Source organism: Stenotrophomonas sp. GbtcB23, assembly GCF_019091045.1.
Taxonomy (GTDB): Bacteria; Pseudomonadota; Gammaproteobacteria; order Xanthomonadales; family Xanthomonadaceae; genus Stenotrophomonas; species Stenotrophomonas rhizophila_A.
Genome location: NZ_JAGXKC010000004.1, coordinates 55,992 through 165,911 on the forward strand (window position 1 = coordinate 55,992; position 109,920 = coordinate 165,911).

Annotated in this window: 98 protein-coding genes and 1 tRNA gene (1 of these 99 cut by a window edge); 52 read left to right on the forward strand and 47 right to left on the reverse strand. The window is 66.8% G+C overall.

The features are described from left to right. On the forward strand, nucleotides 1-524 hold the 3' portion of the coding sequence (locus KVS69_RS02860; RefSeq protein WP_345776788.1) for a metallophosphoesterase. Its footprint begins 601 nt before the window's first position; the window shows 524 of its 1,125 coding nt (coding positions 602-1,125); its start codon lies beyond the left edge, outside the window; its stop codon occupies nucleotides 522-524. Here KVS69_RS02860 and KVS69_RS02865 read toward each other — a convergent pair. Together KVS69_RS02865 and KVS69_RS02870 are read right to left on the reverse strand one after the other, a co-directional pair. After that, the gene (locus KVS69_RS02865; RefSeq protein ID WP_217536756.1) at nucleotides 496-1,944 is read right to left on the reverse strand and encodes a DUF2867 domain-containing protein; all 1,449 of its coding nucleotides are present in this window, start codon (nucleotides 1,942-1,944) and stop codon (nucleotides 496-498) included. The two genes, KVS69_RS02860 and KVS69_RS02865, sit on opposite strands and share 29 nt — an antisense overlap. A 22-nt stretch (nucleotides 1,945-1,966) precedes the next feature. After that, a complete protein-coding gene (locus KVS69_RS02870) occupies nucleotides 1,967-2,287 on the reverse strand; it encodes a metalloregulator ArsR/SmtB family transcription factor (RefSeq protein ID WP_068850041.1) in 321 nt (106 codons plus the stop codon). Between the two features lie 173 nt (nucleotides 2,288-2,460). Here KVS69_RS02870 and KVS69_RS02875 point away from each other — a divergent pair, with 173 nt between their 5' ends. The 9 genes from KVS69_RS02875 to KVS69_RS02915 all read left to right on the forward strand — a co-directional run bounded on the left by KVS69_RS02875 (nucleotide 2,461) and on the right by KVS69_RS02915 (nucleotide 12,638). Then, complete coding sequence (locus tag KVS69_RS02875; RefSeq protein WP_210131697.1) at nucleotides 2,461-2,952, forward strand: sigma-70 family RNA polymerase sigma factor; 492 nt, start codon at nucleotides 2,461-2,463, stop codon at nucleotides 2,950-2,952. After that, entirely contained in the window at nucleotides 2,949-4,010 is a 1,062-nt protein-coding gene (locus KVS69_RS02880) for a FecR domain-containing protein (RefSeq protein ID WP_217536759.1), read from the forward strand. The genes KVS69_RS02875 and KVS69_RS02880 overlap by 4 nt, the downstream gene beginning before the upstream one ends. A gap of 71 nt (nucleotides 4,011-4,081) precedes the next feature. Then, nucleotides 4,082-7,141 (forward strand): TonB-dependent receptor, encoded by a 3,060-nt coding sequence (locus KVS69_RS02885; RefSeq protein WP_217536762.1) that lies wholly within the window; start codon nucleotides 4,082-4,084, stop codon nucleotides 7,139-7,141. Nucleotides 7,142-7,143: 2 nt separating this feature from the next. Then, on the forward strand, nucleotides 7,144-8,523 hold the full coding sequence (locus KVS69_RS02890; protein ID WP_217536765.1) for a hypothetical protein: 1,380 nt from the start codon (nucleotides 7,144-7,146) through the stop codon (nucleotides 8,521-8,523). An 82-nt stretch (nucleotides 8,524-8,605) separates the two neighbouring features. Continuing rightward, a complete protein-coding gene (locus KVS69_RS02895; RefSeq protein WP_093533219.1) occupies nucleotides 8,606-9,040 on the forward strand; it encodes a pyridoxamine 5'-phosphate oxidase family protein in 435 nt (144 codons plus the stop codon). A gap of 12 nt (nucleotides 9,041-9,052) precedes the next feature. Beyond that, nucleotides 9,053-9,781 carry a DUF72 domain-containing protein gene (locus KVS69_RS02900; protein ID WP_184125250.1) on the forward strand — a complete coding sequence of 243 codons (729 nt, stop codon included), beginning with the start codon at nucleotides 9,053-9,055 and terminating at the stop codon, nucleotides 9,779-9,781. Beyond that, nucleotides 9,774-10,502 (forward strand): DNA-formamidopyrimidine glycosylase family protein, encoded by a 729-nt coding sequence (locus KVS69_RS02905; protein WP_217536768.1) that lies wholly within the window; start codon nucleotides 9,774-9,776, stop codon nucleotides 10,500-10,502. Before KVS69_RS02900 ends, KVS69_RS02905 begins: the two co-directional genes overlap by 8 nt. A 151-nt stretch (nucleotides 10,503-10,653) precedes the next feature. Then, nucleotides 10,654-11,310, forward strand: coding sequence for a methyltransferase domain-containing protein (locus KVS69_RS02910; RefSeq protein ID WP_217536771.1), 657 nt, complete (start codon nucleotides 10,654-10,656; stop codon nucleotides 11,308-11,310). Nucleotides 11,311-11,375: 65 nt separating this feature from the next. After that, nucleotides 11,376-12,638: an MFS transporter gene (locus tag KVS69_RS02915; RefSeq protein WP_254621998.1), complete on the forward strand. Its 1,263-nt coding sequence runs from the start codon at nucleotides 11,376-11,378 to the stop codon at nucleotides 12,636-12,638. Nucleotides 12,639-12,680: 42 nt separating this feature from the next. On the opposite strand, the gene KVS69_RS02920 is transcribed toward KVS69_RS02915, so the two are convergent. The 13 genes from KVS69_RS02920 to KVS69_RS02980 form a co-directional block, all read right to left on the reverse strand. Further along, on the reverse strand, nucleotides 12,681-13,400 hold the full coding sequence (locus KVS69_RS02920; protein ID WP_217536911.1) for a GntR family transcriptional regulator: 720 nt from the start codon (nucleotides 13,398-13,400) through the stop codon (nucleotides 12,681-12,683). Nucleotides 13,401-13,604: 204 nt separating this feature from the next. Beyond that, complete coding sequence (locus KVS69_RS02925; protein WP_217536774.1) at nucleotides 13,605-14,960, reverse strand: SLC13 family permease; 1,356 nt, start codon at nucleotides 14,958-14,960, stop codon at nucleotides 13,605-13,607. An 88-nt stretch (nucleotides 14,961-15,048) separates the two neighbouring features. Continuing rightward, complete coding sequence (gene mdcH / locus KVS69_RS02930; protein WP_217536778.1) at nucleotides 15,049-15,969, reverse strand: malonate decarboxylase subunit epsilon; 921 nt, start codon at nucleotides 15,967-15,969, stop codon at nucleotides 15,049-15,051. Then, nucleotides 15,966-16,811: a triphosphoribosyl-dephospho-CoA synthase MdcB gene (gene mdcB, locus KVS69_RS02935; protein WP_217536781.1), complete on the reverse strand. Its 846-nt coding sequence runs from the start codon at nucleotides 16,809-16,811 to the stop codon at nucleotides 15,966-15,968. The genes mdcH and mdcB overlap by 4 nt, the downstream gene beginning before the upstream one ends. After that, complete coding sequence (gene mdcG, locus KVS69_RS02940; protein ID WP_217536784.1) at nucleotides 16,808-17,479, reverse strand: malonate decarboxylase holo-[acyl-carrier-protein] synthase; 672 nt, start codon at nucleotides 17,477-17,479, stop codon at nucleotides 16,808-16,810. The genes mdcB and mdcG overlap by 4 nt, the downstream gene beginning before the upstream one ends. Then, nucleotides 17,472-18,182, reverse strand: a complete 711-nt coding sequence (gene mdcE / locus KVS69_RS02945; RefSeq protein WP_217536786.1) for a biotin-independent malonate decarboxylase subunit gamma — start codon at nucleotides 18,180-18,182, stop codon at nucleotides 17,472-17,474. Before mdcE ends, mdcG begins: the two co-directional genes overlap by 8 nt. Continuing rightward, on the reverse strand, nucleotides 18,179-19,087 hold the full coding sequence (locus KVS69_RS02950) for a biotin-independent malonate decarboxylase subunit beta (RefSeq protein ID WP_210131671.1): 909 nt from the start codon (nucleotides 19,085-19,087) through the stop codon (nucleotides 18,179-18,181). The genes mdcE and KVS69_RS02950 overlap by 4 nt, the downstream gene beginning before the upstream one ends. Next, the gene (gene mdcC, locus KVS69_RS02955) at nucleotides 19,084-19,404 is read right to left on the reverse strand and encodes a malonate decarboxylase acyl carrier protein (protein WP_217536790.1); all 321 of its coding nucleotides are present in this window, start codon (nucleotides 19,402-19,404) and stop codon (nucleotides 19,084-19,086) included. Before mdcC ends, KVS69_RS02950 begins: the two co-directional genes overlap by 4 nt. A gap of 11 nt (nucleotides 19,405-19,415) precedes the next feature. After that, nucleotides 19,416-21,059, reverse strand: a complete 1,644-nt coding sequence (mdcA, locus tag KVS69_RS02960) for a malonate decarboxylase subunit alpha (protein ID WP_217536793.1) — start codon at nucleotides 21,057-21,059, stop codon at nucleotides 19,416-19,418. Nucleotides 21,060-21,185: 126 nt separating this feature from the next. Continuing rightward, nucleotides 21,186-23,360 (reverse strand): TonB-dependent siderophore receptor, encoded by a 2,175-nt coding sequence (locus KVS69_RS02965; protein ID WP_184125258.1) that lies wholly within the window; start codon nucleotides 23,358-23,360, stop codon nucleotides 21,186-21,188. A gap of 332 nt (nucleotides 23,361-23,692) precedes the next feature. Further along, the gene (gene mqo / locus KVS69_RS02970) at nucleotides 23,693-25,390 is read right to left on the reverse strand and encodes a malate dehydrogenase (quinone) (protein WP_217536796.1); all 1,698 of its coding nucleotides are present in this window, start codon (nucleotides 25,388-25,390) and stop codon (nucleotides 23,693-23,695) included. Nucleotides 25,391-25,528: 138 nt separating this feature from the next. After that, nucleotides 25,529-26,116: a hypothetical protein gene (locus tag KVS69_RS02975; RefSeq protein WP_095363420.1), complete on the reverse strand. Its 588-nt coding sequence runs from the start codon at nucleotides 26,114-26,116 to the stop codon at nucleotides 25,529-25,531. An 87-nt stretch (nucleotides 26,117-26,203) separates the two neighbouring features. Further along, nucleotides 26,204-27,109, reverse strand: a complete 906-nt coding sequence (locus tag KVS69_RS02980; RefSeq protein ID WP_217536798.1) for a LysR family transcriptional regulator ArgP — start codon at nucleotides 27,107-27,109, stop codon at nucleotides 26,204-26,206. A 133-nt stretch (nucleotides 27,110-27,242) separates the two neighbouring features. On the opposite strand from KVS69_RS02980, the gene KVS69_RS02985 reads away from it, so the two are divergent. Both KVS69_RS02985 and KVS69_RS02990 read left to right on the forward strand, forming a co-directional pair. Next, complete coding sequence (locus tag KVS69_RS02985; protein WP_068850096.1) at nucleotides 27,243-27,878, forward strand: LysE family transporter; 636 nt, start codon at nucleotides 27,243-27,245, stop codon at nucleotides 27,876-27,878. 160 nt (nucleotides 27,879-28,038) lie between these two features. After that, on the forward strand, nucleotides 28,039-30,027 hold the full coding sequence (locus KVS69_RS02990) for a prolyl oligopeptidase family serine peptidase (RefSeq protein ID WP_217536801.1): 1,989 nt from the start codon (nucleotides 28,039-28,041) through the stop codon (nucleotides 30,025-30,027). Between the two features lie 43 nt (nucleotides 30,028-30,070). Here the strand turns inward: KVS69_RS02990 and KVS69_RS02995 are convergent, their stop codons facing one another. The 3 genes from KVS69_RS02995 to KVS69_RS03005 all read right to left on the reverse strand — a co-directional run bounded on the left by KVS69_RS02995 (nucleotide 30,071) and on the right by KVS69_RS03005 (nucleotide 36,113). Further along, entirely contained in the window at nucleotides 30,071-32,743 is a 2,673-nt protein-coding gene (locus tag KVS69_RS02995; RefSeq protein WP_217536803.1) for an autotransporter outer membrane beta-barrel domain-containing protein, read from the reverse strand. A gap of 139 nt (nucleotides 32,744-32,882) precedes the next feature. After that, nucleotides 32,883-34,640 (reverse strand): oligopeptide:H+ symporter, encoded by a 1,758-nt coding sequence (locus KVS69_RS03000; protein ID WP_217536806.1) that lies wholly within the window; start codon nucleotides 34,638-34,640, stop codon nucleotides 32,883-32,885. Between the two features lie 324 nt (nucleotides 34,641-34,964). Then, entirely contained in the window at nucleotides 34,965-36,113 is a 1,149-nt protein-coding gene (locus KVS69_RS03005; RefSeq protein ID WP_217536809.1) for a heparan-alpha-glucosaminide N-acetyltransferase domain-containing protein, read from the reverse strand. A gap of 158 nt (nucleotides 36,114-36,271) precedes the next feature. On the opposite strand from KVS69_RS03005, the gene KVS69_RS03010 reads away from it, so the two are divergent. The 3 genes from KVS69_RS03010 to KVS69_RS03020 all read left to right on the forward strand — a co-directional run bounded on the left by KVS69_RS03010 (nucleotide 36,272) and on the right by KVS69_RS03020 (nucleotide 41,818). Continuing rightward, a complete protein-coding gene (locus tag KVS69_RS03010; protein WP_217536812.1) occupies nucleotides 36,272-38,242 on the forward strand; it encodes an oligopeptide transporter, OPT family in 1,971 nt (656 codons plus the stop codon). Nucleotides 38,243-38,374: 132 nt separating this feature from the next. Then, on the forward strand, nucleotides 38,375-40,438 hold the full coding sequence (locus tag KVS69_RS03015; protein ID WP_217536814.1) for a S9 family peptidase: 2,064 nt from the start codon (nucleotides 38,375-38,377) through the stop codon (nucleotides 40,436-40,438). A 138-nt stretch (nucleotides 40,439-40,576) separates the two neighbouring features. Next, entirely contained in the window at nucleotides 40,577-41,818 is a 1,242-nt protein-coding gene (locus KVS69_RS03020) for a DUF819 family protein (protein WP_184125277.1), read from the forward strand. Between the two features lie 592 nt (nucleotides 41,819-42,410). Here the strand turns inward: KVS69_RS03020 and KVS69_RS03025 are convergent. From KVS69_RS03025 to KVS69_RS03045, 5 genes are read right to left on the reverse strand one after another with little or no spacing between them, the layout of a single operon-like run. Beyond that, nucleotides 42,411-42,893: a hypothetical protein gene (locus tag KVS69_RS03025; protein WP_217536817.1), complete on the reverse strand. Its 483-nt coding sequence runs from the start codon at nucleotides 42,891-42,893 to the stop codon at nucleotides 42,411-42,413. 48 nt (nucleotides 42,894-42,941) lie between these two features. Beyond that, nucleotides 42,942-43,202, reverse strand: a complete 261-nt coding sequence (minE, locus tag KVS69_RS03030) for a cell division topological specificity factor MinE (RefSeq protein WP_068850125.1) — start codon at nucleotides 43,200-43,202, stop codon at nucleotides 42,942-42,944. A 2-nt stretch (nucleotides 43,203-43,204) separates the two neighbouring features. Next, nucleotides 43,205-44,014: a septum site-determining protein MinD gene (minD, locus tag KVS69_RS03035; protein WP_184125282.1), complete on the reverse strand. Its 810-nt coding sequence runs from the start codon at nucleotides 44,012-44,014 to the stop codon at nucleotides 43,205-43,207. Nucleotides 44,015-44,049: 35 nt separating this feature from the next. Further along, a complete protein-coding gene (minC, locus tag KVS69_RS03040; protein ID WP_068854585.1) occupies nucleotides 44,050-44,826 on the reverse strand; it encodes a septum site-determining protein MinC in 777 nt (258 codons plus the stop codon). Nucleotides 44,827-44,839: 13 nt separating this feature from the next. After that, nucleotides 44,840-45,436, reverse strand: coding sequence for a GNAT family N-acetyltransferase (locus KVS69_RS03045; RefSeq protein WP_068850131.1), 597 nt, complete (start codon nucleotides 45,434-45,436; stop codon nucleotides 44,840-44,842). 137 nt (nucleotides 45,437-45,573) lie between these two features. On the opposite strand from KVS69_RS03045, the gene KVS69_RS03050 reads away from it, so the two are divergent. From KVS69_RS03050 to KVS69_RS03070, 5 genes are all read left to right on the forward strand, one after another. Continuing rightward, nucleotides 45,574-46,767 carry a sensor histidine kinase gene (locus KVS69_RS03050; RefSeq protein WP_068850134.1) on the forward strand — a complete coding sequence of 398 codons (1,194 nt, stop codon included), beginning with the start codon at nucleotides 45,574-45,576 and terminating at the stop codon, nucleotides 46,765-46,767. Beyond that, the gene (locus KVS69_RS03055) at nucleotides 46,767-47,408 is read left to right on the forward strand and encodes a response regulator transcription factor (RefSeq protein ID WP_068850140.1); all 642 of its coding nucleotides are present in this window, start codon (nucleotides 46,767-46,769) and stop codon (nucleotides 47,406-47,408) included. The genes KVS69_RS03050 and KVS69_RS03055 overlap by 1 nt, the downstream gene beginning before the upstream one ends. A 264-nt stretch (nucleotides 47,409-47,672) precedes the next feature. Beyond that, entirely contained in the window at nucleotides 47,673-48,752 is a 1,080-nt protein-coding gene (locus tag KVS69_RS03060; RefSeq protein ID WP_068850143.1) for an SRPBCC family protein, read from the forward strand. An 83-nt stretch (nucleotides 48,753-48,835) separates the two neighbouring features. Beyond that, nucleotides 48,836-49,207, forward strand: coding sequence for a DUF423 domain-containing protein (locus KVS69_RS03065; RefSeq protein ID WP_184125284.1), 372 nt, complete (start codon nucleotides 48,836-48,838; stop codon nucleotides 49,205-49,207). Between the two features lies 1 nt (nucleotide 49,208). After that, complete coding sequence (locus KVS69_RS03070; RefSeq protein WP_217536820.1) at nucleotides 49,209-49,883, forward strand: DNA-3-methyladenine glycosylase; 675 nt, start codon at nucleotides 49,209-49,211, stop codon at nucleotides 49,881-49,883. Between the two features lie 18 nt (nucleotides 49,884-49,901). On the opposite strand, the gene KVS69_RS03075 is transcribed toward KVS69_RS03070, so the two are convergent. From KVS69_RS03075 to KVS69_RS03095, 5 genes are read right to left on the reverse strand one after another with little or no spacing between them, the layout of a single operon-like run. Further along, on the reverse strand, nucleotides 49,902-50,705 hold the full coding sequence (locus KVS69_RS03075; protein ID WP_217536823.1) for a M15 family metallopeptidase: 804 nt from the start codon (nucleotides 50,703-50,705) through the stop codon (nucleotides 49,902-49,904). Nucleotides 50,706-50,714: 9 nt separating this feature from the next. Continuing rightward, a complete protein-coding gene (locus KVS69_RS03080) occupies nucleotides 50,715-51,236 on the reverse strand; it encodes a PH domain-containing protein (RefSeq protein ID WP_217536826.1) in 522 nt (173 codons plus the stop codon). A gap of 22 nt (nucleotides 51,237-51,258) precedes the next feature. Beyond that, complete coding sequence (locus KVS69_RS03085) at nucleotides 51,259-51,435, reverse strand: DUF4177 domain-containing protein (RefSeq protein WP_083214084.1); 177 nt, start codon at nucleotides 51,433-51,435, stop codon at nucleotides 51,259-51,261. After that, nucleotides 51,432-51,611 (reverse strand): Arc family DNA binding domain-containing protein, encoded by a 180-nt coding sequence (locus tag KVS69_RS03090; RefSeq protein ID WP_217536829.1) that lies wholly within the window; start codon nucleotides 51,609-51,611, stop codon nucleotides 51,432-51,434. Before KVS69_RS03090 ends, KVS69_RS03085 begins: the two co-directional genes overlap by 4 nt. A 2-nt stretch (nucleotides 51,612-51,613) precedes the next feature. Beyond that, the gene (locus tag KVS69_RS03095) at nucleotides 51,614-52,483 is read right to left on the reverse strand and encodes an SPFH domain-containing protein (protein WP_068850158.1); all 870 of its coding nucleotides are present in this window, start codon (nucleotides 52,481-52,483) and stop codon (nucleotides 51,614-51,616) included. A gap of 111 nt (nucleotides 52,484-52,594) precedes the next feature. Here KVS69_RS03095 and purT point away from each other — a divergent pair, with 111 nt between their 5' ends. Beyond that, the gene (purT, locus tag KVS69_RS03100; protein ID WP_217536831.1) at nucleotides 52,595-53,782 is read left to right on the forward strand and encodes a formate-dependent phosphoribosylglycinamide formyltransferase; all 1,188 of its coding nucleotides are present in this window, start codon (nucleotides 52,595-52,597) and stop codon (nucleotides 53,780-53,782) included. 16 nt (nucleotides 53,783-53,798) lie between these two features. Here the strand turns inward: purT and KVS69_RS03105 are convergent, their stop codons facing one another. Further along, nucleotides 53,799-55,004 carry an endonuclease/exonuclease/phosphatase family protein gene (locus tag KVS69_RS03105; protein WP_217536835.1) on the reverse strand — a complete coding sequence of 402 codons (1,206 nt, stop codon included), beginning with the start codon at nucleotides 55,002-55,004 and terminating at the stop codon, nucleotides 53,799-53,801. A 37-nt stretch (nucleotides 55,005-55,041) separates the two neighbouring features. Then, the gene (locus KVS69_RS03110) at nucleotides 55,042-55,797 is read right to left on the reverse strand and encodes an arginyltransferase (RefSeq protein ID WP_068850166.1); all 756 of its coding nucleotides are present in this window, start codon (nucleotides 55,795-55,797) and stop codon (nucleotides 55,042-55,044) included. A gap of 155 nt (nucleotides 55,798-55,952) precedes the next feature. On the opposite strand from KVS69_RS03110, the gene KVS69_RS03115 reads away from it, so the two are divergent. Beyond that, nucleotides 55,953-56,534 carry an EF-hand domain-containing protein gene (locus KVS69_RS03115; protein WP_217536838.1) on the forward strand — a complete coding sequence of 194 codons (582 nt, stop codon included), beginning with the start codon at nucleotides 55,953-55,955 and terminating at the stop codon, nucleotides 56,532-56,534. Nucleotides 56,535-56,600: 66 nt separating this feature from the next. Here the strand turns inward: KVS69_RS03115 and KVS69_RS03120 are convergent, their stop codons facing one another. The 4 genes from KVS69_RS03120 to KVS69_RS03135 all read right to left on the reverse strand — a co-directional run bounded on the left by KVS69_RS03120 (nucleotide 56,601) and on the right by KVS69_RS03135 (nucleotide 60,532). Continuing rightward, nucleotides 56,601-57,815, reverse strand: coding sequence for an RNA polymerase sigma factor (locus KVS69_RS03120; RefSeq protein ID WP_217536841.1), 1,215 nt, complete (start codon nucleotides 57,813-57,815; stop codon nucleotides 56,601-56,603). Between the two features lie 296 nt (nucleotides 57,816-58,111). After that, on the reverse strand, nucleotides 58,112-58,627 hold the full coding sequence (locus tag KVS69_RS03125; protein WP_217536844.1) for a DUF2007 domain-containing protein: 516 nt from the start codon (nucleotides 58,625-58,627) through the stop codon (nucleotides 58,112-58,114). A 6-nt stretch (nucleotides 58,628-58,633) separates the two neighbouring features. Continuing rightward, complete coding sequence (gene tesB / locus KVS69_RS03130; RefSeq protein WP_068850178.1) at nucleotides 58,634-59,542, reverse strand: acyl-CoA thioesterase II; 909 nt, start codon at nucleotides 59,540-59,542, stop codon at nucleotides 58,634-58,636. Nucleotides 59,543-59,752: 210 nt separating this feature from the next. Next, nucleotides 59,753-60,532 (reverse strand): enoyl-CoA hydratase/isomerase family protein, encoded by a 780-nt coding sequence (locus KVS69_RS03135; RefSeq protein WP_217536846.1) that lies wholly within the window; start codon nucleotides 60,530-60,532, stop codon nucleotides 59,753-59,755. A gap of 34 nt (nucleotides 60,533-60,566) precedes the next feature. On the opposite strand from KVS69_RS03135, the gene KVS69_RS03140 reads away from it, so the two are divergent. Continuing rightward, nucleotides 60,567-61,004 carry a copper chaperone PCu(A)C gene (locus KVS69_RS03140; protein WP_217536849.1) on the forward strand — a complete coding sequence of 146 codons (438 nt, stop codon included), beginning with the start codon at nucleotides 60,567-60,569 and terminating at the stop codon, nucleotides 61,002-61,004. Between the two features lie 120 nt (nucleotides 61,005-61,124). On the opposite strand, the gene KVS69_RS03145 is transcribed toward KVS69_RS03140, so the two are convergent. After that, a complete protein-coding gene (locus KVS69_RS03145) occupies nucleotides 61,125-61,532 on the reverse strand; it encodes a thioesterase family protein (RefSeq protein ID WP_093533084.1) in 408 nt (135 codons plus the stop codon). Beyond that, nucleotides 61,532-64,537, reverse strand: a complete 3,006-nt coding sequence (gene uvrA, locus KVS69_RS03150) for an excinuclease ABC subunit UvrA (RefSeq protein WP_068850190.1) — start codon at nucleotides 64,535-64,537, stop codon at nucleotides 61,532-61,534. Before uvrA ends, KVS69_RS03145 begins: the two co-directional genes overlap by 1 nt. A gap of 265 nt (nucleotides 64,538-64,802) precedes the next feature. Here uvrA and rplU point away from each other — a divergent pair, with 265 nt between their 5' ends. From rplU to cgtA, 3 genes are all read left to right on the forward strand, one after another. After that, the gene (gene rplU, locus KVS69_RS03155; RefSeq protein ID WP_068850193.1) at nucleotides 64,803-65,120 is read left to right on the forward strand and encodes a 50S ribosomal protein L21; all 318 of its coding nucleotides are present in this window, start codon (nucleotides 64,803-64,805) and stop codon (nucleotides 65,118-65,120) included. Between the two features lie 15 nt (nucleotides 65,121-65,135). Beyond that, complete coding sequence (gene rpmA / locus KVS69_RS03160; protein WP_019184517.1) at nucleotides 65,136-65,396, forward strand: 50S ribosomal protein L27; 261 nt, start codon at nucleotides 65,136-65,138, stop codon at nucleotides 65,394-65,396. 140 nt (nucleotides 65,397-65,536) lie between these two features. After that, nucleotides 65,537-66,586, forward strand: coding sequence for an Obg family GTPase CgtA (cgtA, locus tag KVS69_RS03165; protein ID WP_068850197.1), 1,050 nt, complete (start codon nucleotides 65,537-65,539; stop codon nucleotides 66,584-66,586). A 130-nt stretch (nucleotides 66,587-66,716) separates the two neighbouring features. On the opposite strand, the gene rpsT is transcribed toward cgtA, so the two are convergent. Then, nucleotides 66,717-66,986, reverse strand: coding sequence for a 30S ribosomal protein S20 (gene rpsT, locus KVS69_RS03170; protein WP_017354922.1), 270 nt, complete (start codon nucleotides 66,984-66,986; stop codon nucleotides 66,717-66,719). A 116-nt stretch (nucleotides 66,987-67,102) separates the two neighbouring features. Here rpsT and murJ point away from each other — a divergent pair, with 116 nt between their 5' ends. The 7 genes from murJ to KVS69_RS03205 all read left to right on the forward strand — a co-directional run bounded on the left by murJ (nucleotide 67,103) and on the right by KVS69_RS03205 (nucleotide 76,995). Further along, a complete protein-coding gene (gene murJ, locus KVS69_RS03175) occupies nucleotides 67,103-68,707 on the forward strand; it encodes a murein biosynthesis integral membrane protein MurJ (protein ID WP_068850200.1) in 1,605 nt (534 codons plus the stop codon). Between the two features lie 75 nt (nucleotides 68,708-68,782). Continuing rightward, nucleotides 68,783-69,730: a bifunctional riboflavin kinase/FAD synthetase gene (locus KVS69_RS03180; RefSeq protein ID WP_217536852.1), complete on the forward strand. Its 948-nt coding sequence runs from the start codon at nucleotides 68,783-68,785 to the stop codon at nucleotides 69,728-69,730. Further along, nucleotides 69,727-72,558 (forward strand): isoleucine--tRNA ligase, encoded by a 2,832-nt coding sequence (gene ileS / locus KVS69_RS03185; RefSeq protein WP_217536854.1) that lies wholly within the window; start codon nucleotides 69,727-69,729, stop codon nucleotides 72,556-72,558. The genes KVS69_RS03180 and ileS overlap by 4 nt, the downstream gene beginning before the upstream one ends. Further along, nucleotides 72,558-73,076 (forward strand): signal peptidase II, encoded by a 519-nt coding sequence (gene lspA, locus KVS69_RS03190; RefSeq protein ID WP_068850210.1) that lies wholly within the window; start codon nucleotides 72,558-72,560, stop codon nucleotides 73,074-73,076. Before ileS ends, lspA begins: the two co-directional genes overlap by 1 nt. Nucleotides 73,077-73,109: 33 nt before the next feature. After that, nucleotides 73,110-74,060, forward strand: coding sequence for a 4-hydroxy-3-methylbut-2-enyl diphosphate reductase (gene ispH, locus KVS69_RS03195; RefSeq protein WP_217536857.1), 951 nt, complete (start codon nucleotides 73,110-73,112; stop codon nucleotides 74,058-74,060). 368 nt (nucleotides 74,061-74,428) lie between these two features. Further along, entirely contained in the window at nucleotides 74,429-76,312 is a 1,884-nt protein-coding gene (locus KVS69_RS03200) for a peptidase M61 (protein ID WP_217536860.1), read from the forward strand. Then, nucleotides 76,309-76,995 (forward strand): lysoplasmalogenase, encoded by a 687-nt coding sequence (locus KVS69_RS03205; protein WP_217536863.1) that lies wholly within the window; start codon nucleotides 76,309-76,311, stop codon nucleotides 76,993-76,995. The genes KVS69_RS03200 and KVS69_RS03205 overlap by 4 nt, the downstream gene beginning before the upstream one ends. A gap of 196 nt (nucleotides 76,996-77,191) precedes the next feature. Here KVS69_RS03205 and treA read toward each other — a convergent pair whose 3' ends face one another. Then, the gene (gene treA / locus KVS69_RS03210; protein WP_217536865.1) at nucleotides 77,192-78,808 is read right to left on the reverse strand and encodes an alpha,alpha-trehalase TreA; all 1,617 of its coding nucleotides are present in this window, start codon (nucleotides 78,806-78,808) and stop codon (nucleotides 77,192-77,194) included. A 229-nt stretch (nucleotides 78,809-79,037) separates the two neighbouring features. Here treA and KVS69_RS03215 point away from each other — a divergent pair, with 229 nt between their 5' ends. Together KVS69_RS03215 and KVS69_RS03220 are read left to right on the forward strand one after the other, a co-directional pair. Continuing rightward, complete coding sequence (locus tag KVS69_RS03215) at nucleotides 79,038-80,642, forward strand: sialidase family protein (RefSeq protein ID WP_217536868.1); 1,605 nt, start codon at nucleotides 79,038-79,040, stop codon at nucleotides 80,640-80,642. Nucleotides 80,643-80,758: 116 nt separating this feature from the next. Then, nucleotides 80,759-80,834: transfer RNA gene (locus tag KVS69_RS03220), tRNA-Thr, on the forward strand. Nucleotides 80,835-81,654: 820 nt separating this feature from the next. On the opposite strand, the gene KVS69_RS03225 is transcribed toward KVS69_RS03220, so the two are convergent. The 3 genes from KVS69_RS03225 to KVS69_RS03235 form a co-directional block, all read right to left on the reverse strand. Continuing rightward, nucleotides 81,655-82,893 (reverse strand): GGDEF domain-containing protein, encoded by a 1,239-nt coding sequence (locus tag KVS69_RS03225; protein ID WP_254621999.1) that lies wholly within the window; start codon nucleotides 82,891-82,893, stop codon nucleotides 81,655-81,657. A 71-nt stretch (nucleotides 82,894-82,964) separates the two neighbouring features. Beyond that, nucleotides 82,965-83,771 (reverse strand): alpha/beta hydrolase, encoded by an 807-nt coding sequence (locus KVS69_RS03230; RefSeq protein ID WP_217536873.1) that lies wholly within the window; start codon nucleotides 83,769-83,771, stop codon nucleotides 82,965-82,967. A gap of 139 nt (nucleotides 83,772-83,910) precedes the next feature. Continuing rightward, nucleotides 83,911-84,675: an EAL domain-containing protein gene (locus KVS69_RS03235; RefSeq protein WP_217536876.1), complete on the reverse strand. Its 765-nt coding sequence runs from the start codon at nucleotides 84,673-84,675 to the stop codon at nucleotides 83,911-83,913. Between the two features lie 663 nt (nucleotides 84,676-85,338). On the opposite strand from KVS69_RS03235, the gene KVS69_RS03240 reads away from it, so the two are divergent. Beyond that, nucleotides 85,339-86,343, forward strand: a complete 1,005-nt coding sequence (locus KVS69_RS03240; protein WP_217536877.1) for a 2-hydroxyacid dehydrogenase — start codon at nucleotides 85,339-85,341, stop codon at nucleotides 86,341-86,343. Between the two features lie 15 nt (nucleotides 86,344-86,358). Here KVS69_RS03240 and KVS69_RS03245 read toward each other — a convergent pair whose 3' ends face one another. Continuing rightward, the gene (locus KVS69_RS03245; protein ID WP_217536879.1) at nucleotides 86,359-86,865 is read right to left on the reverse strand and encodes a hypothetical protein; all 507 of its coding nucleotides are present in this window, start codon (nucleotides 86,863-86,865) and stop codon (nucleotides 86,359-86,361) included. 80 nt (nucleotides 86,866-86,945) lie between these two features. Beyond that, on the reverse strand, nucleotides 86,946-87,278 hold the full coding sequence (locus KVS69_RS03250; RefSeq protein ID WP_217536882.1) for a SymE family type I addiction module toxin: 333 nt from the start codon (nucleotides 87,276-87,278) through the stop codon (nucleotides 86,946-86,948). Between the two features lie 891 nt (nucleotides 87,279-88,169). Here KVS69_RS03250 and cyoA point away from each other — a divergent pair. The 4 genes from cyoA to cyoD are packed head-to-tail and all read left to right on the forward strand — an operon-like array spanning nucleotide 88,170 to nucleotide 92,204. Next, nucleotides 88,170-89,213 carry a ubiquinol oxidase subunit II gene (gene cyoA / locus KVS69_RS03255; RefSeq protein WP_068850252.1) on the forward strand — a complete coding sequence of 348 codons (1,044 nt, stop codon included), beginning with the start codon at nucleotides 88,170-88,172 and terminating at the stop codon, nucleotides 89,211-89,213. 2 nt (nucleotides 89,214-89,215) lie between these two features. Next, complete coding sequence (cyoB, locus tag KVS69_RS03260) at nucleotides 89,216-91,219, forward strand: cytochrome o ubiquinol oxidase subunit I (RefSeq protein ID WP_068850255.1); 2,004 nt, start codon at nucleotides 89,216-89,218, stop codon at nucleotides 91,217-91,219. Then, complete coding sequence (gene cyoC / locus KVS69_RS03265; RefSeq protein ID WP_068850257.1) at nucleotides 91,216-91,857, forward strand: cytochrome o ubiquinol oxidase subunit III; 642 nt, start codon at nucleotides 91,216-91,218, stop codon at nucleotides 91,855-91,857. The genes cyoB and cyoC overlap by 4 nt, the downstream gene beginning before the upstream one ends. Continuing rightward, nucleotides 91,857-92,204 carry a cytochrome o ubiquinol oxidase subunit IV gene (gene cyoD / locus KVS69_RS03270; protein ID WP_093533106.1) on the forward strand — a complete coding sequence of 116 codons (348 nt, stop codon included), beginning with the start codon at nucleotides 91,857-91,859 and terminating at the stop codon, nucleotides 92,202-92,204. Before cyoC ends, cyoD begins: the two co-directional genes overlap by 1 nt. 334 nt (nucleotides 92,205-92,538) lie before the next feature. Here cyoD and KVS69_RS03275 read toward each other — a convergent pair whose 3' ends face one another. Beyond that, nucleotides 92,539-94,596 carry a bifunctional diguanylate cyclase/phosphodiesterase gene (locus KVS69_RS03275; RefSeq protein ID WP_217536884.1) on the reverse strand — a complete coding sequence of 686 codons (2,058 nt, stop codon included), beginning with the start codon at nucleotides 94,594-94,596 and terminating at the stop codon, nucleotides 92,539-92,541. Between the two features lie 170 nt (nucleotides 94,597-94,766). On the opposite strand from KVS69_RS03275, the gene radA reads away from it, so the two are divergent. The 3 genes from radA (at nucleotide 94,767) to KVS69_RS03290 (ending at nucleotide 100,435) form a co-directional block, all read left to right on the forward strand. Next, entirely contained in the window at nucleotides 94,767-96,143 is a 1,377-nt protein-coding gene (gene radA, locus KVS69_RS03280; RefSeq protein ID WP_093533108.1) for a DNA repair protein RadA, read from the forward strand. 87 nt (nucleotides 96,144-96,230) lie between these two features. Further along, nucleotides 96,231-98,087 carry an ATP-binding protein gene (locus KVS69_RS03285; RefSeq protein WP_217536886.1) on the forward strand — a complete coding sequence of 619 codons (1,857 nt, stop codon included), beginning with the start codon at nucleotides 96,231-96,233 and terminating at the stop codon, nucleotides 98,085-98,087. A gap of 41 nt (nucleotides 98,088-98,128) precedes the next feature. Next, complete coding sequence (locus KVS69_RS03290; protein WP_217536889.1) at nucleotides 98,129-100,435, forward strand: hypothetical protein; 2,307 nt, start codon at nucleotides 98,129-98,131, stop codon at nucleotides 100,433-100,435. A gap of 30 nt (nucleotides 100,436-100,465) precedes the next feature. On the opposite strand, the gene ccsA is transcribed toward KVS69_RS03290, so the two are convergent. Next, nucleotides 100,466-101,260: a cytochrome c biogenesis protein CcsA gene (gene ccsA / locus KVS69_RS03295; RefSeq protein ID WP_068850270.1), complete on the reverse strand. Its 795-nt coding sequence runs from the start codon at nucleotides 101,258-101,260 to the stop codon at nucleotides 100,466-100,468. Nucleotides 101,261-101,356: 96 nt separating this feature from the next. Between ccsA and ffh the strand changes: the two genes are divergently transcribed. The 7 genes from ffh (at nucleotide 101,357) to rplS (ending at nucleotide 107,071) form a co-directional block, all read left to right on the forward strand. Then, complete coding sequence (gene ffh, locus KVS69_RS03300) at nucleotides 101,357-102,736, forward strand: signal recognition particle protein (protein ID WP_068850272.1); 1,380 nt, start codon at nucleotides 101,357-101,359, stop codon at nucleotides 102,734-102,736. A 101-nt stretch (nucleotides 102,737-102,837) separates the two neighbouring features. After that, nucleotides 102,838-103,914, forward strand: coding sequence for a nitronate monooxygenase (locus KVS69_RS03305; RefSeq protein ID WP_184125347.1), 1,077 nt, complete (start codon nucleotides 102,838-102,840; stop codon nucleotides 103,912-103,914). After that, entirely contained in the window at nucleotides 103,911-104,699 is a 789-nt protein-coding gene (locus KVS69_RS03310) for an aminotransferase class IV family protein (protein WP_217536891.1), read from the forward strand. The genes KVS69_RS03305 and KVS69_RS03310 overlap by 4 nt, the downstream gene beginning before the upstream one ends. A 227-nt stretch (nucleotides 104,700-104,926) precedes the next feature. Beyond that, nucleotides 104,927-105,187, forward strand: a complete 261-nt coding sequence (gene rpsP, locus KVS69_RS03315; RefSeq protein WP_068850278.1) for a 30S ribosomal protein S16 — start codon at nucleotides 104,927-104,929, stop codon at nucleotides 105,185-105,187. A 42-nt stretch (nucleotides 105,188-105,229) separates the two neighbouring features. Next, nucleotides 105,230-105,742, forward strand: coding sequence for a ribosome maturation factor RimM (rimM, locus tag KVS69_RS03320; RefSeq protein ID WP_068850280.1), 513 nt, complete (start codon nucleotides 105,230-105,232; stop codon nucleotides 105,740-105,742). A 3-nt stretch (nucleotides 105,743-105,745) separates the two neighbouring features. Continuing rightward, on the forward strand, nucleotides 105,746-106,489 hold the full coding sequence (trmD, locus tag KVS69_RS03325; RefSeq protein WP_093533114.1) for a tRNA (guanosine(37)-N1)-methyltransferase TrmD: 744 nt from the start codon (nucleotides 105,746-105,748) through the stop codon (nucleotides 106,487-106,489). 174 nt (nucleotides 106,490-106,663) lie between these two features. Next, nucleotides 106,664-107,071, forward strand: coding sequence for a 50S ribosomal protein L19 (rplS, locus tag KVS69_RS03330; protein ID WP_068850284.1), 408 nt, complete (start codon nucleotides 106,664-106,666; stop codon nucleotides 107,069-107,071). A gap of 167 nt (nucleotides 107,072-107,238) precedes the next feature. Here rplS and KVS69_RS03335 read toward each other — a convergent pair whose 3' ends face one another. Continuing rightward, entirely contained in the window at nucleotides 107,239-108,705 is a 1,467-nt protein-coding gene (locus KVS69_RS03335; RefSeq protein WP_068850286.1) for an MATE family efflux transporter, read from the reverse strand. A gap of 151 nt (nucleotides 108,706-108,856) precedes the next feature. Between KVS69_RS03335 and KVS69_RS21320 the strand changes: the two genes are divergently transcribed. Continuing rightward, nucleotides 108,857-109,090 (forward strand): hypothetical protein, encoded by a 234-nt coding sequence (locus KVS69_RS21320; protein WP_083214258.1) that lies wholly within the window; start codon nucleotides 108,857-108,859, stop codon nucleotides 109,088-109,090. A 9-nt stretch (nucleotides 109,091-109,099) separates the two neighbouring features. Then, nucleotides 109,100-109,510, forward strand: a complete 411-nt coding sequence (locus KVS69_RS03340; RefSeq protein WP_217536894.1) for an RNA-binding S4 domain-containing protein — start codon at nucleotides 109,100-109,102, stop codon at nucleotides 109,508-109,510. Nucleotides 109,511-109,609: 99 nt separating this feature from the next. On the opposite strand, the gene KVS69_RS03345 is transcribed toward KVS69_RS03340, so the two are convergent. Next, nucleotides 109,610-109,920: hypothetical protein (locus tag KVS69_RS03345; protein ID WP_217536897.1), on the reverse strand; the 311-nt coding region annotated here is incomplete at its 5' end.

A 109,920-nucleotide genomic window follows, 5' to 3' on the forward strand; every position in this document is an offset into this window, starting at 1 on the left:
GCAGCCTCGGCCAGCTGCAGGCGCCGGACGGCGTGATCGCCATTACCGGCAACCACGAATACTACGGCCAGTACGCGCAATGGATGCAGGCGTTCCGCGCGCTGCACATGCAGGTTCTGGAGAACAGCCACACCCAGGTGACGCGCGATGGCGCGGTGCTGACCATCGCCGGGGTCACCGACCCGGTGGCGGCGCGCTATGGCCTGCCAATGCCGGATCTGACTGCCGCACTGGCAGGTGCCGATCCCGCCGCCCCGGTGATCCTGCTCGACCACCGCCCTCGCGAGGCCCTGGCCAATGCGGCCAAGGGCGTGAAGCTGCAGCTGTCCGGTCATACCCATGGGGGCCACATCGTCGGCATGGACCAGCTGGTCAAACGCGCCAACGGCGGTTATGTATCCGGGCGTTATGAGGTGAACGGCATGACGCTGTACGTGAGCAACGGCGCCGGATTGTGGCCGGGGTTTGCAGCGCGCATCGGCGTGCCGTCGGAGATCACCCTGGTGACGTTGCGGGCGCGGTAGACAGCGTGCCGACCACCGGTCGGCAGCTGGCGTGCGTGGTGGCCTGCGCCAGTTCGGGGGCCAGCGCGTGGGCTACGGCCATGCGCAGCATGGCGGGGCTGATGTGGCGGCGATGCACGTGGTCAATGGCCGCCATGTAGAGGCGACCGAAGCGGTTGTGGGTGCGCACCCGCGTACCCAGTGCAATCACTGCCGCGCCGTCCGCATGCAGCTGCACACGGACGCAGGAACGGAAGCGAAGGTGGCGGTCGTCCGCACCCAGCAGCACTTCGGCGCTGCGGTCGGTTGCGTCCACGCGCTGTGCATGGACCGGGAAACGACCGGCAAAGAGCGTGCTGCGGTCGGTCGAAAGCAGCGAGGAGACCGGGCAACCCAAGGCTGAAGTGCGCAGATGAAGCGGCGCCACCAGTGCATTTCGCAGTGCCATCAAACGGCCCACGCTGGGCGGTGGATTGAGCACGAAGCCTTCCAGCAGCGCTTCCAGCACCACGCTGGCCGAACGGCTTGCCACGCTGTGCGCGGGCAGCACCAGCGTGTTGTAGTCCTGGTGGTCGACGCCGTCGGCGAGCGCCCCGTGCAGCAGCGAATCCGCCGGCGGGGCGGGCAGCGCCTGCACCGGATGCCGCGCAGCGCTGCGGCCGATGTAACCCTGCGCCGGGCGCAGCCGCGCCAGCCACGCGCGCAGTGGGCCGACCAGGTCGCGTGTGCGCGCGCACAGGCCGGCCAACGCCGAACGGGCCGGCGACTGCAGCGACAGGCTCACCACCGGAACGCGCGACAGGTCGGCCTGGTCCAGCAACAACTGCAGCGGCTGCGGCAGGGTATCGGTCAGGGACGGAATGTCGGCGCTGTCCGCATCGATCTGCGCGCGCTGCGCCTCGGTCAACGCGCCGCTGCGTTCGTTGGCATGGCAGGAGAGCGCGAACAACGCCGGGTGGCGCGGGTGGCGCGACACGAACTGGTGCCAGGTGCCGCTGCCGAAGCGCACCGTGAACAGGCAATCAGGCGGGATGTCCACGCAGCGCAGCGCATGCAGGAACGCAGCCGGGTCACGCTGCAGCTGGGCATCGGACGCGGTGGAAAAGCGCAGCTGCGCACCGCCGCTGCCGGCGATGGCGGTGAACATGCGGGGCCCGGCATGGCGGTGGAACGGATGCCCCTGGCGCCCGACCGAAAACGAGTACAGCGACGACGCATCGTCGTGGGCCAGGTGCATGCCGCCGAGCCGTGCGGAGGGCTCGTCCAGCGCATCCACGAAGGCCGGATGCGCGGCCTGGCGAAGCCCGGCATCACGCAGCAGCTGGTCGCCCGCACCGATCCCGAGCTGGGTGATCAAGGCCACTTCCACCGGGCTGCCATCCCCGTACGAAGGCAGGCTGATGCTGGGGAACGAACGACTCACGCGGTGGGTGTCCAGCATGCCGGTCTCCTGGTGGCAGGGCTCAGGTCGAAGGGGTGGGTTTGCGCTTGGCGCGTGCGCGGCTCTCGCGCTGCAAGGGGCCGCCAACCGGGCAGACTTCGGCGGCCCAAGCGAACAGGGTGTTGGTCAGGCGGTCGGGCACCTGGCGGAAATACACGAACTGGCCGCGCTTCTCGCGTTCGATCAGGCCGGCATCCTCCAGGATGCGCAGGTGGCTGGACAGTGCCGGCTTGCTGAAATCAAAGCGTTCGCCCAGTTCGCCCGCGGTGAGCTCGCCACCGTTGAGGTAGGCCAGGATCTGGCGGCGGGCGGTGGAGGCCAGGGCCTCGAAGATGCGGTCCATTCCGGTAGTTAATTAATTCGTTAACTAATCGTGCGCCGTGGCCTTGGGCCTGTCAAGTGCCGGCTGCCGCATCGCACCGTCACCACCGCGTCATACGCAGCGCTTACCTTGCGCCGCACTTCAGGGGTTGGGGCGGCACAGTGGCCGAGCAGGCAAGAGGGCGGCTGGCGCGGATGTTCGTGGAACACGCGCCGGTGCTTCGGGGGTTCTTCGTGCGCCGGGGGGCGCGACAGGACGCCGAAGACCTGGTGCAGGAGACGTACCTGCGTCTGCTGCGTGCGCATGCGGGGCCGGGCGAGTCCATCGCCAACCCCGAGGCGTATCTGTTCACCGTAGCGCTGAACCTGGCGCGTGAGCAGGCCAGCCGCAGGCGCTGGTCGACCCTGCCGATCGAGGACATCGAACAGCTGGGCCAGGGCCTGGCCAGCGGGGAATGCGTGGAGGATGCCGCCGAACGCGAACAACGCAGCCAGCGCCTGCAGGCGCTGCTGGCCACGCTGCCCGAACACACCCGCGCCGTGCTGGTGATGCAGTACCGCGACGGGCTGAGCTACAAACAGATCGCCGAGCGCCTGGGTGTCTCCTCGCACATGGTGAAGAAGCACGTCGTGCGCGGGCTCGCCGTGTGCCGGCGTGCGATGGCCGACCGCGAGGTGCTGCGATGAGCGCACCGTCGCTGCACCCCACCGCGTTGACCCAGGCCGCCGCCCACTGGCATGCGCTGCAACGCCAGGGCGATGTGACGCCCGCGCAGCAGCGCGCCTTCATGGACTGGCTGCTGGTCTCGCCCGAGCACCTGCGCGAGTACCTGGTGATCAGCGAAACCGCGGGCGCGCTGGGGGAGGCGCTGCGCGCGATGCCGATCGACCTGGACGCACTGCTGGCGGCGCCGGCAGCGCAGGGCACGGGCGATAACGTCGTGCAGTTGCCGGCGCGCGCGCTGCGTGCAGCCGCGCCCGCGCCGGCCCGACGCCGGTGGCTTCCTGGTATCGCTGCCGCAGCCGCGCTGCTGATGGCGGTGGGCATCGGCACGCCGCTGGCGTGGCCGCATACCACCCGCTATGTGGCCGCCCATGGCACGCCGCGCCAGATCGAGCTGTCCGACCACAGCGTGCTTCATCTCAATGCCGAGAGCGAAGTCTCGGTGCGGATGAGCCTGTTCGGTCGACGCGTTGAACTGGAGCGAGGCCAGGCCAGCTTCGTGGTCGCGCCGGACCGCCGGCCGTTCGCCGTGCATGCTGGCGGCCTGCAGGTGACCGACATCGGCACCACCTTTGATGTCGCGCTGCTGCGCGAGCAGGCGAGGATCGCGGTCAGCGAGGGCCGCGTACAGGTGCACGGTGATGGCGGCCGCGGACGCCTGCTGGCCGATCTGTCGGCGGGCAAGGTCGCCCAGGTGGACTATCGCGACCAGCGCGTGCAGCTGCGCGATGAGGACGCGGCCAGCATGATCGCGTGGTGGCAGGGCCGCATCGTGTTCCGCGACGAGCCCCTGCGCGAAGTGGCCGACCGCTTCAACCGCAGCAACACCCTGCGCCTGCGCGTGGGCGATGACGCCGGCGCGCTTCGCCTGACCGGCAACCTGCGCGCCGATGACCTGGGTTCGCTGCGTGCGTTCCTGGACCAGCAGCCGGCGCTGGTCATCCAGCAACGTGCCGATGGCATCCACGTACGCATGCGCGACGTGGCCGAAAGCGTTGTCAAAAAAAATTCATCGAATTAGCGGTGCCCGATCCACGCCTTGCCACGTCGTAGTTGGGGAACGCCACTGCCATTCCCTCACTGGATCCCACGATGCGCTGCACTCTGTTCCTTTCGATCGCCCTTGCCCTGCAGGTCACCGCGACGGCTAACGCTGCAGAACCGACCCGGCTTGCCGCCGATGCCATCGCCTCGCAGCCGCTGGACATGGCACTCAACGCGCTGTCGCGCCAGACCGGCCTGCAGTTCGTCTACAACGCGCAGGTGGCGGGGAATCCGCGCACCCCGGCGGTGCCGGCGGGCCTGAGCGCGGAGGCGGCGCTTGACCGCCTGCTGGCCGGCACCGGGCTGCGATACCGCTACCTCAATGCCGGTACGGTCACCATTGAAGCGGCGACGGCGGGCAACGAGCCCGCCTCCGGCGTGGTTGCGCCGATGGCGGCAGCCGAGGCCGGGGCCGCAACACTGCAGGCTTCTGCTGGCGGCGGCGCCGCGCCCGGCGCGCAGAACCTGGAAACCATCCAGGTAACCGGAAGCTACAGCCGCAGCCTGGAACAGGCGGTCGACCTGAAGCGCAACAACATCGGCTTTTCCGACTCCATCGTCGCCACCGACGTGGCCGACTTTCCGGAACAGAACCTGGCCGAAGCGCTGCAGCGCGTTCCCGGCGTGACCATCGAGCGCAGCAAGGGCCTGGGCACCAAGGTCAACGTGCGCGGCTTGCCTTCGGAGTACACGTACGTGTCGATCAACGACCTGGCCACTGCTTCGGGCAGTGGCGGGCGTGACGTGGAATTCGACATGTTCGCCTCGGAGATCATCCAGCAGGTCACGGTGCAGAAGTCGCCCACCGCCGCCGACGAAGAGGGCGGCATCGCCGGCTCGGTGAAGATCACCACCGCGCGACCGTTCGATTACAACGAGCGCAAGCTGGTGCTGTCGGCCGAAGGCGCACACAACAGCATCTCCGAAGAAGTCGACCCGCGCTTCGCCTTCCTGGCCGCCGATACCTGGGGCGACTGGGGCGGCCTGGTGTCGTACTCGCAGTCCAAGCGCACCAACCGTACCGACTCCACCTCGGGCATCAACTTCCGCCCGATGTCGCGCTTCCTGGGGGCGTCCGGCACGCGCGGTACCCAGGCCCAGGCCGTGCTGGCCCGCGACGCCGGGGTGAACATCGTCAACCGCACCGACACCGATGAAACCAATCGGGTTGTCTTCCAGGACAAGGTCGGCGACCGCGTCTACCTCAACGAGCAGGACAAGTGGGGCGCCACCGCGTCGCTGCAGTACAAGCCCAGCAGCAGCTTCAGCCTGACGTTCGATGCGATGCTGGGCGGCTACGATTCGACCGAGGACGAGTACGACGCGGCGGCCTATTCCGCCTCCAGCCGCAGCACCCTCGACACCATCCACGAATACGACGCCAGCACCCTGTCCGAGTACGGCATGGTGGTGCTGCGCGATGTGTCCTACACCGCCACCCAGCACGAGATGCTGAGCAAGGAGCGGATCAACAAGACCGATTACAGCCAGTACAGCGTTGCGCTCGACTGGAAGGGCCAGGACTGGTACATCGATGCCATGGCCGGCTATTCCGGCGCGGAGAAGACCTCGGACTTCTCCAACCTCAAGCACGTCGCCTACGCGCCTTCGCGCACCCGCTGGACCGGCCGCAGCGGCGAAACCATCCCCAGCACGCCGGGCGGCTTCGACATGTACAACGCCTCGGACAAGTACCTGTTCGAAGCCTACGAAACCACGCTGGAGAAGGTGGACGACGACAAGTACGCCGCCCAGGTCAACGTGACCCGCATGCTGGACCTGGCCTTCCTGCCGGCCTTGCGTGACGTGAAGTTCGGGGCGCGCTACACCGACCGCTCCAAGCAGCGCGAGTATGGCGAGCTCAAGATCACCGGGCCGACCGCCGGCAGCAGCGCCTGGGTCAACACCCGCACCCTGGCCGACAGCCCGCTGCAGTGGATCGGCGACATCGTTCCCGGCGGCGACTACACCATCAAGGACCTGGACTGGCAGCAGGTGTCCAACGACTACGCACGCCGCGCCTTCCGCTATGACGGCTTCTACACCCCCTTCGACGCCGGCCAGTTCTACCAGGTCGATGAGAAGGTGACGAGCGTGTACGCGATGGCGGATTTCGCCTTCGATATCGGCCACGTGCCGGTCAACATCAACGCCGGCGCGCGCTATGTCGATACCAGCGTCACCTCGTTCGGCTACCACCCGATCCAGCGGCCCGATGGCAGCACCGGCTACACCGATACCCCGGTGTCCAGGGACGGCAGCTACGACGACCTGCTGCCCAGCTTCAACATGACCGCTGAACTGGCCCAGGGCCTGCTGCTGCGTGCGGCCGCGTCCAAGACCATGATGCGCCCGGCGCTGACCGACATCGCCTACAAGCGTACCGCCAGCTGGAGCTCCTACCGCTTCACCGATGGCAACCCCGAACTGAAGCCCACCTACGCCAAGCAGTGGGAAGTGGGCCTGGAGAAGTACCTGGACAACGGAGCGCTGTTTGCCGCTTCCTACTTCCGCAAGAACATCGACGGCGTGGTGATCAACTCGCTGACCGGCGTGGTCGAGGATGTGGCCGTGTACAACGCCAACGGCACCCTAAACGGCATCTTCGATTTCGACGTGTACCAGCCGGTGAACGCCAAGGGTTCCTACCAGGTAGACGGCGTGGAGCTGGTGGCGCAGCTGCCACTGGGCATGTTCCACCCCATGCTGGAAGGCTTCGGCGTGAATGCCAACTACACCGTGCTGGACAGCTCGCTGGCAGGTGAGTCCGACCTGGGCATCCGCACGCCGATGCCGGGCCTGGCCGAGAAGACCTGGAACCTTACTGCGTACTACGAAAATGACCGGTTCGATGCCCGCGTGTCCTACAACCACAAAGACGAATACGTGGAATCGATCGGCTATGACATGTACCCGATCTGGCGCGATGCCTATGGCCAGATGGATGTGTCGATCGGCTACCGGATCACCGACAACATCAAGGTCAGCCTGAAGGGCATCAACCTGACCAACGAGATCACCAGCGGTTACACCATGGATCCATCCTTCCCGACCATGTACGAAGCCTCGGGCCGCCGCATCAGCCTGGGCCTGCGCGCCGACTTCTGATCATGCAGACACTTCTCCTGCTGGCGCTGCTTGCGGCGCCGGCCACGGCGTCGCCTGCCGAATCTGATGCCGGTCGCGACTGGCAGCCTGGCGACCACCACGTGCACAGCGAATGGAGCGTGGACTGGGACCGCAGCACCACGCCGCCCACGCCGATCCGTGGCGGCGACTCGTCCTACACCCGCAGCCACAACGCTGAACGGGCGCGGCACTTCGGGCTGCGCTGGATGGTGCACACCGACCACGGCGGCCCGGGCCACTCGGCGGTGACCCGCGACCACGCCTATCCGGCGCTGCTGCTGGCCCGGCAGGACGTGCCCGAGGTCATCCAGTTCAACGGCATGGAGTTCGATGTGCCTGCCGGCGAACACGCCTCGCTGGTCATCGCGCCAGGCGCGGGCGAAGCCGAACAGCTGGTGACGATCGAACGCCACTACAGTCGCGGTGAACCACTGGAAGCGGGCAGCCGCGATACCCACCAGCACATGCTGGATGCGTTGGTCCACATGCGCGGGCTGCGTCCGCTGCCGCTGATGCTGATCAACCACCCCTCGCGAACCGCCACCGGGGTGGGGCAGTGGGGCGAAGTGGAGCCCGCTGAACTGAAGGCGTGGCATGCCGCTGCGCCGCAGGTGCTGGTCGGCATGGAAGGCGCGCCCGGGCACCAGGCCACCCGCTCCGAGCGTGGCCTGTACCGGAATGCGGCGGCGCCGACCTTCGGCGGCTTCGATCAGATGACCACGCAGGTCGGCGGCGTCTGGGACCAGATGCTGGCCAACGGTAGCCGCTTCTGGATCACCGCCAGTTCCGATTCTCACGTGAACCAGCGCGACGGGGGGAGCGACTTCGATCCGGGTGAGTACAGCAAGACGTATGTCTGGGCACGCCCGGACGCCGATGACATCCTCGGCGGCGTGCGCGCCGGGCGCATGTTCGCGGTGACCGGCGACCTCATCGACGCATTGGAGCTGACCGTGCAGGCGGCCGATGGCAGCGGTGGGGTGGGGCGCATGGGCGAGGCCGTGACCGTGGCAGCGGGTACGCGGATGCGCGTGCAATTGCGGGTGCGGACGCCGGACAGCGCCAATGCGATCGGGCGACATCCGGCGCTGCGCCAGCTGCAGCTGATCGCCGGCAGTGGCACCGGCCAGGCGCCCAGGATGCAGACCCAGCGCTTTACCGCCAAGGAGTGGAAGCAGGAAGGCCCGTGGTATGAGGTGACGTGGGAGTTGCCGGCGCCACCCGGCGGCGGATTCGTACGTGCACGTGGCAGCAACACGGATGAGCCGACGCCACTGGCCGACATCAAAGGCGAAGATCCCTGGCAGGACCTCTGGTTCCATTCCAACCCGGTGTTCATCGGCAACATCCCACCGCCGTGAACGCCACGACAGGGCACCTGCACGATCCGGTCACGGCCCCCCGCCGAGTCTGGCAGTACCCGATTCCCGCACGGATACCGCCATGACCACGCTCACCCTGCACGACCTGGCCAAGAAGATGGCCGGCATCGACTTCACCATGCTGCAGACCTTCGCCGACAACGGCGAGATCGCCGGCCGCCCGATGAGCAACAACGGTGATGTCGATTACGACGGTGACAGCTGGTTCTTCTCGCTGGACAGCACCGACATGGTGCGCGAGCTGCAGGCCGAGCCCAAGGCCGCGCTGAGCTTCGTCGGCAGCAAGGGCCTGCTCGGCAAGCCGCCGTTGTTCGTGTTCGTGCAGGGCAAGGGCCGGATCATCCGCGACAAGGAAGTGATGCGCGAGCACTGGCAGAAGAGCCTGGAGCGCTGGTTCGAACAGGGTGTGGACACCCCCGGCCTGGTCCTGATCCACGTCCATGCGCACCGCATCCATTACTGGGACGGTGAAGACCAGGGCGAGATCCAGGTCTGAGGTACGCCGGAGATGCCTGCCTCCTCCGGACCGCTGGTCGGCTGCGCAGGCTGGTCCCTTCCGGGCCGCTACGCTGACCTTTTCGGCCCCGGGGAGAGCATGCTCGCGCGCTACGCCACCCGGTTTCCGGTAGTGGAGATCAACTCCTCGTTCTACCGGCCGCACAAACCCGGCACTTACGAGCGTTGGGCTGCCAGTGTGCCGCCCGGCTTCCGCTTCTCGGTCAAGATCCCGCGCACGATCTCCCACGATTCGGCGTTGGTCGGCGTGGGGCCGTTGCTTGACCGCTTCCTCGATGACTCCAGCGCGCTCGGCACCAAGCTGGGTGGCCTGCTGCTGCAGTTGCCGCCTTCATTGGCGTTGGATACCCGCCGTGCCTCGAGCTTCTTCCGCGCACTGCGCAGGCGCAGCGGGGTGCCGCTGGTGTGCGAGCCGCGCCATGCCAGCTGGTTCACCGACACGGCCGATGCGTTGCTGCTGCGCCACGGCGTCTCGCGGCTGGGGGCCGATCCAGCGCGTGTGCCGGCGGCTGCCCAACCGGGCGGTGCACCGACGTGGCGCTATTGGCGATGGCACGGCGCACCGCGCATGTACTACAGCGACTACGACGACGCGGCATTGGACGCGCTGGCCGCGCAGGTGCGTCATGCACGTGGACCCCGCTGGGTCATCTTCGACAACACCGCGCACGGCTTTGCCGTTGCCAACGCCGCGCGCCTGCAGGAGCGGTTGCATGCCTGAAGGTCCTTCCATCGTCATCCTGCGCGAGGCGGCGGCGAAGTTCCGTGGCAAGACCGTGCGCCGTGCGCTGGGCAACAGTTCCCTGGATCTCACCCGCATGGAGGGGCGGCGCGTGATAGCGCTGCACAGCTGGGGCAAACACTTCCTGATCGAGTTCAGCGGCTTCAGCCTGCGCGTGCACATGCTGATGTTCGGCAGCTACCGCATCGACGAACGCAAGCCATCGCCCCCGCGCGTTTCGCTGCAGTTCGACAACGGCGAGCTGAACATCTACGCCTCATCGCTGAAGTACATCGAAGGCAAGCTGGACGAAACCTACGATTGGCGCACCGACGTGATGAACGACGCGTGGGACCCCCGCCTGGCCCGGCGCCGGCTGAAGCAGCAGCCGGACACCCTGATCTGCGATGCACTGCTGGACCAGGAGCTGTTCGCCGGGGTCGGCAACATCATCAAGAACGAAGTGCTGTTCCGCCAGCGGGTGCACCCGGAAAGCACGGTGGGAGCGTTGCCACCGCGGGTACTCGGCCGGGTCATTGCCGACGCCCGCGCCTACAGCTTCCTGTTCCTGGAATGGAAGCGCGCCTTCGAACTGAAAAAGCATTGGCAGATCCATACCAAGCGGACCTGCCCGACCTGCGGCGGTCCGGTTTCCAAGACCTATCCCGGCAAGAGCCGGCGGCGCACCTTCTTCTGTCCCATTTGCCAGACCCGGTACTGAGTGAAGGACGGAAACCGCCCGTCCTGTAGGATGGGTGCGTCCCACGCCGTTTCGCGCGTCCTGCGCGACCCCTTGCGGTCGCCCGCTTCGCTCCCCTTTCGAGCCGTCCGCCACCGGGGTGGGCCGGCTCTCCGTGTTTCATGGAGCGCACATGCCGGGCTATACCACCCGCATTCTCACGGTTGCCGTCAACGGCCACGAGTTCCGTATTCGTGCCCTGAGCGACCTGCAGCAGTTCGCCGATCCCACCGGCCGCGCCGAACGCGCCGGCATCCATTCCTCGCTGTGGAGCCTGTTCGGCCAGGTCTGGCCCGCCGGCCGGGTGCTGGCCGAGACCATGAGCCAGTACGACGTGGCCGGCAAACGCATCCTGGAACTGGGTTGCGGGCTGGGCCTGTCCAGCCTGGTGCTGGCGCATCGTGGTGCCAACGTGGTGGCCAGTGACCACCATCCGCTGGCCGAATCGTTCCTGGCCTACAACGCCGGGCTCAACGACCTGCCGGCCGTGCATTACCGCAACCTGCCCTGGGAAATGCCAGATACGTCACTGGGTCGGTTCGACCTGATCATCGGCAGCGATGTGCTGTACGAGCGGGGCCACGGCGTGCAGATCGCCGCGGTGATGGAGCGCCACGCCAAGCCTACGGCCGAACTGCTGCTGACCGATCCCGGTCGCGGCAACCTCGGCGGCTTCTCGCGCGCCATGGCCCTGCAGGGGTATGAAGCGAGCGAAGAGGGCGGCTTCGGCGAGGATGAAAGCAGTTCGCCAGGGCGCGGACGCCTGCTGCGCTACGCACGCACCGCATAGGGCCAGGTAGGGCGTGGCGCTGCGACGACACAGTCTGCAGATCGTTTGTCGTAGGCTCCGAACCCATGACCAACCCACCGCCTGCCACACCCACCCGCTCCATGATCGTCGCTGGTCTGTCCACCGTGGTGGAGTGGTACGACTTCACCCTGTACCTCTACCTGGCCACGGTGCTGTCGCGGGTGTTCTTCGGCGGGGGCGACAACGCCCTGCTGGCCACCCTGGCCGGCTTCGCGGTGAGCTACCTCATGCGTCCCCTCGGCGCGCTCTGCTTCGGCCACTTCGGTGACCGCTTCGGCCGCCGCTACATGCTGCTGGCCTCCATGGCCCTGATGACGGTGGCGATGCTGGCCACCGCGCTGCTGCCGACCTTCGACAGCATCGGCGCCACCGCCGGCGTGCTGTTGCTGCTGCTCCGCTGCGTCATGGCGTTCTCGGTAGGCGGCGAATACACCGGCGTGGTGGCGTACCTGCTGGAAAGCGCCCCCATCCGCCGGCGCGGGCTGGTGACCTCTCTCGCCTCCGCCGCAAGCGAAGTGGGTGCCCTGCTCGCCGTGGCACTCTCGGCACTGACCGTGGCCCTGCTCAGCAGCGCCCAGCTCGATGGCTGGGGCTGGCGCATTCCCTTCTTCATCGGTGCGGCCCTGGCTGGCGCCATCCTCCTCGCGCGCTCGACCATGCACGAATCGCCCGAATTCGAACGCCAGGTGGCCGCCGGCACGGTACCGACCTCGCCGATCCGCGATACCTGGCGATACCATCGCGGCGCGGTCGCGCGCACCTTCGCCATCTCCGCACTGGGTTCGATCACCTACTACGTGGGCATCACCTACGTGCCAGCGTTTCTCGGCTCGGCCAGTGACATCGGCGAATCCCAGGCACTGTGGCTGTCCACCATCGCCGCCGTCGCCGTGATCGGCGTGACCCCGCTGGTGGGCGCGTTGTCCGACAAGGTGGGGCGACGCCCGGTGTTGATCGGGTTGGCACTGCTGTCAGCGCTGCTGCCGTTGACGATGTTTGGCGTGATGGCCACCGGCAGCGCGGTGCAGATCGCACTGGCCGCCGTGGTGCTGGCCTGCCTGGCCGGCGGCGTCAGCGCCGTCGCCGCGCCGGCCACCGCCGAACAGTTCCCCGGCGAAGGCCGGCTCAGCGGCCTGGCGCTGGGCGTGACCATGGCCACCGCCTTCTTCGGCGGCGCCACCCCGTTGTTGGCCGAACTGCTGGTGCGCCACACCGGCTGGGCGGCAGCGCCCGGGGCGATGATCGCCGCCGTCGCGCTGCTGGTATTGCCCGTTCTGTGGGGCCTGAGGGAAACGCGCCCGACCTGATTGCGCAGCCACGCAGGGCGTGGCTCTACACGGCGCGCGGGGTTACGTGCCGCCTTCGGTGGGTAGTGGCGCTGGAACGTTCAACAATCCACCGGCTGCCACATACGCCGCCAAAGCCTGTCCCTGGCTCAGCAGGTGCCGTTCCATCGTGCGCTCGGCCGCCTCCGCATCGCGCCGGCGGAAACACTCCATCAACTCGCGATGTTCCGCCAGTGACTGCGCCGTACGCCCCGGCGTCAACAGCTGCCGGCCGCGATGCATCTTCAGAATGCGGTGCAGGTCGTGCGTGATCCGGATCAACCACGGATTACCCGCGTAGTGCTGCACCGTCTCATGGATCAAATAGTTGTTGCGGTAGTAGTCGGCAATATTGCCCTCCGCCGCCGCCGCCTCCATGGCCGCATGCAGCGCTTCCAACTGCTCTACCCCCGCATCGTCGATGTGCTTCACCGCCTCATGCGCGCACCGCCCCTCCAGCATCGCCATCACCGGAAACAGCTGGTTGAGATCCTCCAGCGTCAGCCGCGTCACCCGCGCCCCACGCCCCGCATCAATCTGCACCAGCCCCTCGGCCGCCAGCAGCTTCAGCGCCTCGCGCAACGGCGTACGGCTGATGCCCAGCTCCTCGCAAAGCCCCGGCTCATCAATCCACTCCCCAGGCGGCAAGCGGTAGTCATAGATGCGCTCACGCACATGCTCGGCCACCTCTTCATAAAGAGGCGCGCGCTTTTTAGAGGAACGCGGGGCAGGGGCAATAGCCATGAACGAATTGTATTCCTTCTTTCCCATGGCCACCGACACACCGCCAAAGGTGGGTCGGGGCGGGGTTGCGGGGGTGTGAGCCGCATGGATGCGGCGACCAAGCCTACAGGGACGTACTTGCGGCGTCCCCCGCAACCCCGCACCGTCCCGCCAAGCCGCGGAGGCTCTGGCAATGGGCTGTTGCTCTTGATGTTGCTCGCAGCCTTACATCCAACCCGGAACAACAAACAGCAGCCAAGCCAACAGCGGCCCGAATACCACCACCAGCCCGCTGTACACCAGGAACCGGCGGAACAGCGACTCGCGCTCTTCCTTGGCCGCCGATGCCACCACCAGCGCACCGTTGGTCGAGAACGGACTCACATCCACGATCGTCGACGACACCGCCAGCGCGCAGATCACCCCCGCCGCGCCCAGATGCCCCTGCAGCAGGAACGGCACCGCCAACGGAATCGTCGCGCCCAATACCGCCGCCGACGACGCAAACGCCGACACGATCCCGCCCACATAACAGACCAGAAGCGCCCCCAGCAGCGGAATGCCGATGTTCGACACCCCGTTGCCGATGAAGTCCACCGAACCGGCCTTCTCCAGCACCCCCACATACGTCACGACACCGCAGATCAACAGCACCGTCGACCAGCTGATCCCGTCCACCGCACCCTTCTGGCTGGCCGGCGACAACAGCGCCAGCACCACCGCCACCGTGATCGACACCAGTCCCACGTTGAGGTTGTAGATCAACGCCGCCACCCCCAACCCGATCAATCCCACCAGCGTGAACAACCGCTCGCGCGTGATGCCCACCGCTTCCAGCGCGTCAGGATCGTTCGACAACGTCCCGCCGCCCGCCGACACCAGCGCCCCGTGACCCTCGATCGCGAACTGCCGCGACGACGCCTGCGGCCCACCGGCCAGTGCCAGCTCACCGCCGCCCGTCGCCACCGCACCGCGCCGCATCAACGCCACCCCGCCGAACGCGAAGAAACAGATCGTCGCCATCATGAAGTTGAAGCCCAGGCTGGTCAGGAACACCGCCATCTCCGTCACTTCCAGCCCCGCCTTCTGCACCACCCCGTTGGTGATGCTGCCGTACACACTGATCGGCGAGAACCCACCTGCCTGCGCGCCATGGATCACCAGCAGGCCCATCATCAGCGGGTTGATCCTGTACTGCTTCGCAAAGCGCAGTGCCACCGGCCCGATGATCGCCACCGCCGCCGGGCCCAGCGCACCGAATGCAGTCAGTACCGCCGTGACCACGAACATCACCCACGGAATGGCCACGATCCGCCCGCGAACCGCCCGAACCGCCCAGTGCACCAGCAGATCGATCGTGCCGTTCTTCTGCGCGATCGCAAACAGATACGTGATCCCGACAAGGGTCAGGAACAGATCGCCCGGGAAGCCGCCCAGCACCTCCTTGCCCTCCATCCCCACGAAGATGCCGCCGATGATGAAGGCCAGCGCGAAGGCCACCGCACCCATGTTGATCGGCAGGGCAGTGGCGATGATGAACATGATCACCAGACCGATGATCGTTGCAATTTGTGGACTCATGCGCCCTCCCAGACACGTGATTCGCGTACCGCACGGATGGAAACCCGCCATCCACGGGGTGTGGCGTGCTACAGGTGGAGCCAACCGCTCATTGCAGGCGAACCAGTGCGCGTTGCACCCAGTCCGCCGCACCATCCAGGTGCTGGAATTCTTCGACCGCGCGGACCTCGCAGCACGGATAGGCGCTGGCCACCATGCGCGCCAGCGCGGTGCCCGGGCCCAGTTGCAGGAACACCCGCGCACCGCGCTCGAACAGCTGGCGCATCACCTGCGCCCATTCGATCGTCTGCGCCAGCTGCGCCGACAACGTGTGCACATTGCCGGCGTGGTCGCGCACCACGCGCGCATCGATGCCGGCCAGCACCGGCAGGCCCGGTTGCTGCCACGCGACCGCCTCCAGCGCAGCGGCAAAGCGGGGAACTGCCGCCTGCAGCAACGGCGTGTGCGAAGGCACGTGCACCGGCAACGGACGGATATCCGCACCGGCCGCACGCGCTTCCCCGGCCAGCGCTTCCAGGCCCGCCAATCCACCGCCCACGATGAAATGATCATGGCCATTGACGATGGCGATATAGGCGCCATGCACCGCGCACAGCGACTGCACCCGCGTGCGATCCAGTCCCAGCAACGCCTGCATGCCCGCGTCGGCAGGGCTGGCGGCATCCATGTAACGTGCACGATGTGCCGCCAAGGCCAGGCAGGACCGTGTATCGAGAGTGCCGGCAACAGCATGTGCCGCCAGCTCACCGATGCTGTAACCCGCCACCATGCCCGGCACCGGCAGTTCAGTGCGAAGCGCCTGCCAGTGCGCCAGGCTGGCCGCGCACAGCAGCGGCTGCGCCAGCGCGTTCTCGAAACGCGCCTCCGCGCCTGCCGCAGCGAACACATCCTTGCCCAACACCGCACCCACACTGTCAAGCACATCACGCGCCGCCGCGTTGTCGCGCACCCGGTCGAACATCGCCGGGTGCTGCGCGCCTTGGCCGGGGCAGAGCAGTGCGAGGCTCATACCGCCTCCTGCTGCAGCAGGAAAACGCTGCAGGCCAGCAGGTCGGCACTGCCCCCCGGGCTGAGCCGGCGCGCCACGAACGCCTCGCCCAGCTGCTGCAGGCGCGCGCGCCAACCGGCGGCGAAGGCGCCGCCCTCGGCCATGAACGCGGCCGCCTGGGCGCGGGCCCAGTGCAGGCCCTCGGCCCCGCCCCGGTGCAGCAGGTTGATGTCGTCCAGTTCGGCGACCAGTGCCATCAGCGTGTGGCACAGCGCGGCCTCGCGCGGAAGACCTGCCGCCAGCGCATCGCGCAGGGTCGGCAGCGCCAACGTGCGCAACATGGGATACCCCGCGGCTGCCTGTTCGCGCACACCGGCAATGCGGTGCCGGGCGCGCACGCGCTGTCCCGGGCTGTCCGGATCCAGCGGCGCGGCCAGCAGCCCAGGCGACCAGTGCTGGACGCCGAGGCAGACCTGCTCGCCCGACGCCGGCTGCCGCATGCTGCGGCAACGCGCAGCGGCCGCCACCAGCAGTCCAATACTGAAGACCGCACCCCGGTGCGTATTGATTCCGCCGGTGGCGCGCAACATTGCCCCTTCGGCTTGAATACCCAGCGTGCGCAGCGCGGAGAACGGTGCATCCTCCGCGCCGGCCAGCGCGATATCGCGGAAGTAATGGCGCAGCGCAAACAGGCTGCGCAGGAAGGTGCCGGCATCCATGTCGTCATGGCTGCCCGGGTCGAACGGCGTCACCAGCCCCGGCTTCGGCGCCAATGCCAGCTCCGCATGCAGCGCGCCTACCGCCAGCCGCCCCAACTGCGCCGAATCGACGCAAGGCCGCAGAACGTTCGCAACGGCGTTCATCGGGCGACTCCGTAGTGCCACGCCCTGCGTGGCAACCCCGCACACCCGAACAGGTTCGACCGCAACTCCAACCCGGCCCCATCCACCCGCTTCACCAGCACCTGCCGCGACCCACCACCAAACTCGCGCCAGTTCACCGCCCCACCATCGGGCAGGCACAGCTCACCATCCACGCGCCGGCCAAAGCGCAGCTCCCATGCCTGCAGGGCGGCGACCAGCGCGTCAGCATCCTGCGCGGTTTCGACGTCCCACAGCAGGTCGATATCCGACCGCGCATGCACGTACTCCAACCCGGTCAACGCCTGCCAGGCAAACGCCCCGAACACCCGGGCCGGCGCCAGCCGATCCAGCGCCTGCAGCGGTCCGCGCCAGTCGTCCGGCGTGCGCGCGTGCATCCGCACCCCGGCCAGTTCCAGCGGCGCCTGCTGGCGCACGATGTCGCCCAGCTGCACCCGCAGACCCAATCGCTGCTTGCCCTCGGCGGGGGGGAGGGGAATGCCGAGGCGCACGCGGGGATCGGGATCATCGGCAGCGCGGCGCGCCGCCACGGCGGGCCAGCCCTGGGCAAACCACGCCGCCAGGCGCGCGTCATGCGCGGCCACGTCAGCCCGCCAATCGGCGTGCGCCGACAGCCAGACCAGCGTGTGGCGGGCAGGCCGGTCAGGCATCGCCAGCGGCCACCTGTGCAGCCACGCGCGCGGCCAGGGTACGGCCACCACGCTCGGCACCGCGTTGCGCGCGGCGGTCACCTTCTGCCGGCGTGCGCAGCGCGTCCAGCAAAGCCTGCCCCAGATCGCCGTGCCATACCGACTCCACCGCGCCCATCGCAACGTAGTTCTCAACGCCCGGCGCGAACACCGGCGAGCTCTGGCTCAGCGCCTGCAGTTTCTCCAGCGGCTGCTTGGTCACCCGTGCCATCGCGCGCAGGTCCATCACCCGCACCTGCGCATCGGGCAGGGCGTGGATGTGGTCAGCCATCAGCCCGAACGACAGGAAGCCACCGCTGACCGATTCGCCGTACACCAGCGTGACCAGACGCGCGCCGCGGCGACGGGCCAGGTTCAACGTCTGCGCCAGGTGCGCGAAGTAACCATTGATGCCCAGCAGTTCATCGCGGCGCGCCAGTCGTTGGCCGGCGGTATCGACCAGCATCACGATCGGGCGCTGCGGGAACGCAGCGGTGCTCGCCAATACCGTTTCGGCCAACACCAGCGCGTGATCCACGCCCACTTCGATCTTGTCGGTGGTGCCGATCACGGTCACCCCGCCGTCGTCGGTGGTGGCGGTCCCGGTCAGTACCGAATCGGCGACGGCGATGGCATGCCCGCGCGGAAACAGCGCGTCGAGCAGGGTGTTGAGTGGTGCGGTCATGGCAGGCTCCGGTCAGCGGTGGCGGCCAGGAAGTCATCGGTATCCAGCAACGGCAGCCGTTGCGGATCGTCGATGCCGAGCCGTGCCCAGATCTCCACGCCATCGCGGCAATCGCCCCAGGCCTGCGCGCGCGCCTTGAGGGCGGCGTGGCGGGCCTGCAGCGCGGCAAGGGCGGTATCGGTGCCGGTGCTGGCGGCATCCGGCTGCAGGGCATCGAATGCCGCCTGCGCGAACGCCTCGATCGCATCGGGCACCAGCACCTGGGCCTGGTCGATCAGGTAGCGGTGCTTGCCGCCGGTGACCCGCCAGACCAGTGCGCGGTCGCGCGCATCGAACTCTTCCACGCCGCGCACTGTTTCGATCACCTCCGGACCGGACAGCGACAGCCGGCCTTCCTCGGACATGATCACCGTGGTGCAGCAGCGGGCCACGATGCCCATGCCCCCGAACGCGCCGTTGCCGCTGCCGATCAGCGCCAACACCGGTACCCCGGCGGCGCGCGTTGCGAGCACCGCGCGCATGATTTCGGAAATGGCGATCAGCCCGGCGTTGGCCTCGTGCAGGCGCACGCCGCCGGTATCGAGCAGCAGCAGCACGCCCTCGGGGCGGGTCTGACCAGCGCGTTGCAGCAGGCCGGTGAGCTTGGCGCCGTGCACTTCGCCCACGCCGCCCCCCATGAACTGGCCCTGCTGTGCGGCCACCAGCACGCGCCTGCCGCGCAGCTGGCCTTCGCCCACCACGATGCCGTCGTCGAACGCGGCGGGCTGGTCCAGCTGGGCCAGGTGCGGACTGATCGCGCGCTGTGCAGGCCCGAGCAGTTCCTTGAACGAGCCGGTATCCAGCACGCCGGCGATGCGCTCGCGCGCGTCGGCTTCGTAATAGCTGTGGCGGTGGGCCAGGCTCATGCGCTGTCTCCGGCATGCAGGGTTTCCACCGCCTGGTCCAGCCGCAGGCTGACCACGGCGGGGGTGGCGCCGGCGTCGTTGATCGACACCTGCACATCGCGCAGCGGGTGGCGGCGGGCGAAATCGGTGATCACCGCTTCCCAGATCGTGCCGAAACCGCGCGCGGCGGTGATGATGCGCACCGCCATCGCGCCGTCCAGCGCGGCAGGCTCCAGCAGGACTTCCAGGTTGCCCGAGGCCAGCACGCCGACCAGCACCGCATCGGTGGGGAAGTGCACGGGCTGGGTGCCGGTGAAACGGTAGTCGAGGGTTTCCATGGCAGGTTCCCTTACCAGTTGCGGAAGCGCTTGGGCGGGTCGTACAGGCCGCCGGACCAGCGCACGAGGTCTTTCACCGAACGCGCGGCCAGCAGGTCGCGGCTGGCATCGCGCACGTGGATGCCCAGGTCGGCCGGGCGCTGGATCACGCCACGGTCGCGCAGGTTCTCGACCATCGCGCGGTCGCGGCCCAGGCCCACGGCGGTGTAGCCGGCCACGCCGCGGATCGCCTGTTCGCGTTCCTCCGGGGTGCGGCACAGCAGCAGGTTGGCGATGCCCTCTTCGGTAAGCACATGGCTGACGTCGTCGCCATAGATCATCACCGGCGGCAGCGGCATGGCCGCACGTTCGGCCAGTTCCCACGCATCCAGCCGATCAACGAACGCCGGCGCCATGTGCTCGCGGAAGGTTTCCACCATCTGCACCACCAGCTTTCGCCCACGTGGCATTTCACCGGGGCGCGCGGCCTGCTGGCCGGCCTTCAACCAGGCGTCGCTGGCATGGCGGCGGCCGCGTGCGTCCGAGCCCATGTTGGGCGCGCCGCCGAAGCCGGCGATGCGGTCGCGGGTGGCGGTGGAGCTGTTGCCCTGCAGGTCGATCTGCAGGGTGGAGCCGATGAACATGTCACAGGCATACAGCCCGGCGGTCTGCGAGAACGCGCGGTTGGAGCGCATCGAGCCGTCGGCGCCGGTGAAGAACACATCCCCGCGCGCGGCGATGTACTTCTCCATGCCCAGTTCGGAGCCGAACGAGTGCACGGATTTGACGAAGCCCGATTCGATCGCCGGGATCAACGCCGGGTGCGGGTTGAGCGCCCAGTGCTGGCAGATTTTTCCCTTCAGCCCGAGCGATTCGGCGTAGGTGGGCAGCAGCAGTTCAATGGCGGCGGTATCGAACCCGATGCCGTGGTTGAGCCGGTTGACCCCGTATTCGGCGTAGATGCCCTTGATGGCCATCATCGCCATCAGTACCTGGATTTCCGAGATCTGCGCCGGGTCGCGGGTGAACAGCGGTTCGATGTGGTTCGGGCGCGGCGCCTGCACCACGAAGTTGACCCAGTCGGCGGGGATGTCGACGCGGGGCAGGGTGTCGACGATCTCGTTGACCTGGGCGATGACGATGCCACCGCCGAACGCGGTGGCCTCGACGATCACCGGGGTGTCTTCGGTGTTGGGGCCGGTGTAGAGGTTGCCGTGGCGGTCGGCGGCCTGGGCGGCAACGAGTGCGACGCGCGGGGTGAGGTCGATGAAGTAACGGCCGAACAGTTCCAGGTAGGTATGGATCGCACCGATCTGGATGCGCCCTTCGGACACAAGGTTGGCCAGCCGCACCGACTGCGGGCCGGAGAAGGAGAAGTCGAGCCTGGAGGCGATGCCGCGTTCGAAGACATCCAGGTGCGAGGGCAGTGACAGTACCGACTGCACCATGTGCAGGTCATGGACCCGGGCCGGGTCGAGGTCGGCCAGGCACTGGGCGAGGAAATCGGCCTGTTTCTGGTTGTTGCCCTCCAGGCAGACCTTGTCGCCCGGCTCCAGCACGGCGTGCAGCAGGGCGATGGCATCGTTGGCGGCGACGTTGCGGCCGCGCGCCCAGGGGGCGGCGCGTTCAAGCCGGGCCTGGCGGCCACGCTCCAAGGTGTCCCAACTGGGGTTCATCGACGGGCATCCGAATGGCGTTTTGGTAATTACGCCATAATTACGGACGGTCGTGCAACCCGCAGCGCAGCAAAAAGAAAGGCCCGCCAGAAGGCGGGCCTATTCAGATTTCAACCGCGCGGCGGATCAGTATTTCCAGCGCAGGCTCGCGGAAATGAAGCGCGGTTCGCCGTAGTTGTTGTAGTCCAGGTTGGCCCAGTAGGTCTTGTCCAGCGCGTTGCGCACGCTCAGGGTGGCGGTCCAGCTGTCGCTGATCTGGTAGTTGGCGTGCAGGTTGACCAGCATGTAGGCCGGCTGGCGCACGGTGCGGGTGCCGCCCAGCGGGTAGGGGATGTTGTAGCCCTCCACTTCGCTCTGCCAGGAGAAGCCGCCGCCCACGGTCAGGCGGTCCAGCACGCCGGGCAGGCGCACGCTGGTGTTGAGCTGCAGGAAATCCTCGGGCAGGTTGGCGTAGATCAGGTCGGTGCTGGCACGGGTCACCTTGACGTGGGTGTAGCCGGCATTGACGGTCCAGCCCGGGCGGATCTCGCCGTTGATGTCCATTTCCCAGCCGCGCGACTTGGTGCCGTTGACGCCGATGTAGGCCGAGGTGCCATCGCTGAGTGAGCCGTCCGGCAGGCTCATGTCGCGCACGGCGTAGTTGTCCTGCTTGGCTTCGAAGATCGCGGCGTTGGCGGTCAGCCGGCCGTCGAACCACTGCGACTTGATGCCGGCTTCCAGGTTGGAGCCTTCCACCGGGGCGAGCAGGTTCTCGTTGCGGTCCTTGTAGTTCTGCGGGTTGAAGATTTCGGTGTAGCTGGCGTACACCGAGAAGTCGGGCACGATGTCGTAGACCAGGCCGACGTAGGGAGTGACTTCGTCGGTGACTTTGTACTGGCCGCTGGTGCCGGTGTAGGTGCCGGCGGCGTTGTAGGCGCGGGTCAGGGTTTCCCAGCGGCTGAGGCGCGCGCCGGCGATCAGCGACAGCGGATCGGCCAGGCGCAGGCGGGTGGAGGCGTACACGCCGCTCTGCCGGGTGCGGGCGATGCGGCGGGCGCCGGTGCGGCTGGCGGTCAGCTCGGGAATGTCGCCGTTCCAGTTGCGGATGTCGGGGATGTTGTAGCGCCAGTTGGCCACCGAGGTAAGGGTCCAGGTGGTGGCTTCGAGGTCGGACCAGCTGCCACCGACGACGACATCGTGTTCGCGGCCGAAGGCGGGGAAGGTGCCGGACAGGAACAGGTCGGCGCCCTTGCGGGTGTCTTCGGCATCGCCGGCACCGGCCAGCAGGTACGTGCCGGCACCGCTCACGGGATCGGGGTAGCCGCTGCCGTAGACGCGCACGTTCTGGACGTTGCCGCGGGTGTAGGCGGTGTTGAGCTTGAGCAGCCAGTTTTCACCGAAGCGCTGTTCGAGGTTGGCGAAGGCGGTGCTGGTTTCGCGCTGCCAGTAGCTCCACTTGGGGGCCATGTTGGTTTCGCGGGGGAGGTGGGCGAAGGTGCCGTCGCTGTTGAAGAAGGGCACGGTGCCCCAGGTGGAGCCGACCGGGTTGTTGTCCTGGCGCTGGTAGCCGACGGTGACGGTGGTGGAATCGGTCAGGTCGCCTTCCAGCACGGCCATGCCGGCCATCTTGTCTTCTTTGTAGCGGTCGTAATACAGCTCGCGATCGGTATAGGCGGCGACGACGCGGCTGCGGAAGCGGCCATCGCGGGTGAGCGGGGCGTTGACGTCGGCTTCCATGCGGCGGAAGTCCCAGCTGCCGGCGCTGATGGCGAAGGAGGCGTCGAACTCCTTGCCGGGGCGCTTGCGCAGCAGGTTGACGGTGGCCGAGGGAATGCCGGCGCCGCTGAGCAGGCCGTTGGCGCCGCGGATGACTTCGATGCGGTCGTAGAAGGCGGTGTCGTATTCCTGGTTGGTGGAGCCGCTGTAGGTGGGCAGGCTGTCGACCTGGAAGTCGGTGATGGTGAAGCCGCGCGCGTAGTACAGGGGGCGCTGGGTGTCGTAGAAGGAGACGTTGACGCCGGTGATGTTGCGCATGACGTCGTTGATCGAGAACAGCGATTCGTTCTGGATGCGGTCGAGGGCGAGCACGCTGGTGGACTGCGGGGTTTCCTGCAGGGTGATGGGCAGGCGGGTGGTGCTGGACGGCGCGCGCTGGGAGCCGACGACGTTCACCTGGTCCAGGGTCTTGGCATCGGCGGCACTGCTGCCGGCATCAACGGTGTCAGCCAGGGCCAGGGGCGAGGCCAGCGACAGCACGGACAGCAGGGCCAGGCCCAGCGGGGCACGGCGGACGGAAGCACAGGGGTGGGAGCGGAGGGACATGCGGGGGTCTCAGCAGAGGCAGGTGGGTGCACAACGGGACGCAAATGTAAATCGTTCGTATTCTAATTACAATAATTTAACGAGCTGAAAGCGAGGGCGTCTCCTTTCTACGAGTTGGGGCGCGGGGCGGCAGGGGGTAGCGGGACGCGCGTAAACCCTTCCATGGGGCTCATCGCAGCATCCATGCTGCTCAAGGTCCCGCTACCCCCTGCCGCCCCGCACCCCTGACGAATGGCTTGGGGCGGCCGGAACAGGCAAAGGCAAAAAAAAACCGGCCCGCGAGGGCCGGTTGTAGGGACACGCCATGCGTGTCCTCGCGGTGCCGGAAAGGCTTACAACGCCTGCAATTCCTCGTTGGCGTTGCGCTTTTCCTTGGCCGGCGCTGCCGGGGCCACCGGCGGCGGGGTCAGCATCACTGCCGGGCTGGTTTCCACCGGAACGTCCAGGTACGGAAGGCGCAGGGTGTCGCTGGTCTGGCGGCGGATCTCGTTGGTCAGGGCCGGGCTGTCGTTGAGCTTGCGCCCGTAGGACGGCACGATCTGGGCCAGGCGGGCTTCCCAGCCGGCGGCCATCTGCTCGGGGAAGGCCTTCTTGAGCAGGTCCAGCATGATCGGCGGGGAGGTCGAGGCACCCGGGGAGGCGCCGAGCAGGGCGGCCAGGGTGTGGTCCTTGTCGGTGACGATTTCGGTGCCGAACTGCAGGACGGCGCCCTTTTCCGGGTCGTGCTTGATGATCTGCACGCGCTGGCCGGCGGTGACCAGTTCCCAGTCTTCGCGCTTGGCGTTGGGGAAGTACTTGACCAGTTCAGCCTGGCGGTCGTCGTCGTTGAGGCGGGCCTGGCCCATCAGGTACTTCACCAGGTCCAGGTTCTCCGCGCCGACGTCGAGCATGCCGGCCACGTTGTTGTGGTTGACCGAGGAGTACAGGTCGAACCAGGAGCCGTGCTTGAGGAACTTGGTGCTGTACAGGGCGAACGGGCCGAACAGGACCACCGGCTTGCCATCGAGCTTGCGCGAATCCAGGTGCGGCACGGACATCGGCGGCGAGCCGGTTTCGGCCATGCCGTAGGCCTTGACGCCGTGGCGGCCGGCGATGGCCGCGGACTTGAACGCCAGGAACTGGCCGCCGACCGGGAAGCCGGCGTAGTTTTTGGCTTCGGGGATGTTGGAGAGCTGCAGCAGCTTGAGCGCGGCGCCGCCGGCGCCGATGAACACGAAGCGCGACTTGAGGGTGGACTCGGTGCCGGCGTTGAGGTCCTTGACCGTGACGTTCCAGGTCTTGTCGTCGTTCTGGCGCAGGGCGCGGACTTCATGTTCCAGGTGCAGGCTGAAGTTCGGGTTGCGCTGCAGGCCGGCGGTGAGCTGGCGGGTGATCACGCCGAAGTTGACGTCGGTGCCCAGCGGCATCCAGGTGGCGGCGACCTTCTGGTTCGGGTCGCGGCCTTCCATCAGCAGCGGGGCCCAGGCCCTGATCTGCGCCGGGTCTTCGGAGTACTGCATGCCGTAGAACAGCGGGTTCCTGACCAGCGCCTGCTGGCGCTTGTGCAGGTAGGCGATGTTGTCATCGCCCCACACGAAGCTCATGTGCGGGGTGGGGTTGATGAAGTCCGACGGCTGGCTGAGCCGGCCTTCCTTGACCTGGTGCGACCAGAACTGGCGGGAGATCTCGAACTGCTCGGCGATGCCGACCGCGCGCTTGGTCTCGATGCTGCCATCGGGCAGTTCCGGGGTGTAGTTCAGTTCGGCGAAGGCCGAATGCCCGGTACCGGCGTTGTTCCAGCCATCGGAACTTTCCAGGGCCACGCCGTCGAGGCGTTCGAACACCTGGATGTTCCAGTCTGGCTGCAGTTCCTGCAGGAAGGTGGCCAGGGTGATGCTCATGATGCCGCCGCCGACCAGCACGACGTCGACCGGCTTGTCGTTGCCCGCGGCCGGAACCGAACGCTGGTGGAGGGGCCAGTAGAGGAATACGGCCGCTGCGATCAGCAACAGCACGAGCAGGCCGAGGGCGACCTTCGCTAACTTTTTCATGGATATCTCATGTGGGGAGATGAGGGCAGGATGACGGCGCTTCGTGGAAGAAGCGTGAAGAAACAAGCTCTTGGCGCATCCAGGGCCCAATTTTAGCCCGAAACGGTACGGATTTGGTGCAACGCAGCATCGCAGGGATCAATCGGACCCCAAGGTGAAATATTCAGCGAGGAAGTACCCGCACTGGTAAACAAGCGCCAGCACGGCCAAGCCCAGGTGCACCCGTCGCGAACGGCTTGCGATGCCCACCCCGGCAATCACCAGCATGATTCCGGTATGCACCGGGTACGCCTCGCCGAGCATCTGCCAGCGGCTGTGACCCTTGATCGCCGTGTCGCCCAGGTCGAGCACGGTCACCAGGGCGAGCATGCCGAAGAAGCCGCCGCGCCGCTGCAGCAGGTACTGCTCGTAGCTGCCGTACTCGCGCAGGTCATCGGGGAACAGCAGCACGCACAGCATGTACCAGCTGGCGCAATAGCCGATCACGAACAGGTACAGGCCGAACGTCCACTGGCGCACTTCGCCCAGACGGAACTCCCACCACCAGAAGGTGACCACCGACACCAGCATCCACAGCACCCAGCACAGGTGGATGCCGGACCACCCGCCGCGCCGGGCCGGGTGCTCGATGATCGACGCCAATCCCTTCACCAGCGTGGTGATGCTCAACCCCAGGATGATGCTCAGCACCACCCGGATATGCAGATAGACCGGATCCGATTCCATCGAACGCCCCGCGCTGGATGCTTGGAGGCCACGGTAGGTGCCGACCGCTGGTCGGCACGTGAAGGCGTACCCGGCAACGGCGGGTGCCTACCGTCTGCGGCGCACCAACGTAGCCGACGCCGCCAGCACGGCCTTGGTCAGCAGCGCCATCGTCTGCACGTCGCCCTTCCAGTGCTGCCAGTACAGCGGCACGTCTTCCCACGCGCGCGGCTTCATCAGCACCAGCCGCCCCGCGTCCAGGTGGCGCTTGACCAGCGGCAGCGGGTTCATCGTCCAGCCCAGCCCGCCCACGTTGGCCTGCACGAACGCCCGCGTTGACGGAATCCACCAGGTCGGCGCCGTCATCGGCAGGTCGTCGCCGGCCAGCCGCCGCGCGAACCGTGCCTGCATGTCGTCCTTGCGGTTGAACACCAGCACCGGCGCCTGGGCCAGCGACTGCGCGTTCACCCCCTTGGCGAAGTAGCGGTCGTGGAAGGCCTGCGTGCACGTGGCCGCATAGCGGATGCTGCCCAGCGCGTGGATCTGGCAGCCCTGCACCGGCTCGTCCAGCGTGGTCACCGCGCCCAGCACCGCGCCCTGGCGCAGCAGCGCCACCGTGTGGTCCTGGTCCTCCGAGCGCAGGTCCAGCGTCGTCCCGGTCTGCCGCGCGAAACTCAGCGCCGCCTCCGGGAACCAGGTTTCCAGGCTGTCGTGGTTCACCGCCACCGGGATGCTGGCGTGCGGCAGGTCCTCATCGGCAATTCCCATCCGGTGCAGCGCATCGTGCTCCAGCAGCGCCGTCTGCTCGGCCAGCTGCACCAGCACCTGGCCTTCCGGCGTGGCCACCGCCGGCGAAGAGCGCTTGACCAGCAGCCGCCCGACCCGGTCTTCCAGCGCTTTCACCCGCTGCGACACCGCCGAGGCGGTGACATTGAGCGACTGCGCCGCCCGGTCGAAACTGCCTTCGCGGATCACCGCCGCCAGGGCGCGGAGCTGGGCATGGTCGATGCGCATCGGCTTAAGTTCCGCTAAAGATGGTTAAGTAAGTTTAGCTCTACTTTTCCATGTTGCGGCGCGACAATACGCGCCATCACGGTGCTGTACGCCTTGGCGAGGCACCGCCCCCCCGCAACACAGGTGGTATCCCATGTTCTCCTTCATTTCCGGCGGCCCCGGTCTGGCCGCGTGGCTCAGTGGTGCCGCAGCCGGCATCGGCCTGTTCGCCGTGGTCGGGGCCCAGAGCGCCTTCATCCTGCGCCAGGGCATCCTGCGCAAGCACATCGTGCCGGTCGTGGCGACCTGCGCGGCGATCGATGCCATCTTCATCTTCGCCAGCGTGGCCGGCCTGCGCACCCTGACCCAGGCATTGCCCTGGCTGACCACCGTGGTGCTGTGGGGCGGCGTGGCGTTCCTCAGCTGGTACGCCTGGCAGTCGGCCCGGCGCGCGCTGGCCGGTGGCGGCGGCATGCAGGTCGATGACGGCGACAACACCTCGCGCCGCGCCGTGCTGACCGCTGCGGTCGGTTTCTCGCTGATCAACCCGCACTTCTGGCTGGACATGATGGTGATCGGCTCCATTGCCGAAAACTTCGGCAATGCCCGCATGGCGTTCGCCGCCGGCGTGGTCACCGCCAGCTGCCTGTGGCTGACCGCCCAGGGCCTCGGTGCCCGCCTGCTGGCCCCGTTGTTCACCAAACCCCGTACCTGGCGGATCCTCGACGGCACCATCGCCGTGATCCTGTCCATCCTGGCCCTGAGCCTGGCGTTCCGCGGCGTGCATTGATCTCTCTCTCTCCGTCAATGCACGTCCAAATGGCACCGTTCGCGGTGCCATTTTTCTTTCCTGTCCCGAAAACGCCCGGGAGTGTCGCCACTGGCTTGCCCGACGCCGAACTGACTAGAATCGCCCATCACGGACAAGGTGTCTGGTTGGAGGGGGAAGGATGAAGTACTCGAAATGGGCGGCCCTGGCCGTCTTGGCCCTGCTGTGCGGGGCGGTGGGGCAGGTGGCTGCGGCGGAGCTGGAGCTTGAGCGTTATCTCAAGCGCGACACGTTCACCGACATCAAGCTGTCACCGGGCGGGGACTACTACGCGGCCACCGTGCCGATGGAAGACCGAACCGCACTGGCCATCCTCAGCCGCGCCACCGGCAAGGTCACCGGTTCGTTCGTGCCGCCGCGCAACAACCACGCCACCAGTTTCTACTGGGTCAACAACGAGCGCGTGCTGATCGGCCTGGCCGAAAAGTTCGGCAGCCTCGACCAGCCGCAGCTCACCGGTGAGCTGTACGCCATGAACGCCAATGGCGGCCGCGGCGAACTGCTGGTCGGCTATCGAGTGGAAGGCAATGGTCCGGGCACCCGTATCCAACCGAAGAAGGTCGAAGCGGTCGCCGCCTTCCTGATCGATTCGATGCCGCAGGACGAGCGCAACGTGCTGGTCTCGGTGTGGCCGTTCTCCGAAGATCCCTACACCCGTGTCGATCGCATGGATATCGCCAGCGGCCGCCGTGTGACCGTGGCCCGGTCGCCGGTCCGCCGCGCCGATTTCACCAGCGACCCGAGCGGGCAGATCCGCTTCGCCCACGGTGCCGGTATCGACAACGTCAACAAGCTCTATTACCGCGATGCCATCGGCGATACCTGGAAGCTGGTGAACGATGAAGCCGATACCGGCCGCATCGAAACCGCGCTCGGTTTCTCCGAAGACGGCAAGACCGCCTACCTGCAGGTGCAGCAGGCCAACGGCCCCGATGCCATCGTGACCTGGGACCCGGTCACCGGCACCCGCACCCCGTTGCTGCGCGATCCCGTCGTGGACCCGGACCGGCTGATCTACCGCCCCGGCACCCGCGTTCCGGTCGGCGCGCTCTACCTGGGCGACAAGCCGCGCACCCGCTTCTTCGACGAAACCTCGGCCGACGCGCGCCTGTACCGCAGCCTGGAAGCCGCGTTCGGCGGTGATGCGGTGTTCATCGCCTCCAGCACGCGCGATGGCCGCAGTGTGCTGGTGGAAACCTGGTCGGGAAGCAATCCAGGTGACTTCTACATCTTCGACACGGTCGCCAAGAAGGCCGACCACCTGATCAGCCGCGGCGCCTGGATCGACCCGGACACCGCCGCCAAGGTGCAGCCGTATGCCTTCAAGGCGCGAGACGGCATGGAGCTGCACGGCTACCTCACCCTGCCGGCCGCGTCGGCAAGGGCGAAGCCGCCGATGGTGGTGATGCCGCATGGCGGCCCGTTCGGCGTGTTCGATGACGGCAGCTACGATTCCGAAGCGCAGATGCTGGCCGCGGCAGGCTACGCCGTGCTGCAGGTCAACTTCCGTGGTTCGGGCAACTTCGGCCGTGCCTACCGGCACGCCGGCGCCAAACAGTGGGGCGCCGCCATGCAGGACGACGTGACCGATGCGACCCGCTGGGCGATCAGCCAGGGCCACGCCGATCCGGCCCGGGTCTGCATCTATGGCGCCAGCTACGGCGCATACGCGGCGATGATGGGCGCGGCCCGCGAACCGGGCATGTACCGCTGCGCCGCCGGCTACGTCGGCGTGTACGACCTGCCGATGATGCACACCACCGGCGATGTCCAGCGCAGCGGTTCGGGCAGCACCTACCTGAAGGAATGGCTGGGCAGCCCCAATGACGTGGCTGCGGTTTCGCCGGTCAACCTTGCCGACCGCATCAAGGTGCCGGTGTTCCTGGCGGCGGGCGGCGAAGACGAGCGGGCCCCGATCCAGCACACCAAGCGCATGGAGGCGGCGCTGCAGAAGGCCGGCGTGCCGGTGGAATCGCTGTACTACTCCACCGAAGGCCATGGCTTCTACACCGACCCGCATCGCCGCGAGTATTACGGCAAGCTGCTGGCGTTCCTGTCGCGCAGCCTGGGTGGCAAGACCGCTTCGGCGTCAACCGCAGCGCAACCATGACGATGGCGGGGCGGCATTTCCGCCCCGCCATCCGCAGGCCGCATTAGAACGCCATGCGTACCTGCATCTGCGCCTGCACATCGCGAACGCCCATCAGCCGTTCCGCCATCACCGCACCGCCAAGGTCGGCGCGCAGGTAGCGATAATCGGCGCCCAGCATCACCCGGTAATCCAGTCCGGACGGCGCCAACCCTGGCACGGTGAACGCGTGATCGCCTGCACCGTGGAGCGTGGCCGTGCGCGCGTCGGCGCGATACGCAACCGACCGGAATGCGGATGCATCACCGCGCAGGGTCCACCCATGGCCAAGGCGCCCACTGAAGGCGGTGCCCAGCTCCAGCTGCACACCACTGCGCGTTCCTGCGCCAACCGACAATCCCAATGCGCCGGCCCCATACTCATGGAAGGCACCCTCGCGCGCGCGATACGCCGTTGCCCCCAGCCGCGGCTGCCAGCGCAGCCCGCCGCCGGCCAGTTCCATGCCCAGCGTGCTGCCCACGCGGGTACGCGACAACGTGCGCTGGCTGTGCGCGCTTATGCGCGTGCTGCCCCAATGCAACTGGCGCTGGCCATCGGTCTGGTGCCATTCGTTGCCCAGCGTGTGCTGCAGGGTGAACGCGCCCAGCGCCTGGGCCATGCCCACCCCGGCAAACCGCGATTGCGAACGCGTCTGGCCGCCATCGGTGGAGAAATCCGAGCCCAGCAGGCCGGTGCCCAGCAGCAGCTGCCGACCACCCCCCAGCGCCATCGCGACCTGCACGCCGGTGCCGGTACCCTGCACGCCCGACGCCGTGGCCGTGCCCGGTCCGAACGCGATCATGTGGGTGCCGTTGCCGGGCCTGGCGCGGGCCAGGCTCGACCAGAACGCGTCGCCGTTGGCGGCCAGGCGCATGCTGGCGGCCGCCAGGCCGTTGCCGGACAGCTGCTGCAGAGCGTGGTTGAACTCAGCGGCGTCAGCCACTTCCAGGCTGTGGTACAGCGCATTGTTGGCGTAGCCCGCCTCCAGCGCTGCGGCGACGCTCTGGGTGTCGGCATCGGCGATATCGCGGTAGTCGTTGCGGGTCATCACCACGTCGACATTGCCGGCCGCGTCGCGCTCGGCCTGCGCCTGCCACACCACCGTGGCGCTGGCGATGTTGTCATCGCCGCCGTCGGCGCCGACGAAGACGTCCTCCAGGCGTATCTGCGAATCGTCGGTGCCGCGGGTGAACCCGGTATCGACACGGACGTCGACCAGCTCACCGCCCTCGTGCAGCACCATCTGCCCGGCGCTGCCATCGGCATGGGTGCCCACCATGTAGCCCGACACGCCGCGCGGTGCCTGCCAGCCCAGGTCGGGGGCGGGTCGATCGGCATCCTGTGTCGGCTGGTCGGCATGCACGCCGCTGCCATTGCCATACACATTGACCTGGCCGTTGTTGATCAGGCGGCCGCCGCCGCTGGCGCCCATCTGGAACGCGTGCGAGTTGTCGGCATGGATGTTGATCACCCCGCCGCGGCGGTTGTTGAGCGTGGCCGAGCCGTCGGACTGCATGGCCACCATGTTCTGGCCGTTGTTGCCGCCGGCCACGCCGAGGTTGATCACCCCGTCGTTGATCAGCGTGGCGCCGCGCGCACCGGTCATCGCCACCGCACCGTCACCGGTCACGGTCAGCGTGCCCTGGTTGATCAGCGTCGCCTGCGCGCCTTCGGCATGCATCGCCGATTGCCGCTGGGCGTGGCTGATGATCTGCGCGCCGGCGCGGTTGATGCCGGCGCTGGCATGGCTGTCGGCCACCAGGCTGAGCACGCGCGCGTTGCCCTGCAGGGTGATCAGGCCATGGTTGTCGAAGGCTTCGATGATGTCGCGCTCGTTGCCGACGCGCGCGGTCACCGCATGCACCAGCGAACCTTGGTTGAGCGTGCCGCCGGCGTGGACGGTGCCGTGGTTCTCGAACTCGGCCATGCCGGTCAGCGCGAAGCCGCCGCCCTGGACGCCGAGCGTGGCGTTGCGGCGGCGTTCGCCGTTGTCGAATTCGCTCTCGCCGCCCATGCTGACCACGGTGTCGCGCAGCTGCATGTCGCCGAGGTTCTCGATGTCGGACTCGCCATCCAGCTGGATCGTCGTACCCTGCGCCTGCAGGCTGCCGTGGTTTTCCAGGCTGCCATCGCGGCGCAGCTGCAGCTGGCCGTGCAGTTCGAGGGTGCCATGGTTGTCCAGGTCACCATCGTTCTCCACCACCAGGCTGGCGGCCTGGCCGATGCGCAGGGTGCCGGTGTTGCGCAGGTGGCCGTCATTGCGCACGCTGAGGGTGCCGGCGTTGATGCGCAGGCTGCCTTCGTTGCGGGCCGCGCCGGTGACGCGGGTTTCCACGTTGCGGTCCCAGTTGATCTCGCTGCCCGGTCCGGCCAGGAACTGGTTGCCGCCGTACTGGCCGCCTTCCGAGCCCGGCGGTACACCGCCTCCATCACCGCCGCCGTCACTGCCACCACCGCCGCCGCCACCACCTGCCGCCGCTGCGGCCGCACCTGCCAGCGCGACGCCGCCAATCAGCCACGGGGTGGTGCTGGATGTTGCTTCGTCCTGCGCCTCACACACGCTGTGGTCAGGATCGATGTCGCAATCGACAGCTTCTGCATCGGCGTTGCCCGCATATGCGGGTGACGAAAGCGAGGTGCACAATGCCAGCGCGATGAGCACGGCGAGCGGGCGGTGGGACGGAGCAGCGTGACGCATTGGGAAAGTTCCATGAACGCAGGGAGCGCCATGGTGGGGAGCGATACAAACCGAGTATCTACAACTTATTCCAATCCCGTCGGACTGTGACCGGATCGAATGGTGTTAGGAAGTGTTTATGTGCATGGCGTGCGGCGGCTTACTTGACCCCGTGCATCATCCGCTTCAGCAGCGGCGAGCCGGCCAATGCCACGGCTGCGCAACCGAGGCCGATCCACATCAGCAGCCAGAACAGGTGTTCGTAGCTGGCGGCGGCCGCGGCGATGTTCATGGTTTCGCCTTCTGGCACTTCAATGGCGGCGAGCTTGCCGAACAGCGCGGCGAGGGTTTCGGAGAACGCGGTGGCCAGGAACCAGGTGCCCATCATCAGGCTCACCACGCGCGGCGCGGCCAGCTGGGTGACGGCGGACAGGCCGACAGGCGACAAGCACATCTCGCCGATCTCCAGCACCAGGTAGGCCAGCACCAGCCACCACACGCTGGCCATCTGGCCGGTGCTGCCGACCTGCTGGGCAGCGAGGGCGAGCGGGATGAAGGAAAGCGCGGCAAACACCAGGCCTAGCGAGGATTTCACCGGCTTGGAGGGGTCCAGCCGGCGCTTGTCGAGCCACGCCCACAGCACGGCGAACAGCGGGGCGAACACGACCAGGAACAGGCCCCCCAGGTAGGTGAGGGAGCCGGCGGTCTGTGGAATCACCAGGCAGTCGCGGATCAGCAGCACCAGCATCAGGGCGACGATGGCGATGAACAGGTTCCGCGGGGCGGTGGAACCGGGGCGGCGTTCGGACAGGCGTGCGGCGACCACGAAACCGAGCGGCGCCAGCAGCAGGGAGGCGATCGACCACGGGATTGGGGTGCCGCCCTGGATCACCAGCGCGGGGACAAGGTCCTTGGTGAGCATGCGGTCGGTGAAGGTGACCCAGGAGCCGTAGGTCTGCTCGTACAGGGTGAAGAACACCAGGGCCATGAAGATCAATGCCATGAGGGCGATCATCTGCTGGCGCTGCACGGGGGTGCAGCGGGTGCCGGTGAACCAGGCGAACCAGAGCAGGACGCCGCCGAGCACGACCACCATGAGCAGCAGGGCGAGGCTGATTTCGCCGCCGATGGCGAAGGCGCCGTTGGCGGCGGACCACATGAGGGCGGCCACGGGAATGACGCCGAGCACGGCGATGCCGTAGATCAACCATTCGCGGGGGACGCCGGCAATGCGCTGGCGCAGGGCGGCGACGTTGGTGGGTTCGGCGTGGCCCTGCAGGTACTTCTGGCCCCACAGGAACATGGCCAGGCCGATGACCATGCCGATGCCGGCGGCGCCGAAGCCGTATTTCCAGCCGTAGGCTTCGCCGAGGAAGCCGCAGACGAGGGAGGCGAACAGGGCGCCGAGGTTGATGCCGGCGTAGAACAGGGAGAAGCCGGAATCGCGGCGGGGGTCGCCTTCGGGGTAGAGCTTGCCGACGATGGTGGAGATGTTGGGCTTGAGGAAGCCGACGCCCATGATGATGAGGGCAAGCGAGAGGTAGGTGATGCCGAGGGCGGCATCGTCGCGCACGATCTGGCCGTCGATGCGGGTGGCGGCATGTCCTTCGAAGGCCATGCCGAGGTGGCCGAGGACGAGCAGGATGCCGCCGAACACGACGGCTTTGCGCATGCCCAGCCAGCGGTCGGCGAGCAGGCCGCCGAACACGGGAATGCAGTAGACCAGGCCACCGTAGGCGCCGAGCAGGTCAAGGCCGGCCTTGTCGCCGAACAGGTGGTACTTGGTGAGGTACAGCAGCAGCAGCGCCTTCATGCCATAGAACGAGAAGCGCTCCCACATCTCGGTGAAGAAGCAGACGTAAACGCCTTTGGGGTGGCCAAGGAAGTCGTCGGAAGCGGAAAGGGCGGTGGCGGTCATTAGGCGATAAGCGACAAAACAGGTCGCGATTATCACTCGACCGGCCCCTGGTAGGTGCCGACCGTTGGTCGGTACGCTGTTGGGTCTGCGCCAACAGCGTGTTGATTCACTGCTATCGGCTGGGGCGCGGGGCGGCAGGCCCCAGCGGGACGCGCGTGAACCCATCCATGGGGCTCATCGCAGCATCCATGCTGCTCAAGGTCCCGCTGGGGCCTACCGCCCCGCGCCCTTCAGGTTCCCAATGTCGTACAGAAGAACCGCGTAGTGCCACGCCATGCGTGGCTGCTCTTCGCGATCTACCGCGCAGGCACCCATGGGGTGGCTCTACAGGTACCGCAACCAGACCAGGTCTTTGCGGCGTGCCTTCAGGCGCGCGAACTCGCGCGTTGGCCAATACAGGGCCAACGCCAGTGCGGCGGTGATCAGCCACAACATCCACACATGGTCCACGGCGAAATAGGCGCCGTGGGTCTGGCCCCAGCGCGCTTCGGCGGCGACGTAGAGCAGCTTCAGCACATACAGGTGCAGCAGGTATAAGAACATCGGGGCGGCGCCGATGCTGGCCAGCGGGGCCAGGGCGCGGGCGATCCGGGGGTTTTCGTAGAGGCGCAGGAGCAGCAGTCCGATGCCGAGGGTGAGCAGCAGGAACAGCAGGGACGGCGGGTACTTGGTGACGTTGAATAGGCTCATCAGGGTCTGGCCGGCGCTGGCCATGGCCTGCCAGGGGGCGTCGCCGTAGACGTTGGCGGCGCGCAGCAGGGCAAAGCCGAGCAGGGCGCCGCCGCCGGCCCAGAGCAGGCGGCGTTGGCGCAGGGCGGGGTCACCGGTTCGGGCGAACCAGGGGCCGAGGGTGTAGCCGAGGGCGATGACGGCGATCCAGGGCAGCACGGGGTAGGAGGTGCGCAGGCGCAGGGCGTCGCCGGCGGCGATCCAGTCGCGCTGGTGCAGGATCTTCCAGAGCACGGCGAGCGGACCGTCGCCGCTGGCGTGGATGCCGTCGAGCAGGTTGTGCCCGGCGATCACCACCAGGGCCAGGGCGGCGAGGGCGGGGCGGGGCAGCCAGAGCAGGCCGGCCAGGGCGACCATGCTGATCCCGATCGCCCAGATCACCTGCAGGTAGATCACGCTGGGCGGGAACTGCAGGGTCCAGGCAAAATTCACCACCAGCAGTTCCAGCAGGATCAGGAACAGGCCGCGCTTGAGCAGGAAGGCGGAGGCGGCGCGGCGGGGGGCGGCCTGGCTGCTGCCGTACAGCCAGGCGGACAGGCCGGTGAGCAGCACGAACACGGGGGCGCACAGGTGGGCGAGCAGGCGGCTGAGGAACAGGGCGGGCTCGACCTGGTCCACGCCCATCGGGTCGGGTACCTGCTGGTGCAGGTAGAAGGTTTCGCGCACGTGGTCCAGCAGCATCAGCACGATCACGGTGCCGCGCAGCTGGTCGATGGAGGTCAGGCGGGGGGAGGCGGGGGCCACGGATGCACCGGTGGTGGCGTGACAGGATATAACATAACAAATCAGGGTGCGCGGCCATTTGCCGGGGTTTACCGATTACGGCGACCGGCGCTACCCGCCTTGCGTTACCAAGGCATGAAGGCTAGGTTTGACAGGATTTTTTGCCAGCAGGGGCTTCCATGAACAACGACGACGCTGCGCCCAGACAGCTCACATTCCGCGCGGTGGTGCTTGCCATCGTGCTGGCGGTGATCCTGTCGGCGGCCAACGCCTACCTGGGTCTGTTCGCAGGCCTGACCATCGCCACGGCCATTCCGGCGGCGGTGATCTCCATGGGGGTGCTGCGCCTGCTGGGCGGCGGCACGATCCTGGAAAACAACATCGTGCAGACTGGCGCTTCGGCCGGTTCGTCGATCGCCGCCGGTGTGATCTTCACGATCCCGGCGCTGGTGATCATGGGCTACTGGCCGGACTTCAAGTACTGGTGGGTGCTGGGCATCGCCGGCCTGGGTGGCCTGCTGGGCGTGCTGTTCTCGGTGCCGCTGCGCCGTTCGATGATCGTCGAAGACCCGCTTCCGTTCCCGGAAGGCAAGGCCGCGGCCGAAGTGCTCAAGGCCGGTGAGAACCCGGGCCCGGGCCTGAAGATCCTCGGCCTGTCTGCGGTGATCGGTGCGGTGGTGAAGCTGGCCGCGGAAAGCGGCATGCGCCTGATTCCCGATGCCTGGGCGACCTCGGCCTACGTGGGCAGCTCCAAGATCACCGCGTTCATCGGCACCAACCTGTCGCCGGCGCTGCTGGGCGTGGGCTACATCGTCGGCCTCAACGTCGGCATCGTCGTGGTGTCCGGCTCGATCCTGACCTGGCACATCGCCATCCCGCTGTACCAGGCGTTCTTCATGAACACCGATCCGGCCCTGGCCGCGTCGATCGCCACCGCCTCGTCCACCGAGGCGGCGTTCGCCATCTGGGGCGCGAAGATGCGCTACCTGGGCGTGGGCGCGATGCTGATCGGCGGCGTGTGGACCCTGATCTCGCTGCGCAAGTCGCTGCTCAACGGGGTCAAGAGCGGCTTTGCCGCCGCGCGCAAGAGCGGCGGCCCGGCGCTGGCGCACACCGAACGCGACCTGCCGATGAAGTGGATGCTGGTGGCGCTGGTGGCCTTCACCCTGCCGCTGCTGGAGCTGTACCAGGCCATCGTGGGCCAGTGGCATGTGTCGATCCCGATGACCCTCATCATGATCGTCGCCGGCTTCCTGTTCGTCTCGGTCTCGGCCTACCTGGCCGGCCTGATCGGCTCGTCCAACAACCCGGTCTCGGGCATCACCATCTCCACCATCCTGTTCGCCTCGGCGGTGCTGGTGCTGCTGCTGGGCAAGGATGGGCTGACGCCGGTGGGCGTCGGTGGCGCGCCGCTGGGTGCGGTGGCCGCGATCATGATCGGTGCGGTGGTGTGCTGCGCCGCTGCCGTCGGCGGCGACAACCTGCAGGACCTCAAGGCCGGCTACATCGTCGGTGCCACGCCGTGGAAGCAGCAGCTGATGCTGGGCATCGGTGCGTTCTCGTGTGCGCTGATCATGGCGCCGGTGCTGAACCTGCTGGCTACCGCCTACGGCATCGGCGTCAAGTCCGAGCTGCACCCGAACGCGCTGGCCGCACCGCAGGCCAACCTGATGGCGTCGGTGGCCAAGGGCCTGTTCGGTGGCGAACTGCCGTGGACCTTCATCGGCATTGGTGCCGTGGTCGGTGCGGCGATCATCGCCTTCGACAGCTGGCTCAAGTCGCGCAACGCCCGCTTCCGCGTGCCGGTGCTGGCCGCCGCGATTGGTATCTACCTGCCGCTGGAACTGATGGTGCCGATCTTCCTGGGCGGCCTGATCGCCTACCTGGTCGAGCGTTTCCACAAGGTGCGCGCCGACGATGAAGAAGGCCGCGACCGCGTGCACAAGCCGGGCGTGCTGTTCGCTGCCGGCCTGATCACCGGTGAAGCACTGATGGGCATCGCCATCGCCGTGCCGATCGTGGTCAGCAGCCGCGCCGACGTGCTGGCCGTGCCGTTCCACCTGCCGGCCGCGCAGTGGATCGGTCTGGCGGTGCTGTTCGTGGTGGGCTGGCTGATCTACCGCACGGGCAAGAAAGCCACCGCGGTCTGATCGAGCGCCTATGTGAACCCGACAAACCCCGCCACGGCGGGGTTTGTTGTTTCCGGGGCATGACGTGTGGCCTTTGCGTTGGGAGGCTCCCGCCCCCTACCATCGGCGTTTTGCCGTTCCGCGGAGAACCCGATGAAGCTTCGTTACGCCCTGTTGCCGCTGTGCCTGCTGACCGCGCTGCCGTCGCTGGCCGCCACGCGTGGCCTGGATGTGCGCGACATGATCGCGCTGGATCGGGTTTCGGCCCCGCTGCTGACCGCCGATGGCGGCAACGTGGTGTTCGCCAAGCGCGTGGTCGGCACCGACAGCAAGGCCAGCACCGGCCTGTTCATCCGCAACCTGCGCACCCGCGATGCGGCCCCGCCCAAGCCGCTCACCCCGGCCGGCTGGAACGTCAATTCGGCCGCGCTCTCGGCCGACGGCCAGACGGTGTACTTCCTCAGCGCCAAGGGCGGCAGCCAGCAGCTGTATTCGATGCCGCTGGCCGGCGGCACCCCGCGCCAGCTGACCGATTTCGCGGTGGACGTGGACAGCTTCCAGGTCTCGCCGCAGGGCGACCGCGTGGCCTTCAGCGCCGGCGTGTTCCAGGACTGCGGTTCGGACCTGGCCTGCACCAGCAAGAAGCTGGACGCGCACAAGGCGCGCAAGAACACCGGTGAAGTGTTCGACAGCCTGTTCGTGCGCCATTGGGACACCTGGAACGACGGCCGCCGCAACACCCTGTTCGTGGCCCCGCTGCCGGCCGCCAAGGCCGCTGCGGTCAAGGGCGCCTCGGCGATCAGCGCGACGCTGGCCGGCGATGCGCCGTCCAAGCCGTTTGGCGGCAATGACGACTTCACCTGGGCGCCGGATGGCAAAAGCGTAGTGGCCAGCATCCGCGTGGCCGGCCGCGAAGAAGCGTGGTCGACGAACTTCGACCTGTACCGCCTGGATGCCGAGGGCAAGCAGGCGCCGGTCAACCTGACCGCGGCCAATCCGGCCTGGGATGCCGGCCCGGTGTTCAGCGCCGACGGCAACACCCTGTACTACCGCGCGATGAAGCGCCCGGGCTTCGAGGCGGACCGTTTCGGCGTGATCGCGCTCGACCTGGCCTCGGGCAAGACCCGCGAAATCGCCCCGGGCTGGGACCGTTCGGCCGGTGAAGTGGTGCTGTCGCAGGACGAAAAGAGCTTCTACACCGCGGCCGATGACCTGGGCGAACACCGCCTGTTCAACATCGACATCGCCACCGGCAAGGCCACGGTGGTCGCCGAAGGCGGCAGCATCGGCTCGCCGGTGATCGCCGGCAGCACGCTGGCTTACACGAAGAACAGCCTGAAGAGCGGCGACCAGATCGTGGTGGCCCAGGCCGACGGCAGCAGCCCGCGCGAGATCACCCCGAGCGCCGGCCAGATGCTGCCCGACGTGGCCTTCGGCGATTACGAGCAGTTCCAGTTCAAGGGCTGGAACAACGAAACCGTGCACGGTTACGTGGTCAAGCCGTACAACTACCAGGAAGGCAAGACCTACCCGGTGGCGTTCCTGATCCACGGCGGCCCGCAGGGCAGCTTCGGCAATGGCTGGAGCTACCGCTGGAACCCGCAGACCTACGCGGGCCAGGGCTACGCGGTGGTGATGATCGATTTCCACGGTTCCACCGGCTACGGCCAGGCGTTCACCGATGCAATCAGCCAGCACTGGGGCGACCGCCCGCTGGAAGACCTGCAGAAGGGCTGGGCGGCGGCGCAGAAGCAGTACCCGTTCCTCAACGGCGACAAGGCCTGCGCGCTGGGCGCCAGCTACGGCGGCTTCATGGTCAACTGGATCGCCGGCAACTGGAACGAGCCGTGGAAGTGCCTGGTCAACCATGACGGCGTGTTCGATCAGCGCATGATGGGCTACGCCACCGAAGAGCTGTGGTTCACGGAATGGGAGCAGGGCGGCACGCCGTTCGCCAAGCCGCAGAACTACGAGAAGTTCAACCCGGTCAACCACGTGGCGGACTGGAAGAAGCCGATCCTGATCATCCACGGCCAGCTCGACTTCCGCATTCCGGTCGAACAGGGCTTGGGCGCGTTCACGGCCGCGCAGCGCCAGGGCATCGAGTCGAAGTTCCTGTACTTCCCGGACGAGAACCACTGGGTGCTCAAGCCGCAGAACAGCGTGCAGTGGCACGACACCGTGAACGGCTGGCTGAAGCAGCACATCGGGCAGTGATGTGGAGCGGCCGCCCTACCGGGCGGCTGACCTCCGGGGTGCAATGAAAACACCCGTTCCTGAATTTTCCCGTGTACCGGCAGCCGACTGACAGTCGGCTCTACCCCCGTCGCTACCTGCCATCGAACCTATCGCCCCGTGAAAGCACCCGCTCTGATCCAGAACGACATCGTAGTTTTCGGCCTCATCGCCGCCACCCTGGGCGCCGTGTTCTGGACCGCCTCACGCGAGACGGGGCTGTGGAAGCGCTTCTACACCTTCGTGCCGGCACTGCTGCTGTGCTACATGATTCCCGGCATCTACAACACGGTGGGCCTGATCGACGGGCAGAACACCAGCCTGTACAACCCGATCGCGCGCGACATCCTGCTGCCGGCCGCGCTGGTACTGCTGACGCTGGCGGTGGACATCAAGGGCATCCTGCGGCTGGGCCCGAAGCTGATCGTGATGTACCTGGGCGCGTCCTTCAGCATCATGATCGGTGCGGTAGTGGCCTTCATGCTGATGAAATGGGCGCACCCGGAAACGGTCGCCGGCGATACCTGGGCGGGCATGGCGGCGTTGGCCGGCAGCTGGATCGGCGGCGGCGCCAACATGCTGGCCATGCGCGAGGTCTTCGACGTCAACGCCACCACCTTCGGCCAGTTCGCGGTAGTGGACGTGGGCGTAGGGTACGTATGGATGGCGGTGCTGATCTTCATGGCCGGCCGCGCGGCGAAGATCGACGCGCGCACCGGCGCGGATACATCCGCGATCGATGAACTGAAACTGCGCATCGAAAAATTCCAGGCCGAGCACGAACGCGTGGCGAGCCTGACCGACCTGATGCTGATCGTGGCGGTAGCGTTCGGCACGGTGGGCCTGTCGCACGCCATCGCCGGCCCGGTATCGGCCTGGTTCAAGGGGCACGTGGCCTGGGCTTCGCAGTTCAGCCTGGACGCGCCGTTCGTGTGGGTCGTGGTGATCTCCACCACCTGCGGCCTGGCGCTGAGCTTCACCCGCGCGCGCAACCTGGAAGGCGCGGGCGCTTCGAAGCTGGGCTCGCTGCTGCTGTACTTCCTGATCGCCTGCATCGGCATGCAGATGGACCTGCTGGCCCTGCTGGAACGCCCCTGGCTGTTCGCACTGGGCCTGATCTGGATCGCCGTGCACATCGTGCTGCTGCTCGCACTGGCCATGGCGCTCAAGGTGCCGTTCTTCTACTTCGCCATCGGCTCGCAATCCAACATCGGCGGGCCGGCTTCTGCTCCCGTGGTTGCGGCTGCGTTCCATCCCTCCCTTGCTCCCGTTGGCGTGCTGCTCGGGACAATGGGGTATGCGACTGGTACGTATCTCGCTTACATCGTTGGCATTACGTTGCGCGCTTTGGCAGGCGGCTGAGTTCTCCTGCGTAGAAGCGCTGGCGTTTTCGTTCTCTGCGCGCGGGGGAGCGGGGTGGAGGGGGTAGCGGGGCACGCGTGAACCCATCCATGGGGCTTATCGCAGCATCCATGCTGCTCAAAGCCCCGCTACCCCCTCCACCCCGCTCCCCCAGACGGTCATGCGTCGACGGAAAGGAAGTCAAAGGCAGGGCTCGCGCGTTCCGCTTTTGATCTCGTGTCCGGTCGTCGCAGAGAACTGAGGGGGCGAGGGCGGGGGTGCCCTGGCCGGACTTTGAGCAGCATGGGTCGGGCGTATACGCCCGACGGGTTGGGCAGGAGCCCAACCCCGGTCTTGCCGTGTGCGCAGGACAGCGCACACGCGCAAGCTGCGATAAGCCCCATGGATGGGTTCACGCGTGTCCGGCCAGGGCACCCCCGTCCTCGCACCGCGCGATGAAAACCGAACAGCCAGCGCTCTACGCGTGGATCCAGCACCGCCGAGAGCGTTTATCCGCCCAGGCGCAATGCGTCGCCGTGCCGATCGTTCGTATCGGCAGTCGTCTGACGACCGACCCTACCGCGCTCATGCGCGCGTGCGCTCGTACACCGTTTTACGTGGCGAGTAGGCCGCGTTCGATCAGCCAGGCTTTTGCGTCTTCGGCATCCTGCTCGAACCAGGCGCGCGTGGAGCCGAGGCGATAGGTGTAGCCCCACGCATCCATGTCGGCCATCAGCTGCGCGCTGCCTACACCTGGCAACTGCCCGGCCAGCACGATCTGCAGGTAGCAGGTGGCGTCTTCTTCGGGGACCGAATCGGTCGCGTCGGTGTGCACCAGCGCGCGGCGTTCGGGCGGCAGTACGATCAGGTGGCAGGCCTCGTGCAGCATCGAGTGCACCGGCGTGTCGTTACGCACGTAGACGTCGCTGGCGATGATGCCCGCCTCGGGCTCGCCCCAGTAACTGCCCGGAATCGGTGCGCCATCGGCCACGTGGTGCAGCTGCAGCGCGTGGCGGGCCAGCAACGCCGCCGCATCCTCGAAGGCGATGTCGCCCACCCGGGTGACCTGCGGTTCTGCTTCGGCGGCGGTGTTCATGGCGTGTGCGTCCTGCGCCCCTTCCCGGTGGGGAAGGGGCCTTTACGATCAGGGCTGCTGCGGGCCTTCCGGCAGCGCCACCGAAATGTCCAGCACGTCGTGCTCGCCGTCCTTGACCAGGTCTACCTTGACCGCGTCCGCGTCGATGTTCACGTACTTCTTGATCACTTCCAGCAGCTCGCGCTGCAGCAGCGGCAGGTAATCCGGGCCGCCACGGTGGCTGCGTTCCTGCGCGATGATGATCTGCAGGCGGTTCTTGGCCGTTTCGGCGGTGGTCTTCTTCGTCTTGAGGAAATCGAACAGGCCCATGCTTACCCTCCGAACAGCTTGCTGAAGAAGCCCTTCTTCTCAACAACGGTGAAGCGCATCGGGCGCTCTTCGCCGAGGATGCGGGCCACCGCATCATCGTATGCCTGGCCTGCGGGCGATTCTGCATCCAGGATCACCGGCTCGCCCTTGTTGGACGCGTTCAGCACATCCCCCGATTCCGGGATCACGCCGATCGCCTTCAGCCCCAGCACCTCTTCCACGTCCGTGATGCTCAGCATCTCGCCCGACTCCACCCGGACCGGGCTGTAACGGGTCAGCAGCAGGAAGGCCGGCACGTTCTGGCCCGATTCGGCCTTGTGCGTCTTCGAATCCAGCAGGCCGATGATGCGGTCCGAGTCGCGTACCGACGACACTTCCGGGTTCACCACCACCACCGCGCGGTCGGCGAAATACATCGCCAGGAACGCACCCTTTTCGATACCCGCCGGCGAATCGCAGATGATGTAATCGAAACCGTCAGCGGCCAGGTCCTTCAGCACCTTGCCCACGCCTTCCTGGGTCAGCGCATCCTTGTCGCGGGTCTGCGATGCCGCCAGCACGTACAGGTTGTCGAAACGCTTGTCCTTGATCAGGGCCTGCTTGAGCGTGGCCTCGCCGTGCACGACATTCACGAAGTCGTACACCACGCGCCGCTCGCAGCCCATGATCAGGTCGAGGTTGCGCAGGCCGACGTCGAAGTCGATCACCGCCACCTTCTTGCCCCTGCGCGCAAGGCCGCAGGCAAGGCTCGCGCTGGAAGTGGTCTTGCCGACGCCGCCCTTGCCGGAGGTGACTACGATGATTTCAGCCAAAGGACTTCTCCTGATGATTCTGTTGGGTTGCCGCGTCAGTCCAGCGCAGCGATCTTGATCTGGTCCTGTTCCAGCCACACCTGCACGGCCTTGCCGCGCAGGTTGTCCGGGACATCGTCCAGTACCTTGTAATGGCCGGCAATGGCGACCAGTTCAGCGTGGAAGTCACGGCAGAAAATGCGCGCCGTGGTGTTGCCCTGGGCACCTGCCAGGGCACGGCCCCGCAGCGTACCGTAAATATGGATGCTGCCATCGGCGATCACCTCGGCGCCCGCGCCGACCGTGGCCATCACCGTCAGGTCGCAGTTCTCCGCGTACAGCTGCTGGCCCGAACGCACGTTGCTGGTCTGCATGCGGCCGGGCTTGGGCGCATTGCCCGCGTCCACCGCCGCGGCAGGGGCCGGTGCGGCGGCACGCGCGCGGCGTGCCGGTTCCGGGGCCGGTGCGGCTGCAACCGGCGCAGGTGCCGGCTCAGCCTCGGCGCGCTCGTACTGCGCGCGGAACTTGGCCAGCAGCGGCAGCCCCAGCTGCTGCGAGAGCAGGTCGGTTTCGTTGCTGCCGTAGGCCAGCGCCACCGGCAGCACGCCGGCACTGCGCAGGCCATCCAGCAGCGCCTGGGCCGTGGCCACGTCGGGCATCTGGCTCAGGCCGCCGAAGTCCAGGATGACCGCAGCGCGGCCGAACAGCTTCGGCGCGCGGGCCACGCGGTCGTGCATTTCGCGGGTGAGGCGTTCCACATCCAGGGTGCGGATGCGCAGGTTGGCGATGCCCACCTGGCCGATCTTCAGTTCACCGGCCTGTTCAAAATCCATGTTCGCCGCCACCTCAGGTCCCCGTCGGTCGATGCGCGCGCAGCGGCTCGCGACGCTGGCCCACCCAGGGCACGTCCGGCAGCGCGTCGCCGTAGGTGTCGTGCACCCACTGGTAACTGCACAGGTCCTTGAGCAGCATGCTGGCCCGCACATCCACGTGCGGCATGTTGTTCTGCCCGACCTCGCGGAAGCCGAAGCTGCCGTGGAACAGCAGCGCCGCATCGGCGCCGTGGTCCAGGAACACCTCGCAGGTCAGCTGCGGGTAGCGCAGCTCGGCGTAGCTCTGGGCATCGGCGTAGAACGCCCGGCCCACACCACCGCCACGGCGGCGGCTGGCCACCACGATGCGGTCGATGTAGAAGAATTTGCTGGTCAGGTGCTGCTTGAACCAGGCGAAGTTGCTGCTGTCGTGCTGGCTGTCGCTGCCGAAACCGATCAGGAAGCCGGCCAGGTTGCCGTCGCGCTCGGCGACGCGGAAGTATTCAGCGGTTTCATAGAACAGGCGCAGGCGGGCGGCATCCAGCGGAAGGATGGCCAGGCCGGCGTTGTTGTTCAGGGCCAGGACGGAATCGAGCTCGTGCTCGCGCACGTCGCGGATGACAATCGACATTGTGACTCCGTGGGGTAACGCGGTTGGCCCGTCTAGGGGCCCTGCCGGTGATTATTGCATGGGTGGCCGGGCAGGGCACAGGCCAGCCATGACTTATGTCCGGGTGCAGCGGCGCAGGTTCAGCCTAAGATGCGTCCATGTTGGGATACCTCAGCCAAACCCGAGTACTGCGACTGGCCGGCCTGTTCACCTGGGTCATGCTTGGCTTGCCGCTGGTCTATTCCCAGTACGAAGCGGTCCGCCGCAGCGGCGGCATCGACGTGCCGCCCCTGCTGCTGTTCGTGTCCTACCTGGCCTTCGGCGGCGGCTACCTGTGGCTGACCCGCGGCCTGCGCAACGGCGGCCATTCGGCCTGGTACGACCGCGCCATCCTGGTCCTGCTGACCATTTCCGCCCTGGCCGTGAGCTTCCTGAGCGGCTCGGGCCTGGGCAGCATCCTGATGATGGTCGCCGCCGGGGTCATCCCGTGGATGCTGCCGGCCCGGGTCGGGGTGATCTGGCTGCTGGTCAGCCAGCTGGCGGTCGCCCCGGTCTATTACCTGTTCCTGCCGTTCTCGCTGTTCGAGGCGGTGATGCAGTCGCTGCTGTATGGCGGCTTCTCCATGTTCATCTTCGTGACCAGCCTGGTCGCCCGCCAGCAGACCGACGCCCGCGAAGAGCAGCGCCGGCTCAATACCGAGCTGCGCGCCACCCGCGTGCTGCTGGCCGAAAGCGCGCGGGTCAACGAGCGCACCCGGATCTCGCGCGAGCTGCATGACCTGCTCGGCCACCACCTCACCGCGCTGAGCCTGAACCTGGAAGTGGCCGGCCACATCACCGAGGGCCAGGCCCAGGAGCATGTGCACCAGGCCCATACCCTGGCCAAGCTGCTGCTCACCGACGTGCGCGAAGCGGTCAGCCAGCTGCGCGACAGCGGCGCCATCGACCTGGCCGCCGCGCTGCGCCCGCTGACCGAGCAGGTGCCCTCGCTGGACATCCACCTGGACATCGAAGAACCGCTGAGCGTGGAAGACCCCGAGCAGGCCCACGTCCTGCTGCGCTGTACCCAGGAGATCATCACCAACGCGGTGCGCCATGCGCGCGCCCGCAACCTGTGGATCCAGGTATTCCGCGAGCCGCCGGGGCAGGTGGTGGTGCAGGCGCACGACGATGGCGTGGGCGCCGATGGCATCGTGATCGGCAACGGCTTGCGTGGCATGCGGGAACGCCTGCAACAATGCGGCGGTGAGCTGCAGATTGAAACCCACCGGGGTCAGGGCTTCCGCCTGCGCGCCTCGGTTCCCGGCGTGCCAGTGCTGATGCTGGGTGCCATCCTGGAAGGAGTGCGTTGATGATTCGCGTCTGCCTGGTCGACGACCAAACCCTGGTGCGGCAGGGAATCCGCTCGCTGCTCGCCCTGGATGACGGGATCGAAGTGGTGGCCGAAGCCGCCGATGGCCGCCAGGCCGTCGAGGTGGTGCCGCAGATCCGCCCCGACGTGGTGCTGATGGACATGCGCATGCCGGTGATGTCCGGGCTGGAGGCGCTGCAGTCGCTGTCACGGCTGGGCCAGCTGCCGCCGACCATCATCCTCACCACCTTCGACGATGACCAGCTGGTCCTGGCCGGGCTCAAGGCCGGCGCCAAGGGCTACCTGCTCAAGGACGTGACCCTGGAACAGCTGGTCGGTGCCATCCGCACCGTGGCCGATGGCGGTTCGCTGGTGCAGCCGGCCGTCACCCAGCGCCTGCTGTCCGGGCTGGAGCACATGCGCAACGAGTTCGTGAGCCTGGACCGGCCCGACCCGCTCACGGACCGCGAGACCGAGATCCTGCGGTTGATGGCCAGCGGGTTCTCCAACAAGGAGATCGCCAATTCGCTGGGCGTGGCCGAAGGCACCATCAAGAACCATGTGTCCAACATCCTGTCCAAGCTGGGCGTGCGCGACCGCACCCGGGCGGTGCTGAAGGCATTCGAGCTGCAACTGGTGTGAACATGAACGCCAGTTGAAAGCCTTGTGTGGCAAGGCCTGCGGCGGTCGTCGCAGGCCTCCTTGCCGAAACCGGCAAATAAATATGGCCAACGGCCACATGCTGGCCCGCGCGATGCGCTATCTTTCCGCTCCTTGTCTATTCAAAACCGCTGCTGGTATGGAAACCGGTGCGCCAATCCTGATCAACAACACCCGCGAAGCCTGCTAGGATTGGCGCTTCGCTTCAATCAACCCGGCCGTGGGATCGGCCCCGGAGACTCCTGAATGACCCGTATTATCGAGTTCCTGATCGCCTTGGGGATCGTGGCTGGCCTGTTCGTCATCATTGGCGTTGTGCTGCCGGGCGAGCGTCACATTACCGAAAGCATCGAGACCAACCGCAAGATGACGATCGTGTACGACACGGTCAACAGCCTGCGCCGCTTCAAGGACTGGAACCCGCTCGTCCTGCGCGATCCCGCCGTTGAACTGAAGCACTCCGGCCCCGCCGCCGGCGTGGGTGCCCGCCTGGACTATTCCTCCAAGGAATCGTCGCTGGGCCAGGGCAGCTGGACGATCACCGAGTCCGAGCCGAACAAGCGCGTGGCCATCGCCATCGAGGACCAGACCAAGGGCCACGACAAGAAGACCAGCTTCACGCTTGAGCCGACCGGCAAGGGTGGCCGCAACGTCAAGATCACCCAGGACTACAGCATCAAGTACGGCTGGAACCTGTTTGGTCGTTACGCCGGTCTGTACGTCAGCCGTCACGTCGGTGACGACCTGAAGCTGGGTCTGTCGCGCATGGCCAACATGCTGGCTACCGTGCCGAACATCGACTACCGCACCGCCGAAGCCCCGCTGGTCGATCTGGCCATCGTCGATGCCCCGGCCGAAGACCTGCTGGTCGTCACCGCCGGCAACGTTGATCGCGGCGAAGCGACCATCACCAAGTCCATCAAGGACAACCAGGAGTGGATCAAGCGCGTGATGGAGGCCAATGACCTCGAAGCCGCCGGTCCGTTCCGCATCATCACCACTGACTTCGGTCAGGAGAAGTACGCCTTCGACGTGGCCCAGCCGGTCAAGAAGAAGGGTACTGCAGGCGCTTCGGCTGAAGCCCTGACGGTGAAGATCGATGGTGGTGCCCCGGTCAAGTACGTGCACGTTGCCCCGCACCGTACCGCCCACGCCAAGTACACCGGCCACATGGCTGGCCTGGACATCGCCCGCAACGCCCTGCGTGCCTGGGCTGTGACCGGCGGCAACGAAGTGATCGATCGTCCGTACGAAACCTGGAACGGCGGTCTGGAGAAGTCGTTCACGCAGGAAGGTACGTACGACATCTACTGGGCCGTCAAGTAAACCGACGGTTGCCACGGATGTAACGTAGAACAGAAAACGCGCCGCTTCCTGCGGCGCGTTTTTTTTTGGAGGAAGATGCTGCCATGCTCAACCTGGAACGACGCGCGCGTAAACCTTCGCTGCTGGCCTGCCTGGGCGGCCTGTTGGCGGCCACGGCCGTGGGCCTGTCGGCCTATGCCTCGCACGGTATCGCCGAACCGCTGGCGCAGTCGCATGTGAATACTGCTGCGCTGTTCGCCTTCGGGCATGGCGTGGCCCTGGCCGTGCTGGGCCCCACCCAGCAGAACAGCGTGGGCAAGCTGGCGTTGTACGTGCTGCTGTTGGGCACGCTGTTGTTCTCCGGCAGCCTGGTGGCCGGCGCGTTGTGGCAGTTGCGCACCGGGCTGGCCCCGGTGGGTGGCACGGCCTTGATGCTCGGGTGGGTGGTGTACGCGCTCAATGCCCTGAGGCGCTGACATGCCGCGCTTCCGCCGGGGCTTTGATGTAGACGAGGCGCACGACTGGCTGTCGCGCCGCGACCGTCGGCTGGGCAGCTGGATGAAGCGGCTTGGGCCGGTGGCGGCGCCGCCTGGCTGGGCGCGCAGTTTCGACCCGGTCGATGCCCTGGCCCGCGCGATCCTGTTCCAGCAGCTCAGCGGCAAGGCCGCCTCCACCATCGTAGGCCGGGTGGAGACCGCCATCGGCAGCACCCGCCTGCACGCCGACACCCTGGCACGCATCGACGACCCCGGCCTGCGCAGCTGCGGTGTCTCCGGCAACAAAGCGTTGGCCCTGCGTGACCTGGCCCGGCGCGAGGCGGCCGGCGAGATTCCAGACCTGCGGCGGATGTCGGTGATGCCGCACGACGCGATCATCGACGCACTGGTGCCGATCCGCGGCATCGGCCGCTGGACCGTGGAAATGATGCTGATGTTCCGGCTCGGCCGCCCCGACATCCTGCCCATCGACGACCTCGGGGTGCGCAAGGGCGCCCAGCGGGTGGACAAGGCAGAAGCAATGCCGACCCCGAAGGAGCTGGCCGCCCGCGGCGAAAAGTGGGGCCCGTTCCGGACCTACGCCAGCCTGTACCTGTGGCGCATCGCCGATTTCACCGAAAGCCCGAAGGCCAGCACCAACCGCTCCCAGGACTGAGCCACGCAGGGCGTGGCGCTACGGTCCAGACCAGCACCAATGCCACGGCTCGTACACGATGCCGTGGGGGTTGTCGCGCGGATAACTCAAGTGGAAGCCGTAGCTTCCCGCGTGCTCCAGCAGCCACGCGAACGCAGCGGTGGACTCGAAGCTCTCCTCGGCCGGCGGTTCCCCCGGGCTGCTGATATCCAGCGCACGCCCGCTGTGGTGTTCGCTGTACCCCGGCGCGGCGTTGACCTGCAGGATCGCGTCCACCTCCAGCCCGCGCGCGCGTTTGCGCGCGAAGATGCCCAGCTGGTAGTCGTGGCTGCGGTAGCCCGAAATGGCCTCCAGCACGATGCCCTCGCGCGCTGCCTGCTGCTGCATGCGCTGCCAGGCGCGCGCGGCGCCCTGCTGCAGCCATAGCGGGCGGCGGTAACGGTCGAAGCCGGCCAGGGCCAGCCGTTCCGGTTCGGCTTCCAGCGCCAGTGCGGTGTCCTGCTCATAGCGCGCCGCATCGATGCCCAGCTGTTCCAGCCGGTCCTGCAGCCCGCTCAGCGGCAGCAGGGCATCGGCTGCATGCGCGCGCTGCGTGCCATGCAGCGCCAGGTCCAGGGCATCGAGTGCTTCCTCGATCCCCGGCTCGCGCATCAGGTGCGGCACCAACGGCAACAGGCCGTGCGCGGTGGCGGCGGCCAGGTACTGCCCATCACGCTTGCGCCGCAGCACCCAGCGGGCCCGGGCCAGCGCCCGTGCATCGGCGTTGCTGCGCGCGCGCAGCAGGCCGCCGGGCCACAGTTCGATGTCGGCGGTGTTGATCAGCAGGGCAGGGTGTCGGCGCATGCGTACAGCTTAGCGCGCAGCCTGCGCGTTCAGCGCATCCAGCAGCGCGCGCGGGTGCTCGGGGCTGAGCAGCAGCACGCGGTCGTCGCGCAGCGGCAGGTACAGCACGCGGCTGGGATCGGTGACAAGGCAGAACGCCTTGTGCTTGCCCATCCGGTAATGGCCGGACTGGAACCCCGGCATGCCGAACCCGTTGATCTTCATGCCCGGCTTGAACTGGCTGTGTTCGGCCAGGTCGACGATGCGCGCCTGGTCCAGCAGCATCGACGAGACTGCCGTGCGACGGCGGTAGAAGGTGGAGGTCACGAGCAGTTCGCCGTGTTCCAGCGTGATGCGGCGACGGAGGAACGCCCAGCTGAGCACGCCGCCCAGCACCAGCAGGAACGGCAGGGTGATGGCCATGTCCATCGGCGTGCGTTGTTCCTGCAGGTGCGTGGTGACCAGCAGCACGGCCACGCCCAGCAGCGGCAGCCACAGCCAGAGCAGGCGCCACAGCGGGGCGGGCGCCACCGCGAATTCAGTGGCGGGCACGGCCGTCGTCCGGGCTGCCACGTCAGAGCTCCTTCTTGAAGAACAGCAACGCCACGCCCATCGGGGTGCCCTGCATCACGTTCACCAGCTCCCAGCCGAGTTGGCCCTGGCGGTTGAGTTCGGCCTGCAGGTCTTCCGGCTTCAAGCCGGTCCACGAGGGCTTTACTTCCACGGTGAGATAGCTCCAGCGCTTGCTCATTCCTTGCTCTCCGGATCAGGTGCGGGTTTGGGAAGGCGTCCAGACTTGCGCAGTGCGTCGCGCAGCACGTACTCGATCTGCGCGTTCAAACTGCGCAGCTCGTCATCGGCCCAGCGTTGCGCCGCCGCCAGTACGTCGGCATTGATGCGCAGCGGGTAGGCTTTCTTTTCGCTCATGCTCAGTACAACGAACCGGCGTTGACGATCGGCTGGGTGCCGCGGTCCGAGCACAGCACGGTGAGCAGGTTGCCCACCATCTGCGCCTTGCGCTCTTCATCCAGCTGCACCACGTTGTTCTTCTGCAGTTCGACCAACGCCATTTCGACCATGCCCACGGCACCGGCGACGATGCGCGTGCGCGCGGCGATCACCGCATTGGCCTGCTGCCGCTGCAGCATCGCCTGGGCGATTTCCGGGGCATAGGCCAGGTGGCTGATGCGCGCATCGAGCACCTGCACGCCGGCATCGGCCAGGCGTTCGGCCAGTTCGTCCTTGAGGTGCTGGGAGATTTCGGCGGCGTGGCTGCGCAGGGAGAGCTGGCCGTCCTCGTGCTGGTCGTAGGGGTAGCTGGTGGCCATCGCACGCAGGGCGGATTCGGACTGGATGTGCACGAAGCTTTCGTAGTCGTCCACGTTGTAGACCGCCTCGGAGGCGTCCACCACCTGCCAGACGATGACGGCGGCGATTTCGATCGGGCTGCCGTCCAGTTCGTTGACCTTGAGCTTGCCGCTTTCGAAGTTGCGCACGCGCTGGCTGACCTTCTTCTTGCTGAAGAAGGGGTTGTTCCAGCGCAGGCCGTTGTCCTTGACCGTGCCGACGTACTTGCCGAACAGGCTCAGCACCGCCGCCTGGTTGGGCTGCACGGTGTACAGGCCGGTCAGGCTGAACAGGGCAATCAGGCCCAGCAGCACGCCGCCGAGCATCAGCAGCAGGTTGACGTTGCCGGGCTCGATCCCGGAGAAGAAGAGCCATGCGGAGACCACCAGCAGGGCCAGCACGGCCAGCAGGAAGGGGATGCCGGAGAGGGAGGGGACGGGCTTTTCTTTCATGGGGGCATCCTTTGCGGGTGGGTTTGGAGTAGTGATATCAAATTGATATCACTCCTGCAAGGGCCCCATCCCATAAAATGGCGTCCCGCCTCTGATGTCCGGAATATCGCCATGATCACGCTCGGCACGCCGCTGTCCCCCTCCGCCACCCGTGTCCTGCTGCTGGGCTCGGGCGAACTGGGCAAGGAGGTCGCCATCGAGCTGCAGCGGCTGGGGGTGGAGGTGATTGCTGCCGACCGCTATGCCGACGCCCCGGCCATGCAGGTGGCGCACCGGTCGCACGTGATCGACATGCTCGATGCGATGGCGCTGCGCGCGCTGATCGCCGAGGAAAAACCGCACCTGATCGTGCCCGAGATCGAAGCCATCCACACCGAAACCCTGGTCCAGCTGGAGCAGGAAACCGGCCAGCGGGTGGTGCCGACCGCGCGCGCGGCGCGCCTGACCATGGACCGTGAAGGCATCCGCCGCCTGGCCGCCGAAACCCTGGGCCTGCCGACCTCGCCGTACCGCTTCGTGGACACCGAGGCCGAGTACCGCGCCGCCGTGGCGGCGATCGGGCTGCCGTGCGTGGTGAAGCCGGTGATGTCCTCCTCGGGCAAGGGCCAGAGCACGCTGCGCGACGAGGCCGACATCGCGCCGGCCTGGGAATATGCACAGACCGGTGGTCGTGCCGGTGCCGGCCGCTGCATCGTGGAAGGCTTCATCGATTTCGATTACGAGATCACCCTGCTGACCGTGCGCCATGCCGGGGGCACCTCGTTCTGCGCGCCGATCGGGCATTGGCAGAAGGATGGCGACTACCGCGAAAGCTGGCAGCCGCAGCCGATGTCGCCGGCCGCGCTGGCGCGTGCCGAAGAGATCTCGCAGGCGATCACCGATGACCTGGGCGGCTGGGGCCTGTTCGGCGTAGAGCTGTTCGTGAAGGGCGACGACGTGTGGTTCAGCGAAGTCTCGCCGCGCCCGCATGACACCGGCCTGGTCACGCTGGCCTCGCAGGAACTGAGCGAATTCGCGCTGCACGCGCGCGCCATCCTGGGCCTGCCGATCCCGCTGATCCGCCAGAGTGGCCCGTCGGCCTCCTGCGCGATGCTGGCGCACGGCGAAGGCGTGCCGGTCTTCAGCAACGTAGAGGCGGCGCTGGTAGACCCGGACACGGCGCTGCGCCTGTTCGGCAAGCCGAGTGTTCATGGGCACCGCCGCGTCGGCGTTACCCTGGCACGCGGCGAAGACATCGACCAGGCGCGGAAGATCGCGCGCGAGGCCGCAGCAGCGATCACGGTCGAACTACGCCAGTAGTTCGACCGCGCGTTGTTTACCGCACGTCCACCCACACCAGGTGGTGGTCGCTGCCGTCGGCGATCTTCGCTTCGGGGCTTTCGTTGGCCGGCCAGAACACGCCGCTGCCGATGTACTCGAAGCCCACTGACGGCAGCACGTAATCCAGGCGCATGGTGCCGGATTTCGGCCCGAAATCGCCGGTGGCGTGGAACGGCGCACCCTTCCGCACGATGCCCTTTTCGGCATAGGCCAGGCTGGTCTGTTCGGCACCCACGCTGCGCGGGGTCGGGTAACGCAGCACGCGCGCGTTTTCGATCAGTTCGACAATCGCTTCGTGGCGGCCGTCGCCATCCACCGGGTCGTTGTTGAGGTCGCCCAGGATCACGAAGCGCGCGTCCTGTGCGAGCCCGCCGCAGGTGCCCTTGTCATCGCACAGCCAGGGCTTGTCCCCGGCCGCCAGGTATTCCTGCCACAGCCGCAGTTCGTCGTGGTTGCGCGCCGCGTTGCGCTTTTCCGGGCCGTCGAACACCGGCGGGGTGGGGTGCGAGACCAGTGCGTGCACCACGCCGTTGGGGGTGCGCACCGGCACGTCCCAATGCGACTTGGACGACAACCGCAGCTGCGACCACACGTGGTCGTTGTAGAACGACTTGCCGCTGCGCGGGTCGATCGGGCGCAGCGCGCCGGGCAGCATGCTCCACTTCAGCAGCTGGAAGCTGCGCACCTTGGCCTCGTCGATCGGGTACCGCGACAGCACCAGCATGCCGTACTGGCCCGGGTGAAGGCCGTAGCCCCAGGCATCGTTGCCGCGGTTGCGGCCGTCGCCGCCGATCTGGCCGTTGTTGTCCAGGTCCAGCCCGCTCTGCACGCCGGTGTTGACCGGGGCCAGGTAACGGTAGGCGAAGTGCAGCGGCTCACCGCCGCCGGGCTGGGCCACTTCCAGGTAGCGCTGCTGGAACAGGTCGGCGGCGCGGTGGGCGTCGTCGTAGTCGAATTCGTTGAGCAGCACCAGGTCCGGGCGCACCTGCTGCAGCACCGCAGCGATCTTGCGCGCGTGCGCGCTGTCGCCTTCCAGTTCGGCGATCAGCCCGCCGGTCTCGTCGCTGTACAGCGAGGTGTTGTAGGTGGCGATCCGCAGCGGCGCGGAGGTGGCTTCCGGCATGGGGGCGGTCTTGGTCGGGGTTTGGGCGCAGGCGCCGCAGAGCAGGGCCAGGGCGAGGATCAGGGGATGGGCTTTCATCCCGCTATTCTGCACGGGCGGGCATTGCAATGGCGGGTCAGATGCCGTCCAGCGCCTCGTCGAACTCGTGCCAGCGGCGGCCGTCGTAGGCCTCCAGCGGCCGGAAGCGGCGCTTGTAGTCCATCTTGCGGTGGTTGCGGATCCAGTAGCCCAGGTACAGGTGCGGCAACTGCTCGCGCCGGGCCCAGGCGATCTGCTGCAGGATCGCGAAGGTGCCCAGCCCACGGTGGGCGTGGTCCGGGTCGAAGAAGGTGTACACCGCCGACAGCCCCTGCGGGGTGACATCGGTGACTGCCACCGCCAGCAGCGGGCCTCGATGGCCATCTTCGGCCGGTCCGCGGATTTCCAGGAAGCGCCCCTGCGACCACTGCCCGATCAGGAACTGGTCGAACTCGTGCGGGCCGTGTTCGTCCATGCCGCCCTGGGCGTGGCGATGGGTCAGGTAGCGGTGGTACAGCGCGAACTGCTCATCGGTCTGCTCGGCAGCCACGATCCGCACTTCCAGGTCGTCGTTGCGCGCCAGGCAGCGGCGCTGGCTGCGGTCGGGTGCGAAACGGGCCACCGGCACCCGCACCGACACGCAGGCATGGCAGTTGGCGCAGTGCGGGCGGTAGACCAGGTCGCCGGAACGGCGGAAGCCCCAGCTCAGCGCCATCGGGTACAGCGTGCCCAGCCGCTGGTCGTGCGGGTCCAGCACCAGGTCGCGCGCAGCCCGCTCCGGCCAGTAGCCACAGGGATGGTCCCCGGTCTGGAACAGGCGCAGCTCGTCGTCGCGGTCGGTGTGGATCGCCATGCCCACAGCATAGCGCCGGGGCGTCGCAGGCGGCGCGACTGTCTGGCGAATGAACACGGCCGGTGGCGCTGTCAACGCGGCCGGCGCCCGCGCGTTTTCTCTCCCGTGGGTGCCAACGCACCGCACGAAACATCCCCCAAACACCGGAGTGACCCATGCGCAACCGCAAACCCCTTCTGCTGCTGGCCCTGCTGATGACCACCGGCGCTGCCGGCCTGGCGGTGGCCGCCGATACCCCGGCCACGCCCGCCAAGCCGGCCCGCGCGACGCTGGACACCAACGGCGATGGTTTCGTCGACCGTGCCGAGGCCGCCAAGGCGCCGCGCCTGGCCGAGAAGTTCGACAGCCTGGACACCAACAAGGACGGCAAGCTGTCCCGCGAGGAACTGCCGCGCTGGCAGGGCAAGCGCCACGGCCGTGGCCCGGGTGGCGGGCATGCGCGCCTGGAAAAGCTGGACGCGAACAAGGATGGCCGGATCAGCCGCGACGAAGCCAAGGCCGACCCGAAGCTGGCCGCGCGCTTCGACCAGATGGACCTCAACAAGGACGGCTACCTGGACAAGGCCGACCGCGAGCTGGGCATGAAGCAGCACCGTGATGCGTGGTTCGCTGCGGCCGATACCAACAAGGACGGCCAGCTGAGCAAGGCCGAATTCGACGCGGCCAAGGGCCCGTTCGGTGGCCCGCGCGGCGAACACCGCGGCGACAAGCCGCCGATGCCGCCGAAGGCAAAGTAACGTAGCGTCGGGCCCTGCCCGGCAACCAGAAAAGCGCCGGTCACCGACCGGCGCTTTTTTCATGCGTCAGATCAACCCGCGCTCGCCGGCCACGGTCAGGATCAGGCCGACGATCACCAGGTTGGTGATCAGCAAAGCAGGTCGTCCGTACATCGACTGGTACACCCAGCTGGGTCCCGTGCGTCCCTTGCGTGCGGCATCACGCGCGATCATCGGCGCCATGATCCGTTGCAGCGGCACCAGGATCTGGTAGTTCACCAAGGCGGTGCCCAGCACCATCGCGGCCAGCGACAGAAACACCGGTGCATCCAGCACCGTCAGCGCCAGCACCGCGGCGCAGACCAGCATCGCGGTGAACGTGCTGTAGTGCACGAAGCGATGCACCGCCGCGCGCTCGGCCAGTGTCTGGGTGTAGCAGAGCAGGTAGCGGCCACCGAGGTAGCTGCCGATCACGCCGCCGGCCATCGCGCCGATGGCGATCGTCCAGTTGAACTCCGGGCCGAGCAGGTGGCTCTGGCTGGCCGCCGCGCCCAGCGACCCCATTGCCGCACCGCCGGACAGGCTGGCACCGCCCAGGCCGAGCTTGCTGCTGCCCACGCCTACGCTGGTGCCCAGCAGGATCGCTGCGCTCGCCGTGCCCGGTGCGGCCACCATCACCATGGAAACCACCGCGGTCGCGAAGGCCGCGCTGGGCGCGCTGCCGCGTGCGAACTCGCCGAAGCGCCGCAGCATTTCCTCGCGCACGCTGGCGCGTGCCCGCGACAGGCGCTTGCGCACGGCGGCGTCGCTCAGCCCCAGCAGGTTGGCCACCTGCTGCGAGCTCTGACCTTCGCGGTAGTACAGCAGCAGCGTTTCGCGGCTGTCCTCGGGCAACGCGGAGATGATCTCTTCGGCGGCCACTTCCTCCTCCACCCGCTGCAGGTATTCCGGCGCGGAGGGGCCCGGGTCGGCGGCCATGCTGATGGCGATCTCGGCGGCCTCGCCCGACAGCGGCCGGCCGCGGTTGGCGCGCAGCCAGTCGCGGGCCAGGTTGCGGGTGATCTGGCGCAGCCAGGGCAGGAAGCTGCCGTGGTTGTGCAGCTGGTTGAGTTGCTGCCAGCCCTTGATGAAGGCTTCCTGCGCGATGTCCTCGCTGGCCTGCACGTCGCGGGTGATCGCCAGCGCGATCGCGGTCACGGTGTTCTGGCAGGCCAGGACGATGCGCCCGTACGACTGCTGGCAGCCGCCGGCGGCGGCAGGCAGTTCGCGGTCCAGCGTGTCGATCAGCGGCAGCGTGGTCATGGCGTCGGTCCCTGTGGGTGGTGACATCATGACGGGGTGGGGCGGGGAATGTGACCGGGGGGCGGGGCGGGTCGCGCGAGGGGCGCGGTAGAGCCGACTGTCAGTCGGCTGCTCTTCGTTCCGGCATCATGAGCGCCTGACAGGTGGCTTCGGCAGGCGGTAAACGTCGACCACACCATCGGCGTGGTGCGTTACGGTCTTCGGACGCTTGGGCCGCGCTGGCGCGCGGTTGCCGACTGACAGTCGGCACTACGAGTTTTTACGTGCGCAGGGAGATCCGGATACGTCGGGTCGGCTCACGGTTGTTGGGTCGGAGGTGTGATCCGGACTCGGACCTCTTCTTCTTCCTGCGCAGGCGCCGGTTCGGCTGCCGGGGCCTGGGGTTGTGCCTGTTGCGTCTGTACCGGCGCAGCCGTCGGGGCACTGCGGTGGCGCATCACCACCACCATTGCCACGGCGGCGATGATCAGCAGCAGGCCGATGCGGATGCGCCAGGCCCAGTTGCGCCGTGGGGCCACGTCGTCGGCCTGGTCGCGGAAGGCGAATTCGGCGGTGGGGTGGTCGCGCCGGGTGGTTTCCAGCAGGCGGGCATCGCGCAGGATTTCGCGCGCGCGCGGCTGGTCGTTGGCGTGTACCACCCACAGGGTGGGGTGGGTGGTGGCCTTGCTGGTGTCCAGGTAACTGAACTGGCTGCCGCGCTTGCTGTGGTACGAGCGCCCGTTGGTGATGCGCACCTCGATGCCGGCATCGCGCAGCAGCTTGGCCACGCCTTCCACGGTTTCCACGCGCTGGCTGGTGAAGATCTGACGCATATCGAATTATTCCTTGGCCGGTACGGCGGCGGCCGCGGCACTGTCATCCACCACGCGGATCAGGCCTTCCTGCGCGGTGCTGGCAACCAGTATGCCGTTGCGGGTGAAGAACTGGCCACGGGCCAGCCCGCGCGAATCCTGCGCGCTGGGGCTGTCCAGCGAATACAGCAGCCAGTCGTCGGCGCGGAACGGGCGGTGGAACCAGATCGCATGGTCCAGCGAGGCCATCTGCACGTGCGGCTGGTAATAGCTGATGCCGTGCGGGAAGGTTGCGGTGCCGAGCAGGTGGAAGTCCGATGCATAGGCCAGCAGCGCCTGGTGCAGTTCGGGCGCATCGCCCACCGTTTCATTCAGGCGCAGCCACACCTGGTGGTAGGGCGGGCGCTTGGGCGGGTGCAGCTCATCGCGCGGGTACACGTGGCGGAACTCGAACGGGCCGCCGCGCGAGAGCCAGCGCTGCACCTTGATCGGCAGCCGTTCCAGCACTTCCGGCGGCAGCGGCCGGTTCGGTTCGATGTCTTCCGGCTGCGGCACTTCGGGCATCTTGTGCTGGTGCTCGGCCCCGCTTTCGGCCTGCTGGAACGAGGCGGCGCAGAAAAAGATCACCTTGCCGTGCTGGATCGCGGTGACCCGGCGCACGGAGAAGCTGCCGCCATCGCGGGTGCGGTCCACGTCGTACACGATCGGGTGGTCGATGTTGCCGGCGCGCAGGAAATAGGCGTGCAGCGAATGCACATGCCGGCCGTTCTCGACCGTGGCCTGGGCCGCCGAGAGGGCCTGGCCCAGCACCTGGCCGCCGAACACGTATTTGGTGCCGATGTCGCGGCTCTGGCCCCGGAACAGGTTGTCTTCCAGGCGCTCGAGCGTGAGCAGGTCGATCAGCTCGGAAACGACGGGTTCTTGCGGCTGGGACAAGGCGGCGGCCTGGCGTTGGGACGGACGGGAATTATACCGGTGGTGGCCAGTCGCCAACTGCCGGCGCCGTGCGCCGCCGCCCGACCAACGGTCGGGCGCTACCGGGCCATCGGTGGTGACCCACCGCGCTACATCGCCTTCGGTGGCGCACTACCCGGGGCACACCCTCAACACCGGTAGCACCCGACCGTTGGTCGGGTGTGCGATTGCTCAACCTTTCCCCAACCGCGCCGCCAGCGTGTGCAGCGCCTGCTGCGCATCGGGCGCATACCAGGCCTCGACGAACCGGTCCAGCCGGATCAGGTCGGCGTGCAGTGCTTCATGCAGGTCTTCGCGCGCAATGGCGCGGGTGAGCAGCATCGGCTGGCGCGGCAGCTTGAGCAGGCGACCCAGCCAGGCCACCGCGCGCGGCACCACGTCGGCCGGGGCGGCCAGCTCATCCACCAGCCCGATCTCCAGTGCGCGTTCGGCCGGCACCATTTCACCGCCGATCAGCAGCTGCGAGGCGCGGTGGTGGCCGACCACACGGCGCATCAGGCGCTGGATGCCTTCCGGCGCCACCAGCCCCACCTGCACCTCGTTCAGGCCGATCACCGTGGGCTGGGCCGGGTCCGGGCTGCGCGCCAGGATCCGGTAATCGCAGCACAGCGCCAGCACGCAGCCGCCGGCCGGGGCGTGGCCGGTCAGCGCGGCCACCACCGGCACGCGGCTCTCGGCGAGGGTGCGCACCGCGCCGAAGAACGCCTGCCAGCTGTCCAGCAGCTTGTGCCGGTCCTCGCCGTGGCTGAGCAGGTGCGGCACGTCCATGCCGGCGCTGAAGATGCGCTCGCTGCCCGACAGCACGATGCCGTGCACGTCATCGGCCATGGCCTGGTTGATGTCGTGGATCAGCTGACGGCACAGCTCGGTGTCCAGCGCATTGACCGGCGGGCGGGCCAGCCGCAGCTCGCGGATGGGGCCATGGTTGATCACCTCGATAAGCGTCGTCATGCTGCGATCTCGTTGCGGGCAGGGAACTGAGGCGATGATAACCAAACCATTCGTGTGCGTATTGTTGGCGCTGTGTGCGGCCGCAGCATCGGCCACAGCGGCGGAGCCGTCGTGTGTGACGGTGCGCGAGGGCTGGGTGCGGTTGCCGCCGCCGGGGGTCACGATGGCGGCCGGTTACGGCGAGATCCATAACGGCTGCAGGACGCCGGTGACCGTGGTGGCCGCCGGCAGCAAGGCCTTTGGCGACGTCTCCCTGCATGAAACCACGCTGATCGACGGCGTGAGCCGGATGCGCGCGGTGGAGCGGTTGCCGATTGCGCCGGGTGCGAGCGTGGTGCTCAAGCCAGGTGGCCTGCACCTGATGTTGATGCAGCCGGAAGTGCCGTTGGGCGTTGGCAAGGCGTTGCCGTTGCGACTCAGCCTGGAAGACGGGAGCAAGGTCGACGCAACGCTGGTTGTGCGCACGCGTTGATCATGGCGCCCGGCGCGTTGCGCCGCCGCCCGACCAACGGTCGGGCGCTACCCGGGAGGGGTAGGTACCGACCGTTGGTCGGTACGCCTCGGTAGGTGCCGACCGTTGGTCGGCACATGCTCAACTGCAGGCCGCGCGCAGCGCGTCCGGCAGCGGGGCGCTCTTGCCGGTCTGGGTGTCCATCCACACCACCACCACGTTGCCATCCGAATACAGCGTGCTGTCGTTCTTCTGGTCCACGATGCGGTGGCCGATGGTCACGCTGCTGTTGCCCAGGCGCTCGACGAACAGCTCCACCACGATGTCGTTGGGCCACACGATCGGCAGGCGGTAGTTGACGTTGGTCGCCGCCACCACCGGCGCGATCCGGTCGGTCATGGCAACGCCTTCCACGCCCAGCATCCAGCGCACGCGCGCCTCTTCCAGGTAGGAGATGTACTTGGCGTTGTTGACGTGGCCCATGCTGTCCATGTCGCGCCAGCGCACGCTGATCGGTACGCGGGCCAGGATCTTGTGTTCGTCGCTCATTACTTCTTCTTCGCCTTCGTGGTCTTGGCAGGGCTGGTCTTGCTGGGGGTGGTGGCGCGTTTGGCGGCCACCGCCTTCTTGGCCACCTTGGCCGGCTTTTCCGGCTTGGCCTTGCGTGGCGGGCGGGCGTCGGGCTTGTTGGCCACCGCCGCCGGGCGTTCCGGGCGCGCGCTGACCGAGGGCAGCATCTTGGCCAGGAACTGACCGGTGTACGACGCCGGGTGCGCGGCCACGTCCTCGGGCGTGCCGGTGACCAGGATGGTGCCGCCGCGGTGGCCACCTTCCGGCCCCAGGTCGACGATCCAGTCCGCGGTCTTGATCACGTCCAGGTTGTGTTCGATCACCACCACCGTGTTGCCTTCGTCGCGCAGCTTGTGCAGCACGCCCAGCAGCGCTTCGATGTCGTGGAAGTGCAGGCCGGTGGTCGGCTCGTCCAGGATGTACAGCGTGCGCCCGGTATCGCGGCGCGACAGTTCCTTGGACAGCTTCACGCGCTGCGCTTCACCACCGGACAGCGTGGTCGCGCTCTGGCCCAGCTTGATGTAGCTCAGGCCCACGTCCACCAGCGTTTCCAGCTTGCGCGCGATGCTCGGCACCGGTTCGAACAGCTTCAGCGCATCTTCGACGGTCATCTGCAGCACGTCGTTGATGTTGTAGCCCTTGTACAGGATCTCCAGCGTTTCGCGGTTGTAGCGCTTGCCGTGGCACACATCGCAGGGCACGTACACGTCCGGCAGGAAGTGCATCTCCACCTTGATCAGGCCATCGCCCTGGCACGCTTCGCAGCGGCCGCCGCGCACGTTGAAGCTGAAACGGCCCGGCGAATAGCCGCGCGCACGAGCTTCGGGCACCTGCGCATACAACTCGCGCAGCGGGGTGAACAGGCCGGTGTAGGTGGCCGGGTTCGAACGCGGGGTACGGCCGATCGGCGACTGGTCGATGTCCACCACCTTGTCGAACAGGTCCAGGCCTTCCACGTCCTTGTACGGCGCGATCGGGTGCGAGGAGCCGTTGATCTCGTTGGCGGCCAGCGAGAACAGGGTGTCGTTGATCAGGGTCGACTTGCCCGAACCGGACACACCGGTGATGCAGGTCAGCAGGCCCGACGGAATGTCCAGGTCCACGCCCTTGAGGTTGTTGCCGCTGGCACCGCGCAGGTGCAGCGTCATCTTCGGGTTCGGCTTGTGGCGGCGCGCGGGAATCTCGATCGCACGCTTGCCCGACAGGTACTGGCCGGTGAGCGAACGCGGCGCGTCCAGGATGTCCTGCAGGGTGCCCTGGCCGACGATTTCGCCGCCGTGCACGCCGGCGCCCGGACCGATGTCCAGCACGTAGTCGGCCAGGCGGATCGCATCTTCGTCATGCTCGACCACGATCACCGTATTGCCCAGGTCCCGCAGGCGGGTGAGGGTGCCCAGCAGGCGCTCGTTGTCGCGCTGGTGCAGGCCGATGGACGGCTCGTCGAGCACGTACATCACCCCGACCAGGCCGGCGCCGATCTGGCTGGCCAGGCGGATGCGCTGGGCTTCGCCACCGGACAGGGTGTCGGCCTTGCGCTCCAGGGTGAGGTAATCCAGGCCCACGTCGACCAGGAAGCCCAGGCGCTCGCCGATCTCCTTGACGATCTTGCCGGCGATTTCGCCGCGCCAGCCGGGCAGGGTCATGCCGCTGAAGAACTTCAGCGCTTCATCGATCGGCAGCACCACCAGTTCCGGCAGCGCGCGGTCGGCCACGAACACGTTGCGCGCGGCGCGGTTCAGGCGCTGGCCCTGGCATTCGGGGCAGTTGCGTTCGCTGATGTACTTGGCCAGCTCTTCGCGCACCGCCGCCGATTCGGTTTCCTTGTAGCGGCGTTCCAGGTTCGGAATGATGCCCTCGAAGCGGTGCTTGCGCTGGGTGCGGCCACCGGCTTCGGTGAAGTAGGTGAAGGTGATGGTTTCATCGCCGCTGCCGTACAGCACCGCCTTGCGCACCGGCTCGGACAGGCTCTGCCACGGCGCGTCGGTGTCGAACTTGTAATGCTTGGCCAGCGAGGCGATCAGCTGGAAGTAATACGCGTTGCGGCGGTCCCAGCCGCGCACGGCGCCGGCCGACAGCGACAGCTCCGGGTGCACCACCACGCGCGAGGGGTCGAAGAACTCGGCCATGCCCAGGCCATCGCAGCCCGGGCAGGCGCCCACCGGCGAATTGAAAGAGAACAGGCGCGGTTCCAGCTCCGGCAGCGAGTAATCGCAGACCGGGCAGCTGTACTTGGACGAGAACAGGTGGGCCGGGGCGTCCTCGACATCCAGCGACTGCACCGAGACCATGCCGTCGCCCAGCTTCAGCGCGGTTTCAAAGCTTTCGGCCAGGCGCTGCTTGATGTCCTCGCGCGGGCGGAAGCGGTCGATCACCGCTTCGATGGTGTGCTTCTGGCGCAGCGCCAGCGGCGGCACCGCATCGATTTCATGCAGCGCACCGTCCACCCGCACGCGCACGAAGCCCTGCGCGCGCAGCTGGTCGAACACCTGGGCATGCTCGCCCTTGCGCTCGCGGATCACCGGGGCCAGCAGCATGTAGCGCTGTTCCGGGTCCAGGGTCAGCACGTGGTCCACCATCTGGCTCACGGTCTGCGCTTCCAGCGGGTAGCCGTGGTCGGGGCAGCGCGGGCTGCCCACGCGGGCGTACAGCAGGCGCAGGTAGTCGTAGATCTCGGTGATGGTGCCCACGGTCGAACGCGGGTTGTGCGAGGTCGACTTCTGCTCGATGGAGATCGCCGGCGACAGGCCTTCGATATGGTCCAGGTCCGGCTTTTCCATCACGCTCAGGAACTGGCGGGCATAGGCCGACAGCGACTCCACGTAGCGGCGCTGGCCTTCGGCGTAGATCGTGTCGAAGGCCAGCGAGGACTTGCCCGAGCCGGACAGGCCGGTAATGACGATCAACTTGTCGCGGGGCAGGTCGAGATCGATGTTCTTGAGGTTGTGCGTCCGCGCGCCGCGGATGCGGATGAAATCCATCGCCATGGGGGATCCGTTGAAAGTGGGGCAAGCGGAGACGGCAATCGGTCAGCCTACCGAGCTTGGGATTTGGGGGCAATCGGCGACATTGCCAGCCCCTTGTCTCATCTATTGAGACCGGCGGGCCCTGAACCTGAACGGGGTTCAGGGGAGGACGGCTCAAAGCAGGGGTGGGTTGACCCGGGCTGGGGTGAGTCATTAAAATCCCGCTTCTGTCCGCCCTCGATGGCGGCAGTCCATAGACCACAATAACTACAGAGGAAGTCTGGTCATGTACGCAGTACTGGTAACCGGCGGTAAGCAATACCGCGTGGCGCAGGGCGAAACGCTCCGCGTTGAAAAGCTCGAAGTCGAAGTCGGCAACGAGATCAAGTTCGAAGAAATCCTGATGCTGGGTGACAGCGATGGCATCAAGCTGGGCGACGCTCTGAGCGGCGCTTCGGTCACCGCCAAGGTCGTGTCGCAGGGTCGTGCCGACAAGGTCCGGATCATCAAGTTCCGTCGCCGCAAGCACCACATGAAGCGCCAGGGTCACCGTCAGTACTACACCGAAATCGAGATCACCGGCATCGCCGGTGGCAAGAAGTAATAAGGAGAAGCAGTCATGGCACATAAGAAGGGCGTAGGCTCATCGCGCAACGGTCGCGACTCCAACCCGAAGTACCTCGGCGTCAAGATCTTCGGTGGCCAGGCCATCGATGCCGGCAACATCATCGTGCGTCAGCGCGGCACCCAGTTCCATCCGGGTACCGGCGTCGGCCTCGGCCGTGACCACACCCTGTTCGCGCTCGTCGACGGCAAGGTGGAGTTCTCGGTGAAGGGCCCGAAGAAGCGTCGTACCGTCAGCGTCGTCGCCGAAGCCTGAGCTTCGCGGCACGCAGGCGCCCCCGCCTAGGCGTGGGGCCGCTGACGAAAGCCCCGCTTCGGCGGGGTTTTTGTTTTTCACGTTAGACTCTGCGGTCGGGCGCACCCGTTGCCCACCGCCTCCAGTTGGCATCCAGAATCATGAAACTTGTAGACGAAGCAGAAATCCAGGTTACCGCCGGCAATGGCGGCAACGGCTGCGTCGGTTTCCGTCGCGAGAAGTTCATTCCGCTGGGCGGCCCGGACGGCGGCGACGGCGGCAATGGCGGCAGCGTGTACATCCGCGCCGACGAAAACCTCAATACCCTGGTCGATTTCCGCCACGAGCGCATCTTCAAGGCGCAGCGCGGCGAGAACGGCATGGGCCGCCAGGCCTACGGCAAGGGCGGCGAAGACCTGGTCATCACCGTGCCGGTCGGCACCGTGGTGATGAACGTGGCCACCGACGAAGTGATCGGTGACCTGACCCAGCACGACGACATCCTGCTGGTGGCCAAGGGCGGCAAGGGCGGCTTGGGCAACATGCACTTCAAGAGCTCCACCAACCGTTCGCCGCGCCAGTCGCTGCCGGGCGAGGAGGGCGAGGAGCGCCTGCTCAAGCTGGAGCTGAAGCTGCTGGCCGATGTGGGCCTGCTGGGCTTCCCCAATGCCGGCAAGAGCACCCTGATCCGCGCCGTGTCCGCTGCCACCCCCAAGGTGGCCGATTACCCGTTCACCACCCTCTACCCCAACCTGGGCGTGGTGCGCGTGGAGAACTACCGCAGCTTCGTGATTGCCGACATTCCCGGCCTGATCGAAGGTGCCGCCGATGGTGCCGGCCTGGGCGCCCAGTTCCTGCGCCACCTGCAGCGCACCCGCCTGCTGCTGCACCTGGTGGATATCTCCCCCATGGAAGGCGGCGTGGAAATCTCGCCGATCGAGCAGGTCCGTGCGATCGAGCGGGAGCTGGCCAAGCATGACCCGGAGCTGCTGGAAAAGCCGCGCTGGCTGGTGCTGAACAAGGCCGACCTGATGTTCGAGGACGAGGCCAAGGCGGCGGCCGAGAAGATCATCGCCGAGCTGGGCTGGACCCAGCCGTGGTACCTGGTCTCGGCGCTGGGCCGTGAAGGCACCTGGCCGATCATGACCAACATCATGGCCTTCTTCGACCGCCAGAAGGAAGACGAAGCGGATGCGCGCAACGCGCTCTGACGCTGACGTTGCTTCCTCGGGAAACCCGGCTTCGGCCGGGTTTTTCTGTGGGGCAGGGCACGCAAAAAACCCGGCCGGGGCCGGGTTCTTTTCCTGCACGCCGCGCGTGGCGCGGCGTCGCAGTGCCGTATCAGGCGGCCTTGAGGGCCTTGATGCGCGCGGTCAGGCGGCTCTTGTGGCGAGCGGCCTTGTTCTTGTGGATCAGACCACGCGAGCTGAAACGGTCGAGGATCGGCTGGGCGACGGCAAAGGCTGCCTCGGCGCCGGCGGCATCGTTGGCGTCGAGCGCCTTGATCACCTTCTTGACAGCGGTGCGCAGCATCGAACGCTGAGCCGTATTGCGCGCGTTGCGCACGACGGTCTGCTTGGCGCGCTTCTTGGCGGACTTGATATTGGCCACAGTGGTGGTTTCCTGAAAAATCGGTGTAATGGGAACAGCAAGCTGGAAAGTATGATGGCTCGAAAAATGTACGTCAAGTCAATTGTCAAGAGGAAACACGGGTGAGTTCACCAAGGATGTTGCGGGGCCTGCTGTCTTTCAGCAGCATGACCATGATTTCACGGGTGCTGGGCCTGGTGCGTGACCTTGCCGTCACCACCACGTTCGGCACCAATGCGGTGACCGACGCCTTCTGGGTGGCCTTCCGGGTGCCCAACTTCCTGCGCCGCCTGTTCGCGGAGGGCTCGTTCGCCACCGCCTTCGTGCCGGTGTTCACGGAAGTGAAGGAAACCCGTTCACATGAGGAGCTGCGCGAGCTGATGTCGCGCGTGGCCGGCACCCTGGGCGCGGTGCTGCTGCTGGTCACCGCGCTGGCGCTGATCTTCGCCCCGCAGCTGGCCACCCTGTTCTCCAGCGGGGTCGACACCGACCCGGCCAAGCACGGCCTGCTGGTGGACCTGTTCCGGCTGACCTTCCCGTTCCTGCTGTTCGTCTCGCTCACCGCCTTGGCCGGTGGCGCGCTGAACAGCTTCCAGCGCTTCGCCATGCCGGCGCTGACCCCGGTGATCCTCAACCTGTGCATGATCGCCGGCGCGCTGTGGCTGGCGCCGCGGCTGGGCGGCACCCCGGAAAAGCAGATCCTGGCGCTGGGCTGGGCGGTGCTGGCCGCCGGCGTGCTGCAGCTGCTGTTCCAGCTGCCGTCGCTGCACGGCATCAACCTGCTCACGCTGCCGCGCTGGGGCTGGACCCACCCCGGCGTGCGCAAGGTGCTGACCCTGATGGTGCCGACCCTGTTCGGCTCCTCGGTGGCCCAGATCAACCTGCTGCTGGATACCGTGATCGCGGCCAAGCTGACCGATGGCTCGCAGTCCTGGCTGTCGCTGGCCGACCGCTTTCTGGAGCTGCCGCTGGGCGTGTTCGGGGTGGCGCTGGGGACGGTGATCCTGCCGGCGCTGGCCCGCCACCATGTCAGTACCGACAAGGCCGGCTTCTCCAGCGCGCTGGACTGGGGCCTGCGCACCACGCTGCTGATCGCCGTGCCGGCCATGCTCGGCCTGATGCTGTGCGCCGAGCCGCTGATCGCCACGATCTTCCAGCATGGCCAGTTCACCGCCTTCGATACCCGCATGACCGCGCTGTCGGTGTACGGCCTGAGCTTCGCCCTGCCGGCCTTCGCCCTGCTCAAGGTGGTGCTGCCGGCGTTCTACGCCCGCCAGGACACCCGTACCCCGGTGCGCGCCGGCCTGGTCGCGCTGGTGGCCAACATGGTCTTCAACTTCATCCTGCTGGCCGTGCTGTACCACGTGATGGTGCCCGAGGCGCTGAAGGCGCAGGGCGTGTGGGTGGCGCTGGGCAAGCAGCCGGGCCTGCACCTGGCGCTGGGCATTGCCAGCGCGCTGTCCAGTTACCTGAATCTCGGCCTGCTCTGGTACTGGCTGGGCAAGACCGACGTGTACCAGCCCAAGGCCGGCTGGGGCGGCTACGTGACCCGCCTGGGCCTGGCCTGCGCGGCCATGGTGGCGGTCCTGCTGGGCCTGCTGCAGCTGATGACCGACTTCACCGACATGGACAAATGGCACCGGATCGGCAACCTCGCGCTGCTGGTCGGCGGCGGTGGCCTGACCTACCTGCTGGCCCTGGTCGCCATGGGCTTCCGCCCGCGTCACCTGCGCGAGCATTGATCCATGGGCACCCCGGCTATACTTCATGGCTATCCCTTGCAACGCATCGGTCCTGACGGGCCGGATTCCCAGTAGATGACCAGGTTGTTCAGAAGCATCGAAGGCGGGCCCTTGCTCCCGCACGGAAGCGTGGTCTGCATCGGCGCATTCGACGGCCTGCACCTTGGCCATCGTGCGCTGGTGCGGCATGCGGCCGCGCGTGCCCGCGCGCTGGGCGTGCCCGCCGTGGCGGTCGCGTTCGAACCGCTGCCGCGCGAATACTTCGCCCAGGGCGAGCCGCCGCCGCGGCTGACCCTGGCCCGGGACAAGGTCACCATCCTGCGCGATTTCGGCGTGGATGCCATCGGCCTGCTGCGTTTCGATGCGGCCATGGCCGCCATGCCCGCCGAAGCCTTCGTCGAACAGCTGCTGGTCAACCGGCTGGGCGCGCGCGAAGTGTGGATCGGGCCGGAGTTCTGCTTCGGCAACCGCCGCCGCGGTGACCTGGCCCTGCTGCAGGCCATGGGCGCCGAACGCGGCTTCAGCGCCGGCGAGATCGACCCGGTGGATTTCCACGGCGAGCGTATTTCCGCCACCCGCATCCGCCAGCTGCTGCGCGAGGGCGATTTCGCCCATGCGGCCGATCTGCTCGGGCGCCCGTATGCGATCGGGGGCAGGGTAGTGCGCGGGCGCCAGCTCGGCCGCACCCTCGGCTTCCCCACCGCCAACCTGCGCTTCCCGAAAACGCCGGCGCTGGCGGGCATCTATGCCACCTGGGTGCACGGCGTGTTCGACCAGCCGTGGCCGTCGGTATCCAGCTTCGGCACCCGGCCGACCGTGGACGGGGTGGAGCCGCTGCTGGAAGCGCACCTGTTCGATTTCCAGGGCGACCTGTACGGTCGGCATATCCAGGTTGAGTTCGTCGCCAAGCTGCGCGACGAAGAAAAGTTCCATGATCTGGCGGCATTGACCGACCAGATGCACCGTGACGCCGATCAGGCCCGTCACATCCTTTCCGAACACAGATTGCGAGCCACTGCGTGAGCCAGGACTACAAAGCCACCCTTCATCTGCCGGCCACCGAATTCCCGATGCGCGGCGACCTGCCCAAGCGCGAGCCGGGCATTCTGTCGCGTTGGGAAGACGAGGGCCTGTACGCCCGCCTGCGCGAAAACGCGCAGGGTCGCCCGCTGTTCGTGCTGCACGACGGCCCGCCGTACGCCAATGGCCAGATCCACCTGGGCCATGCGGTCAACAAGATCCTCAAGGACATCATCGTCAAGTCGCGCTATCTGGCCGGCTTCGATGCGCCCTACGTGCCCGGTTGGGATTGCCACGGCCTGCCGATCGAAATCGCGGTCGAAAAGAAGTGGGGCAAGGTCGGCGTCAAGCTCGATGCCGTCGAGTTCCGGCAGAAGTGCCGCGAGTACGCCGAAGAGCAGATCGACCTGCAGCGCCGCGACTTCAAGCGCCTGGGCGTGATCGGCGATTGGGACAACCCGTACAAGACCCTGAGCTTCGATTTCGAAGCCAATGAAATCCGCGCGCTGTCCAAAATCTTCGCCAACGGCCACATCGTGCGCGGCGCCAAGCCGGTGCACTGGTGCTTCGATTGTGGCTCGGCGCTGGCCGAAGCGGAAATCGAGTACCAGGACAAGACCTCGCCGGCCATCGACGTGGCCTACGTAGCGCGCGATTCGGCGCAGCTGGCCGCGCGCTTCGGCGTGAGCCTGCCGGCCGATGTCGAGGTCGCCGTGCCGATCTGGACCACCACCCCGTGGACGCTGCCGGCCTCGCTGGCGGTGTCGCTGGGCGCGGATATCCAGTACGCCCTGGTCGAAGGCCCGGCCCATGCCGGCAAGCGTCGCTGGCTGGTGATCGCCGCCAGCCTGGCCGAGCGCGCCCTGCGCCGCTATGGCGTGGAAGACGTCGTCGCGCACGGCCATGCCGCCGGTGCCGCACTGGAAAACCTGCTGCTGGCCCACCCGTTCTACCCGCAGCGCGACATCCCGCTGCTCAACGGCGCGCACGTGTCCGATGAAGACGGTACCGGCGCGGTGCACACCGCCCCCGGCCACGGCCAGGAAGATTTCGTGGTCAGCCAGCAGTACGGGCTGATGGACAACTACACCGCCGCCCAGATCAACCCGGTGGATGGCCGTGGCGTGTACCTGCCGTCCACCCCGGCGGCCGGCGAGGTGGTGCTGGCAGGCGTGCACCTGTGGAAGGCGCAGCCGCTGATCGTGGACGTGCTGCGCGACTCCGGTGCGCTGCTGGCGTTCGTGGAAATCGTGCACAGCTATCCGCACTGCTGGCGCCACAAGACGCCGGTGGTGTTCCGCGCCACCCCGCAGTGGTTCATCTCGATGGACAAGGCCAACCTGCGCAGCGATGCCATGGCCGCCATCGACAACGTCGGCTGGTTCCCGAGCTGGGGCAAGGCGCGCATCGGCAGCATGGTCGATGGCCGCCCGGACTGGTGCATCAGCCGCCAGCGCACCTGGGGCGTACCGATCGCACTGTTCACCCACCGCGAAACCGGCGAGCCGCACCCGCGCACCGTCGAGTTGATGCAGCAGGTGGCCGACCGCGTGCAGGCGGGCGGCATCGACGTCTGGTACGCGCTGGACGCTGCCGAACTGCTGGGCGATGAAGCGGCGCAGTACGAGAAGGTCACCGACATCCTCGATGTCTGGTTCGACTCAGGCGTCACCCATGAAGGCGTGCTGCTGGAGCGTGGCTTCGGCAAGCCGGCCGACCTGTACCTGGAAGGTTCCGACCAGCACCGCGGCTGGTTCCAGTCCTCGCTGCTCACCGGCGTGGCCATCGACAAGCACGCGCCCTACAAGCAGTGCCTCACCCATGGTTTCACCGTGGATGAGAAGGGCCGCAAGATGTCCAAGTCGCTGGGCAACGGCATCGAACCGCAGGACATCATGAAGACCCTGGGCGCGGACATCCTGCGCCTGTGGATCGCCTCGGCCGATTACAGCAACGAAATGTCGCTGTCGCAGGAAATCCTCAAGCGCAACGCCGACGCCTACCGGCGCCTGCGCAACACCGCGCGCTTCCTGCTCGGCAACCTGGACGGCTTCGATCCCGCCCAGCACCTGGTCGCTCCCGCCGACATGGTCGCGCTGGACCGCTGGATCGTGCACCGCGCCTGGGAAGTGCAGGAGAAGATCAAGGCGGCGTACACCGGCTACAACATGGCCGAAATCGTGCAGCTGCTGCTGAACTTCTGCAGCGTGGACCTCGGTTCGCTGTACCTGGACGTCACCAAGGACCGGCTGTACACCATGCCGACCGACTCGCGCGGCCGCCGTTCGGCGCAGAGCGCGATGTACCACATCGCCGAAGCGTTCACCCGCTGGATCGCCCCGATCCTGACCTTCACCGCCGATGAGCTGTGGGGCTACCTGCCGGGCGAGCGCAAGGAAAACGTGCTGTTTGCCACCTGGTACGAAGGCCTGGTGCCGCTGCCGGCCGATGCCGCGATCAACGCCGCCGACTTCGACCAGCTGCTGGCCCTGCGTGAGCAGGTAGCCAAGGTGCTCGAGCCGATGCGCGCCAACGGTGCCATCGGTGCCGCGCTCGAAGCGGAAATCACCGTCGCCGCCAGCGAGGAAACCGCCGCGCGCTGGCAGCCGCTGGCCGAGGAACTGCGCTTCCTGTTCATCAGTGGCGATGTCAGCGTGCGCCCGGCGACCACCGACGAGGTGTTCGTCAGCGCCCAGCCGACCACCAAGCAGAAGTGCGTGCGCTGCTGGCACTACCGTGCCGACATCGGCAGCGTGGCCGCCCACCCGGAACTGTGCGGTCGTTGCGCAAGCAACGTCGACGGTGCCGGCGAAGACCGGAAGTGGTTCTGATGGCCGCCCCGCGTCCGCGCCCGAGCGCGCTGGTGTGGCTGGTGCTGTCGGCCGCCATCATCATCCTCGACCAGTGGAGCAAGGCCTGGGTCCTCTCCAGCCTGCCCGAGTACCAGCCGGTGGCCGTCATCGACGGCTTCTGGAACTGGTACCGCACCTACAACACCGGCGCAGCGTTCAGTTTCCTGAGCGACGCCGGTGGGTGGCAGCTCTGGTTCTTCACCGCGCTGGCGGTGGGCATCAGCGGCCTGATGGCCTTCTGGCTGTCGCGCACCCCGCGTGCGCACTGGCGCAGCGCCGTGCCGTACGCGCTGGTGATCGGCGGGGCCATCGGCAACGTCATCGACCGCCAGGTGCACGGCCACGTGGTCGATTTCATCCAGTGGTACGTGGGTGAGCACTACTGGCCCTCGTTCAACATCGCCGACGCCGCCATCGTGGTCGGTGCCATCGGCATCGCGGTGTTCGGCCTGTTCGACGGCAAGGCCGCCAAAAAGGCGGATAATGCCAACCCGTAACCCACCGCCGGCCGCTGCCGGGAGACCTGTCTGATGGATGTGCTGCTCGCCAACCCGCGTGGATTCTGTGCCGGTGTCGATCGTGCGATCGAGATCGTCAAGCGCGCGATCGAAACGCTGGGCGCGCCCATCTACGTGCGCCATGAAGTGGTGCACAACCGCTTCGTGGTGGACGACCTCAAGCAGCGCGGCGCGATCTTCGTCGAAGAGCTCGACGAAGTACCCGATGGCAACACGGTGATCTTCAGCGCCCACGGCGTTTCCCAGGCCGTGCGCCAGGAAGCGGACCGTCGTGGCCTGAAGGTGTTCGACGCCACCTGCCCGTTGGTGACCAAGGTCCACTTCGAAGTGGCGCGCCACTGCCGTGCCGGCCGCGACGTGGTGCTGATCGGCCACGCCGGTCACCCGGAAGTGGAAGGCACCATGGGGCAGTGGAAGCAGGAAGCCGGCAGCGGCACCATCTACCTGGTGGAAGATGTGGAGCAGGTGGCCACGCTGGAACTCAAGCAGCCGGACAACTTCGCCTACACCACCCAGACCACGCTGTCGGTGGATGACACCCGCGGCATCATCGAAGCCCTGCGCACCCGCTTCCCGGCGATGCAGGGACCGAAGAACGACGACATCTGCTACGCCACCCAGAACCGCCAGGACGCCGTGCGCGACCTGGCCAAGCGCTGCGACCTGGTGCTGGTGGTGGGCTCGCCGAACAGCTCCAACTCCAACCGCCTCAGCGAACTGGCGCGCCGTGATGGCGTGGAAAGCTACCTGATTGACGGCGCCGACGAGATCGACCCGGCGTGGGTGCTGGGCAAGAAGCACATCGGCCTCACCGCCGGCGCCTCCGCGCCGCAGGTGCTGGTGGACGGCGTGATCGAGCGGCTGAAGGAGCTGGGTGCCACCGGCGTCGGGGAGCTCGAAGGCGAACCCGAATCGATGGTGTTTGCGTTGCCGAAGGAATTGAGGCTGCGCCTCATCAGCTGACGGTAGCGCCGGCCGTTGGCCGGCAGCCTCGATCAGGGGTCACGAACTCCTGGCGGATGTCTTCGGAACGTTTAAACGCCGGAGGGATTGTGGCCGCCGGGGTCGCGCGCGGCTGGACGCTTGCGCCGCGCTGCGCGCGGTGTCCGGCCCACGGCCGGACCTACGAATTGTTACGTGCCCATTGGGATCGGGATCAATCAACCGTGCGCGCCGAACGTGCGACGAATGTTGGCCACCGGCTGGTAGGGTCGCATCCCGATCGACCGCCGATGACAACTCCCCACGCGGCGAAGGCATGACCTTTGGCCATGGGGCTGTGCCCCACGCAGGTCTAGCATCGATCCTTTCGTATGCCGGAACCGTCTTCGATGAAACTGCGTGCCGCCGTCCTCTCCGTGCTTCTCGCCGCCACTACCACCGGCGTGCACGCGCAGACACCCCCGCCGCAGGACGTCGCCTTCCCGGGCACGCTGCGCATCGACGTGGACGCACGCGACATCGGCCGACGCATCTTCAAGGTCAAGGCCACCGTGCCGGCCCAACCCGGACCGCTGACCCTGCTGTACCCGCAGTGGCTGCCCGGCGCGCATTCCCCCAGCGGCCCCATCGACAAACTCGCCGGCCTCGTCGTCACCGCCAACGGCAAACCGCTGGCCTGGAAGCGCGACCCGTACAACGTGTACGCCTTCACCGTGGACGTCCCGCAGGGTGCCACTGAAGTCGTCGCCAACTTCAACTTCCTTTCCTCGCAGGGCGCAGGGCAGGGCCGCGTGGTGATGACACCGGAAATGCTCAACCTGCAGTGGAACGCCAACTCGCTGTACCCGGCCGGCGTGATCACCCGCAACATCCAGGCCCAGGCCAGCGTCACCCTGCCGCCGGGCTGGGCCTACGCCACCGCGCTGGACACCGAGCGTCGCGATGGCGACACCGTGGTGTTCAAGCCGATCAGCTACGACCACCTGGTGGACTCGCCGCTGTTCGCCGGGCGCCACTACCAGCAGTTCGACCTCGACCCCGGCGCCAAGGTGCCCGTGCACCTCAACGTGTTCGCCGACGATGCCAAATCGCTGGTGGCCAAGCCCGAACAGCTGCAGGCGCACCGCGCGCTGGTGCAGCAGATGTACAAGCTCTACGGCGCACGCCACTTCGACCGCTACGAATTCCTGCTCGCGCTCACCAGCAAGCTCGGCGGCATCGGCCTGGAGCACCAGCGCTCCAGCGAGAACAGCGGCGATACCGGCTACTTCACCGAGTGGGACAAGACCTGGCTCGGCCGCGACCTGCTGCCGCACGAATTCAACCACTCCTGGAACGGCAAGTACCGCCGTGGCGCCGACCTGACCACCGCCAACTTCAACGTGCCCATGGGCGACAGCCTGCTGTGGCTGTACGAAGGCCAGACCCAGTTCTGGGGCCACGTGCTGGCCGCGCGCTCGGGCCTGTGGAGCACCGACCAGACCCGCGACATGCTGGCGAATGTCGCAGCCACCTACGACCGCGGCCGCCCCGGCCTGGCCTGGCGCAACCTGCAGGACACCACCAACGACCCCACCATTGCCCAGCGCCGCGCCTTGGCGTTCCGCAATTACCAGATGAGCGAGGACTACTACTCCGGCGGGCAGATGGTGTGGCTGGACGTCGAAGGCAAGTTGCGCGCCTTGACCGGCAACAAGCGCAGCATCGATGATTTCGCCAAGGCCTTCTTCGGCATGCACGACGGCGACTGGAACGTGAACCCGTATACGTTCGATGAAGTGGTCAGCACCTTGAACGGCATCGCCCCGTACGACTGGGCCAGCTTCCTGCGTGAGCGCCTGGACGGCCACGGCCCGCTCATCGGCGGGCTGGAAGCGGCGGGTTGGAAGCTGGTCTACACCGATACCCCGAACGATGCCTTCAAGGCGCAGGAAACCCGCGCCAAGAACACCAACCTGCTGTACTCGCTGGGCGTGGCGGTCACCGACGGCGGCGCCATCACCGACGTGCTGTGGGACAGCCCCGCCTTCAACGCCGGCCTGGCCCCGGGCATGAGCGTGCTCGCGCTCAACGGCCGCGTGTTCAAGGGCGAGGACCTGAAGGACGCCGTGGCCGCCGCCAAGACCGACAAGGCTCCGCTGACCCTGCTGGTGCGCAACTTCGACCGCATTGACACCATCAAGCTCGATTACCACGGCGGCCTCCAGTACCCCTCGCTGCAGCGCATCGCCGGCAAGCCCGACCGCCTGGCCGAGCTCTGGAAAGCGCGATGAACCTGCGCCGCGACGTACCGATCCTGCTGGCGGCGGTGGCCGCCATCATCGGCGCGTCGCTGGACGGCGACGGCCGCTGGCTCCACTGGATCGCCAAACCGCTGGCCACGCTGCTGATAGCAGCCATGGCGTTCCGTAGTGCCGACCGTTGGTCGGCAACCGACACACCCTCCGCCCACCGCACCTACGCCCGCGCGATCCTGCTCGGCATGGTGTTTTCCTGCATCGGCGACATCTTTCTGATGCTGCCCTTCGACGCCTTCGTACCGGGGCTGATCGCCTTCCTGCTCGCGCACGTCTGCTACATAGTCGCCTTCCGCGCAGGCTTCAGGTCAGGGCAGGGACTGCTGTTCTCAGCCGCATTGCTTGCCGTATTCGCCGGCATCAACCTGGCCGGCCTATGGCCGCTGCTCCCCAACGACCTGCGCATCCCGGTAGTGGTTTACGTAGTAGTGCTCGCGCTGATGGCTACACTCGCGTTGGCGCGCGCATGGACGAACAATGCAGCAACCCCATCCGCACCCACAAGCGCCCGCTGGGCCGCAATCGGCGCAGTCCTGTTCGTCATCAGCGACTCCGTACTGGCGTGGGACCGCTTCGGCGGCGGCCTCCCAGCCGCAACCCTGTGCGTACTAAGCACCTACTACGCAGCGCAATACTGCATAGCCCGCTCGGTCCCATAACGGCTCGCACGCACCTGTTGGCATGACCGGGGTTGGACGACTGGCATTACTGTCTGCAGGACGCGGCCGTGGCGGCGGCTTTACCTGTGCTGCCGGCACGGCACGGCTCTGGTAGGGTCGGTTCCCAAACGACCGCCGACCCTGCCAATCACTGCTGTAACGCATGACCCCGGCCGGAGATGCGCTCTTCGCGTGATCACTCCCCAACATCCCCCGCCGACTCACACCGCTTCCCTTCATCACACAACCGATCCAACAACGCCAACGCCACCCCGTTGCTCCACCCAAACCCATCCTGCAACGGGTACTCACCGCCACCCCCTCCGCCGGCTGAGCCATCCACGACATACTTCTCGACCAGCTTGCCGTCGCGGTCATACACCGTCTGCACCGTGCGCAAAAAGCGCACCCCGATCTGCCGCGCCAGTGCGTCCTGCTGGTAGCGCTGCAACCCATCTACTGCCACCCACTGCAGCGGCGCCCAACCGTTGGGGGCATCCCACTGCTGCCCGGTGTTCTCTGTGGTGGTCAACAGCCCACCCGCACGCACCAACTGTGTCTGCACCGCTTCGGCCGTACGCCGCGCCTGCACAGGGCTAGCCACCTGCAGCCACAACGGGAACAACGCCGCAGCCGTAAGCGCAGGGCGGGGCGTACCACGCTCCAGATCCCGATCCGCATACCACCCCTGCCGCTCATCCCACAGCAGCGCATTGATCGCCTGCTTGCGCCGTTCCGCCTGCCGCGCGAAATCCCGCGCCACAGAACGTTCCCCCGACGCACGACTCGCCCGCGCAATCGTCGTCTCAAGATGGAACAACAGACTGTTCAGATCCACCGGCACAATCTCGGTGGTATGGATGCTCCCCAGCTCCGCCGGATGCACCAACCACCGCGAACTGAAATCCCACCCCGATTCCGCCCCGGCCCGCAGATCGCGATACACCTGCGAAGGCGCGCGATCCGGCACCGTGGCCGCCGTCGCCAGATCATCCGTCCACGACTCGGTACGCGGCACTGCCCGCGCATCCCAGTACCGGTTGAGCAGGCTCCCATCATTCATCCGCACCACCCGCTCACTGGCCGCACCGGGCGCCAACCCTTCCGCCCCACGCATCCAGAACGCATGCTCGGTGCGCAGCTGCGGCAGATACCGGCGATACGCGTCATCCCCCTCATGCGTAGCCAGCAGATCCACCATCAAACTGAAGAACGGCGGCTGCGACCGGCTCAGGTAATAGCTGCGGTTGCCGTTGGGAATATGCCCGTACTGGTCCAGCTGCCAGGCAAAGTTGTCCACCATGTCGCGCACCTGCTGCCAGCGGCCACTGGAGGCCAGGCCAAGCAGGGTGAAGTAGCTGTCCCAGTAGTACACCTCGCGGAAGCGCCCGCCGGGCACCACATACGGCCTGGGCAGCGGCAGCAGCGAACCGCGCGGGTCCACGGTGTCGGTGGTCCGGGTCAGCACCGGCCACAGCCCCTCGATATGCGCGCGCAGGGTTTCCCCGGCCGGCGGCACGTAGGCGGCTGACTCGGTGGGGACGGTGAAGTGCGTGGCCACGAACGCGGACAGGGTGTAGCCGGGCTGCGCCTGGGCCTGACCCCATTCGGCCAGCAGTGCGTCGGCATCCAGTTTCGGCACCGCATCGGCGAAGGTCTTCTGGTCCTTGAACAGGTGGGCGCGCTGGACCTGCTGGAACAGGGGCTGCCACTGCTGGTCAGGCGGCGCAGGCACAGTGACCTCGGCCGCAGCCGTGGTGGCGAACAGCAATGAGGCGATCAGCAGGCCGGGCAGGCGGGCACAGGGGGGCATGCGGGGCCTCCAGATGATGGTCCACGCACTTTACGGGCGGTCACGTCAACGTGGGGTGGCTCGGGCTGAACCGTCGCGCCTCGATGCGCGATCTTCACGCAGTCAGACGAACCCGCTACCATCTCCCGTGGGCACGTCGCTGGGGAGCGTCGTGCCTTCAAGGATGTCGCTCATTCCAGTGTCGTTTGAGCCTGCCGGTCGGTGTGACCGGACTTCAGGGAGAGATCGTATGCGCAGCACGTTCTTGACGGCGGTTCTGCTGTTCGCAGTGCCGGGTATCGCAGTGAGTGCACCACAGGAACCGGCCAAACTGGTGGCGACCCATGGCTATGCCTATGCGTCGTTCTCCAAGGGCGGGCGCGATGTACTCGTTGTCAGCCCGGTGGGCAGCAAGCGCGAGATCCGTATCGACATGGCGGCCGCCGTTCCGGCCGTTGCCAGCATGCAGGCGCTGGGCATGTGGTTGCCGGCGGGCAACTATCGTATTACGGGATGGGGCTTTCTGCCGTGGAAGGACGGCCCGACCTTCGAGGTCAAGCCTGGCCGGGTCACGGATCTGGGCGACTACGTTGCCGTGAATGTGGGTGGTTACAAGACGGTGGTCGTCCCTCTCACCCATGACGAGCATCCGGGAAGGGTGGCCGCAGCGGCGCAACCGTTCGCCTCGCTGCTGACCGACCCCGTACCGCTCCGCCCTGCCACCTTGTCGCTGTCGCCGGCCATGGAGGCGGGTAATCCGGATACCGGGCTGGGCCCCATCGTCAATCTGCTGATGGCCTATGATCGCAAGGTCAACAAGACGTCCACGATTGAAGCGCTGACATCGGCCAAGGATCCTGATGCGTTTCTCCGCCTGATCCGAACAGTCACCGTACCGGTACAGGACGAGCCAGCCATTCTCGCCGACGGCACCATGTATTTTCCTGCCGACTTCGGGCAGCTGCGCAAGCGCACGCGGGACGGCCAGTGGAGCAACGTCGGCATGGACACCGTGCGCAAGATCATGGCGGTGGAGGCGCACGACGGACGCCTGGTTAGCGGGAGCGATGACGGCTACATCCGCGAAAGCCGCGATGGCGGCGCCACCTGGGCCGAGCTCGCGGCGCTGGGCAGCATGCGCTCGGTTGTGGACATCGATCACGCGGGCGGCCGCTGGGTCGTGACCACCGCAGAAAATGCCGATGCTTTTGTACCAGGGCGCATCCCGCTGGCGCCGCGACTGCAGCCACCGGCCAAGGCAATGCGCCTTCGCGTGTACGTCGCGCAGCGCGATGACCTGGGTGACCTGACGCTCTCCCGCGAGTTGTCGTTGGAGGGAAAAGACATGTGGGGCTGGCTGGGCGCGCAGGGACAACTGGCGGGCAGCGACTACTATCTGTTGGCGGGCAACACGCCGCAGCGACTCGATCTGGCCACCGGGCGTTGGAAGTCCATCGCGCCCAGGGAGCGGACGTCCTCACTACGGGTCAACCCTTCCACGGGGGTGCTCGCGGCGCTCTGGAGCCAGGGAGCCTTCTCGAAGGTCTATTACTCGACGGATCGTGGCGAGAGCTGGCAGCAGATCGGCCGGCCGCCCTATGTCATCTACGATGTGCAGATGGATACCGCTGCCTCAGGCTGGGCGACTCGCTGGAACGTCAATACCTGGGGTGGGGTCTGGGAGCTCTATGCCTATTCGTCGCAGAAGAACGACTGGGACATGACCGGCGAAGCGCCTTTCAACTGCAAACCCATGCGAGTGGGTGTCGAGGCACCGGTGCTGTGCTTGGCCGCCGATTCCAGCATCTTCGCGCTGCGGGATGGCAGCTGGAAGGTCGAGTTCTCCGCGCAGTGAGGGGAGGGGGCAGGCTTGGCCGCCCTGCGGCTCGGTAGGGCCCGTTCAGCCGGCCGGGGCGGTTCCGCCAAGGCAGATTGACCCCCGGCGCCCACCCCCTTAGAATTGCCTGCTCAGCCGGAATAGCTCAGTTGGTAGAGCGGCGCATTCGTAATGCGTAGGTCGTAGGTTCGATTCCTATTTCCGGCACCAGTTGCAGCAAAAGCCCCGGCCTTGGTCGGGGCTTTTCGTTTTCAGTGTTTCGACCTCACGGGACTACGTCGGAAACCGCCTCTTCAATTGCGCAAGGTCGCATTTGACCTGTCAAAAATGCTGCGCTCCTTGCAGTCACAATGACAGTTGACTGGCAGGTCCACCTAACATAGTATCCCGGCCAACAGAGCCAAATCCCCTCCTGACCCAGCGTCAGTGACGGTTTGGCCTTTTTTTTGCCTGAAATTCGGATCACCGGGACGTGACAGAAGCCAAGACACCCTTGCCTCTCCTCCGCTGGCAAAAGAGCCACTGTTGGAAGACGTCTGTACCGCCACGCTAGAGGCGTTCGCGGTGTCGCGGGAGACGATCCGCTCAATGTCAAACGGCCCGAAATCATCCGAAACACGTAAGCGCTTCACGGACGGGACGCTGGAACTGATGTCGGATATCTGACTCAACCCACAGGCCCCCAACGTTGCCGTCGTCCCAGAAATGTCGAACGCATGCTCAATTCGGGCTAAGGTTGGAATCTACTTCAAAGGGACATGACCACATGGGAAGCTTCTCACTCTGGCATTGGCTGATCGTGCTCGTCATGTTGGCGATCCCGGTTGCAGCAATCGTGGCCGTTGTCCTCTTCGTCAATTCCCGCCGCCGCCCCGGCAAGTGATGGAGAGGATTGCGCCAGCGGTCAACGCGTGCCCAAGTGAAAGTGGTGCTGTGCATGGCCACGGCTGCGTGCGTGGGTCCCGCCCGTTACGGGGCGCCAGGCAGTTTCAGTCTTTCGGATGACAACTGCATCAACCAGCGATTAAGCCTATTCCGCCGCCATGCTGACCCGGTTACGCCCGCCCGCCTTGGCCCGGTAAAGCGCCTCATCCGCGCGCGCGATCAATTCGGCCAGCAGCGGCTGGTCACTCCCCGGCAGCGCTTCGCCCAGTGCGGCACCGATGCTCACGGTCACATTGATACGTGCATCGCCAACATCAATCGGAGTAGCGGCCACGGCCTGGCGCATCCGTTCGGCCACCGCGGGCGCGTCCTCGACGGCAGGCGCCGCCAGCAGCGCGACGAACTCCTCGCCGCCAAAGCGGGCGAACAGGTCGCGCTCGCGCAGCGCCTCCCGGCAGCGCTTGGCTACTACCTTCAGCACTTCATCGCCCGCAGGATGACCGTGGCTGTCGTTGATTTTCTTGAAATGGTCGACGTCGACCATCAGCACGGCCACCGAATGACCGGTGGCTTCCCGCGCGGCGATGATCTGCGCGGAGCGCTCCTCAAAGTGGCGCCGGTTGGGAATGCCGGTCAACGGGTCGGAGGTAGCCAGGCGGCGCAGCTCGGCGGCCATCAAAAGTTCGGCGGTCACGTCGGTGAACAGCCAGATGCGGCCGTATTCGCCGTTCCCACGTACGGGATGGGTGTCCACCTCGATCGTGCGTTCGCCCAGCGCCCAGTTCAAGGTGGAAGCAAAACTGACATTACCCACCTGCGCGCCGTACGCCTGCTCAAGCTCGGCGTGGTTGTCGCACCGCTGCCGAAGGGTACGCATGGGTTCGGCAAGGTCGCGCGCGCGGTGGTTACCGGGCGGGCAGCCCAGCAGGTCAGCGGCACGCTGGTTGATCACCGCGCTCACGCCGTCGCCTTCCATCAGCACGATCCCAGCGGGCACGCTCTCAACCAGATCGATGAACTGGTTCTGCACTGTCACTTCGCGCAGCTTTTCGCGCCGGGCAGACAGCAGGCGGGCCACGCTCGTGGCCAGCAGCGGAACCTGTGGGGTCAAATGCGTGGCGGACGGCTCGCCCTTCCACAGCACCAGCAGGCCGCTCAGCGGTGCGCCGAGCGATGGCGCGGGCACGAACAGCAGCCGCGCCGGTGGACCGTTCAATCCATGCAGCAGGGCCGTGGGCAGGCGGAATCCGGCGGCAGCGACGGGTTCCCCCGACCAGCCGTGCTCCAGGATGCCGCTACGGGCCAGGCTGAATCCGGAAAAAGGCATGGCCGGGAATGAAGCGGCCCAGCCCGCCCAGCCATTGGCTTCAATCTCCACCGCCATGACCAGATCCGCACCGGAAGCGAGCTGGGCGAAGTGGCACAGGCCGGCGAGGGCATCGCTGTCGGTAGTGCTCATGCCACGTTTGCCGACAGGCGGCGCTCGAGGATGCGGACGACTTCATCGGGGGCGGTCATGTGCGGAAGATGCCCCTCGGCATCGATGATATCCAGCGTGGCGGTCGGAATGGCCGCTTCCAGCCAATGACCGACCTGCACCGGCACGGCCATGTCGACTGCAGTCTGGATCACGTGCACCGGCCGGGTCAGTTGCGCGGCAAGCGACCGCATATCGGAATTGAAGATCGTGCGCGAGGTATTGAGCGCGATGTCCGGGCGCATCTGGAACAGCGTGCGCGAGAAGTCGGCTACCACCTGCCCGTTGTCCACACCCACCACCATCGGCGCGAACCCGGCCACCCAGGCCTGGTAGTTGGCGCTCATGCTGTCGAACAGGTTATCCAGATCCGCTGCCTGGAAGCCGCCGGTGTAGCCGGTGTCATCCAGGTAACGCGGCGAAGCCCCCACGGTGACCAGCCGGTCGAACAGTTCCGGGCGGGCCACGGCGGCCACCGCACCGATCATGCCGCTCATGGAGTGGCCGACATACACGCAGTCGCGCAGCGCCAGGTCGTCCATGATCTCCAGCAGGTCGTCGGCATAGCCGAACAACGAACCGTGCCGGTCGAAATCGTAAGTGTCCGCGCCGTTGGGTCCGCAACCGGCGAGGTCGAACGACACTACGTCGTAGCGCGTCTCGAACCACGGGCGAAGGGCGCTCCAGGCCGTCTGGTCAGTTCCGAAGCCATGGGCAAGGATGGCGACCTGACTGCCCTTGCCGCTACGGCGGCCATTGAATCTTTCAAAGCTGTTCACGCACATCCAGTCATGGGCAGTCGGCAGCTGCCGATACTAGGCCAGGCTGGCATGTGGGTCCATGACACATCGGCGCGTGCCTGGGTGTCGACCGGCCGCTGTTAACCTCGGCGTCAGGGCCGCAGTCCGAGCGCGAACCGCCCCGTCAAGCGCCCCAGGGAATGTCAGCCTCGCCAGCGGCCTGCTCGAATCGTGGGCGGCCGAACCAGTAGCCCTGCATCAGGCGGATGCCAAGATCGGACAGGCATCGCGCCTCATCCGCGGTTTCGATTCCTTCGGCGATCACCTCGATATCCAGCTCGTCGCACATGGAGATGACCCCGGCCACGATGGCGCGTCTTGACCGGCTATGGTCGATGCCCCGGATCAACGCCATGTCCAGCTTGACGATATCCGGGTGGAAATCGGCCAGCAGGTTGAGGCCGGCAAAGCCAGCGCCGAAATCATCAATCGCCGTCTTGAAGCCGATACGTTTGTACTCGCTCAGGATCTCGGCCAGCCATTTGCCGTCGCTGACCTGCTCGCCCTCTACGGTTTCAAAGATGATCCGCTCCACCGGAAAGCCATACCGCTCGGCCGCCTGCAGGGTGGAGCGGATGCATACTTCCGGCCGATAGATGGCATTGGGCAGGAAATTGATCGAAAGACAGGACGGCAGCTGCAACCCAGCTGCGATCCGGATGGCCTTCTCACGGCACGCCTGGTCGAACGAATACCGGTTCTCGGCGGTCACGCGCGACAGCACCGTGTCGGCAGGTTCGCCTGCCGGACCCCGTACCAGCGCTTCGTGCGCGAATACCTTGCGCGCTTGTATGTCGACGATGGGCTGGAACGCGTAGCTGAAGTCGAACTGCAGCGGCTCCGCATCGCGGCACAAGGCACATCCGGCACGCGAGGGGGGAGAGGGCATGCAAAGGGGTCCGTCTTCAGGTCAGGCAGGAAGCTTAGCCGATGCCTGATCAGGGGCATGTGGATGCTGCGCCGTTGGCGCCTGTCCTTCAAGCTGCATCCTCAACCGCTTGGCGCTGGTTCGCGCTTCCACCAGTCTCGACGTCCTTTCCCGGTGCGACGCGCACGCTCCCTGCGCTCGGCCTCCCGTTGCTCAAGGGGTGAGCGCTGGTCCGGCCCCATGAACAGGTGGCCAAACATCTCCGGGCGCTCGGCGCGGCGGTTCGATGGTTCGTTGGGGGTGCTGTGGTCGTGAACTGTGCTCATCGCGCAGATCGTAGTGTCGGCCAGAGTCACAGGTTGAGACGGGTGACGTGCGGGGCACCGGCGCCGAACCCGAGCTCTACGGCCATCGAGTTTTGAAGCTATCGCAGGCAACAGCAGCGGGCCTCCCCGGCCACGCGGCGGCGACCTGTGCGATGAGTAGCATCACCACGACATCCAGACCCATCGCATCGACGACAGGAACCAGCGGCAGCAGGCCTGGATTGCAGGCGACCAGGAGGGTCCAGCACGGTGGTGGCGGCAGTCAGCAGCCCCTTCCTCCAGAGGGATTTGCATGGGCGTTTCTATCCAGGGCGGGGTTCTGGTCTACTGGGCATCACGCTTGCCCAAGGTTACCCCCATGAAAACCGCCGTTTTCAGTGCCCGCCCTTACGACCGCCGTTTCCTGGATGAAGCGAATGCGCGCGACCACGCCGGGCAGGGGTTCGAGCTGGCCTATTTCGACGCGGCGCTGGACGCCACGACCACCGGCCTGGCCCAGGGTTTCGATGCGGTCTGCGTGTTCGTCAACGACCGCCTGGACGCGGCCGTGCTGCGGGCCCTGCATGGGCTGGGGGTGCGGGCGATCCTGCTGCGCTGCGCGGGGTTCAACAACGTGGATCTGGTGGCTGCCGCGGAACTGGGGCTGTTGGTGGCCCGGGTGCCGGCGTACTCGCCCGAGGCCGTGGCCGAGCATGCGCTGGCGCTGGTCATGACCCTCAACCGGCAGACCCACCGCGCCTACAACCGGGTGCGCGAGGGCAACTTCATGCTCGATGGGCTGCTGGGCCGCACCCTGCACGGCAAGACCGTAGGCATCGTGGGCACCGGCAAGATCGGGCTGGCGACGGCGCGTATTTTCAACGGCATGGGCTGCACCGTGCTGGGCAACGATCCTTACCCGTCGCCAGACTTCTCGGCGGTGGGCCACTACGTGGCGCTGGAGGAACTGCTGGCCCGCTCGGACATCGTGTCGCTGCATTGCCCGCTTACGCCGCAGACCCATCACCTGATCAACGAGGAATCGCTGGGGTTGATGAAGCCCGGCGCGATGCTGGTCAATACCTCGCGCGGCGCCTTGGTGAACACCGATGCGGTGGTGCGCGCGCTGAAGTCGCGGCACCTTGGCCACCTGGCCATTGATGTGTACGAGCAGGAAAGCGCGCTGTTCTTCCAGGATCTGTCTGGCGAGATCATCGATGACGATCTCTTCCAGCGCCTGATGACCTTCCCGAATGTGCTGGTTACCGGGCACCAGGGCTTCTTTACGGTTGAAGCCCTGCAGGAAATCTGCAGCATCACCCTTCGCAACCTGTGGGATTTCGCCAGCGGGGCGGAATGCCAGAACAGGGTGGTTGCTGCCTAGGCTCGCCCGCAGGGATCAGGCCAGCTTGTCGGGACAGGTTGCAACCATCGTCGCGCTGTTCTGCACCGGTACCCAGGAGCGTGAACTGCCGTTTCGCTTGGTTTCCATGTATTTCTCTGTCACCTGGTAGACACGGAGGTAGCCACTGCTCTTTCCGCACCACTGGCTTACCCGGGTCGATCCCGGCTGCCAGGGAGCATCCGTGGTTTTCGCAATCACGCTCGATCCGCCTGCATCGAGCGGGTAGGAGAACTGCTCGATGAGGCCGGAAATGTCCGGCTGTTTGATGGCGTCCAGATACTGGATGCCTGCGGCACGTGCCTCGGTGGATTCCGAGGCGGCCATTGTCTGGAAGGTCGCGGTAAGCCGCTCGACAAAGGACGCCTTGTCGACGTCCGTTGAAATCTGCGTTACTGCGAGCGAGGTCTGTTCAACCGGTGCGGCGGCCGTGGCCGCCTGCGGAGCCGAGGTCAGCAGAATCGTTCCAATCAAAAGCGAACCGCCAATCAACATTACGTTCATTGAGACTTCCTGGTGTCTGGACGCGGGAACGGCTGCTGGGACGCTAGGTGAGTATCTGGTGGCTGTCAATTAGTCCCAGGTTACCGATCTTCCACTTCGACATAGCGCACGACGGGCTTCTCGACATTCTCGCGGACGGGCGGATCGTCATTCCACAGCGGGCGCAGGAGAATCTGCCCGGGAGTGGCTTCGATTCTTACGTGCACGCCTACCTCGAAGCCGAACTTGCGCAGCCAGGCGCCGCGCAGGGTCACCAAGGGGAGCGGGCCGAAGTGATCGCGGTCCTGTTCGCCGATCTGGGGCACGGCGCGTACGTTGTGGTGGTAGCTGGGGGAATAGCTGGGTGCGCAGCGGGGTAGCAGCAGGACGACTTCTTCTTCGTCTTCGGGCCACTGGACGGGTTTGGGTTTCATCTTCGCTCCTCCAACAGGGAATGGCCCTCGCCGGTGAGGGCGAGGGCGTCGGGAGGTCAAAACCGTGCAAGCCAGACGGCGGGTGTATTCCCCCGTGAGGGGTCTTGTATTAGCCACCCTCCCGACATGGGACATCCATAATTTTGGCTCACCGGAGTTTTGAGCTCCGGGGAGAACCTTGCCCGCGGACGACGACGAAGCGAAATCGTTTGTGTCTGTTGGGTTTGCGATTTCAGTAGGCTGTATCTACTGGTTGTCGGGTGTGGCACGGAATTACGGGAATTGCGGCGTTTGTGTGTGAGCCAAGGCACAAAAATTATTTTTCGCCGATGTGCATCATTTGGTTTGGAGGGTGGTTCGTGGCGTCGTAATCGGTCCGGTGGGCGCGGAGTGGCGGGTGGGGCGGGGGAGATCAAGAGCGGTGTTGATCAGGTTTCATGCGTTACCGGGTGTGGGTGGTGCAAGGGCGGTCGTTTGGGAACCGACCCTACGGCGCCAGGCGGCCCGGTGTCCGACGGACGTGTGCCCGGCCCGGCAGTCCGGTGTTCGTTCGGGGTGCACCCAGGTGCCCGCGAGGTCGGGCGCGGGTGGGTCGGGCGGCCGGGCAGGGCCAGTTGCACCGATCGCTGCCGTGAACGATTCATGTCTATACATGTCGCTCCGGCTGTGCTGATCCGGGCGGTCTGCGCGCAGTGCGACAACGTGTCGCAGCCGTTTTCGGGCCTTTCCTGCGTCAGATCATTGTCAATGCCTTTCTTAAATGGTGCGTGACGGCATAAAATTAGGGGGCTGACATGAACGTCCTCCGTGCCGCCCCTTGGGAGCGGTACACCCGGCTTTGGCCGGAGGGGCGCGCTTGAGAAGGCATTCCCTACGCAATTGGATCGACCGATGATTCCGTTGAAATCCCTTGGGCGCTGGCTGCGCCCGGGCCTGCTGTTCGCGTTGTCCGTGTTCATGACGGGCTGCAGCTCGGCCATTCTGGCCCCGAAGGGCCAGGTCGGCCACGACCAGAAGACCCTTCTGATCACGGCCACCGTGCTGATGCTGCTGGTCGTCGTGCCGGTCATCATCATGACCCTCGCCTTCGCCTGGAAGTACCGTGCCTCCAACACCAAGGCCCGTTACGAGCCGAAGTGGTCGCACTCCACCGCGATCGAAGTGGTTGTCTGGTCGATCCCCTGCATGATCGTGCTGGTGCTGGCCGTGCTGACCTGGCGTTCGTCGCACTCGCTGGATCCGTACCGTCCGCTGGACTCGCAGACCAAGCCGGTGGTGATTGAAGCCATTTCGCTGGACTGGAAGTGGTTGTTCATCTACCCGGAAGAGAACATCGCGACGGTCAACGAAATCACCTTCCCGGTGAACACCCCGCTGAACTTCAAGATCACGTCCGATTCGGTGATGAATGCCTTCTTCATCCCGCACCTGGGCAGCATGATCTACTCGATGACCGGCATGGAGACCAAGCTCCATCTGATCGCCAACGAGACCGGCACCTTCCCGGGCATGTCCTCGCACTACAGCGGCGCGGGCTTCAGCAAGATGCATTTCGACGCCAACTCGGTGACCGAAGCCGAATACCAGGCATGGCTGGCCAAGGTGCGTGCGCAGAGCACCCCGATGGACCAGGCCGCCTTTGGCGCGCTGGTGGCCGAGAAGAACCACGACTGGCACCCGGTGACCTACTTCGGCACCACCGAAACCGGTCTGTTCGACTGGGTCGTTGCCCGCCACATGGGTGACAACCAGCACTACGGCATGGACCACAAGGCCATGGATCACAAGGGCATGTCGCACGGCGCTGCGGGCGAAAGCCACGAAGGCCACGAGATGCCGGCCGGTGCCCATGACATGCCGGCCGACCATGCCGAACACACTGCAGACGAGCACGCCGCCGCCGGTCACGCCGGCCACGCAGGCTCGGGAGAATAAGCATGAATCCGTTGGGCAAACTGACATTCGCTGACATCCCGCACGACCCGATCATCATCTCCACGCTGGTTGGCGCGGGGATCGGTGGCCTGCTCGTGCTGGCCCTGATCACCAAGTTCAAGCTGTGGGGCTATCTCTGGAAAGAGTGGTTCACCTCGGTTGACCACAAGAAGATCGGCGCGATGTACCTCATCGTCGCCTTCGTCATGCTGCTGCGCGGCTTTGCCGACGCCATCATGATGCGTACCCAGCAGGCCATCGCCGCCAACGGCGCCGAAGGCTTCCTGCCGCCGCACCACTACGACCAGATCTTCACCGCCCACGGCGTGATCATGATCTTCTTCGTGGCGATGCCGCTGATCACCGGCCTCATGAACGTAGTGGTGCCGCTGCAGATCGGCGCGCGCGACGTTGCCTTCCCGTTCGTCAACTCGCTCAGCTTCTGGCTGTTCGTGGCGGGCGCGGGCCTGGTGATGATCTCGCTGGGCGTGGGTGAATTCGCGCAGACCGGCTGGCTGGCCTTCCCGCCGTTGTCGGGCAAGGAGTTCAGTCCAGGGGTTGGTGTGGATTACTACATCTGGGGCCTGCAGGTAGCAGGTCTAGGAACGACACTGAGCGGTATCAACTTCTTCATTACCATCCTGAAGATGCGTACCCCGGGCATGAAGCTGATGCACATGCCGGTGTTCACCTGGACCGCGCTGGTCACCAACGTGCTGATCATCGCCGCCTTCCCGGTGCTGACCGTCACCCTGGTGCTGCTGACCCTGGACCGTTACCTGGGCACGCACTTCTTCACCAATGACGGTGGCGGCAACGCCATGCTGTACATCAACCTGATCTGGATCTGGGGTCACCCGGAAGTCTATATCCTGGTGCTGCCGGCCTTCGGTGTGTTCTCCGAAGTGATCGCCACGTTCTCGCGCAAGGCGCTGTTCGGCTACAAGGGCATGGTGTACGCCACGGCCACCATCGGCGTGCTGTCGTTCATCGTGTGGCTGCACCACTTCTTCACCATGGGTTCGGGTGCCAACGTCAATGCCTTCTTCGGCATCACGACGATGATCATCTCCATTCCCACCGGCGTGAAGATCTTCAACTGGCTGTTCACCATGTTCCGCGGCCGCGTGCAGTTCACCAGCCCGGTGCTGTGGACGATCGGCTTCATGGTCACCTTCACCATCGGCGGCATGACCGGCGTGATGCTGGCGATCCCGGCCATCGACTTCGTGCTGCACAACAGCCTGTTCCTGATCGCCCACTTCCATAACGTCATCATCGGCGGCGTGGTGTTCGGCATGTTCGCCGGTATCACCTACTGGTGGCCGAAGATGTTCGGCTTCCGCCTCAACGAGGCCTGGGGCAAGCGCGCGTTCTGGTGCTGGTTCATCGGCTTCTACGTGGCCTTCATGCCGCTGTACATCCTGGGCTTCATGGGCATGACCCGCCGCATGCAGAGCTACCCGAACCCGGAATACCAGCCGCTGCTGGTCATTGCGATGGTCGGTGCGTTCATCATCGGCGCCGGCATCCTGTGCCAGATCATCCAGGTGGCCGTGTCCATCCGCGACCGCAAGAAGACCGCCGACCTGACCGGCGATCCGTGGGATGCCCGTACGCTGGAGTGGGAAACCTCTTCGCCGCCGTCGTTCTACAACTTCGGTTCGCTGCCCAAGGTCACCGAGCTGGACGACTTCTGGGAACGCAAGCAGCGTGGTGAGGCGTGGGAACGCCCGGCCAAGTACACCGACATCCACATGCCGCGCAACACCGGTACCGGTGTGGTGATTGGTGCCTTCAGCCTGGTCTTCGGCTTCGCGATGATCTGGCACATCTGGTGGCTGGCCATCGTTGGCCTGGTCGGCATGATCGGCACCTTCATCTGGCGCACCTTCGACAAGGACGTGGATTACTACGTGCCGGCTGCCGAAGTGGAGCGGATCGAAAACGAGCACCGCCGTCACCTGCAGGCGCAGGGTCTGGTGAAATCGGAGTTGCAGGCATGAGCAGCACTATCGCCAACAACGTGAACCACGGGCACGCCGCACACGCGGCGGCCCATGGCCATGATGACCACGAACACCACGACACCGGCGAGAACACCGTCTTCGGTTTCTGGGTGTACCTGATGAGCGACTGCCTCATCTTCGCCAGCCTGTTCGCGACCTACATCGTGCTGGCCGGCGGCACCAACGGTGGCCCGGGTCCGAAGGACCTGTTCGACCTGACCTTCGTCGCGTGGGAAACCACGCTGCTGCTGGTGTCCTCGCTGACCTTCGGCCTGGGCATGATCGCGCTGCACAAGCACAAGGTTGGCCAGATGTACCTGTGGCTGGGCCTGACCTGGCTGCTGGGCTTCGGCTTCATGGTCATGGAAGTGTGGGAGTTCAACCACCTCATCCATGAGGGCTTCGGTCCGGACCACAGCGCGTTCCTGTCGGCGTTCTTCGCGCTGGTGGGCACCCACGGCCTGCACGTGAGCGCCGGCCTGCTGTGGCTGCTGATCATGTTCATCCAGATCAAGCAGAACGGCCTGACCCCGACCAACAAGACCCGCATGGCGTGCCTGAGCCTGTTCTGGCACTTCCTGGACCTGATCTGGATCGGCGTGTTCTCCGTCGTCTACCTGAAGGGAGCGCTGTAATGGCACATGACACTCACGCACACGACCACGGCCATGGCGCCGCGGGCGAAAGCCACGGCAGCGTCAAGTCGTACCTGGTCGGTTTCCTGCTGGCCGCCGTCCTCACCATCATTCCCTTCTGGGCGGTGATGAAGGGTGGCCTGCCGGTCTTCACCACGGGCGTCATCATCGTGGTGGCGGCCATCCTGCAGATCTTCGTGCACCTGATCTTCTTCCTGCACCTGAACCGCTCGTCGGAACAGCGCTGGAACGTCAGCGCGGCGGCCTTCACCGTCGTGGTGATCGGCATCATCGTCGCCGGCACGCTGTGGGTCATGCACAACATGAACGTGCACATGATGCATTGACCCTTCGGGGGTGATGCAAACGAAGAGGCCGCCCGGAAGGGCGGCCTTTTTGTTTGCAACCTGCATCGCGGACAACACGCCCCGGACGGTAACGCTGCCCCGGACGGCAACGCCGCCCTGGACGGTAACGCTACCCGGACGGCAACGCCGCCCTGGACGGCAACGCCGCCCTGGACGGCAACGCCGCCGTGGATGGCAACGCCGCCCCGGACGGTAGTGCCGACTATTAGTCGGCAACGCCATGCATGAAGAATGCAGGGCGGGTCCGCGCGAAGGGCAGCCGACTAACAGTCGGCTCTACCAGTCGGCTCTACCAGTCGGATCTATTGGTCGGTTATGCGGCGTTGCGCAGGAACGCCTCGGCGTCCACCGGCTTGCCCAGGTGGTAACCCTGCAGCAGGTCGCAGCCCAGTTCGTTGAGGTAGTCGCGCTGCCCGGCGGTTTCCACGCCCTCGGCCACGATCTGCAGCTGCAGCGAACGCCCCAGCGCCACGATCGAGGACACGATCGCCGCATCTTCCGCGTTGTCTTCCAGGTCGCGCACGAACGCGCGGTCGATCTTCAGTTCGGTCGCCGGCATGCGCTTGAGGTACAGCAGGCTCGAATAGCCCGTGCCGAAATCATCGATGGAAATCTTCACCCCCATCGCGGTCAGCCCGTGCAGGATCTGCAGGCTGGCTTCCACGTCCTGCATGGCCGTGGTCTCGGTCACTTCCAGGGTCAGGTGGTGCGGGGCCAGGCCGTGCCGCTCCAGCGTCGCCTTTACCGTGTCCAGCAGCGTGGTGGACGAGAACTGCAGCGGCGAAAGGTTCACCGCCATCGACCACGTTGCGTGCCCGGCATCATGCCACTGCCGCAGCTGCGCGCAGGCCTGGTCCAGCACCCAGTCGCCCAGCGGCAGGATCAACCCGCTGCGTTCGGCAATCGGAATGAAGGTGTCCGGCCCCAGCAGCCCCAGCCCCGGGTGCTGCCAGCGCACCAGCGCTTCGGCACCGATCACGCCACCACCATCGGCACGGAACTTGGGCTGGTAGTGCAGCACCATCTCATCGCGCTGCAGGGCGCGGCGCAGCTCCTGCAGCAGCTTGAGCTGGCGGTTGGCGCTGACGTGCATCGATTCGGTGAAGAACGTATAGCCGTTACGGCCCGAGTCCTTGGTGTGGTACATGGCCGCATCGGCATGCGCCATCAGCTCGCGCTCGGTGGTGGCATCGGTGGGGTACATCGCGATGCCCAGGCTGGCGGTGACCTGCAGGTCCAGCGTGTCGATCTCGAACGGCTCGGCCACCGTGGCGATGATGCGCTCGGCCACCACGGCGGCATCCTCGGGCACATCCAGCTGGAACACGATGACGAACTCATCGCCGCCCAGCCGGGCGAAGGTATCCTGCGCGCGCAGCAGGCCGTTGACCCGCCTGCTCACCTCGATGAGCAGCTTGTCGCCCAGCTGGTGGCCGTAGGCATCGTTGATGGCCTTGAAGCCGTCCAGGTCGCAGAACATCACCGCGAAACTGAAGTTGCGGCGCTTGGCCTTTTCGATGGTCTGTTCGATGCGGTCCTGCAGCAGCATGCGGTTGGGCAGCTGGGTGAGTGGGTCGTGCAGCGCGGCCTGCAGCAGCTTTTCGTTGGCCTGGGCCAGGGAATCGGCGAGCAGGCCGGTGCGGGTGCGCATCTGGCGGTCGAACAGCGAGGCGATCAGCGCGATGCCCAGCGTGGCCAGGGTGGTGACGATGACCAGCACCGCCAGCCACTTGGTATCCAGCCCGTTGGCGTACACGGCGCCGCAGATGCTGCCTTCCGGAAAGTTGGCGGCGGCCATGCCGGTGTAATGCATGCCCACGATGGCCAGGCCCATCACCAGCGAGGCCAGCCCGCGCAGCAGCCCGGTACGGCGCTGTTGGGTGCGCAGCCGGAAGGCGATCCACAAGGCGGCGCCGGCGGCGACGATGGCGATCAGCAGCGAGGCGGCGAACCACAGCGGGTCGTACTCGATGCCGGGCTCCATGCGCATCGCGGCCATGCCCAGGTAGTGCATGCAGGCAATGCCCAGGCCCATCAGTACCGCGCCGGCGATCAGGCGCGGCCACGGCAGTTCCGGGCGCGAGACCAGCCAAAGCGCGTAGGCCGAGGCCCCCACCGACGCGGCCAGCGAATACAGGGTGATCGCCAGGTCGTAACCGACCGGGATCGGCAGGTGGAAGGCGAGCATGGCCACGAAGTGCATGGACCAGATGCCCAGGCCCATGGCGGCGGCGCCACCGGCCAGCCACCAGCGGGCCACACGGCCTTCGGTACTGGCCAGCCGGCCGGCCATGTCCAACGCGGTATACGAAGCGAGGATGGCAACCAGCAGCGAGAAAACGACGAGACTCTGGCTGTAGGTGCCGGTCATGGAAAAGCCTGGATGTACATGGGGAAGGGAAAGGCGCGGGCGCCCGCCACGGTATCGGCCGGGGCGGGGCAAGGTTGAGCGGGGGCGTTCAGCCGGCGGTCGGGCGCGCGTCTCGGTTGCTGCGACGCGGCTCGGCTATCCTGCCCGACAGACGATGAATTGGATTTGACATGGCCAAGCGGCTTACCGCCTACGTGTGCAGCGAATGCGGCGCGGAATACAGCAAGTGGCAGGGGCAGTGCACCGAGTGCGGCGCCTGGAACGTGCTGAGCGAGATCACGCTGGAAAGCGCCGCGGCCACCAAGTCGCCGGCGGCGCGTCGCTCGGGCTGGGCCGGCAAGGTCGATGCGCCGAAGATCATGGCGCTCAAGGACGTGCAGCAGACCGAGCACCTGCGGGTAAGTACCGGCATCGGCGAATTCGATCGCGTGCTGGGCGGCGGCCTGGTCGAAGGTGCGGTGGTGCTGGTGGGCGGTGACCCGGGCATCGGCAAATCGACCCTGCTGCTGCAGGCGGTGGCGAAGATGGCTGCCACGCTGCCGGTGCTGTACATCACCGGCGAGGAATCGCTGTCGCAGGTGGCCGGCCGCGCGGTGCGGCTGGACCTGCCGCTGGACAACGTCAACGCGCTGGCCGAAACCCAGGTCGAAGCGATCCTGCAGCACGCCAGCGCGGCGCGGCCGAAGCTGATCGTGGCCGATTCGGTGCAGACGCTCTGGACCGAATCGCTCACTGCCGCCCCGGGCTCGGTCAGCCAGGTGCGCGAGAGCGCGGCGCGGCTGGTGCGCTTTGCCAAGGAAACCGGCACGGCCGTGTTCCTGGTGGGGCATGTGACCAAGGAAGGCGGCATTGCCGGCCCGCGCGTGCTCGAGCACATGGTGGATGCGGTGCTGTATTTCGAAGGCGAGAGCGGCAGCCGCTTCCGCCTGCTGCGTGCGTTCAAGAACCGCTTCGGCGCGGTGAACGAGCTGGGCGTGTTCGCGATGGGCGAGAAGGGGCTGAAGGAAGTGTCCAATCCGTCGGCGATCTTCCTGTCCGGCGGCAGCACCCGGCAACCGGGCAGCTGCGTGATGGTCACCCGCGAGGGCACCCGGCCGCTGCTGGTGGAGGTGCAGGCGCTGGTGGATGCCTCACCGCTGTCGAATCCACGCCGCGTGGCGGTGGGCCTGGAACAGAACCGCCTGGCGATGCTGCTGGCGGTGCTGCACCGTCACGGCGGGGTGCTGGTGGGCGACCAGGACGTGTTCGTGAACGTGGTGGGCGGCATCCGCGTGCAGGAAACCGCGGTGGACCTGCCGGTACTGCTGGCCGTGTTGTCCTCGCTGCAGGACCGGCCGCTGGCGGAAAAGACGATTGCCTTTGGCGAAGTGGGTTTGTCCGGCGAGATCCGCCCGGTACCCAACGGCGAAGACCGCCTGCGCGAAGCCGCCACGCACGGCTTCAAGCGCGCCATCGTGCCCAAGGCCAATGCGCCCAAGACCGGCAGCGTCAAGGGCATGGAAGTCATCGCCGTGGAGCGGTTGTCCGAAGCGATCGACGCGATCTGAATCGGGCATTTCCGGCGCATGCGGCCGCGCAGGCAAACCGTGGCCGGGCTGTGCTAGTTTTCCGTTCCCGCCAGAGAAAACGATTACATGCAAGCGACTCCCCTGGACACGCAGGGCGCCAGCGAGATCCGTCGCGCTGGTGTCGACCTCAACGGATTGATGACGGTCCTTGGCAAACACCTGTATTCCACCCCGGTGGTGGCGCTGCGGGAACTGGTGCAGAACGCGCATGATTCGCTGGTGCGCCGTCGGCTGGAACAGGCGGACTGGCAGGAGGCCGGGCGGATCGAGGTGCATGGCGATCCGGTGAACGGCATCGTGCGCATCGTCGATACCGGCGCGGGCCTGACCCAGCAGGAAATTCACGACTATCTGGCCACCGTCGGCGTGGGCTATACCCGTGGCCTGCGCCAGGCAGGCGAGGATGACGAGGGGCTGATCGGCATGTTCGGGCTGGGCTTCCTGTCCGCGTTCGTGCTGGCGCGCCGGGTCACCGTGCGCACCACGTCCTACCAACAACCCGGGTTGGGCCATTGCTATGTGTCCAGCAATGCCGAGCAGTACACGGTATCGCCGATGCCTCCGCGTGCGGTGGGTACCGAGGTGGTGCTGGAACTGCATGGCAGCTACACGCACCTGGCCCAGGAGCAGACCCTGCGCGACATCCTGGGCCGCTACTGCGCGCTGCTGGGCGAACCCATCCATATCGGCCATGACGCGCGTGCGATCAATCCCGAGCCGCCGCCGTGGCGCCCGCAGGCGGGCGTGGCGCTGCATCCGCTGCAGGCGCAGCGCCGCGCGCTGGAATTTGCCACGCACTTCGAGCGCAGCTTCGAGCCGATTGCCTGCATGCCGCTGCGCGCCGAAGGCGGAAGCGATGCGGTGGGGCTGTTGTGGGTGCAGGATGGCGCGACCTACGGCACCAGCGACAACCGCAACCTGTCGGTGTTCGTACGCGGGATGCTGCTCGACGACGACGCGCGCGACCTGCTGCCGCCGTGGGCCGGGTTCATTGGCGGGGTGATCGAATCCAGCCGGCTGACTCCCACCGCCAGCCGCGAGGACCTGCAGCGCGACGACATCTACAGCGCGGTGCAGCATGCGCTCGGCGAGGCGCTCATCGATGGGCTGGTCGAGATCGCCCGGCAGCAGCCCGAAGCCTGGCGGCGCGTCCTGGCCCGGCACAACGAGGCGCTGCTGGGCGCCTCGCTCTGCGATGACCGGCTGTTCCAGCTGCTGCTCGAGCACGTGCGCGTGCCCAGCTCGCAGGGCGACATCCGCGCCAGTGAACTGCCGTCGCGTGGCGCGGTCCACGTGATCCTGGACAGTGGTGGCGGCTTCGAGGAAATGCTGTTCCGCGCGATGGGCGTGCCGGTGGCGCATGGCAACCGCTATGCCGTGGTGCCGTTCCTGCGGCGCTGGACCCAGGCCAAGGGCATGCGCCTGGTGGAGCTGGGCACCGAGCAGGGCAATCGCGCGCTGTTCCAGACCGACACGCTGCCCGAGGCCGAACTGGCGTGGCTGCAGACCCACCTGGGCGATGGCGAGCAGCTGCTGCCGGCGCACTTCAGCCCGGCTGAACTGCCGGTGGTGGTGGTGCCCGATCGCGAGGCCGAGCTGAAGCGCCGCCTCGAAGACGACGAGAACGACAAGCGCGTTTCAATGGCCGCGCTGCGCCTGGCGCGGCAGTTCACTGCCCGCATCGTCGCACGTGCACCCTCGCGCCTGTATCTCAACCTGGACAACCCGGCCGTGCAGGCGCTGCTGGCGGCCATGCGCGCCGGCAATCCCCAGGCCGAGGCCGCCGCGCGGCTGCTGCGCTCGCTGAAGGTGATCGTCAGCGCGCAGGGACGTGCGCAGGACGGCGGCGCTGCCAGCAGTGATCTCAACCGCGCGTTCGGCGACATCGCCGAGGCCCTGCAGCAGATGCTGCAGCCGCGCTGACATTTCGATTTTCTTTACGCATTACAGGACGGCACGACCGCATGGATATCTGGAACTGGGTGGAAAAACTGCAGGACGATCTGGGTGAGGCAGGGCAGGCGCAGAGCGCGCAGCTGCTCACCCGGCTGACCGACGAGGTCTGCGAGCTGCGCATCGATCGCGTGGATGCGCTGTTGCCCGAAGCGCGTGCGCTCGGCAAGACGCTTGGAAATCCATGGCTGGACGTGTTCGTGGGCCACTGGGAGATGCGCAACCGGGTCGGCAACCGGCTGGAGGGCGAGTCGGCGCTGGGTGATGCGGTGGCGTTGTTCGAACGCGCGCACCGCGCCGACACGGTGGAGTGCCCACAGTCGGTGTGCGTGACCCAGGACCTGGCCGCGTGTTACGGCAACATCGATGGCCCGGGCTGGGTGCCCGAACGCATCGAGGTGTGCGAAGAAACCCTGGGGCGGATCGACCCGAGCTGGGCCTGCTTCCAGTGCCTGAGTTGCGAGAAGGCCGACGCGCTGCTGGATGATGGAAATCCCCAGGGCGCACTGGACTACCTGGACGTACAGGCCGGTACCGTGCTGGCGCATGGCGGCAAGGTCTACGACAGCTTCCCCGAAATGCGCATCAAGATCCTGCTGGCCAGCGGCCGTGCCGCCGAGGCCCTGGCCTTGATCGACGCGCGCCAGGCCGAGGTGGAGGCCGAGGGCGACTATGAGCCGGCCAACTGCACCGTGCCACGTCGGCTGTCGCGTGCCTGGGCGCTGGCGCAGCTGGGGCGCGATGAAGAGGCGCTGGAGGCCCTGGTGCCGTGGAACCAGGTGTCGCCGAATTACCGGCGCATGTGGGCGCACACGGTGGCGCTGCTCGTGCGCAGCGCGCCCGAACGGAACGGCTGGGACCTGGGGCGCCGGATGAGCGCCACCCTGGCGCATTACGCCCAGGTGGGCGCGCACCGTTTTGTGATCGAGATTGCCGGGTTGTGCGTGGACATGGCCCTGCAGCGTGGCGCGGTGTGGACCGCGCAACGCCACCTGGCGATGGCCCGCCAACACCTGGATGGCCTGCGCCAGGACCTGGGCGCCCGCGATGCCGTGGCGGCGATGGCCGCGCGCATCGAGGCCGCCCCCGCTGCGGCCGCCCTGCCCGTGCCCGCCGAGGCCCTGTTGGACTGGCTGGTCGGGGAGGGGGCGCAGAACGAAGGGCGCGACCCCGAGCGCGAAGCGCAGTGGTTGCTGCAGGCCGTGGCGGCGCGGCCCGATGATGCGGCCCTGCTGGACGTGGCCGCCTCGGCGCTTGCGGCCTGCGGTGCCGAGGAGGAGGCGCTGGCCCTGCTGTGGGCGTTCGTGCAGCGCCACCCGCACGAAGATGCCTCCCCGGCGTATTCGTTGATGCGGCTGCTGGTGCAGCGTGGCGACCTGGGCGAGCTGGAACGGCTGGTGCAGCACTACCAGGCGCAGGTGCCGGTGTTCGCGCTGTGGTGCCAGGCACAGATCGCGCAGAAGCAGTCCGACTGGGCCGCGCTGGAGCAGGCCTGCTCGGCGCTGCTGGCGCTGTCGCCCGGTTCGCACGGCGCGCGCAATCTGCTGGCGATGGCCCTGATGGCGATGCAGCGCTTCCCGGACGCCGCCGCGCAGTACCGCCACCTCACCGAGGTCCTGGAGGAACCGCGCAGCGCACACTGGGACCATATGACGGCAGCCAGCGCGGCTCGTGACTGGGCAGCCGTGCGTACATCGGCCGCCGCGGTCGGCATGGAACTGGACAGCACCGAAGGCCCCGTCGAAGAGAACTTCGGCTGGGTGATCATCCGCTGCATGGACGGTGGCGACCCGATCGAGTACTACGCGCGCCGGACCGGCCCGGTCACCGCGCGCATCGTCGAGAACGCGCCAGCCAACCGGCGCCAGCGCGTGGACGACTGGGTGGTGTTCGACGCCGAACTGGTGCATCCGGCACCGGAAGATGAAGAAGAACGCCGTCGCTTCATGCCTACCTATGCCGAAGTCCATCTGCTGGAAAGCGGGGGACATGCGGCGAGCTGGCTGGTGGATGGCGTGCATCCGGGCGAGGAGGCCTGGGCGGCGTTCTCCGACGCGGTCAAGGACCGCGGCTGGAAGCTGTGGACCCACAGCGCGGACGACTACCAGCTTGCCGACACCCAGACCGACGGCGCGCCGCTGCCGGGGGTGCTGTTCACCCTCGCCCAGCCTCAGGAAGCGCCCCCGCTGGCGCTGCACCGGTTCCTGCTTGAGGCCACCGCCGGCTGGCCGCATCGGATGTGCTGGCTGCGCCTGGCCGAAGCCTGCGGCCAGGACGAACAGCGGCACCTTGATGTGATCGCGCGTTACGGGCTGTAAGCGATGCAGCGGGCGCGCCGCGGCGGTTGATCAGCGCGCGCGCCCGAACACCAGTTCGATGACGAACTGGCTGCCGAAGAATGCCAGCAGCAGCAGCGCCATGGCGGTGAGGGTCCAATGCACCGCTTTGGCGCCGCGCCAGCCGTAGCGGCGTCGCCCGATCAGCAGCGTGCCGAACACGATCCACGACAGCACGCTCAGCACGGTCTTGTGCACCAGCTTCTGCGCCAGCAGGTCGTCCACGAACAGCACGCCGGTGAGCAGGGTCAGCGTGAGCAGGGCAAAGCCCACCGCGATCACGCGGAACAGCAGGGCTTCCAGGTCCGCCAGCGGCGGCAGGGCGCGCAGCCACGGGCGGAAATCGCGGCGGCGCAGGGCGCGTTCCTGCAGCCACAGCATGATCGCCAGCAACGCGGCCACGCTCAGGGTGGCGTAGGCCAGCAGCGCCATCCAGGCGTGGGTGGCCAGCTGCCAGCCCAGCGGCCGGCTGGGTGCATGCCCGTAGCCGTGGTAGACGCACAGCACCGCCGCGGCCATCGGGAACACCAGCACGCCCAGTGCGGCCATGCGCCCGCGCGCGGCCACCAGCGAGGTCAGCCAGGCCATCCCGAGCCCGACCAGGGACAGCGCCGCGAAGAAGTGCATGTCCGGCCCGCCGCTGGTGTGCAGGGCCACCAGTGCGTGGTAGCTGCCGTGCAGGACCATCGCCGGCACCGCCGGCCACAGCCAGGTGGGCGAGCGGTTGGCGTCATCGCGCACCACCGCGCGCACCAGCAGGGCGGTGGCGGCCAGGTACAGCAGGGTCGCGATGAGAACGATTGTCATCGTGTCAGTTTCGCATACCCCCGGGCCGTCGGGGGAGTGCAGCGGACCCGCTATACTGTGCGTCTCTTTGTCTTTCGTTCTGAACAGGTTGCCTCCATGTTCGAGTCCCTGACCCAGCGCCTCTCCGGCACCATCGAGCGGCTGCGTGGCCGCGGTCGCCTCACCGAGGAAAACATCCGCGAGGCCACCCGCGAAGTCCGCATCGCGCTGCTGGAAGCCGACGTCGCCCTGCCGGTCGTGCAGGCCCTGGTCGAGCGCATCAAGGTGCGCGCGGTCGGCCAGGAAGTGCTCAAGTCGCTGACCCCGGGCCAGGCGCTGATCAAGGTCGTGCGCGACGAGCTGACCGCCGTGATGGGCTCGGCCGCCTCCGACCTGAACCTCAATGTGCCGGCCCCGGCCATCATCCTGATGGCCGGCCTGCAGGGTGCGGGCAAGACCACCACGGTGGGCAAGCTGGCCAAGCACCTGAAGGAGAAGCGCAAGAAGAAGGTGATGGTGGTGTCGGCCGACGTCTATCGTCCGGCCGCGATCGAGCAGCTCAAGACCCTGGCCGACCAGGTGGGCGTGCTGTTCTTCCCGTCCAGCGCCGACCAGAAGCCGGAAGCCATCGTGCGCGCGGCCATCGATGATGCGCGCAAGTCGTTCGTGGACGTGCTGCTGGTCGATACCGCCGGCCGCCTGGCCATCGACGAAGCGATGATGGCCGAGATCAAGGCCCTGCACGCGGCGGTGAACCCGGCTGAAACCCTGTTCGTGGTCGATGCCATGACCGGCCAGGACGCGGCCAATACCGCCAAGGCCTTCGGCGAAGCGCTGCCGCTGACCGGCGTGGTGCTGACCAAGACCGACGGTGACGCCCGTGGCGGTGCCGCGCTGAGCGTGCGCTACATCACCGGCAAGCCGATCAAGTTCGTCGGCGTCAGCGAAAAGCCCGACGGCCTGGACGTGTTCCATCCGGACCGTATCGCCAGCCGCATCCTGGACATGGGCGACGTGCTGTCGCTGGTGGAGCAGGTCGAGCAGCAGGTCGACAAGGACAAGGCGCAGAAGCTGGCCGAGAAGGTCGCCAAGGGCAAGAAGTTCGACCTGAACGACATGCGCGACCAGCTCGAGCAGATGCAGAACATGGGCGGCATCGGCGGCCTGATGGACAAGCTGCCGGGCCTGGGCCAGATCCCCGAGCACCTCAAGCAGCAGGTCAGCCAGGGCAAGGAAGTGCCGCGCATGATCGCCATCATCAATTCGATGACCAAGAAGGAACGCCGCAACCCGGGCCTGCTCAACGGCTCGCGCCGTGCCCGCATCGCGCGCGGTTCCGGCCTGACCCCGGCCGACGTCAACAAGCTGATGAAGCAGTATCAGCAGATGGAAAAGATGATGAGCAAGATGGCCGGCGGCGGCATGAAGGGCATGATGCGCAGCATGAAGGGCATGATGGGTGCCATGGGCGGCCGCGGCGGCATGCCGTTCCGCTGATCAAGGCGCCGGTCATCGAGCGCCCGCGTAGGGACACGCCATGCGTGTCCAAGGGACGCCCGGCGTAGACTGTAACGGTCGACCCCAAAGGTGCGCCCCGCATGACCGACCCGCGAATCCTCGAACGCGCCGACAGTTTCTGTCGGCGTTTCTCGTTGCAGTCTCCCATTCTGCTCGCCCCCATGGCTGGCGCCTGTCCGGTGACGCTGTCGGCCGTGCTGGCCAACCACGGCAGCATGGGCGCGATGGGCGCGGTCCTCTCGCAGCCGCAGGACATCGTGGCGTGGATGGACGCCTTCCGCGCCCAGTCCACCGGTCCGGCGCAGGTCAATGTGTGGATCCCGGATGCCGCGCCCGCGCGCGATGCTGATGCCGAAGCCGCCACCCGGGCATTTCTCGCGCAGTGGGGACCGGAAGTGCCGGCAGATGCCGCCGACGCCGGCCCCGCCGATTTCGATGCGCAGTTCGATGCACTGATTGCCGCGAAGCCTGCGGTCGCCTCCACCATCATGGGCGTCTTCAGCGCCGCCCAGGTGCAGCGCCTGAAAGACGCCGGCATCGCCTGGTTCGCCTGCGCCACCACCTTGGCCGAAGCGCTGGCCGCCGAGGCTGCGGGTGCCGATGCGGTCGTGGCGCAGGGCTTCGAGGCCGGTGGCCATCGCGGCGCGTTTGATCCGGCGGCTGCCGAGCGCCAACTGGTGGGCCTGTTCGCCTTGGTGCCGCGCCTGGCCGACCGCCTGCAGGTGCCGGTGATCGCCGCAGGCGGCATCGCCGACGGTCGCGGCATCGCCGCCGCGCTGATGCTGGGTGCCAGCGCGGTGCAGATCGGCACCGCGTTCCTGCGCACGCCCGAGTGCGCGATCGACCCGGCCTGGTCGCAGGCGCTGGCGGCCGCCGAACCGGAAGATACCTGGCCGACCCGTGCCTTCAGCGGCCGGCTCGGCCGTGGCCTGGCGACGCCTTATGTGCGGGCAGCCGCCGACCCGTCCGCGCCGCCGCCGCGCCCGTACCCGGTGCAGCGCGGCCTGACCGCGCCGATGCGCGCCCAGGCCAACCGCGAACACCGCATCGACGCGATGCAGGCGTGGGCCGGGCAATCGGCCTGGATGGCGCCCGACAAGCCGGCGGCCGAAGTGCTGCAGGCGCTGTGGGCCGACGCGCGCGGCTTGCTGGGATGAGCGTGTACTGCAACGGCCACCGCGCCAGCGCCGACGATCTGGCCGGCGCGCTGGTCAACTACGGCCACTTCACCTCGCTGCAGGTGCGCGGCGGTGCGGTGCAGGGGCTCGATCTGCATCTGCGGCGCTTGCGCCAGGGCACCGAGGAACTGTTTGGCAGCACGCTGGATGGCACCCAGGTGCAGGCCTGGATGCAGGCGGCGCTGCAGGCCGAAGGCAGGGTCGATGCCTCGCTGCGGGTGACGGTGTTTTCGCGCGCGTTCGATTTCCGCAAGCCGCTGCAGGTCGTGCCGGTGGATGTGCTGGTGGCAGTGTCGGCGCCGGTGACGCTGCCGGCAACGGCACGCCGCGTGCGCAGCGTGGTGTACCAGCGCGAGCTGCCTCACCTCAAGCATGTAGGCACGTTCCCGTTGTTCGAGCATCGTCGGCAGGCGCTGCAGGCCGGGTACGACGAAGCAGTATTCGTGGATGCGCAGGGTGCGATCAGCGAAGGCACCACCTGGAACATCGCCTTCGGGCGTGGCGGCGAACTGGTGTGGCCGCAGGCCCCAGCGTTGCGCGGAACGCAGGAGCGCCTGCTGCAGGCCGGGTGGGGCGGGGAACCGCAGCTGGCGCGGGTGCGGTTGGACGACCTGGCCGGGTTCGACGCGGCCATCGCCTGCAATGCGGCGGGGGTGTGGCCGATCGGGAGCATTGATGGAGTGGCGTTCCCGGGGTCGGAGGGAGTCTGCGGAAAAGCCAAGGCAGTGTTGTTGCAGGCGCCGTGGGATTCCGTGTTGGGGTGAGACCGCCTGGGCCGGCCAACGGCCGGCGCTACCGGATATCCGGCTGCGGCCGCTCGGTAGCGCCGGCCGTTGGCCGGCCCAAGCGGCGCCTGCAACCCTGCTCAACCGGCCTGAACGACCAATTCAGGTTCCCCCGCCCGGGCAGGCTTGGAATGCCCGCACCCCGCCGCTATAATCGCCGGCTTACCGCGCCATCCTGGCGACTGGGCAATAGAGGAAGCAACACCATGGTCAAGATCCGACTGACCCGCGGCGGCGCCAAGAAGCGTCCGTTCTACCACATCATCGTGACCGACTCGCGCAGCGCGCGTGACGGCCGCAACATCGAGCGCGTGGGTTACTACAACCCGGTTGCCCAGGGCGCCGAAGCCCGCATCGTGCTGGATATCCCGAAGGTCGACGCATGGGTTGCCAACGGCGCCCAGCTGACCGACAAGGTTCGCAACCTGTACAAGGAAGCGACCAAGGCCCAGGCCGCTGCGGCCTGATCCTGAAGGGCCGCGCCTGGCGCGGCCCGTCGGCATATACAGATGAAAGATACCGAGCGCCGCATCCTGCTGGGCAGGATTGTCGGCGCTTTTGGTGTGCGAGGCGAGATAAAGCTCGAGTCCTGGACCGAGCCGCGTACCGCCATCTTCAACTATCAGCCCTGGATCCTGCGCTCGCCCGCCGGCCAGGAGAGCACCCTCAAGGGCGCGCGCGGACGTCAGTCCGGCAAGCACCTGGTCGCGGTGTTTCCCGATATCACCGACCGCGATGTGGTCGAGTCGATGTACGGAACCGAAGTCTATGTAGCACGCAGCGCACTGCCGCCGCCGAAGGCCGACGAGTACTACTGGGTCGACCTGGAAGGTCTGCAGGTGCGTACCGTTGATGGCGTCGAACTGGGGCGGGTATCGCACCTGTTCTCGACCGGCTCCAACGACGTGGTGGTGGTGCAGGGCGACCGTGAGCGGATGATTCCGTTCGTGCAGCCGGACTTCGTGAAATCGGTGGATTTCGAGGCCAACCTGGTCATCGTTGATTGGGACCCGGAGTTCTGACCGGTGCGCATTGACGTCATCACCTTGTTCCCGGAGTTCATGGCGCAGTCGGCCGCGCTGGGCGTGGTCGGCCGTGCGGCCGAACGCGGCCTGCTGGACCTGCATGGCTGGAATCCGCGTGACTACGCCGAGGGCAACTATCGCCGGGTGGACGACCGTCCGTTCGGCGGTGGCCCGGGCATGGTGATGCTGATCGAGCCGCTGCGCGCCTGCCTGGCCGCGGCCAAGGCGGCCGACCCGGCGCCGGCGCCGGTCATTTACCTGAGCCCGCAGGGCAAGCCGCTGACCCAGGCAAAGGTCCGGGAACTGGCGGCATTGCCGCGCATGATCCTGCTGTGCGGGCGCTATGAGGGCGTGGACGAGCGCTTCCTGGCGGCTGAGGTCACCGAGGAAATCTCGATTGGCGATTACGTCCTGTCCGGCGGTGAGCTGGGCGCGGCGGTGATCGTGGATGCCGTTACCCGGCTGCAGGAAGGCGCCCTCAACGACGCCGAGTCTGCCGCCCAGGACAGTTTCGAAGGCCCGCAGGGGCTGCTGGACTGCCCGCATTTCAGCCAGCCGGCGCAACATGAATGGGGCGATGTCCCGGACGTGCTGCGCTCGGGCAACCACGCGGCCATTGCCCGCTGGCGCCGCCAGCAGTCGCTGCTGCGGACCTGGCTGCGGCGCCCGGACCTGCTTGACGAGGCCAGCCTGTCCAAGGCCGACCGGATCCTGCTGGACCAGGCAAGGGCCGAACTGCCGTAACGCCCGTCGGGGTGGTAACTGCCCCGAACAATGGTTAGAATTGCGGATTCCCATCAGGCCTTCCACGCCTGACGGTGGAAACCCTACAAAAAACGTGCAGCACAGTCCGGTGACTGCATGAGCCTACGTTGTCGAAACGACACGCCCACCCGAACGAACACAATCGGTGCACCCATGAGCAAGCTGAACAAAACCATCCTCTCGGACTTCGAATCCGCCCAGATCACCCGCGAGCTGCCGAAGTTCAGCCAGGGCGACACCATTGTCGTGAACGTGAAGGTGAAGGAAGGCAACCGCGAGCGCGTCCAGGCGTACGAAGGCGTCGTGATCGGCACCAAGAACGCCGGCCTGAACTCCGCGTTCACCGTCCGCAAGATCTCGCACGGCTACGGCGTCGAGCGCGTCTTCCAGACCCACAGCGCCATCATCGACTCGGTCGAAGTGAAGCGTCGTGGTAAGGTCCGCGCCGGCAAGCTGTACTACCTGCGTGGCCTGGAAGGCAAGGCTGCCCGCATCAAGGAAGATCTGGCTGCTGCTGCGCAGGCCAAGGCCGCGCGCCTGGCTGCCAAGGCTGCCCAGTAATTCCGGCGTGGGGTACCGACCAACGGTCGGTACCTACCCAACCAGACGGCCACCTTCGGGTGGCCGTTTGCGTTTCGGGCTGCGTGGGACACGCATGGCGTGTCGCTACGAAGGGGGCGTTGGGCTTCCATGCTCGCGTAGGGACACGCCATGCGTGTCTACGCCATCTACCCGCGTTCGACTGCGGCAATCGGCGGCGCTGGATCGGCGACCGGCGACGGCGGCGATGCGGGAATTTCCGCGGGCGCCGCCACTTCCTGGCGATGCGCCGGCAACATGCGTGCCTTGCGCCAGCCGCCCCAGCGGTAATACGCCAGCGACATCAGCATCGCGCAGAACGAACTCACCGGGAAACTCCACCACACCGCATCGGCGCCCCAGCGATCCTGCAGCAGCTCGGCGAACGGCACCCGGATTCCCCACAACGAGGCGGCCAGGATCAGCAGCGGCGGAATCACCGCACCGGTGGAGCGCACCACGCCGGAGATCACGAAGTTCACGCCGAAGAACAGGAAGGACCACACCGCGATGTGGTTGAGGTGGCGCGCCACGTCCAGCGCTTCGCTGCCGCTGGGCAGGAACAGTGCCAGCGAGTAACGGTCCAGCAGGATCAGCGGCAGGATCAACACGCCGGTCAGCAGGAAGTTGTACAGCACGCCGCTGCGCGCGGTGCCCCGCACCCGCGACCAGTTGCCCGCGCCCACGTTCTGCGCGGCCATCGACGAACACGCCGCACCGATCGCCATCGCCGGCATCTGCACGTAGGTCCACAACTGCAGCGACGCACCATAGGCCGCCGCGGTATCGGTGCCGTAGCTGTTGACCATGGTCATCATCATGATCATCGACAGCGAAATCAGCACCATCTGCAGGCCCATCGGCACGCCCTTGACCACCAGTGCGCGCAGGATTTCCGTGTCGATCTTGAACAGCCGCATGTCCTTGCGCCCCAGCCACAACACATGGCGCTTGTTGCGCATGTACCAGAGCAGCCCGATCAGCGACAGCGTCTGCGCGATGAGCGTGGCCCACGCCGCGCCGGCGATGCCCAGCCTGGGGAACGGCCCGATGCCGAAAATCAGCAGCGGATTGAAGCCGATGTCCAGCACCACCGACAGCAGCAGGAAGCGGAACGGCGTGCGCGAATCGCCGACGCCGCGCAGTGCCGAACTGAGGAAAGCGAACGCGTACAGCGTGGGCATGGCCAGGAAGATGATGCGCAGGTAGGCCTCGGCCAGCGGCAGTGACGCGGCCGGCGTGCCCATCGCCGCCAGCAGCGGGTGCGACAGCCACCAGCCGGCGATGGCGATCACCACCGACAGCCCGATGAAGAAGGTGGCACTGGTGCCCATCACCCGCCGCGCCTGCGGGATGTCCTTGGCGCCCATCGCCTGGCCGATCAGGATGGTGGCGGCCATGCCGATGCCGAACACCGAACCGATCAGGAAGAACATGATGTTGTTGGCGTTGGCGGTAGCCGTCAGCGCCGCCTCGCCCAGGAAGCGGCCCACCCACACCGCATTCACCGAGCCGTTCAACGACTGGGCGATATTGCCCGCCAGGATCGGCAGGGCGAACAGGAACAGGTTGCGCCCGATCGGGCCGGTGGTCAGGTCAAGCGGCGCTTTGGCCATGGGCTCTGGAGATCAAGGCGGGACAGCGGCACACTAGCACCACGCCCATCAACGGGATATCGCGATGCGCACCTCCGCGTCTCACTGCACGATCGCCGCGACCGCTGTACCCGGCACGGGTCGGGGCCGGACCCGCCCGGCTGACCGGTTCATCCCCGCCGTGCTGGCGCTCTTGATTGCCGCCGCGCTGCCCGCATGTTCGAGTACAGACGACCGCTTGCGCGACGCGCAGGTACGGCCGATGGACCGACCGGAATGCCAGGTCGGCAGCCAGCGCCGCGATCTGGATGCGGGGGTACCCGTACTGATTGGTGGCACCGGGTGCCGGGGCAACCCGTCGGCACCGCAACCGCTGAATCGACGACCGGCCGAGCCGGGGAGCTGAACCAACCGCATGACCGAAGCACAACCGTTGGTGGCCGCCTCCGTGCGGCTGGACGTGTGGCTCTGGGCCGCACGCTTCTTCAAGACCCGCAGCCTGGCCAAGCAGGCCGTGGAAACGGGCAAGGTGGACGTGGCCGGACAGCGCCCGAAATCCTCGCGCGCGGTACGCGTGGGCGAGCAGCTGCAGATCAGCCGTGGCGATGAGGTGTACGACGTGCAGGTGCGCGGCTTGAGCGACCTGCGCGGACCGGCGCCGGTGGCGCAGCAGTTGTATGAAGAAAGCGAAGCATCCCGCGCGCGCAGGGCGGAGCAGCGTGCCCAGCGCGCGGCCATGAAGAACGGTTACCTGCCGCCGGAGCATCGCCCCGACAAGCGCGCGCGGCGCTTGATCCGCGCGCTGGGTGACCTTGACGCGCTGTAAGCATCGCAAGGGCCGGCCAACCGCCGGCGGGCGACTGTCATCCGGTAGCGTCGGCCGTTGGCCGACCCAGGCGGTGCTGTAACGTTCGGCAGCCTGGCCTTACTGCGCGACCACCGGGGGAAGGCTCTCCACAAACTTATCAAGGCTCACGCTGCGCGACCTCGCGTCATCCAAACGTTTGGTCTTTCGAAAATCTTTCGAAATCGCCGTGTAGCAGGCGTGGTTCTTGTCATAGGCCTTGTTCTGCCTGACCAATTCCTGCCGCAGGCGCTCTTCACAGCGTTTCGTTGACCTGGTTGCCGCTGGTGCATGCAGCGCCATCAACCAGCATTCCAGCGAATGCACCGAGACAGCGGTGAATACCCGGTCTTCAATGTGAGGCCACTTGTCGCCGAACTTGGTGGCGATGG

Bases quoted from the DNA above. Each gene is read 5' to 3' on its own strand.
- minC (WP_068854585.1), bottom strand. From the start codon at position 44,826: ATGGATTTTGAACAGGCCGGTGAACTGAAGATCGGCCAGGTGGGCATC.
- KVS69_RS03250 (WP_217536882.1), bottom strand. From the start codon at position 87,278: ATGAAACCCAAACCCGTCCAGTGGCCCGAAGACGAAGAAGAAGTCGTC.
- KVS69_RS02920 (WP_217536911.1), bottom strand. From the start codon at position 13,400: ATGGCTATTGCCCCTGCCCCGCGTTCCTCTAAAAAGCGCGCGCCTCTT.
- rimM (WP_068850280.1), top strand. From the start codon at position 105,230: ATGAAAGATACCGAGCGCCGCATCCTGCTGGGCAGGATTGTCGGCGCT.
- KVS69_RS03110 (WP_068850166.1), bottom strand. From the start codon at position 55,797: ATGGCGATCCACACCGACCGCGACGACGAGCTGCGCCTGTTCCAGACC.
- KVS69_RS02895 (WP_093533219.1), top strand. From the start codon at position 8,606: ATGACCACGCTCACCCTGCACGACCTGGCCAAGAAGATGGCCGGCATC.
- KVS69_RS02985 (WP_068850096.1), top strand. From the start codon at position 27,243: ATGTTCTCCTTCATTTCCGGCGGCCCCGGTCTGGCCGCGTGGCTCAGT.
- KVS69_RS02950 (WP_210131671.1), bottom strand. From the start codon at position 19,087: ATGAGCCTGGCCCACCGCCACAGCTATTACGAAGCCGACGCGCGCGAG.
- mdcB (WP_217536781.1), bottom strand. From the start codon at position 16,811: ATGAACGCCGTTGCGAACGTTCTGCGGCCTTGCGTCGATTCGGCGCAG.
- KVS69_RS03275 (WP_217536884.1), bottom strand. From the start codon at position 94,596: ATGACCGGCACCTACAGCCAGAGTCTCGTCGTTTTCTCGCTGCTGGTT.
- KVS69_RS03205 (WP_217536863.1), top strand. From the start codon at position 76,309: ATGAACCTGCGCCGCGACGTACCGATCCTGCTGGCGGCGGTGGCCGCC.
- KVS69_RS03230 (WP_217536873.1), bottom strand. From the start codon at position 83,771: ATGTGCGTGAACAGCTTTGAAAGATTCAATGGCCGCCGTAGCGGCAAG.
- KVS69_RS03095 (WP_068850158.1), bottom strand. From the start codon at position 52,483: ATGAAAGAAAAGCCCGTCCCCTCCCTCTCCGGCATCCCCTTCCTGCTG.
- KVS69_RS03015 (WP_217536814.1), top strand. From the start codon at position 38,375: ATGAAGCTTCGTTACGCCCTGTTGCCGCTGTGCCTGCTGACCGCGCTG.
- KVS69_RS03125 (WP_217536844.1), bottom strand. From the start codon at position 58,627: ATGCGTCAGATCTTCACCAGCCAGCGCGTGGAAACCGTGGAAGGCGTG.
- KVS69_RS03120 (WP_217536841.1), bottom strand. From the start codon at position 57,815: ATGACCACGCTGCCGCTGATCGACACGCTGGACCGCGAACTGCCTGCC.
- KVS69_RS03075 (WP_217536823.1), bottom strand. From the start codon at position 50,705: ATGCGCCGACACCCTGCCCTGCTGATCAACACCGCCGACATCGAACTG.
- KVS69_RS03140 (WP_217536849.1), top strand. From the start codon at position 60,567: ATGATAACCAAACCATTCGTGTGCGTATTGTTGGCGCTGTGTGCGGCC.
- KVS69_RS02990 (WP_217536801.1), top strand. From the start codon at position 28,039: ATGAAGTACTCGAAATGGGCGGCCCTGGCCGTCTTGGCCCTGCTGTGC.
- KVS69_RS03070 (WP_217536820.1), top strand. From the start codon at position 49,209: ATGCCGCGCTTCCGCCGGGGCTTTGATGTAGACGAGGCGCACGACTGG.
- KVS69_RS02885 (WP_217536762.1), top strand. From the start codon at position 4,082: ATGCGCTGCACTCTGTTCCTTTCGATCGCCCTTGCCCTGCAGGTCACC.
- KVS69_RS03145 (WP_093533084.1), bottom strand. From the start codon at position 61,532: ATGAGCGACGAACACAAGATCCTGGCCCGCGTACCGATCAGCGTGCGC.
- mqo (WP_217536796.1), bottom strand. From the start codon at position 25,390: ATGAAAAAGTTAGCGAAGGTCGCCCTCGGCCTGCTCGTGCTGTTGCTG.
- uvrA (WP_068850190.1), bottom strand. From the start codon at position 64,537: ATGGCGATGGATTTCATCCGCATCCGCGGCGCGCGGACGCACAACCTC.
- KVS69_RS03090 (WP_217536829.1), bottom strand. From the start codon at position 51,611: ATGAGCGAAAAGAAAGCCTACCCGCTGCGCATCAATGCCGACGTACTG.
- KVS69_RS02890 (WP_217536765.1), top strand. From the start codon at position 7,144: ATGCAGACACTTCTCCTGCTGGCGCTGCTTGCGGCGCCGGCCACGGCG.
- KVS69_RS03245 (WP_217536879.1), bottom strand. From the start codon at position 86,865: ATGAACGTAATGTTGATTGGCGGTTCGCTTTTGATTGGAACGATTCTG.
- cgtA (WP_068850197.1), top strand. From the start codon at position 65,537: ATGAAACTTGTAGACGAAGCAGAAATCCAGGTTACCGCCGGCAATGGC.
- KVS69_RS03105 (WP_217536835.1), bottom strand. From the start codon at position 55,004: ATGAAAGCCCATCCCCTGATCCTCGCCCTGGCCCTGCTCTGCGGCGCC.
- cyoC (WP_068850257.1), top strand. From the start codon at position 91,216: ATGAGCAGCACTATCGCCAACAACGTGAACCACGGGCACGCCGCACAC.
- rplU (WP_068850193.1), top strand. From the start codon at position 64,803: ATGTACGCAGTACTGGTAACCGGCGGTAAGCAATACCGCGTGGCGCAG.
- KVS69_RS02900 (WP_184125250.1), top strand. From the start codon at position 9,053: ATGCCTGCCTCCTCCGGACCGCTGGTCGGCTGCGCAGGCTGGTCCCTT.
- radA (WP_093533108.1), top strand. From the start codon at position 94,767: ATGGCCAAGCGGCTTACCGCCTACGTGTGCAGCGAATGCGGCGCGGAA.
- KVS69_RS03240 (WP_217536877.1), top strand. From the start codon at position 85,339: ATGAAAACCGCCGTTTTCAGTGCCCGCCCTTACGACCGCCGTTTCCTG.
- KVS69_RS02910 (WP_217536771.1), top strand. From the start codon at position 10,654: ATGCCGGGCTATACCACCCGCATTCTCACGGTTGCCGTCAACGGCCAC.
- KVS69_RS03290 (WP_217536889.1), top strand. From the start codon at position 98,129: ATGGATATCTGGAACTGGGTGGAAAAACTGCAGGACGATCTGGGTGAG.
- KVS69_RS03135 (WP_217536846.1), bottom strand. From the start codon at position 60,532: ATGACGACGCTTATCGAGGTGATCAACCATGGCCCCATCCGCGAGCTG.
- KVS69_RS02865 (WP_217536756.1), bottom strand. From the start codon at position 1,944: ATGCTGGACACCCACCGCGTGAGTCGTTCGTTCCCCAGCATCAGCCTG.
- cyoD (WP_093533106.1), top strand. From the start codon at position 91,857: ATGGCACATGACACTCACGCACACGACCACGGCCATGGCGCCGCGGGC.
- KVS69_RS03340 (WP_217536894.1), top strand. From the start codon at position 109,100: ATGACCGAAGCACAACCGTTGGTGGCCGCCTCCGTGCGGCTGGACGTG.
- rpmA (WP_019184517.1), top strand. From the start codon at position 65,136: ATGGCACATAAGAAGGGCGTAGGCTCATCGCGCAACGGTCGCGACTCC.
- minE (WP_068850125.1), bottom strand. From the start codon at position 43,202: ATGGGCCTGTTCGATTTCCTCAAGACGAAGAAGACCACCGCCGAAACG.
- ispH (WP_217536857.1), top strand. From the start codon at position 73,110: ATGGATGTGCTGCTCGCCAACCCGCGTGGATTCTGTGCCGGTGTCGAT.
- KVS69_RS03200 (WP_217536860.1), top strand. From the start codon at position 74,429: ATGAAACTGCGTGCCGCCGTCCTCTCCGTGCTTCTCGCCGCCACTACC.
- KVS69_RS03000 (WP_217536806.1), bottom strand. From the start codon at position 34,640: ATGACCGCCACCGCCCTTTCCGCTTCCGACGACTTCCTTGGCCACCCC.
- KVS69_RS03225 (WP_254621999.1), bottom strand. From the start codon at position 82,893: ATGGCGGTGGAGATTGAAGCCAATGGCTGGGCGGGCTGGGCCGCTTCA.
- KVS69_RS02915 (WP_254621998.1), top strand. From the start codon at position 11,376: ATGACCAACCCACCGCCTGCCACACCCACCCGCTCCATGATCGTCGCT.
- KVS69_RS03335 (WP_068850286.1), bottom strand. From the start codon at position 108,705: ATGGCCAAAGCGCCGCTTGACCTGACCACCGGCCCGATCGGGCGCAAC.
- KVS69_RS02870 (WP_068850041.1), bottom strand. From the start codon at position 2,287: ATGGACCGCATCTTCGAGGCCCTGGCCTCCACCGCCCGCCGCCAGATC.
- KVS69_RS02925 (WP_217536774.1), bottom strand. From the start codon at position 14,960: ATGAGTCCACAAATTGCAACGATCATCGGTCTGGTGATCATGTTCATC.
- mdcA (WP_217536793.1), bottom strand. From the start codon at position 21,059: ATGAACCCCAGTTGGGACACCTTGGAGCGTGGCCGCCAGGCCCGGCTT.
- murJ (WP_068850200.1), top strand. From the start codon at position 67,103: ATGTTGCGGGGCCTGCTGTCTTTCAGCAGCATGACCATGATTTCACGG.
- KVS69_RS03115 (WP_217536838.1), top strand. From the start codon at position 55,953: ATGCGCAACCGCAAACCCCTTCTGCTGCTGGCCCTGCTGATGACCACC.
- KVS69_RS03310 (WP_217536891.1), top strand. From the start codon at position 103,911: ATGAGCGTGTACTGCAACGGCCACCGCGCCAGCGCCGACGATCTGGCC.
- mdcG (WP_217536784.1), bottom strand. From the start codon at position 17,479: ATGCCTGACCGGCCTGCCCGCCACACGCTGGTCTGGCTGTCGGCGCAC.
- KVS69_RS02875 (WP_210131697.1), top strand. From the start codon at position 2,461: ATGTTCGTGGAACACGCGCCGGTGCTTCGGGGGTTCTTCGTGCGCCGG.
- KVS69_RS03235 (WP_217536876.1), bottom strand. From the start codon at position 84,675: ATGCCCTCTCCCCCCTCGCGTGCCGGATGTGCCTTGTGCCGCGATGCG.
- KVS69_RS02965 (WP_184125258.1), bottom strand. From the start codon at position 23,360: ATGTCCCTCCGCTCCCACCCCTGTGCTTCCGTCCGCCGTGCCCCGCTG.
- KVS69_RS03285 (WP_217536886.1), top strand. From the start codon at position 96,231: ATGCAAGCGACTCCCCTGGACACGCAGGGCGCCAGCGAGATCCGTCGC.
- cyoB (WP_068850255.1), top strand. From the start codon at position 89,216: ATGAATCCGTTGGGCAAACTGACATTCGCTGACATCCCGCACGACCCG.
- KVS69_RS03045 (WP_068850131.1), bottom strand. From the start codon at position 45,436: ATGTCGATTGTCATCCGCGACGTGCGCGAGCACGAGCTCGATTCCGTC.
- mdcH (WP_217536778.1), bottom strand. From the start codon at position 15,969: ATGAGCCTCGCACTGCTCTGCCCCGGCCAAGGCGCGCAGCACCCGGCG.
- KVS69_RS03055 (WP_068850140.1), top strand. From the start codon at position 46,767: ATGATTCGCGTCTGCCTGGTCGACGACCAAACCCTGGTGCGGCAGGGA.
- cyoA (WP_068850252.1), top strand. From the start codon at position 88,170: ATGATTCCGTTGAAATCCCTTGGGCGCTGGCTGCGCCCGGGCCTGCTG.
- KVS69_RS03060 (WP_068850143.1), top strand. From the start codon at position 47,673: ATGACCCGTATTATCGAGTTCCTGATCGCCTTGGGGATCGTGGCTGGC.
- KVS69_RS03050 (WP_068850134.1), top strand. From the start codon at position 45,574: ATGTTGGGATACCTCAGCCAAACCCGAGTACTGCGACTGGCCGGCCTG.
- ffh (WP_068850272.1), top strand. From the start codon at position 101,357: ATGTTCGAGTCCCTGACCCAGCGCCTCTCCGGCACCATCGAGCGGCTG.
- rpsP (WP_068850278.1), top strand. From the start codon at position 104,927: ATGGTCAAGATCCGACTGACCCGCGGCGGCGCCAAGAAGCGTCCGTTC.
- KVS69_RS03305 (WP_184125347.1), top strand. From the start codon at position 102,838: ATGACCGACCCGCGAATCCTCGAACGCGCCGACAGTTTCTGTCGGCGT.
- KVS69_RS02880 (WP_217536759.1), top strand. From the start codon at position 2,949: ATGAGCGCACCGTCGCTGCACCCCACCGCGTTGACCCAGGCCGCCGCC.
- KVS69_RS03065 (WP_184125284.1), top strand. From the start codon at position 48,836: ATGCTCAACCTGGAACGACGCGCGCGTAAACCTTCGCTGCTGGCCTGC.
- KVS69_RS02905 (WP_217536768.1), top strand. From the start codon at position 9,774: ATGCCTGAAGGTCCTTCCATCGTCATCCTGCGCGAGGCGGCGGCGAAG.
- treA (WP_217536865.1), bottom strand. From the start codon at position 78,808: ATGCCCCCCTGTGCCCGCCTGCCCGGCCTGCTGATCGCCTCATTGCTG.
- KVS69_RS03085 (WP_083214084.1), bottom strand. From the start codon at position 51,435: ATGAGCAAGCGCTGGAGCTATCTCACCGTGGAAGTAAAGCCCTCGTGG.
- purT (WP_217536831.1), top strand. From the start codon at position 52,595: ATGATCACGCTCGGCACGCCGCTGTCCCCCTCCGCCACCCGTGTCCTG.
- KVS69_RS03025 (WP_217536817.1), bottom strand. From the start codon at position 42,893: ATGAACACCGCCGCCGAAGCAGAACCGCAGGTCACCCGGGTGGGCGAC.
- KVS69_RS03010 (WP_217536812.1), top strand. From the start codon at position 36,272: ATGAACAACGACGACGCTGCGCCCAGACAGCTCACATTCCGCGCGGTG.
- KVS69_RS02980 (WP_217536798.1), bottom strand. From the start codon at position 27,109: ATGCGCATCGACCATGCCCAGCTCCGCGCCCTGGCGGCGGTGATCCGC.
- mdcE (WP_217536786.1), bottom strand. From the start codon at position 18,182: ATGACCGCACCACTCAACACCCTGCTCGACGCGCTGTTTCCGCGCGGG.
- mdcC (WP_217536790.1), bottom strand. From the start codon at position 19,404: ATGGAAACCCTCGACTACCGTTTCACCGGCACCCAGCCCGTGCACTTC.
- KVS69_RS03180 (WP_217536852.1), top strand. From the start codon at position 68,783: ATGACCAGGTTGTTCAGAAGCATCGAAGGCGGGCCCTTGCTCCCGCAC.
- lspA (WP_068850210.1), top strand. From the start codon at position 72,558: ATGGCCGCCCCGCGTCCGCGCCCGAGCGCGCTGGTGTGGCTGGTGCTG.
- KVS69_RS03215 (WP_217536868.1), top strand. From the start codon at position 79,038: ATGCGCAGCACGTTCTTGACGGCGGTTCTGCTGTTCGCAGTGCCGGGT.
- KVS69_RS02995 (WP_217536803.1), bottom strand. From the start codon at position 32,743: ATGCGTCACGCTGCTCCGTCCCACCGCCCGCTCGCCGTGCTCATCGCG.
- rplS (WP_068850284.1), top strand. From the start codon at position 106,664: ATGAGCAAGCTGAACAAAACCATCCTCTCGGACTTCGAATCCGCCCAG.
- ccsA (WP_068850270.1), bottom strand. From the start codon at position 101,260: ATGACAATCGTTCTCATCGCGACCCTGCTGTACCTGGCCGCCACCGCC.
- KVS69_RS02975 (WP_095363420.1), bottom strand. From the start codon at position 26,116: ATGGAATCGGATCCGGTCTATCTGCATATCCGGGTGGTGCTGAGCATC.